This is a genomic window from Pseudoalteromonas sp. NSLLW24 (assembly GCF_015864725.1).
In the GTDB taxonomy this organism is placed as follows: Bacteria; Pseudomonadota; Gammaproteobacteria; order Enterobacterales; family Alteromonadaceae; genus Pseudoalteromonas; species Pseudoalteromonas arctica.
The window spans coordinates 1-115,343 of sequence record NZ_JADYWQ010000011.1 but is presented as its reverse complement, the minus strand read 5'-3'; the positions used below and the strand labels follow the sequence as shown (position 1 = coordinate 115,343).

Below are 115,343 nucleotides of genomic sequence, written 5' to 3'. Positions count from 1 at the left end.
AAAGTGGCTGCAGCTTAACTAAATATTTTTATAGCTGTTACATAACTAAAAAAGTCGACGCAATTAATTGCGTCGACTTTTTTGTTGCTCTATTTTCATCTGCAGTATTAATACAGCAGATGAAAATTATGAGTGATTTATATAATCATCTTTTTTATCACCAAGGTAGAGTTTAAGTAGCTTTTCAGGCGCACTTGGTAGGTGCACACTTAAAAGTAATCCTGGGGTGTGATTAAAGTTACTGTCAATTCCCATACAATGAAATTGAGCGCCTAGCTTATGATATTGCTTTAATAAAATCGGTATGTCTTTTTTATCTTCTTCTATTCCCATAACCAATGTTGATACATGATCTATGTTTAACGTGTGATCAATAATGAAGTCTTCAAACTCTGGATGAATTTTATTATTAAAAGGCGTATTGGCGCTAACACCTTGTTTATTATTAACCATTGTATGGTCAATAATTGCGACAGAACGAGGGTCGTAAAGCTTACTTAATGAAACCGTGCCATATAAAGTCCTATAACGTGGGTTTTGCGCCATAAACGCACCGATCCCTTTAAATAGCAGTAATAAGCCATGGTAACTGCCTTGATGTTTTTGAACTATAAACGAGCGACCCATTTCCAAGCACGGCTGTTGTTGATTAATAAAAGAGGGTTCAAAATTAAACATTTGCGATAAATAAAGGGCGCTCACGTCGCTATTTTTTTGTAATAAATCAGTTTGTCCAATTCGATAAGCTCCAATGATCTCTTCATTTTTATGATCAAAAATAAATAAATGCATGTAGGTTGCGTCAAACTTATCGGTATCACATGGCTCGCCGCTTCCTTCGTTTAATGTACGAAAGGTTATTTCTCTAAGGCGTGTTATTTCAGCAACACAATTAGGTATTTGATCTTGATAACCGTAATAAACGGAGTAACTTTTAAAGTCTAATAAGTGCTGCTCGCTTGGTAAGCTAGCAAGTTCACTCGTCATGTTTGTTTTATCGACATCCTGCATAATCGCTTTTAGTTGCATTGATTGGGCATCGTCTTGCCAAGGTGTTACAAAGCGTTCATCGTTTAAATAGCAAAGCAGGCGCGCAATATCGTTAATGTCGTCAGTTTTCTCAAACTTATTTAATAACTTGGGTGTAAGTAAATTACCAGCACCTAAATTAATGGACCTTTTTTGAATTTTAAGTAATTCACGTATTAGCATTAATAATCTAAATCGGTAGTAAATACGTCCCAAATTGTAAAACATAGGGCTATTTTGACCACTAATAAACACAGGTAATAAAGGGGCTTGTGTTTTTAAGGCTAGTTGAGCCGCTAAGCGATTCCATTGACCGTCGGTTACACGTTGTTTTTTTGATTGAAAAAACGAAACCCTGCCAGCAGGAAAAACCACAAGTAAACCATCGTTATTTACATGTTTAAAACACTGTTTAATTGCACTGGTATTAATAGCTGCTTTTGGTTTTAGCGGATTGGCAAAAATAAAATAATCTTTAATTTCTGTAAATATTTTTAAACCAACGTTAGCCATTACTTTAGTATCGCTACGATAATGGGTGAGTAATTTGGCAATTATTACGCCCTCAATCATGCCATAAGGGTGGTTACATACTACTATGCAAGGGCCTTGTTTAGGTATTTTGTTAATAACACCTTGTGCGCCAAGTACATTAATACCCAATACATTTAAAAGCTTTTCACTAAACTCCTGCTTATCTAAACCCGATAAATTATTAGAGAGGTATATATCACGCAGTTTATTTATACCTAATAAGCTATCGAGTAGTGGAGCGGCTACTTTTAATATATGACCCAAAGGCGAGGCTGTGTTTATTGCAGCCACACTTAGGTTTGATACGGGGTGGTTTAGTTTTGTCATATATTAGTACTCTTAAGAATTTAAAGCAGTTGTTATTAAGTGCTGTGTATATTGAGACCGAGGCAAAACAATATTATGTTCAAGAAAGGTTAATAAAGTTCGCTTTTTTATAATGATTAGATAAATTTTATAGTTAAATCACCTGCTTTTTAGTGATAAGCAATTTAGTGTAGTTGAGATGAAAGTGTTTAATTATTAAAAAGTAAAATAATCAGAATTACAATGCAGCTCAAATAGGGCTGTAAATAATGCTTTTAGTTATATATAACTACTTACAACTCAAAAACTAGACTTTTAGGCTTAATTAATGATATTTAAGGTACATATTCCTTAATAGAAAAATCCCGCCTTTATGCTAATTACTTTGCCCGTATCTGAGCTTACTCCTGGTATGTATGTTGATAGCGTTACTAAGCAACATGAAGGGATCAATAGCATAAAAATTAAGACCAGTGGCTTAGTGCGCGATAGATCTATTATTAAGCGTTTAGTCTCTGAAGGGGTGCTTGAGCTGCTTATAGATTTTGCTAAAGGTGATGCCCCAGTTCCTGCCAAATATAAGCCTCAAAGCAAACCTAAAACATCTAATAGCCAGCAAAAAGCCGAAAAAACACCTATAGCAATCTCAATTGAACAAGAATTTGCTAAAGCGAGTGTCAATTACGATCAGCATGGCCGAAAGCTACAGTCGTTATACGGTGACTTAACATCTGGCCTGAGTGTTAATATAAAAGTGCTTGATGAAATAGCCAGCGAAATAGTCAGCTCAGTTTTTCGTAACGCCAACGCCATGACTATTCTTACTCGTATAAAAGATAAACACAGCTATAACTGGCGGCATATGATCAACTGCGCCATTTTTACCGCTGTATTTGCTAAATACTTAGGGTACAAAATGGCTGTTGTGCAAGAGCTTGCTATGGGCGCGTTACTTCATGATTTAGGCCAAGCTAAATTACCGCAGGGTATATTTTCAAAGCCAACTAAGGTTACTAATAATGAGCTCTTAGCGATTAAAAAGCATGTAGCGCAAGGTTTGGGTTTAGTTAAAGGCGAGAAGGGTATAACACCCCTTATGCTTGATATGATAGTGAATCATCATGAGCGCTTAGATGGCTCTGGTTATCCGCGAGGCCTACAGGCAGAGAAGTTAAGTCGTCCAGCGCGTATAATGGCAATTGTAGATGTGTACGATGCAATGACTGCCGATAGAATGCATCAAGATGGTGATGAACCAATCAACGCATTGCGGTACTTATTAGCCAATAAGCAATTGTTTGATGGTGAGTTAGTACAGCGTTTTATAAAGTGTTTAGGGGTTCATCCGGTAGGAACTATTGTAAAATTAACGAATGAACGTTTAGCCTTAGTGCTTGAAGGGAACGTATTAAATCCTATTAAACCTAAAATTAAGCTATTTTATAATGCTAAGCACAATCATCATGTTACACCGAAAGACATCGATTTAAGTGAGCACACCCAAGAGCTTAAAATACTATCAAGTGTTAAGCCCTTAGATTATCAGATTAATTTGTCTCGCCTGCTAAAAGAGCATTTGTTGAACTAGTTTTACTGCATTGCCTTTTTTTAGTTTGTTTTGCAGAAATAAACGCACCCAAAAAGCAATTTCCCATCAGTGTTAACCATAACAAAGTGCCTAGCTCTACGTGCAATGCAAAACAACACAGCGCTAAAGAGATCAACGCATTTAACATTGCCCCTAACCAATAATGGTTTACGGGGTTATCGCATTGTCCTGCTTGAGTACATGCGCAGTAGTTTGCTTTGTAAAAGCAAAACACACTCGCCCCACAAAATATTAGCCCTGTAATAATAAATAAAATGATCACAGTTTTACTTCCATTGCGATTTTATAATGAGTGTAAGTTGCTACTAATTTCAAGTCAATCTAAATGATAATTAATTACATTTAGAGTGTTTACTCTAATACCACACTTCTCATCCGATGAGTTTTAAATAGTTGTTAAAATGTCGTTAAAAAACATGTTTTTTACTGTCTTTTGACGTATTCATAGAGTTTTTTACAAAAAATTAAGGTAGTGTAATCACGTTTTAAATCCTAATAACAACACACATAGTACCCAGACAGTCAGTTTGGTTAAGGACTCAACAATGAAATTTTCTAAAACTCTTATTGCAGCTTCGCTTGCATTTGTTTCAGCTGATAGCTTTGCAGCTGCGTTTCAATTATCAGAGCAAAATGCATCGGGTTTAGGCCGTGCATACGCTGGTGAAGCTTCTATCGCAGACGACGCGTCTGTAGTTGCACGTAACCCTGCACTAATGACTTTATTTAAAGAAAAGCAACTAAGTGTTGCTGCTATTGGTGTAATTCCAGATGTAAGTATTGAAGGCGAAAGTACTAATAACGGTATTGACCCAAGTGCATTAGATGACGACAGCATTGCACCAAGTGCTGTAGTACCTGCTATTTACTTTACTATGCCTTACAACGATAAAGTATCGATTGGTTTTGGTGCATTTTCTAACTTTGGTTTATCTACAGAGTTTAACGACGAATACGTTGCTGGCCAAATTGCTGGCGAAACAGAAATCTTTACTGTTAACCTTAATGCAAGCGTTGCTTATAAAGTAACTGAGCAATTCAGCTTTGGTATTGGTTTAAACGCTATTTATGCTGATGCAACTGTTATTCGTAAAGTGGGTGCTAATGCAAGCGGTATTGATTTTGGTGCTGATGCTGTAAACCTTCAAGGTGATGATACTGGTTTTGGTTTAAACGTTGGTTTAATGTACCAGCTAGATGATAACAGCCGTTTTGGTTTTAACTATCGCAGCGAAACAGACATCACATTTGATGGTGACTTCTCAAACGAGTTACCAGTAGGCGGTACTGGTGGTGCTAAGCTTCCAGGTGCAGTTGATCTAACACTACCAGCTATTGCTGAGTTTTCTGGCTCACATCAGCTAGATGACAAGTTAGGCTTACATTACAGTGTATTATGGACAGGTTGGAGCAGCTTTGAATCACTAGAAGCACAAGTAACGTTACCAACAGGTGATAAGTTTGTTGCGTTTGAAAAGCAAGAGCAGTTTGATGACTCTTTCAGATACTCTGTAGGTGCTGATTACCAATACAACGAAGATTTACTACTTCGTGCCGGTGTTGCATTTGATGAGTCTCCAGTATCGCAAACACACCTTTCTATCTCTATTCCAGATACAGATCGCTTTTGGTTCTCGTTTGGCGGTAACTACACAATTGATCAAAACTCTAACGTTGACCTTGGTGTAAGTATCATCCGTGGTAAAACACAAACGTTCACAGAAGCTGATGACTCGGGCAGCCAGTGGGGCTTCGAATCTAAAGGCCACGCGGTATTACTTGGCGCTCAGTACAACTACAAGTTTTAATGTAGAAGTGTCTTGTGGTTAATCACAGGGCACAAAAAAGCCGCTCACTTTAATTAAAGTGAGCGGCTTTTTTAATGCCTATTAAATAGTGTTAATAGGCATAATAACTAAAATTATAAGCTTTCTATTTTAGTTTTTTGCTCAAGTAGCTTAGTTTTAGCATCGCTAAATTCAGCCAGTTTTGCATTTTCTTTAGCAAGTACCGCTTCAGGTGCGTTGTTTACAAACTTTTCGTTAGCAAGTTTGTTTTGCACTTGTGCTAGGCCTTTTTCTGCTTTTTCGAGTTGCTTATTAATACGCGAAAGCTCGGCTTCCACATCAATTAAGCCCGCCATTGGGATCATTATCTCAAGGTTGCCAACATAAGACGTTGCACACGCAGGTGCCCCGTCTTTGTTTTCAAGCATTGTAAACTCTTCAATTTTTGCAAGTGATGCTAAAAATGATTTGTTTTCTTCAATGCGTCGCACGTCGTCGCTCGATGCATTAGCAAGTAATACGCTAAGTGGTTTACTTGGACTAATATCCATTTCACCACGAATATTACGAATAGCTAAAATGAATTGTTTAACCCACTCCAAGTCATCCATCGCTTTAGCATCAACGCTTGCTTCATTATATACAGGGAACGGCTGAACCATAATGCTGGTGTTTGCTGTTTCAAGGCCTGCAAGTGGTGCAACACGCTGCCAAATAGTTTCAGTGATGTATGGCATCATTGGGTGCATTAAACGCAGTAAGCTTTCAAGTACGGTAATAAGTGTATTACGTGTACCACGTTGCTGCGCTTCATTGCCTTTAAATAATACCGGCTTAGTTAGCTCTAAGTACCAATCACAAAACTGGTTCCAAGTGAATTCGTAAAGCGTGTTAGCAGCTAAGTCAAAACGGTAGTTATCTAAATGCTCTGTATAGGTTTTAACGGTTGCTTCATATTGACCTAAAATCCAGCGGTCAGCTAATGAAAGCTCCGTTTGAGCACCGTTTGCAAAACCACAGTCTTGCTCTTCTGTATTCATTAATACGTAACGGCTCGCGTTCCATAATTTGTTACAGAAGTTACGGTAACCTTCAAGGCGGTTCATATCCCAGTTAATATCACGACCGGTAGATGCCATTGCAGCAAGGGTAAAGCGAAGGGCGTCGGTGCCGTGTGCTTCAATACCGCCTGCAAATACTTTACGCGTATCTTTTTCGATTTTAGCGGCAAGTTTTGGCTGCATCATGTTACCAGTACGTTTTTGTACTAGGTCTTCAAGTTCAATGCCGTCAATCATGTCTAGTGGGTCAAGTACGTTACCTTTTGACTTAGACATTTTATCGCCATTGTCGTCACGTATTAAGCCAGTTACATATACGGTTTTAAACGGAACTTGTGGTTTGCCATTTTCGTCTTTTACAAAGTGCAGCGTCATCATAATCATGCGTGCAACCCAGAAGAAAATAATATCAAAACCAGTTACCAACACGTCAGACGGGTGGAAGGTTTTTAAATCATCGGTATTTTCTGGCCAACCTTGTGTAGAGAAAGTCCAAAGCGCTGATGAGAACCACGTATCAAGTACGTCTTCGTCTTGGCTTAGCGTTACGTTATCTGTAATGTTGTTTTCACGGCGTACTTCAGCTTCGTCGCGACCAACAAATACGTTACCTTCATTGTCGTACCAAGCTGGGATACGATGACCCCACCAAAGCTGGCGTGAAATACACCAATCTTGTACGTCGTTCATCCACGAGAAGTACATGTTTTCGTATTGCTTAGGTACAAATTGAATATCGCCGTTTTTAACAGCGTCTTTTGCCGGTTCAGCAAGTGGTGCAACACGTACATACCATTGATCGGTAAGTAGTGGCTCAATTACAACACCAGAGCGATCGCCGTAAGGAACCGTTAAACCATGGTCTTCAATTTTTTCAAGTAAGCCAAGTTCTTCAAATTCTGCCACAATTGCTTTACGCGCTGCAAAACGATCAAGGCCGCGCAAGCGCTCAGGAATTGGCGCATCAAACTCAAGCTCTTTACCGTCAAAGGTGTATGTTTCACCTTGGGTAAGAATAGCGGCGTCTTTATCGAAAATGTTGATCATCGGCATTTGATGACGCTTGCCCACTTCGTTATCGTTAAAGTCGTGCGCTGGGGTTATTTTTACACAACCCGTACCTTTATCTTTATCGGCATGTTCATCAGCAACAATTTTAATACGACGATTAACGATTGGTAATAAAATCTCTTTACCGATTAAATCTATGTAGCGTTCGTCATCTGGGTTTACTGCAACACCCGAGTCGCCAAGCATGGTTTCTGGACGGGTTGTAGCTACTACAATGTAGTCTTTTCCGTCTTGTGTTGTAACGCCATCAGCTAGTGGGTAACGTAAGTTCCACATGTGGCCTTGCTTGTCTTTATTTTCAACTTCAAGATCAGAAATAGCCGTGTGTAATTTTGGATCCCAGTTTACTAGGCGTTTGCCTCGGTAAATTAGGTTTTCTTTGTGAAGGCGTACAAACACTTCTTTAACGGCTTCAGATAGGCCATCGTCCATGGTAAAGCGTTCACGATCCCAATCAACCGATGCGCCAAGGCGACGAAGTTGCTTGGTAATAGTGCCGCCCGATTCTTTTTTCCATTCCCAGATTTTATTAATAAAATCTTCGCGGCCTAAATCGTGGCGTGTTTTGCCTTCTTCGGCATGCAGTTTACGCTCAACTAACATTTGCGTTGCAATACCTGCGTGGTCAGTACCTACTTGCCATAATGTGTTGTTACCTTGCATACGTTTAAAACGCGTTAGGGTATCCATTATTGTATCTTGGAAGGCGTGGCCCATGTGTAAGCTACCAGTGACATTTGGCGGCGGGATCATAATTGAATATGGTACGCCTTTGCCAGATGGCTTAAAGTAGCCTTTTTGTTCCCAGTCTTGATATAGAGACTGTTCAATATCTTGCGGATTGTAGGTTTTATCCATTACACAGAACCTTAAATAAGTACTTAAATTAGTTGGTTAGTTTGCCTGATTGGCTAGCTATTAATATCTTGCGTGGTGAGATTGGCACCGAGTTGGCGTAGCTTTTTAAAACGCTCGCGGGCTGCTTGTTTAGCCGCTGCTTCTACGGGTACAAAATCAAAAACTTGGTTAAACCGACGAATGTAATCCGGTAACTGAGTAGCCAAGTTAATTAAAACTTTACGATTGCCAACAGGTGGCGTAATACCAATTTCTACAGGTGCGCCGCCTTTAGGGCCTTCACCTTGTAAATTATGTGGCACAAAACTATCTGGATCGAATGCCCAAATTATTTCATCAATGGCACAGGCTGCTTCGTTATCGTTAACACAAATAAACACACGCTGCCCATTTCGATACTGATCGGCCGCAATTTGAGCAGCCAAAGCAAAATGATCGTCAGCCTTCGCTTTAGACTCATCTTGTTGCTTTAGAACGAAAAATTTAGCGTTCATGTTCATTGTATCGGGGTTTCCCATGACATTGAATGCATACCAAATTGATATACATAAATTAAGAGGCAGATTTTGCCATATAACGGGGTTTGCTTCAATTAATACACAAATAAATAAGGCGCCAAACGGCGCCTTATAAGTAGCTAAACAGTGTGTTTAATCTTGAGCAGCTTCACTTACGCCAGCTCTATTTAATAAATACTGAGTAAGCATTGGTACAGGACGACCCGTTGCGCCTTTTTTAGCGCCACTGCGCCACGCTGTACCGGCAACATCTAAATGGGCCCAATGATACTTTTTAGTAAATTTAGACAAGAAACATGCCGCAGTAATAGTACCCGCAGAGCGTCCACCTAAGTTTGTAAAGTCAGCAAATGGGCTTTCTAGTTGGTCTTGATAGTCATCCCATAACGGTAACTGCCACGCACGGTCACCACTTTGCTCAGACGCTTTTAATAAATCGTGTGCAAGTGGGTTATGGTTTGATAGTAAACCAGTCGCATGCGCGCCAAGGGCTACAATACAAGCGCCAGTAAGTGTTGCTACGTCAATAACCGTATCTGGATTAAAACGTTCAACGTACGTTAGTGCGTCGCACAATACTAAACGACCTTCAGCGTCGGTGTTTAACACTTCAACTGTTTGCCCCGACATTGTTGTTAAAATATCACCTGGGCGATACGCGTTTGAGCCAGGCATGTTTTCACAGCCAGCTAAAACACCAATAACGTTAATTGGCAATTGCATTTGTGCAAGTGCACGCATTGCGCCAATAACACCTGCAGCGCCGCCCATGTCGTATTTCATTTCGTCCATGCCTTCGCCTGGTTTTAATGAAATACCGCCTGAGTCAAACGTTAAGCCTTTACCAACAAGTACAATAGGGGCTTGGTCGTCAGCGGCGCCTTTGTAGTTAATAATCGACATAATTGATTCGTTATCACTACCTCGGCCAACAGCTAGGTAAGAATTCATGCCTAGTTCTGCCATTTGCTTTTCGCCAATAATATCAACAGTGATGTTGTCAAAATTAGTTGCCAACTCTTGTGCTTGCTCGCCTAAGTACACTGGGTTACAAATATTTGGTGGCATATTAGCCACGTCTTTACACAGCTTACTACCTGCAGCAATGGCTAAACCATGCTCAATGGCACTTTCGCCAATCGTTAGTTCGCGTCGTGTTGGTACGTTAAACACCATTTTACGAAGTGGACGACGAGGGTCTACTTTTTTACTTTTTAATTGGTTAAACGTATATAAGCAATCTTGCGTTGTTTCTACTGCTTGACGAACTTTCCAGTAAGTGTCGCGACCTTTAACGTGTTGCTCTGTTAAAAAGCAGACTGCTTCCATAGAGCCTGTTTCGTTTAAGGTATTAATAGTTTTAGAAATAATTTGTTTATATTGCTTATCATCAAGCTCGCGCTCTTTACCACAACCAACAAGCAATATGCGCTCGCTTAATACATTGGGTACATGATGCAATAATAAAACTTGGCCTGGCTTACCTTCTAAGTCGCCACGGCGAAGTAAATTAGAGATATAGCCATCACTAATTTTATCGAGTTGTTCACCAATGGGGGATAACCTACGTGGCTCGTAAACGCCAACCACAATACATGCGCTGCGCTGTTTTTCTGGGCTACCACTTTTTACGTTAAATTCCATTGTCACTCCTGATTTTGAGTCATTTAAGTTAGTAAGTTGGGGCTAAAAAAGTATTTTCTAGTCTTATCTACGTAACTTATGTGCGGATAATTTTAATTTTAGCTGATTTTGCTAGACTCTTACTGTGTAATTGAACTTTATATGCTTAAGGGCTACTAATGCAACATTATATCGTGCACTTAGGTAGGATAATTAAATTTGATGGCTTATAATAATAGCCTATTTGCCGGTATTAATTGGGTAAAATAGCTATTTAACTATTCAATTCTCACTATCGTAGTGAAATTCCATGTTTAACAGGGGCGAGCATTGCTAATTTTCCGTTATTTGACCGCTGAGGTTTTAAAATCGCAGGTCGCCGTATTTTTAACTTTAATGACAATCTTTTTGTCACAAAAGTTAGTTGGTATTTTAGGTGATGCCTCTGAGGGCAGCATTCCTGCTAAATTAGTGCTATCGATGATTGCACTAAAGCTTCCACAACTGGCCTCGCTAATACTTCCGCTGAGTATATTTTTAGGCATTATTTTGGCTTACAGCCGTATTTACGCCGATAGCGAAATGACCGTCCTTAAAGCCTGTGGCGTAAGTGAATGGTATGTTGTGCGCGTAACGCTTATATCAAGCGTTGGGCTTGCCATATTAGCCGCTGCATTGACTATGTATATAGCGCCGTGGGCAAGCGAGCAAGAGTATCAATTGAAAGAACAAGCCAAAGCCGATGCGGGGTTATCTGCGCTCAGAGCTGGGCGGTTCCAAGAAACCGGTAACGAAAAAGCCGTGGTGTTTATTCATAATATTGAAAAAGGCGGCAAAGAGCTCAATAAGGTATTTGTTGCACAGTTACCTGATAGCGAAAAAGGCAATCTAGCGCGCTTAGTATATGCAGAGCAAGGTGTTGTGGTTGAAGCCGTAAATGGTGAGCAACAGCTAGTACTAACAGACGGTAAACGTTACGAAACAGACGGCACAACGCCTGCACTTAATTTAACAGAATTTGATGGTTACAGCGTACAAATACGAGAGCAAGAAATAGAGCATCAACGCCGTAAATTAGAGGCTGTGCCAACTAACCAATTATTGGCTATAAACACTCCTGAATCTATTGCTCAATGGCAATGGCGACTCGCTATTCCGTTATCAATCCCGCTACTTACCTTACTGGCAGTACCGCTAAGTGTGGTTAATCCTCGCCAAGGTAAATTTGCAAAACTAGTGCCTGCTATTAGCTTGTACTTAGGCTACTTTATTTTACTAAATGCCGCTAAATTTGCAGTTGAAGATGGCAAAATCCCGCCTTCAATCGGCTTGTGGTGGATTCATCTAAGTGCCTTGTTTATAGGTGGGTTATTAATTATAAAAGGGCGACCACTGGGCGCTTGGCTTAAAGCCGTAGTAACTAAGCGGGAGTTAGGCTCATGATGAAAACGCTTGATTGGTATTTAGGCCGCAGTATTTTACAAACTACCGGCTTTGCATTGTTGGTACTTGTTGGTATTAGCACCTTAATTAAATTTATCGACCAGTTAAAGTCGGTAGGGCGCGGCAGTTACGACTTAATGACCGCAATGCTTTACACGCTTTACACAATACCTGGCGATTTAGTGGTGTTTTTTCCGATGGCTGCGCTAATTGGTGGCTTAACGGGTTTGGGGGCACTTGCCTCAAACAGTGAGCTGGTAGTGATGCAAGCCGCTGGTATGTCGCGCTTACAAATAATTGGTTCAGTGATGAAAACGGCCATATTTATGGCTGTATGCATGATGGCACTTGGCGAATGGGGTGCACCTGAAGCGCAATTACACGCTAAAGAAATGCGAAACCAAGCAATACATGGCGGCGATGTGTTTAATACACAAAAAGGTGTATGGGCTAAAGACGGCAATAATTTTATTAATATTGAAGATGTTGATGAAAACGGCAGGCTCAACGGGGTACACATGTACCACTTTGATAAATCGTTAGAGCTTACCCAAATTACTAAAGCAAGAGATGCACTAAGCCGAAAAGAAGGCTGGCTACTTCGTGACGTAAATAAGGTTATTATTACTAGCGAAAAAACCACAACAGAGCAATTACCAGAAGAGTTTTACCCTTCGCAACTCACAGCTGAAAAGTTAGGGGTTGTTTCGGTAAAACCGGAGTCACTTTCATTTACTGGGCTTTGGTCGTATTTAAGTTACTTAGAGCAAAACGAACAAGACACAAGTACCTACGAGCTTGCTCTATGGCGTAAGTTGATGCAGCCAGTATCTGTTGCGGTAATGCTGCTGGTGGCGCTCTCGTTTATATTTGGCCCGCTGCGTACCGTTACTATGGGCGCACGTATTATTATGGGAGTTGTAACGGGGATTGTGTTTCACTTAACTAATGAAATATTTGGCCCTGTAGTTATGGTTTACCAAATACCTGCCATTATAGGGGCGGTATTACCCAGTATTATATTTATAGGCTTTGCGACATATTTGATGAATAAACGGGTATAGAGTACCAATTCAAAGCATTAAAAAGGGTGACCACTGGTCACCCTTTTTGCTTTTTAATTACTGCTTAATTACCGCTTAACTCACGATTCGAAAAGTTGGTATTAATCAAGCTCACTATAAATACGTCTGTTTTCTTCTTTAGTAAGTGCAATAACTTCTGTTTTAGAGATGTAATCTTGCAGTGCTTTTTTGTTTTTAAAATCTACTAACACCACCAAATTACCTAAACCGAGTAAAGCGCTAACGCTGCGGATAATTGATTGTGGCCAGCTAATTAAATTACCCTCAATAGTTTGTACTTTTAAACGCCATGCACGCATGCCAATGGTTTGCCCGCTTTTAGTCCAAAAGTAGCCAAAAAATACTAAGGTAACAATAATTAAAAGAGCGGTACGAATACCCGAAAGAAGATTTGAATTTTGAATAAAGGCAGATACATCCTCTGCGCCATTTAAACTAATTACATCGAGAGAAATAAGCCCTTGTACTGCAAATAAATACAGCACTACAGTTAACATCGCAAACGCAATAATGGCTAACGTATCGTAAACTAACGACGCAAAACGGCGCCAAAAACCAGCACGTGGAAACTCACCCGACATAAATACACTCTCACTATTAATATGCGAGCTAGTTTAGCAAAAAAGCTTACAAATACTAAGACATGTTAATGTTTAGAGAGGGAATTGATTTTATTGCTTTAAGTTATTACCTACAGGGGAAATGAAAAAGACCCTGCTATTGGTAGCAAGGCCTTTTAATTTATAGCGGATTTAACCTAGCTTGATAGCAAGGTATTTTATGTCGTCACCACTTATTTGCGGTAAAAAATAAATATCGCCGTATTTAAAATACTGCTGCGAGTTAATTATTACGGCCTGTGCTGCCTGAGGCAATGAATCGTAAGTTTGGCCCAAGCTATAATCATTCACATTCCCCACTTTTATTGCCTGATTAAGACGGGTTGGTGGCTCATCAACCACTGTATAACCGTCATTATTTGCGACGTAATACACGTTTTGATATGTGTAGTAGGTGGTATTGTGATGCTTAAAATGCCTGTAATTTCTTGGTAGCGTATTTATACGCAGGCCTCTAGGTGGCGTAACTACATGGTAGCCTCTTTTAGCTTTACGGTAGTAAAGGCCGTCGTTAAACGTAAACGAAATACCATTAAATCTAATCGATGCGCTATTGCGTGGTAAATGGTTTATAAATCGATTTTGTCTGTAAGCGACTGAATTATGATGGTTTGTTAAGTAGTTATATTTGCGCTGGTTGTAGCGGTATTGTTCACGCTTTTCCTGCTTGTACTTAGCAAGTTTACGTTTTTCTTGCTTACGGTCTTCTCGTTTTTCTTTTTTATGCTCAATACGCTGCTTTTTTTCATGGCGGCGTTCATCGCGTTTATATTCAACACGTTTGTCGTGGTCACGTTTAAAGCTTTTATCATTCTCTCGCTCGTTTTGTGCTCCAAGCGCAGAGCCTGATACTGCGCCAATGGCGAGCAGTGCAGGTAGTAAAAAAGTAAGTTTCATAGTATTGCCTCGTTTATGTTTTTACATAACTGGGTTCAATACTAGCGGTTCAAACTGAATGTTAACTGACATACAACAGCAAACGGAGCTATGCTTACAGCTTTTTACATTTTACTGACGGTTCTTGACATAATATCTAGTTTTTGACGATTTTTAAGGGTAATTCTGTTCTTTTTAAGGGGGGTTATTACGAGAGATATTTTAATAATACTGCTATTAAATTATATATTTGGACTTTTTTGTTGTGCTTAGAAAACGTTATTTCCGTGCATTTTTAGATGGGAAAATACCAATAATAGAGTTTAAATGGTGTAAAAAGCTAAGTTTGCGGCGCGTTGTTTATTGCCGCAAACATGACTTTATATTTTAAAGTGCGCATTTATCTTTTAATAAATTTAAGGCTAGGGTGATACGTTATGGTATTAACTTTAACAAATGCTGTGTTATTAACGTTTCTTTTAACAACTTTAACTGGAACATACTTGATTACCTTAGTCTGGTTAATTTTTTTCAGTTCTCGTTTTAGCTGAACCTTTTTATATTCTTGCTTTGCATATCTATCATGTGGTGCTGCAAATGCAGAACTAGATAAAGTGCCCATAACTAATAGTGCAGGTAGTATAAATGTAAGTTTCATAATATTGCCTCGTTTGTGGTTAACATGGCTAGTATTGACGTTTGAAACTGAATGCCAACTGCATGCAGGGCAACTGTAGGGAGGCTTTACACCCTTTTACTTATCTTTACTATTCTTGACGCTAATACCAATCCGCAGTAATACTTAATCAATTTGAGAGATTCAATCTAACGCTAACTCTATTAAAAAATGACTGATATATGGCTGCATAAATGTAGAAGGTAGAGAAATGAAAGAGCAATTGTCGAGAACAACTAATAACAAAGTTTTAGCTGTGTTATCAACACCGTTTTCTTACCTCAAAACAGGTAGCTTAATTAAGCTACCTGGTATAAAACCGTATCGGTTCTATACCAATACCAATCCTTATCCCATATATCGTTTAGAGTTTAGGTTGGCTACTTTTGATAAAAAGGATAATCGCTATAACCTACTTCAGTACCGCCATACATAGTGGCTGCATCGGCCTCGTTAAACGTCCAATTATTCGCTATACGCTCTGGTAAATCAGGGTTAGCTATAAATGGGCGACCAAATGCAAATAAGTCACCGTAACCTTCACCTAAAATACGTACCGCTTTTTCTACTGTGTATTTACCAGCATAAATAATGCGACCTGAAAATTCAGCTCGTACTGCTTTATAAAATTCTTGTGGTAAATCAGGAGCATTTTCCCAATCAGCTTCCGCTATTGATAAGTAAGCAATACCTGCTTGCTCAAGCACTTTAACGGCTTGTACATAAGTATGATGAGGGTTTGATTCAACAAGTCCTAGATACACTCGTGTTTCATCTGTGCTTTCAAATAAAGGAGCAAAGCGAACACCTAAACGATCAGAGCCTACAACGTCACTTACCGCTTCAACTATCTCTTTTAAAAAGCGCAGGCGATTACTAAGCGTTCCACCGTATTGATCGTCACGGTTATTAGTATGTTCAGAAATAAACTGATTAACTAAATACCCGTTAGCACAATGAAGCTCTACGCCATCAAAGCCTGCTTCTAGAGCATTACGTGCAGCTTGCGCATACATGTTTACCAGTTCGCCAACTTCAGTTGTTGTTAGTGCACGAGGCTCACTTGGGTCAGCCAATGCGCCTTCACCAGGTGCGGTTTCAATAAATACTTTTACGTTGTCAGCAATAATATCTGAAGGGCCAACCGGTTTACCTGAATTTGGTTGTAGCGTGGTGTGCGATACGCGCCCTACATGCCAAAGCTGAGCAAAAATAACACCGCCTTTAGCATGTACTGCATGTGTTACTTTTTTCCAGCCTTCAATTTGTGCTTGCGAGTGAATACCTGGGGTCCAAGCATAACCTTGTCCACGAGGTTCTATTTGTGTGCCTTCGGTAACCATAAAACCAGCCGATGCCCGCTGCGCATAATACTCAGCCATTAATTCATTAGGAATATTGCCAGGCTGAGTGCTGCGAGAGCGAGTAAGAGGTGGCATCACAATACGGTTTTTAAGTGTAAAAGGGCCAAGCTCAATTGGTGAGAATAAAGGGGCGGTATTAACTAATTCTGATTTCATTTTAAATTCTCTTATAAAGCAAACAAAGGCTTAAATAGTGGTTAAGCAACATTGGCAGCATAGAGATTTAAGGATACAATTTGAAACAACACTTTTTTGTGCAGCATACAATTATGAATGGTATTAGTCGGCTCGATATAAAACAGTTAAGAGTACTCAGTAGCTTATTAGAACTGCAAAATCTTTCGCAAGTAGCCAAAAAAATGGGGTTAACGCAACAAGCTATTAGTGAGCAACTACGAAAACTACGAGACTTATTTGACGATCGCTTGTTTATTCGCCAAGGTAATAACATGGTTGCTACTCCTAAAGCGCAAGGACTCAAGGCGCCTGTTAATCATATTTTAAAGCAATTAGAATCGTTACTAGAGCCCGAGCTGTTTAGTCCGCAAACTTATAAAGGTGTGTTTACCATAAGCGCAACCGACTACGCCACGCAGGCTTTATTGCCGCAATTATTTAATATTACCCGCCGCGAAGCGCCAGGTTTAAAGCTGATTGTGCGCGACTTTGCATCCGACAACGTTAATCAACTTATAACGGCAGGCGAGCTTGATTTATTGATTAGCTTTCCAGAATTTATACCCGACAACCTTTCTTATATCACTTTGTTTGAAGAACAGCATTTGTGTATTACCGGTATAGGTAACACTACTTACACTGAGCCTTTGAGTTTGGCGCAATTTGCAAAGCATTCACAGCTAGTGGTGTCGCCATCGCGCGCTAATTTGCGTGGTTCGCACGATCAGTGGTTTGAAAGCCAAGGGCTAAAACGTAATATTGTAATGTCGGTACCGAGTTTTTCAGCGGTGCCCGATATTTTACATACTACTGATATGCTAGCGTTTTACCCATCAAGATTATTACCAAACAGCAAAGTTAAACAGCTAAAAATAGAAGCTCTGCCTCCTGCATTTAAAGTAATAGCCGCATGGCATCCTCGTACTAATAACAGTCCAATTCATAAATGGTTGATAGAGCAGCTGCAAAACTTATAACAGTAAACTTTAATGCAAGTATTAATGTAAGTATTAATGTAAGTATTAATGTAAGTATTAATGTAAGTATTAAAGCAAATACTGTTACCATAATTAACGATGGTTATTAAAGATTGTCGTCAGCTAATTGCAGTGTCCTTCAATTGTGTTTTAAGTGCGGTAAAGGAATTATAAAGCTAAATGTTTAAGTTATTTTTTGGTGTTTTTTGCTGTCTACTTTGTTTCGGCACTTTGGCTAACGCAGTAAAAGAAGATGTTGAAAAAATACTAAGTGGTCATTTAACGAGTAATCAAAGTCGTGGGCTTATGGATAAGTTAGAGCGCAACCTACCTTATCCTTCTGTGCTCGATACTGCTCGAGTTAAAACTGTAAAGTGTTGGTTTTATGACCCCCAAAATGACAAGAATCATATAGCATTAAATGATTTACTGTCAGATGCTAATCAAGCAATCAAAAAAGCTGACTCCCCTAAATTAAAACTCGATTTACAAACATGCCAGGCATTTAATTTATACCAACAAGGAAAAGTAAGTGCGGCCACTTCAATGACCAAAAATGTTATTAGTGACACCTCTAAAAATCCAGAACTTTATTACCAACATGCGACAGCTAACTTAATTTTAGGAAGGATTTTTCGTTCGCAAGGCTCGTATCAGCAAGCTTTTTTAGCATTTCAGCAAGCTTATAATTCCTTTGAACAAGGCGGCTTTTCTTACGACAAAGCGCTCATACTTAAAGAGATAGGGCTTATTCATGCCGATCTTCACAATTTTTTGCTGGCTGAAGAACAATTACAAAGAGCGATTAATGAGCTGACAAATTACAATGAGCAAGAGTGGTACATAGCCACAGATATCCTAGCCCAGGCTTATGAAGCTCAAGGTAATTACCAAAAAGCGGTAATGCTGTACAACAGTATACTCCCAGCCGTTACTAAGTATGAAGACGATGAAGGGAGTGCTTACCTACTCTTTAAAATCGCACAAATAAATATTCAATTAAATGAGCTGCAAGAGGCTAAACAATACTTAAATCAAGCTAGGGATTTAACGCTAAATAGTGAGTGGATTAAATTTATTCAATCAATAACAACAGCTGAGTGGTTAATTAAAAAGGGCCGCCTAGATGAAGCAGAACTTCTTTATTTAGATTTTGAACAAAATAGTTCTCAAGTATGGTCAGTTGACTCTTTAACTCGTTTTTTAGAATTTAAGCGTGAATTAGCAGTGCAAAAAAGTAATTATCAGCAAGAAGCCTTAGCTCAAAGAGAGTTATTAAAAATCGCAGATAAAAAAGTGCAAGAAATTGCAGATAATACATTACTTTCTCAACGTTTAGCATTTGATTGGGAACAGCAAAAACGAGAAATAACAAGGCTAAAAGAATCGTCAGAGGTAAAAGAGCAGTTATTAAATTTAGCTAATGAAAAAGCATTTTGGCAAATCGAATCGTTGCTATTTTCTATTGGGTTAATATTGATTTTAGCTTACATAACTTATAAACAAACTCAGCATAAACAGCGATTCAAAACACTTGCATTAAAAGACGAATTAACAGACATCGCTAATCGTAGAGCAATATTTGCATTTAAATACAACGCGATTAAAAAAAGCGAGTTTTTAGGAAGCGCGTGTTCATTAATTGTTATTGATATAGACCACTTTAAACAAGTAAACGATACATACGGACATGATATTGGCGATGAAGTTATTATCTCTACTGTTAAATTTATAGAAAAAAACATTCGTCAAACAGATTGCGCAGGTAGGGTCGGCGGAGAAGAATTTTTAGTTGTTTTACCTAATACAGCACTTAGTTTTGCGCATGAAGTTGCCCAGCGTATACGCGAAAATATTGAGAATGTTACTCATACCTCACTCCATATAAAATCAACAGTAAGTATTGGTGTAGTAGAAGTTAAAGCGGGCGAAGCCCCAAAAGATGCATCTCGACGAGCTGATGGAAAATTATACGCAGCTAAAAATGCAGGCCGTAATAAAGTAATGGTTTAATAACTCAATAATTATTGAGTTATTAAACGGCTAGTAATTTTTATTTATTATTGAAAAATATAGCAAGCTAATTCACTTAATGTAATGGTACGAATTAGGCATAATTAAATGGTTTATTTTAAAAAGCACTCAACCGGTTTTTTACTTGCACACTTGCTGCATGTAGCAGCCAGCCAAGCTATCAAGATAATGGCATATTGCACAGCGAGATCTCTATAAGTAAATACAGCGCACAAGCTGATATGCAACACGCGACTCATAACACAAACAGGCCTGCCAATATTGGCTGCGGTTTAGGGCTGGAGTTAAGCAAAAAAATAATAAAATGGCACGATGAGTATATCAAGTAAGCGACATGCTAGGGCATCATGAAGTGCTGGTCGATTTTAGTTAACGAGCTTTTTTAATACTTAGATTTGAAATATAAAAACCGCGCTAAGGCACTTTTAAAAAAGCTTTAGCGCGGTTTTTTTACATTCAAAAATATTTAATTTAACGCTGAGAATATAAAAACTTAGTGATTTACTTAGCAAAGTATCTGTTAGCGAGCCCTGCAATGCCAATGATCATCATGTTTAGTGCAGGCTTGTTTTGTGGGCTTGGCTTTTACGATCACAATGCTTGGAGAGTTGTGCTCAGTTACTAAAACAGGCGTAACTACTTTAACTGCTTTTTTATGTGGTTTATGCGCACTGGGACTATGTTGATATACAGTGCAGCCACTCATGGTAAATGCTATTGCTGCTACGCTAATAATTTTTAAAGATAAGTTCATAGGTATTTATCCTCTTTGGCTTTGTATAAGCTTTAAGATAAATCTTTTTTTGTATAGTGCTGTCAATAAACGTAAGTGGAGTGTAAATGTTGCTAATGTTCACTAAGGCAATAGCGCATTTAAAGCTAATGCCTTTGTATTTGAATATTAGATTTGCACAAAAAAGTAAGGCCTAAAAAACCTATAAATCGCTGCGCCAACCCATACCAGACTCTTCCATTAAACGCTCGTACACGCCTTCTATGTTAAGTGGTAACCATGCACCAAACTGTTTAAAGTCACTAAATTGGTCTAACTTTACATTTTGTTTAATTTCGTCAAGCGTATTGCCTGCTAAAATGCCTGCTGTTACTTGGCTATATAAAAGCTCTATATAACTTAAGTAACGCGCTACATCAGCCTTGCTGCCAATATCGGCATGTCCACCTACAAAAGTATTAAAGTCGTATTTGAGTACCGCTTGGGTTGAGTTAATCATGCCCTGAATATCGTAACTCCAGAGTTTTTGCCACGGCATTCTGCCAATAACAATCCAATCAACTACAAACAACGTTTTTTGCTTTTCGAATAATATACTAACCGAACCCCGCCCATCGTTTGGACCATGGTAATTTAGCTTTACCGATGAACCACCTAAATTAAGAGTCAGCTCATCATCAAAGGTAAGAGTGGGCATGACCGTGTTCATTTGTGTGTTTTTAATATCTTGCGCGGTAAGTTTATGTGCTACAAACGTGGTGTGCGGGCTTTTAAATACCTCGGCGCCGTAAATATGATCGCTGTGATTATGGCTATAAATTACATATTTTACAGGCACGTTATAGCGAGTTTTAATTTGCTCGTTTAACCAGGTGGCGGCTTTTTTATTAAGCGGGTCGGTAACAATTGCGCCCTCAGGAGTGATTAAAAATACTGAGCGATGTCTGTCATCTATAAAGCGGTGGAGGCCGTCGCCTAAGTCTTCAATTTCGTAACTTTGAGCCATAAAACCAATAAGTAATAGGCTGGTAGCGATTAGTGTTTGTAATAAGCGAGACATGCACATTCCTGTTTAACGTTTTTTATAGGTTAGTTAAGTAAGAAAGTGCCAATAAGTAAAAAATTTCAATTTTTATAGGAAAGATTGCGGGTTAAGACTAACTTAACCCGTTAATGGTTTTAACGAACTAGCTGATCGAGTAAATGTATTACTTGCTCACTGGCTGATTCCATTAAGTGTATATGTTTAACTGCTTCTACTTTTTTGCCTTGCTTAATTAGTTGTAGCGCTTGTACGCCGTTTTTATGTACTTCGCTATGCGGTTTATCTATTTGTTTGAATGCATTTAACGATTTGTATTCATTAGAGTCATCAGACTTATACCACTTACCTAAGCGGCACATTGTGTGATTGGTGAAATCGTCTACCGATTTATTGCTTTTGCCATTAGCAACCGCATAAACCTCACCTTTCCATACAATATGATCTAACTTAACGGTTTGAATAAATGAGCGAATAGAAGCCTGCGATATAGTGTTCTTCATGTTTGTGCAAAAACTAATAATGGATGCGTAATCGCTATTTAGTGATTCAAAATTACTTGAAAGCTGTGCATTGTTTTTTTGTATATCGTCGGCTGAATTAACGGTTACATCTGTTTTTTCTATTATTTCTTTAACAAGATCTGCAACCTCTTGAGCTGATTTATTGGTGTTAGTTGCCAGTACTCTTACTTCATCAGCTACCACGCTAAAGCCTCTACCAGCTTCGCCTGCTCGAGCTGCCTCAATGGCTGCATTTAATGCTAATAAATTTGTTTGATCAGATATTTTTGAAATGGTCGATACAAAGGTGTTTATACTAACTGCAAGGCTTGAAAGGCCAGATATATTTTCACTCATGCTACCCATTTTATGGGTCATAAGTTTCATCTCGCTGGCTATATGCATTAATGATTCGTTTGAGTTATTTAAAAGGTCATTTATTTTATAGCTAACTTGGCTTTCTTGCTCAATGGTTGAGTAAGACTCAAGCACAGTTTGGCGAACACCTTCAATTTGGCTTATGCAATCTATAGAACTTGAAAGTAAGTTTTCGGTAAATTGTTCATCATTTTCGGTTTGAGTAAAGCTTAATTGTTGTTCTAAGTGTTTGTTTTCTTGTGCTAGGAATTCGTTATGCGCAGTTAATTCTGCAATTTTTTTTGCAAGTTCTTCGTTATCATTTTTAGCCGATAGATACTTTTTACTTAAAACAAACATTCATAGTTCCTAAAATGTTATGGGTATATTTTTATTATAGTTGCTATTAATACTTTACTTTAAATATTTGTAATTATCTTATTTTTATACAAAAAAAAGCCATTTTTAAAAATGGCTTTATGAGAGCTTGTTGGATCAACGTAGTGAAATTTGTTGGTTTATTTCTTCAAAAATACCTGCATCGTCTATGGTTGAAGGAATTTGCAGTTTGTCGCCATCAATTAGTTGGCGTAAATTTTTACGCAGTATTTTACCTGAGCGTGTTTTGGGTAATCGCTCTACGCTAATAATGGTTTTAAGGCACGCTATAGCGCCTATTTGGTTTCTTACGGTTTGTATAAGTTCTTGCTCTACATCGGTACTTGAGCCCATAAAGTCATTTTTAAGCACGATCATTGCCATTGGTAGTTGGCCTTTTAGTGTGTCGGTTACCCCAAACACGGCGCACTCAGCAACAGCAGGGTGCGCGGCTACTATTTCTTCCATTTCACCGGTAGAAAGTCTATGGCCTGCTACGTTAATTACATCATCGGTGCGTCCCATAATAAATAAGTACCCATCTTCATCTATGTAGCCGCCGTCACCTGAAAGATAATAGCCAGGGTACTGCGTTAAATAGCCTGCTTTAAAGCGCGGGGTATTTTGCCAAACGGTTGGCATGCACCCTGGCGGCAGTGGCAGTTTAATTACCACGGCGCCTTGCTCGTTAGCTGCGCATTCATTGCCATCCATATCTAATATTCGCACGTCAAAACCTGGAGTAGGCACCGTAGAGCTGCCAGGTTTTGTTGCTAAGTACTCAAGCCCTACAGGGTTACAAGCAATAGCCCAGCCGGTTTCGGTTTGCCACCAATGATCAAGCACTGGCAGTTTGGTTTTTTCTTTAAGCCACTCGTAAGTGGGAGGATCTAACCGCTCGCCGGCTAAAAACAAACGTTTTAAGCTAGAGGTATCGTATTGATTAAAACCATCGGCATTTGGGTCTTCTTTTTTAATTGCTCTAAAGGCGGTGGGGGCACTAAATAATGCATTTACTTTATATTCTTCAACCACGCGCCAAAATGCACTGGCGTCGGGGGTTTTAACCGGTTTACCTTCATATAATACGGTCGCGCAGCGATACATTAGCGGCGCGTAAACTATATAAGAGTGCCCAACTACCCAGCCAATGTCAGATGCTGCCCAAAATACGTCGCCGGGCTTCATACCATAAACGGTTTCCATGCTGTATTGCATTGCCACTGCGTGACCACCATTTTCGCGCACTACGCCTTTGGGTGTGCCTGTCGTGCCTGAGGTATATAAAATATAAAGCGGATCGTTACCATTTACAGGCACCGGATCTGCGATTGCAGCTGTTTGCATTGCCTGAGTCCAATCTATGTCTCGTTTAGGCTTAAGACTGGCGGTTACTTGTGGGCGCTGATAAATAACGCAGTGTTCTACTTTGTGCGAAGCTAAGTCTATTGCGTTATCAATAAGTGGTTTGTATTCAATAACGCCGTTTACTTCAACACCGCATGAGGCGCTAAGTATAAGTTTGGGCTTGGCATCATCAATGCGTACAGCCAATTCGTGTGCAGCAAACCCACCAAATACCACCGAATGAATAGCACCAAGGCGAGCGCACGCCAACATACCAATAACCGCCTGTGGGATCATTGGCATATAAATAACAACGCGGTCGCCTTTTGTAACACCTAACGATTGTATTACGCCTGCAAATTTAGCAACTTCTTGTTGTAGTTGTGAGTAGCTATAAGTTTGCTTTGTATTAGTGACTGGGGAGTCGTAAATCAGTGCAGTTTGCTCGCCAAATCCGGCAATAACGTGTTGGTCTAGCGCTAAAAAACTGGTGTTTAATTGCCCGTCACTAAACCAATGATAAAGCCCGTCGTCGTCTTGTGTGTATGCTTTTGTGGGAGCTTTGTACCACGGAATATTTTTACTTCGTTCGAGCCAAAATTGGGCTGGGTTTTGTTTAAAGGCATTATATTGCTGTTTATATTCGCCTGACATGTAAGGCTCCTAAAGCTAAATTTGTGTGTGAGAGACCTTACAAAATGTAGGCTTTTTTTAGCAAGCAAGCTATTCGACCTTGGTCGGTTAAAAGTTAATCAACACACTGGTTTTAAAAATACAAAATTGACAATACAAAGCGTGTGGTTCAGCATGGCGGGCAGTAAAAATAAGAGAAAATACGATATGAGTAACGTAGTAAGAGTTGGTGTGGCGGTTATCATAAAGCATCAAAACACAATTTTACTAGGTGAGCGCATTGGCGCGCACGGTGCTAATACATGGGCAACACCTGGTGGACATTTAGAGTTTGGTGAAAGTGTTGAGCAATGTGCAATACGAGAAGTGTTTGAAGAAACAGGTTTAAAGTTAAGTAAAATTACTAAGCTTGATTTTACCAATGATATTTTTACAGCAGAGAACAAGCACTATATTACGCTGTATGTAAAAGCTGACTTTGAAGGCGGAGAGCCTGAGCTTAAAGAGCCTAATAAATGTTTAAAGTGGCGCTGGTGCGATATTAATAATCTACCAACGCCACTGTTTACATCACTAAAAAATTACTTATCTGAGGCTGTACTAGCCTAGTTATTTTGTTGGCGGTGTCGCTGGGCTTAACTCTAGTTTACTAAAGCTTACTTGAGCGTAATCGCCATTTTGTTTATCTGTAGACCAATCGCCAGTACCTAAACAACCTGGGTACCAAATACCTTTCGCGCTTTTAGTACTACATTGGTTATAAGCGCCAGCTTTAAAGTAATGCCAATCTGCAGCGTAACCATGTGGATGGTCTTTTTCGTCCACTTTGCCATAAGCATCTACGTTATTACCTAAGTTAATAGAGTAATTAACGTCTTCTTTGCCTTGTGCGCTAAATGTAAGGTGCATAACATTTTTATACACATTTACCGTGTAGCTAAATTCTTCACCTAGTGCAATACCGGCACCGCCTGGCTCGTTAGGGTTTTCCCATGTATTACCCCAAACTGGGTAAGTAATATCTGTACGGTCAGGATTCGTTTTAGCTAAGTTACGTTCATAGTTCCAAAAAACTGAGCCTGTTTTATGCCCTGGCCATTTTTTGTAATATATTTTAAGTGGCTCATTGCCCCAGCCATAACCAAGCTTGGTATCAATAAGTGCCTGATCTTTACCCGCGTGAATTTGCCCTACAACAACCGAGTAAGCTGCTTTTTTATCAGGGTCGGTAGCACGTAGCGCAACGTGATCTACTTTTAATGTTGCTTCCATTTTTCCACCAACAGAACCAAATCGGTCAGATAGCGGGTGAACAGCTAAAGCAAAGTTGTTTTTAGAGTGTTTAGTTTTAATTTTAGTATTTGATCCACGGATCATTTGTCTAAGTTCACTACGGGTATTAGTAGAGTTAGCACTTGTAAGCGCTTTATTAGGGGAGGTAAATACCATGTAGCCTTTTTCATCAAGGTAGAAAAAATCAGGGTGTGCGTAAGTCTGAATTTCTTCTACATCTATTTCATCAATTTTACCGTCGTTGTTTAAATCTACTGGTACATTTATTTTCCAGTGTGATAAATCAAACTTTGTTGCAGGTACCGGCGCATCGCTTTGCTGATTAGTGCTTTGGGTACTTGAACAAGCGGTAAAAAGTAAAGGGGTGATAACGGCTAAAGCCGTAAGTTTAAATGTGGATGTATTTTTTATCATTATTGTCTCTGTGTGATGAAGTAAAAATTGTGCGGTACAGGCATCGCTTAATCTCAATCTAGCATACCAATTTAACAATTAAAACTTACCAATTAGTAAAATTAAATATTTTTTAAATGATTTTTTGTTATACCAATTTGGTTTAGGTGTTTTTTAACGGCTTTTATGGAAGTGTTTGCGGTATGTATTTTTTATGTGCTTGGCTATTCATTTAGTGATGTTTAACGTAGATTTTGGCGCTAAGGTGTAGTCTATTTTTTGGGGGAAGGAGATTTTTAATTTTGTAGTTTGCTTTGCCGCGTTTAGCAAATAACTAAATAACCACTGCCAATAACTAATGTTGGGCTTTAAATATGGTTAGTGCTGCATGTTAGTCGTGTTTGGTAATAAAAGTTGCCACTTGTTTAAAATGGCATGATATTCACCATTTTCTTTAATACTACTTAATGCGTCAGAGAGTGCTTTAGCTGTTTTAGGATTAAGTTGATTACTTGCTGCAAAATTAAGTGAAGAGGGAAGATCGCTTAAATGAATTCGTTTTGTTATTAGGCTAGGATCGAGTCCTAGGCTTTTTAGCTCGTTATTAAGTGTAAGTGTATTAGTTACTACAAAGTCGATCCGGTTTTTATAAAGCATTTGCCAAAGTTGATTATAGTAGCTGACCAGTATTAAATTGTTATTTTCGGTAAAGCCTTTTTGCTTTAAGTAGGCTTCGCTCAGGTAGCCACGAATGGTTGCTACTTTATACTCTTTAGCAAAATTTAAGTGAACAACTTCATCTACATGGCTTTTTAAGCTAATTAAATAAGCATCTGCAAAATACACTTCGCCTAACCATGTATATTTATTAATCCGCTCTGGGGTTTTTAACAAAGACAACATTATGGCGTTGGTATTTGTTTTATGCTCTTTAAAAACACGGGCCATAGGCATTATTTCAAAATTAGCGGTTAAGTTTGTTTGCTTCACAACTGCTTTGGCAATGTCGACTAAAGCGCCGCTTACTTCACCTTGCTGATTTTTAAAGTGATAAGGAGGAAGGTCTTCAGCTATAAAAGTAACCGAATCGGCGTTACACAGGGGGCTATATAAAATAAATACAAAAGCACTTAATAAAACACGCAAAAACATAAAAAATCTTTTAAAGCAATAATACACCTAGTGTAGAGAGTATTAACTAAAACATATATATATTATGTTTATATAACGTAAATAATTTGCATTTACTTGGCTGTACTTGCTGTTTTGTATTTTATAAATTGTAATGGCGAGCATTTATGCCAGCGTAAAAAAGCTCGATTAAAAGAGCTTTGATCTTTAAATCCTAACATATTAGATAAATCAGCAAGTGGCATGCTGGCTATTAATGTATCTGCACGTTTTTTACGTTCTTTTTCAAGTAGTTGAGCAAAGGTTAAGTCTTGTTGTTTTAAGCGTCGTTGTAGCGTTCGGGGTGTTAAATTAAGCGCATCAGCTATGCCTATTAGGTTGCAGTTTTGCAAAGTAGTTTTAGCTGTAAGTAACTGATTAACTTTATCGTCAATACACTGCTGGCTTTTAAAGTTAGAGAGTTGCTGCTCTGACAATTGCTTAAAGGTAGAATTAATAATGGCGTTATCGGTTTTAAAGGGCAGCGTTAAATAATGGCTCGGAAAACTAACTTGATTATATTCAGCACTGCTTTTTACATGGCATTTAAACCATGATTCAAGGGCGCGCCTTTGCGATGGCAACCAATTATAAATGAAACTAATACTACTTGGCGAAAGCGTTAAATTTATTAACTGGCGAATCACACTTACCCACGCGGTCATGTTTCGTAAAACAACATGCTCATTACAACTTTGATGAGCAATCCAACGAATAGTTGCTGTATCAGTATTTAGTTCAAACTTGGCTTTACCAATATCAGCCACCAAGCTGTCGTAGCTTAACAATGCTTTAATGGCACTGCTTAAGTTATCGCTTGATTCAATTAAGTAACCTAAAACGCCGTAGTCAGCAGTGCGAATTTGCTGACCTAGGGTAAAACCAAAAAGAGGATCGTTAAGTGTTTTCTTGCCATAAACTAATAAAGCATTGTAACTATTTAAACTAATACGCGGCGCTAATTGATGGGTACGTTGATTACTAAATTCGTCAAAGCTAATAGCGTGCAAAGCCGTTTTAGTACTAATGCCTTGCGCTTGTAAGTAATCAAGAATACTTGAAAAGTAATGATCAGCTAATGTGTGCATTTGTCATCTAAAGCTAAAAAATAGTCGTGTATTAGCAAGTTTGCCACGTTAAATTTTTATATGCTAGTTGAATGCCTAATAACCTCTTGCTGTAAAAATGATACTTATAACAATTAAACAAACGCTTAATGCACAGCCAAAGCAAATAATAAGCACACTATTGGATCATCAACAGTTGCATCGATTTTTTAATGCCAAATTTACGCTGCTACAAGCACAAAACGAAGGGCAAATAGAAGGCGGGAAAGGAGCTGTTAGGCAAGTGAAAATAGGTAAAATAACTTTTTCAGAGCAAATAATCAGTGCCGATCAAAATCAGATCAGTTACCAAATAGTAGGCGATAAACCAGTAGCTAATCATCGAGGCGACATATACCTCAGTGCAAATAAAGACATCAATACTTTAGTTACCGAACTTAACTATTGCATAAGCTGCTCAGCTCCATGGTGGATGCCAAATGCATTACTTAAATATGTTATTACAAAAGATATAACCCAAGCGTTAAACAATTTAAATAATTATTTTTTGGCGGGTAAAGTATGAACTCAGAAATTATTTTGCTCGCTCTTAGCCCGTTATTTTTGATATTTGTTTGCTGTGAGTTTATTAAGTTTAAGTGCTATTACGACATAAAAGATAGCCTAGCAAATACAGTGTTAGCGCTATTACACCAAGGCGCAGATGCTATTGTGTTACTGCTGTTAATGCCTTTATTTAATTGGTTGTATGACTATAGATTGTTTGATATTGAAGTGAGTGTATTAAGTATTGCATTTGCATTTTTACTGCAAGATTTTTTATATTATTGGTTTCATAAAGCATCGCATCATATTCATTGGTTGTGGGCTGCACATGTGGTGCACCATAGCTCAACTAAAATGAATTTCACCACCGCATTTAGGCAAAGCTTAATGTACCCCGTAGCCGGTATGTGGGTGTTTTGGCTACCTATGATTTTAATTGGATTTGAACCGCTAACAGTATTTAGCGTGGTTGCATTAAATTTGGCGTATCAATTTTTTGTACATACTCAAATAGTAGGTAAGTTAGGCTGGTTTGAAAAAGTATTTAATACGCCTTCGCATCATCGAGTTCATCACGCAATAAATGCAGGTTACCTTGATAAAAACTTTGCAGGTGTACTTATTATTTGGGATAAGTTATTTGGCACCTTTGTAGAAGAAGATAAATCAAAGCCTTGTAAATACGGCACTATAGGGCAGCTTAATAGCAATAACCCAGTCGTTATTACGTTTCATCAGTGGGAGCACTTATTGAAAAGTGTTTATAAGGCATCGGGAATAAAAGCTAAATGTAGAGTGCTATTTGGCTACCCTACAAGTAGCATTAAATATAAATAATATTGAAAAAGTTAAAAGTAAAACTGCATAGCTAAACTCATTGATGAATTATGGCTATGCCATTGAGCATGCTGTACTTTGCTGCGCAGCGATACATTGCGAGAAACAGCGTAATTCCATGTTATAGCTATTTCGCTGTGCTTACTTGCTGCGTTATCAGTTAGCCATAATATATTGCCAGTTAAAGCGAGTTTATGGTTATTGTTTATTTGCCAAATTATACCGGCTTCGCTGCCTATTCCAGTACTAAGTTGGTCGGTTATATCGCCTGTATTTAGCTCAAATTGACCAAGAATATAGCCGTGTACATTATTAGGATCGCCATAAGATTTACCATAACCTCCTTTTGTAAAAAAGCGGCCTAAACGTTTATTGTCACTTGGTTGTCGGTCAAAGCCCATTTTAAAGTTCCACGACCAGCTATCAAATACGCGGTTATCGGGTGCAAGCGACATAGCATCTAATAAGTAAAAATGTTCAATATCTGCATTTCCTTCGTCAGTAATAGCGGCTTCCAAATCAAAAAAACTAATTTGTGCACCCGCTATAAAACCTTCTGGCCTATCTAGTAAGTCATGATACGCAAGCCTATAGCCAAAATTTGTAAGGTTTGCTTGGTTATTATTTTGTACCCTACCTAGCGATACTTTAGAAGAACCATGACCTTGCTCTGGGGAAGCAATAGGGCGGTTTGGCTTAGTAAATGGCGAAGCTACATTATATTTGCTGCGCATTAGGAGTAGCTTAGTTAGTCGCGGGGCAATTTCTTCACGATTTAACGCTTTATCGTAAAATTCAAAATTTAACCATTCATACGCCATTTCTAATATAGCGACTAATTGCGACTGTGAGTAATTACGAGTATTGAGGGAGCCACCTTGCATTAACTCTCTTGCATCATCAAGTTGTTCGTCAGTCATTTGAGTAGAGTAATGGTAAAGCTTAGTACCAAAAGCAGGGCGGTAATTAGGTGTTTGTAATAAGTTGTTATTTCTTAGTACTGCAACGGTATCTGATGGAATAGCTTGCATATTAAATGACGATGTTAAATCAAGGTCCTCTTGTGCAAGTTGTAATAATGCAAGTAATTGGTAAGAGCAGTTTTCATCAATAAAAAAGTAATCGAATGTAGCTAATTGTAGCTCCCACAAGTGCAATAAAATAAGCTCTACCTGTAGCTCTGATAAATTAAGTTTGTATTCCCAAATATCACGAGATTCTAAGTCATTATATTCGCGTACTTTTTTATAGTACGGCATAAGCGAAAACTTACCTGGGTAGCTGCCAATCAAGCCTTTTAATGCGTACATGGCTGCGTTGTCTGAGCCATCAGGCTCTGCTGCAAAGTTAACGGCAAACGCGAGCAACTCTTTATGGCGAGTCTGATCTTTTGCATCAATACGAAGTAAAGTGTGGCCAAACATTGATGATGGGCTATTCATAAATGCAGTTGGAAAAACTAACGTAACCCCTTTAGGGTTTATTATTTTTTGCCACGCCTGTAGTTCTGGGCAATTAAGTTCGGGCCAGTTATTTTCAATTTTTGTTTTTAGCCATTTATAACGTGCAGGAAACCGACAACGATATTGTGTTGTTTTTGGGTCAGTATTTTTACCACTAAATGCGGCTATAGTGGCTTTAAGTTCGTCATATGGGCTTGTTTTACCTACAGGAGATAAAAAAAACTCAGCACTGTCTACTTCACTTTTCCAATCACCTAATGTGGCCAAGCGGTAGTGACCTAATTTAAGCCAGTAAGGGTGTGTTGCTAATGTATTTGTTTCAATACTTTGAGCGTTTGAGTAAGTACTAAAAAGAGCGAGCAGTAAACCAAATAATATTTTTTTCATAATCACTAAATTACAAAAGCCGCTAGAGAAATACTCCAGCGGCTTTATTTATACGTATAAAACCGGCTAATTTAGCTGATTAAGAAAGAGTATAAGAAGCAAGTTGTGCGTTACTTGCAAGAACAGTGTTTAGGTTTTCTAAAACTGTTTGTGAAGTTACGTTTTCAGAAGTAAATACTGAAGAAAACTGTGCTTGAGCAAGCTTATTGAACGCTGCTTTATCTTGATCTGCAACACCCCAAGCTTCAGCTAGAGTAGCTAAAGTTTCGCCTTCACCTTTTGACATATCACGAGCAAGTTGCTCCATGTTACCGTCAATGAATAAAGCGATTTTTTCTGAAGAAGTTACTGTACCAGTACCATCACAACCAAGAGTACCAAAAGTGATACCAAAAGTTTGGTTACCAGATGTACCATTTGTTGTAGCGCCTAAAATTTTAACGCCTTTACCTTGCTGACCAGCAAATAACATAGAACCAAGACCACAACCAATATCTTGGTCAGCCATTGCGTTTGAGAAAGGAAGTAAAGATAGAGCTGCTACTGCGATTAGTTTTTTCATTTTCATAAATCCATATATGATTGTCTTTATTTAGGGTAAATAAAGTTCGCGGAAGATTCTAACAGACTTGCAGAAAAAAGGAACAGGCTAAAACATGAATATTTTACACTCTAATTTTTAAATATATTAAAGTTAATGTCAGGATAAAAACCAGCCTAGTTTCCACTTTTTATTGAACTGGTGGCGGTTTTTTACTTCTTGGGGCACCTAATAAAATACAAGTATGGCAAATACATACAGATAAAAATGCACTAATACCTAATGCACCGCCATAGCCGTCAAGTTTTGGTACAAGAAATTCAAATAAGATTGAAAATAAAATAGATGAGCTTGCTACAGTATAAATACCAAAACGATGCGGGGCGCTCATACCTATGAATGTGCCGCCAAAAAATACAATTGCGTATAAATCGGGGTTCAAATTTAAAGCGCTAAAAATTAAATAAGCAATAATAGAAAGTGAAGACGACGCTCTAACCCCGTCAAAGCGACTATGCTTAGCTAAATAAAATGTTAAAAAAGCCCCAAGCAGTACAAGTAATGGATATTCAATACTCATAATACAATTCCTTTGGCTAATACAAAAAGTGCCACGCTTGCAAAAGCTACGCTGCCAAGCTTGCCACCAAAACCTGTAAACATATTCATAGTAAGCACATACAAACTTGAGCCAATAAGCGAAATAATAGCAATTTCCCAGTAACTGGTAATTAAATGAGTTGAACACATGCCTGCAAAGCTACCAGCATAAATTGCAGCATACGGATGGTTTTTATAATGTGCAGGAAAAGGAATAAACGAGCCAATAAGCCCCGTTAGCGCAGCAGAAATCACTAAAGGTAATGCAAAAGTAGTGTGCATAGCAAAGCAAGCTACAAAGCCTAAAAAGAAAGTGATGAATTTTAAAAGTAAGAATTTAATCATAGCGGCGCATTTTAAACTAATCCTTTTGCGCTTTCTAATACTCTCTAACAAATAAATGTTATAAGTAATTACAAACTTTAAAAGCGTGTTTTTTAAACGGCATTTAGGTATTAAATATGCTTAATAGTGCCGCTGTTAATGTTCTATAAATCACAAGTTATGTATAATGGCGATAATTTAATGTATTAAAGTGTTAACCAAGGGTTATTTATGTCTAACTGTTTACATCTGGCTATTCCGGCTGGCGATTTAAAAGTGGCTAAAGCGTTTTATTGTGACGTACTAGGCTGTAAAACGGGTAACAGTGAAGAAGGTCGCTGGGTAGATATAGATTTTTGGGGTAATGAACTTACCTTGCACCAAAGTGTTGAGCGCCTACCAACAGTTCGCCATGATGTAGATATGGGAGCTGTGGCAGTACCTCACTTTGGGATTCACTTATCTGAAGATGAATTTAACGGGTTAAAAACACGTATTGAAGATGCGGGTATTGAATACTTAGATAAACCATACCGCCGATTTATTGGTGATGAGTTTGAGCAAGAAACGTTTTTTATTGAAGATCCAAATGGCAATGTGCTTGAAATGAAAACCATGGTAAACCCAGAGGTTTTATTTAAAAAAGTATAAATGCTGTTGTTTAAGTTAAGCTAAAAAAACCACTTTAATAAGTGGTTTTTTTATAACTATTAATCAGTGTTTTGATAAATTAGTTAATATTTACAGGTGAAAAAAATTACACTACATGCATGATTTTTATTCACTCTACAATGTAGGTATAGACACGTAGACTTAATTTCAATTCTCATACTTTATTGTTATTTATGCTGCTTAAACTCATAATTGCACCTTTGCTTATTTTACTAATAACATTCGCCCAAAAACGCTTTGGTAGTTTCGTTAGCGGCATAATTCCTGGCTTGCCTATTACCTCTGGGCCTATTTCTTATTTTATAGCATTAGAACAAGGTAAATTATTTGCAGCTAACTCAGCGGTGGCCTCTCTTTATGGTATGAGCGGTATAGGCTTATTTTGTTTTAGTTACTTGGTTGTATCACGAAGATTTGGAATGCTTAAATCGCTTTTTACAGCGTTGAGTATTTGGTGCGTATTTAGCGTTATTACTTTATTTTTACCAGTGAATATTATTGTGGCGAGTGTGGTTTCACTTTGTATTTTACTCGGTTTAACTATTATCTCTACAAAGCTAAATATATCAGTTGATGCAAAACCATTAAATGCTCGCTGGGAGCTTCCGGTAAAAATGATATTAGTGACGAGCTTTATCGTGCTTGTTACGTTTATATCGCAGCATATAGGGTCTGCATGGAGCGGGTTAATATCTACCTTTCCGGTTATTTTGGCGGTAATGGGCAGTGTTGCCCATTTTAGTGACAAACAAGCCTCAACGTTTAAAATTCTTAATGGCGGTATTATTGGTTCATTAGGTGGATGTGTATTTTTTGCGGTGATTGCGTTTATGTTAAAACATAACTTTATGATTTGGCAGGTGTACGCAACAGCTGCCATTTTCTCAACGTTATTTACTATTATTTTTAGCCAATTTATTAATCGCCAATTTACCAAGCAAGCTATGCTAAACACCAAAAAAGCAGTGCTTAAGATTGACTCGCTCGGTTAACTTACATATCTAAAGCCATTACCTAGTTATGTAGTTGAATTAACATTTCACTGGGGGTTTTATTAAAGTGGCGTTTAAATTCGCGGCTAAATTGCGATGGGCTGGTATAGCCAACCTTTAATGCAGCTTCGTTGGCTTTGCTTCCACTACTGGTTATAAGCTCTTTAGCTTTAGCTAAGCGTACTTTTTTTAAATACTGCAAAGGTGACTCAAATGTTACTTGCCTAAAAGCACGATGGAACGACGATACGCTCATGTTTACATCTTCAGCCAACCCCTCAACTGTAATTTGATTGGCATAACTACTGTGCATAGTTGAGAGCGTACGGGCGATACGCGCATAATGCCCATCATGCATAGCAAGCCCTATTAAAGTATGTCCTTGTGGACCACAAAGTACACGATATACCAATTCTTTTACTATATCTTCGCCAAAAACGTCAGCCTCAATGGGGTTATTAAGCACGCTAAGTAAACGGTGGGTTACTTGCTCCATTGCGCCATCTATTTTAGCCGATTGAACGCCACTCATTTGCCCAGTGGTGAATGGCTTATGTGTACCAATTTGGTTTACTAATTTATGTAACATTACCGGGTTTATATCTATAACAATACCCATAACAGGCTGGTTGTTATCGGTAAAAGCTTCGCATTCAAGTGGCACTGGTACACCTAAAACAAGGTAGTCGCCTTCACCATATTTTATTTGATGATCAGGGAAATGAATTATCTTATGTCCTTGCCCAACAATAATAATACCTGAGTTATATATAAGTGGCTGGCGCGGCGAGCTTTTACTTGCACGATGAAAATACACACCTGGAATAATGGTTTCCATGTTGCCTTCAAAGTTAAGTAAATTATTGTGCTCTGCAAATTTTTGCATCATGTTGGCTATTGAGGACATTAAAACTTCTACTATCGTACGAATTTTGCGTAAAATATCAATCTTGACAGTTTTAGGCAAGCTTTTGCGAGTTATTGGGCTTTTTTTATGTTTATTTTGCCACTAATATGCACTCATTGAAGTTTAGCTTAGTTAGTAACTAAGCATTATATTTAGTATTTAACCGTCACCTAGGAGCAAAATAATGAAATTTAGCTACGTAAACCCAACACTTATCCAGTTCGGCCAAGAACAAATTGCCTCACTAACTGATTTGATCGCAAAGGATCAAAAAGTACTTGTAGTGTACGGCGGCGGTTCAATTAAAAAGAACGGCGTGTACGACCAAGTTGCAGCAGCACTTGAAGGCTTTGACTGGGTTGAGTTTTCTGGTGTAGGCGCTAACCCAACTATAGAAGTACTAGACCAAGCAGTAAAAATTTGTAAAGAACAAGGCATCGACTTTGTACTAGGTGTAGGCGGCGGTTCAGTAATCGACGGCGTTAAATATATCGCAGCATCTGCAGTTTATGATGGCGAAGGTTGGGATATTCCTACTGGTAAGCACACTATTACTAGCGCATTACCAATTGGTGCAATATTAACATTGCCTGCAACGGGTTCAGAGTCTAACCAAAACTCAGTTGTGAGCAAAGAAGCAACGAAGCAAAAACTACCGTTTGCATCACCAGAAGTACTTCCTAAATTTGCGATTATGGACCCTGATGTAATGAAAACATTACCACAGCGCCAACTTGTAAATGGTTTAGTAGACGCGTGGGTACATACCTGTGAGCAATACTTAACATTCCCTGAAACAGCATTGGTTCAAGAAGGTTACGCAGAGGCACTTTTAAGAACGCTTAAAACACTGGGCGATAACTTTGAAAACCAAGACGACGCATGGCGTGCAAACCTTATGTGGGCAGCTAACCAAGCACTTAATGGTTTAATTGGTTCTGGTGTATCGCAAGATTGGGCAACACACATGATTGGCCACGAGCTTACGGCTGCTTACGGCGTTGATCATGCTCGTTCACTTGCTATTGTTCAGCCTTCTTTACTACGCAACCAATTTGCAGTTAAAAAAGCAAAGCTTGAGCAAATGGGTAAAAACGTATTTGGTCTTGAGCAATCTGACGATTTAGCTGAGAAAACAATTTTAGCAATCGAAGCGTTTTACCACAGCCTTGACGTAGCGACCCAGCTTACTGAACATGGCGATGATAAAGCCGCTGCTATTGACAATATTATTGGCAAACTTGAAGCACACGGCATGCTAGCACTTGGTGAAAACCAAGCTATTACGCTTAAAGAAAGCCGCGAAATTTTAGAGCAAGCAGTTGCTTAATTTTCAAAGCTAAGCGCTTACTTAAATATACTAAGTTTTAGCGTTAATAAAAAACCGTCAACCTTTAGGTTGGCGGTTTTTTTATGGTTTATTATAAATACTGCGTTGCTAATTAACCAATAAAGTCTGTATTAATGTTTTTTAATGATGATAGTAAACTGTGCTCAACGGTTAGAAAAAATCTAACGATTAAATAAATTAAAACAGGACTAAACTCATGAAATTACTAAACACATTACTTAGCTCAAAAGCAGGCGTAGCAGCATTAATTTTACGAGTACCAGTTGGCCTTATTTTAGCGGCGCATGGTGCACAAAAACTATTTGCTTGGTTTGGCGGTTACGGGCTTGAAGGTACAGGTCAATGGATGGCAAGTATTGGTTTAGAGCCTGGCTATTGGTTAGCAATGATGGCAGGTAGCGCTGAGTTTTTTGGTGGCATTGCATTAGCAATTGGTTTGTTAACTCGCCCAGCTGCTGTAGTTGCCGGCTTTACTATGATGATTGCTATTTTTAGCGTACATATTAGTAATGGCTTATTTATGGCAAACAATGGCTATGAATACGCATTAACGTTACTTGTAGTAACTGTAGTTTTAGCAATTCAAGGAGCGGGAAGCTTTTCGCTTGATAACGTATTAGCTAAAAAACTCGCTAAAAAATAGAGTTTTTTAATTAGAAAAATAGCGGCCAATTTGGCCGCTATTTTTGTAGGTTAACTACTAAATTATTTAGCTGAAAAAGTTAAAGAATAGCTGTACTGCTTTTGCTCAAGTAAATACTCTTTATGAGTACTTGGGCTCCACGAATCATCGCCACCTACACCCATATGCTGATGATCAATGTGTACATGTACGCAATCATCAGCAATTAGTTCGTTAGTGTGTTTTGCTTGCGTTAGCGTACTTTGCGAATACTCGCTGGCTGCAAACAAAAACGCGCCAGTTACAGTTAAGTTATTAATACTCAGCAATTGGCAATCGCTACGCAGGCCATTATCAGTTGGAAATATATACGGTGTATGTAGCTCATTTAAGCTCAAGCTGTAATAACCTAAACGTGCTGCGGCTTTGCGATCTGGGTAGTTTTCAAAAGGCCCTAAACCTAGCCAGTTTATTTTTGTATCGCTTTGCTTGTTAAGCGTTGTACTTAGCCCTATACGCGGCATTGGCGGCAGAGTGTCGTTTAAGTGCACGTCAATGTTTAAGCTAATATTGCCGGTATTATTTAGTGTATATAGCCACTGTGTTTGAGCCTGTAGCACGCCATTAAATTCGTAATTAAATACACAAGTAATACGTACATCAACGCTTGATTGCACTGCGTGAATTGAGCTGCATGTGCGCTGCCATTGCCCTATACCTGCACGCAACCAACGAGCCTCCCATGCATTGGGGTCTAGATTGTCTACTTCGCTTACACCAATGTCGTTATCAAGTGGGGCACGATAAAAGTTATCAACCAGTGGGCTACTAATAACCTGAGTATCGTTTTGTAACCACTGCTCTATAAGCCCTGATTGTTGATTAAAAATCAGTTTAAATTTATCGTTTTCAATACTTAGTTGAGAGTCGGTTTCGCTAACACTTATAGCGTTTTGCTCAGATGATGATACAAATAACTTACTGCTTAAATTGTTACTATTTATAAGCTTAAACTGCTCTGAATCCATAACGTGATTAGCGTTTGCAAAGTGTGAGTCGTTAACTAATGCTACATCTAAATTAAGGTAATATTGCGCACCTTGCTCAAACGCTGTTTCAGTTTTAATAGTTAACGTGTGTGTACTTTGCGGAGCAATATTAAGTACATGCTCGCCTTGCTCAACACAGATGCCATTTTGCATTAACTGCCAAATAAGCTTTTCGTTATCGGTATGTCTAAATACGTAATCGCTAAATACATCAATGGTGTATTGGTTTTGATTTTGCTCACGCAATGTAAATTGTAAATGTTGCTGGCTGTATTTAGCTTCAAACAGGCTAGGGTGCGGTGTTCGGTCTGGGAACAATAAGCCGTTTATACAAAACTGTCGGTCATTTAGTTCATCACCAAAGTCGCCACCGTAAGCCCAGTAATGCTCACCGTTTTCGTCTGTTTTAGATAAACCTTGATCTACCCAATCCCAAATAAAGCCGCCTTGCAAACGCGGGTATTCTCTAAATGCTTGCCAGTAATCGTCAAAGCTACCTAGGCTGTTACCCATTGCGTGAGCGTATTCACATAAAATAAGTGGGCGAGTTTCACCCGGTAGGCTTAGCCACTTTTTAATAGAGTATTTAGGTACCGCATCGTCTTTAATATCGGTATCTACACGGGCGTACATTGGACAAATAATGTCGGTAGCCGTTGTATTTGCGCCGCCGCCTTCGTATTGCACTGGGCGAGAGGGGTCAAAGCTTTTTGACCATCCGTACATCGCATCGTGGTTGGCACCGTGCCCGCATTCGTTACCCAGTGACCAAATAATAATAGAGGCGTGGTTTTTATCGCGCTCAACCATTTGCGTATAACGCGACATAAATGCACCAGCCCACTGCGGATCGCTAGCTAAACGCCCCATAGGAAACATGCCATGGGTTTCTATATTTGCTTCATCAACTACGTATAAACCTAGCTGGTCACATAGCTCATAAAAACGGGGATGATTAGGGTAGTGAGCAGTACGCACGGCGTTAAAGTTATTTTGCTTCATCAGCTTAATATCTTCAATCATATCGGCGGTAGTAACTGCATGACCGTTTTCTGGGTGGTGTTCGTGGCGGTTAACACCGCGAATAAGTAGCGGCTTGCCGTTTACACACAGTTGCCCGTTAAGCATTTCTACTTTTCTAAAGCCAATGTCGTAGGCTTCAACATCGACGGTATTGCCATGCTCATCAAGCAGACTTACAACGCAGCGGTATAAGTACGGGGTTTCGGCGGTCCATTTTTTAGGGCTTTGTATATCAATTGTTTGAAATACAACATCGCTCCAGCCACCTTTTTCATCAACACGTTTATTGTTAGTACTTTGAATTTGTGGCTCACATAGCGCCTGTTCCCCATCAAAAACTTGTACTGCTATTTGATAGTTATTTGGCGCATTAATCGCCGTTTTTATATGTAGCGTTGCATCGCGATAGCAAGCGTCTAAATCGGGGGTTATAAATACATCACGTATTTGGTTTTGCGGTTTTGTAAGTAAGTTAACATCGCGAAAAATACCGCTTAGCCACCACATGTCCTGATCTTCTAAGTAACTGCCATCGCTCCAGCGAATAACCATAACGGCAATACGGTTGGTGCCTGCAATTAATAGTTCGCTTAAATCAAACTCGCTTGGTAAGCGGCTATCTTGTGAATAACCCACCCATTGCCCGTTACACCACAGGTGAAACGCCGAGTTAACGCCTTCAAAAATAATATGATTACGCTGAGCTAATTTCTCCGGCGTAATAGTAAACTCAGTTCGGTAACAGCCCGTAGGGTTATCGCTTGGAACAAATGGCGGGTTAACTGCAAACGGGTATTTAACATTACAGTAAATAGGTTTATCAAAGCCGTGTAATTGCCAGTTAGAAGGCACTGTAATATTTTGCCAGTCGGTGCCTAGTGTTTCGCTTAGCAACGATTCATCAACAGCTTCGGGTTTATCAAATAATTTAAAGTCCCACTGACCGTTTAAACTTTGTTTTTGCGATTGCGTGTTAGTACGGGCATGGTCAACGCTTTTAAATCCATTGAGTGGGCTGTGCGCTTTTACTTGATTAACTTGTACTGAAATTGGGTTTTCCCAATCTCGGCGATTAATTATGTGCTGTAAAGAGGTCATGTTTATCCTATTGCATAAGCGGGCAATTATAATGCGCTAAATATAGCTAAAAATAATCGCAGGGGTTATGCTTAAAGCTCTCCTTTATTTGTCCAAAACTATCATTGTAATTATGCGCTATAACATTAAAGACATACTCGATATTGGTCCGCGTTGTATAGAGCGCTTTATTGATTCACAAACGCTCGCGCAAATGGCAAACCTTGAAATAGCACTTGCGGGTTGCTCAAACCTATCGGGTCGTTATTGCGTAGCACGCTCAGCACCGCTAGAACATACACTTTTTTATACGCTTGCAGGGCAGGGTAAATTAACAACACAAAATGAGCAGTATACACTTAATGCCAATACACTTATTGTGCTACCAGCAAAGCAAAGCTTTGAAGTGAAAATTGATGCTGAACATTGGGATGTTATTTGGTTAAACCTTGCAAATACTAAACGTTGGCAGCATTTAAACTTAGCGCAAGCGCTGGTACTAACCGAGCAAAAACTTGAACCGTTACACCTTGCTATGGAGCTTTTATACAGCGAGCCTAATGCTAATTTACGCGAAAGCGTAACGCCTATTTTAAGTCATTACTTAAATGCTACGCTGCAAAATAACTCACAGGGTGCGGCGCATAACCGTTTAATTAGTCTGTTTGAAGAGGTAGACAAGCGCTTGCAGTTTGATTGGACAATAGAGGTAATGTGCGAACATGTGCATTATTCATCGCCGCATTTACACCGTTTATGCCAAGCCCAATTTGGTAAAAGCCCAATACAACAACTTATTTATTTACGCATTGAGCGAGCTAAAAACTTACTGTTAAACACGGCTTGGCCAATTTCGCATGTGGCAAGTTATGTGGGGTACTCTAATATTTTTAATTTTTCCAAACGTTTTAAGAAGTCGGTAGGTGTGTCGCCAAGCGAATTTAGAAAATAACGTTAGCGGCTCTCTACATTTGAATAAATTTAAGGTATTGTGCGATTTCTTAAATTGCATTTTAGAGTTTTAGGTAGGTAATGCGCTCAAACCGTTTTTTAATAGTGATATTATTAGTGCTTGTACATAGCTTTATTAGCTGTGATGGTGCTGCGTATCATTTGCAAGAAGACGTTGATCACGTAACCAGTTCGTTATCGCAAGGCGACTCCACAGCCGATGATAACCAAAGCGATAAAACATCAACTACCGAGATTCATGCCCACCAACATTGCCATTGTGGCTACAACAGCACCTCTAGCCATTCAATAAGTCCAGAGCAAAGTAAAGCAACTTCGCCTGCGTGCTATAACGGGTTAAATTACCCGCCAGATGTACCGCCACCAAATTTTTATAGCTAGCTTTTAATTTTAAATACTTTGTAAAAACTGCCTGCGCTTGTGCGCTATTAGGCTAGTTATTTACATATTTAGGTTGCTTGATCGCGCTTGTTTTTAAAATAGGCGTAGTGATTAAGTTAACTCTGTTTGTTAAAAAACGGACACGCTATATGAATAAAAAACCAATTATGCTGGTGGCGCTAATGTGCGCGCTACCTGCTTTTAGTACTTTGGCGAATGTTAAAACATTAACCCTTAAGCAGGCACTGAGTAATACCGAACAACAAAATCTGGTATTAAAACGCTACCCGTATCATCAAAAAATATTGAGTGCGCTTAAATCACAAGCTGCACTTTCGCCTAATCCTGTATTGAATGTTGAAGCTGAAAACTTACTGGGTACAAACAAGGCGCGTGGCATTCAAGGCGCTGAAATAACACTTGGGCTTAGCCAACTAATAGAGCTGGGCGATAAGCGCCAAAGCCGTATTAATTACGCAACCGCCAATATTAAAGCCCAAGCAATACAGTATCAAAATACCCGTTTAGCCTTATTAGCAACCACTGCTGAGCGATACTACCAAGGGCTTAAATTTCAAACATTATTAAGTTTAAACAACGAGCGTAAACAGGTCGTAACCCAAGCACTTAAAGCGATTGAACAAAGAGCTAATGCGGGTGCTGCGTCGCAAGCCGATGTAACGCGCATGCGTTATGCACTTAGCCAAGTAGAGCTTGATAAAGCCATGCTTAATAGTGAATTTGAGCGAGCAAGTTTATCGATTAACGAGCTGTGGAGTGAGGAGCAACCCTACGATACTTTTGCTGGCAATATTAATGTAATTACTGCGCTTAAATCAGCACAAGCACTTTTAGATGCGGTTAACCAAGCTCCTGAATTTGCATTATTACAGCAGCAATATTTACAGCAAACAGCTAACTTAACACTGCAAAAAGCAAACGGACAAACCGATATTAATGTAGGGGGAGGCGTGCGCTATAACCAACAAAGCGACTCCAGCTCATTAGTGTTTTCGTTTTCTATGCCACTGCAATTAAGTAATTCAAATAGCGGAAATATTGCAGCTGCAAATAGTCAGCTCATGCTTTTAAATGAGCAGCAAGGGCAATTGCGCATCCAGTTACGCCAGCAAGTACGTACTTTGTACGCTTACTATCAGGGTCGAGCTAATCAGGCGAAGCTATTATCTGATCAAATTATTCCTCAGGCACAAACATTGATTGAGCAAAGCTTAAAAAGTTATCAACGCGGACAAATTTCGGTGTTGCAATTGCTTGATGCTCAACAAGCACTTTTTGATTCTAAACGCACACTTATTACCACTCACGCAGAGCTGTACCAAGTGCTACTTACTCTTGAGCGTTTAACAGGCCAATCTTTAATTGAGACTCATCAATCATGAATAAAAATATAATCGCATTACTAGTATCACTTTCGTTTGCCAGCAGCTTTGTAAGCACAGATGTATTTGCCTCTGCTGAGCATGGCGAGTCAGGTCATAAAGAAACAGAGCAACACGAGCAAAAGCAAGGCCCACACGGCGGCTTTTTATTAACTGATCCTAAATTAACCCTTGAGCTTAAATTGCAAGAATTTGCAGGTAATGTTGAGCTGCGCGTATACGGCTATAAACAGAATAAGCCAATTAATATAAACGACTTAAACATAACAATGAGTTTAAAACGTTTAATTGAAGGGTCGCAAAATATACAGTTTGCAGCTGAGGGCGACTACCTTGTTAGCACGCAATCAATTAACGAACCGCATTCGTTTGCACTTACCGTTACTGCTAATTATAACGGTGAGAGCATTAGCTATGAGTACGATCAACACGAAGGGCAAACCACGTTAACAGAGCGAGCTATTGAGCGCGCAGGCATTAAAACCGAGATAGCGCAAAGTGGTGAAGTGGATATTACCGATACGCTTTTTGGCGTTATTGCACCAACACAACATGGCACGGTAGAAGTAATGGCGCCGTATGCCGGATTGATCAGTGATATTTTTGTAAGCATTGGTCAAAACGTTAAAAAAGGCGAAGTACTTGCCAGCGTAACCAACCGTGAAACACTGCAAAATTACCCCATTAAAAGTCCAATTAGCGGTGTTGTAACCGAGCAATACTTAAAGCGTGGCGAGCTTGCAAGCACCAGCGCACTGATGCAGGTAGTTAACCTTGATAAAGTGTGGGTTGAGCTGTCGGCTTTTCCTGAAAACATTGAAAAACTAGCCATTGGTCAAAGCGCTAAGGTATACGACCTACATCATCATTTAAATACGCAAGGCAAAGTGTTTTTTATAGCTCCAATGATGACTGGCGGGCACATAGCGCGTGCCCGTATAGAGCTTAATAACCCAGACGGGCATTGGCGCCCAGGCATGCATATAAATAGCGATGTAAGTGTGGCTAAAATAAATGCCAGCGTGCGTGTAAAGCCACAAGCAATTCAAGAATTTAACGGTCAACCCAGTGTGTTTGTTCGTAAAAATAATGTATTTGAAGTGCGCCCCGTTACCTTAGGTGCAAAAAATAGCGAGTGGGTAGAAGTACTTACAGGCTTAAACGCAGGTAGCGAATACGTAACAGACAATAGTTATGTCATTAAAGCTGATATTTTAAAAAGCGGCGCAAGCCACGCTCACTAGGAGGCACCATGATTAATTGGATAGTTTCTTTTGCGGTTAAACGCCGCATGCTGGTGCTTGCGCTTACATTTTTATTTGCTGGATTTGGTGTATACAACATTCAAAATTTAGCAGTAGACGCAGTACCCGATATAACAAACGTACAAGTGCAAATTAATACCAAAGCGAAGGGTTTTACGCCATTAGAGGTAGAGCAACGCATTACTTATTTGGTAGAAACCGCCATGGCGGGCATACCTAAGCTTGATTACACCCGTTCGCTTTCGCGTTATGGGCTTTCGCAAGTAACGGTTATTTTTAATGAAGGCACCGATATTTATTGGGCGCGTCAGCAAATTGGTGAGCGTATTCAAAGTATTCGCTCCGACTTACCTAATAACGTAGAGCCAAACTTGGGTCCTATTGCCAGTGGTTTAGGCGAAATATTTACTTATAGTGTGCATGCCGCGCCTAATGCGTTAAAAGAAGATGGCACTGCTTACAACGCCGAAGACTTACGCACTTTGCAAGATTGGGTTATTCGTCCGCAGCTTTTAAAAGTAAAAGGCGTTACCGAAATAAACAGCCAAGGTGGTTTTGAGCGCCAATACCAAGTAGCGCCAGTGCCCGAAAAACTCATTGCCTATAAGCTTACTATTAGCGATGTAATTAGTGCACTTGAGGTTAATAACAGTAACCGAGGCGCAGGCTATATTGAGCGCTTTGACGGGCAATATTTAGTACGCTCGCCTGGGCAGCTTAAAACCATTGATGACATAGCCAATACCGTTATAGCTAAGCGCGACGATGCACCTGTACGCATTAAAGATGTGGCTAACGTGTTTTTAGGCAAAGAGCTTAGAACCGGCGCGGCCACTTATAACGGCGAAGAAACCGTGCTCGGCACCGCTATGATGCTAATTGGCGAAAACAGCCGCGTAGTGGCAAAAGCTATGGCTGATAAGTTAGTTGATGTGCAAAAAAGCTTACCCGCTGGCGTTATTGTTGAGGCAGTTTACGACCGTACTACTCTTGTTGATAAAACCATAGCAACCGTGCAAACCAACTTATTTGAAGGTGCCATTTTAGTGATAGTAATTTTGCTATTACTGCTGGGTAATGTAACGGGCGCGCTTATTACGGCAATGGTTATTCCGTTGAGTATGTTGTTTGCCGTTACAGGTATGGTAGGTAATCGCGTATCGGGTAACCTAATGAGTTTAGGCGCAATCGACTTTGGTTTAATTGTTGATGGTGCTGTAATTGTAGTTGAAAACTGCCTGCGCCAACTCGGTGTAGCTCAGCATAAACATGGCAGGCTACTTACTTTAAACGAGCGTTTAAATGTAGTGACCGCAGCCACCAAAGAAGTATTTACACCGGCTGTATTTGGCATTGTTATTATTATGCTGGTTTACTTACCTTTATTTGCACTAAGCGGCGTTGAAGGCAAAATGTTTCAGCCAATGGCGTTTACTGTAGTTGCGGCGTTAATTGGCGCGCTTATATTTGGCGTTACATTTGTACCGGCTGCTATTGCAGTGTTTGTTCGCGGTAAGGTTGATGAAACCGAAAATGCAGTCATGCGCGGCGTTAAAAAAGTGTATAAGCCATTACTTGGTATATCGCTTAAATTACCGTGGCTGATGGTGGGTATTGCCACGGCATTAGTATTGGTGCTTGGTTTTAAAGTTAAAAACATGGGCGCAGAATTTTTACCGAAACTTGATGAGGGCGATATTGCTATGCACGCGCTGCGCATTACTGGCACTGGTATTGAGCAATCTGTGCAAATGCAAAAAGAACTTGAACAAGCCATATTAGATCAGCCTGAGGTTGCTAACGTATTTTCAAAAATTGGTACTGCCGATGTAGCAAGCGATCCTATGCCGCCTAATGTGGCCGACACCTTTTTAATACTCAAACCGCAAGATGAGTGGCCTAATCCAGCACTTACTAAAGCAGAATTGGTTCAGCAAATTCGTACCCGTGTTAACGATGTACCGGGTAATAATTACGAATTTACACAACCAATAGAAATGCGCTTTAACGAGTTAATTGCTGGCGTGCGCGCCGATGTGGCACTGCGTATTTATGGTGACGACTTAAGCGTACTTAAAGAGTTTGGCGAAAAAGCCACAGGGCTAATGCGTAATATTGCAGGCGCTACCGATGTACGTTTGGAGCAAATGGAAGGATTGCCAACACTTTCGGTAACACCAATGCGCGACCACATGGCGTTATTGGGTTTAAGCGTAAACGATATTCAACAAACACTTGCCGCCGCTGTTGGTGGTGTGCAAACCGGACTAATTTACGAGGGCGATAAACGTTTTTCGTTATTAGTGCGCCTTGATAAACGTTGGTCTAGCGATGTATCAGCACTTGCTCGTTTGCCAGTTGCTTTACCTAAAGATAGTAACCCAGAACTTGCATTTGTACCGCTTGGCGAAGTAGCGACAATCAGCATTGAAAAAGGGCCTAATCAAATAAACCGCGAAAGTGGTAAGCGCAACGTCGTGGTAACTGCCAATGTAGAGGGGCGCGATTTAGCAAGCTTTGTAAGTGATGCGCAAGCGAGCATGAATGAATCACTTAATTTACCAAGTGGCTATTGGCTTGAATACGGCGGCACGTTTGAGCAGCTACAATCGGCAAGTAAGCGATTGTCGTTGGTTGTACCGGTCACTTTACTGCTTATATTTGGCTTACTGTACAGCGCCTTTGGATCGCTTCGCGATTCATTGATTATATTTAGTGGTGTGCCGCTGGCATTAACGGGTGGTGTGCTTGCGTTATTGCTGCGCGATATGCCGCTTTCAATATCAGCAGGTGTCGGCTTTATTGCCCTAAGCGGTGTCGCGGTATTAAACGGCGTAGTTATGCTGTCGTTTATTAAGCAATTACGAAGCGATGGTTTAAGCTTGTTTGATGCAATTCACAGCGGTGCATTACAGCGCCTGCGCCCAGTACTGATGACTGCGCTGGTGGCAAGTTTAGGCTTTATACCTATGGCGCTTAATTCGGGAACGGGTTCTGAAATGCAAAAACCTCTCGCCACAGTAGTGGTTGGCGGGATTATTTCATCAACTTTACTGACACTGTTAATATTGCCTGCGCTTTATAAGTTAGTACATTCTAAATTTACTAAAAAAGCAGAAGCTGAATTAGCTTAAATACTAGCTATTGATAATGTAATAAAAAAAGCAGCTGTACTTACAGCTGCTTTTTTATTTGGATATTATTTAGCAAAAATACTACATTAATTATATTGAAACAGATTATCCCAACGCTCATCTAATATCGTTTTTGCGTGTTCTAAATTTATTGCGCTATACACATCACTAGTGCACGTTACCAAACGCATACGTACCAGCTTTTCAAGTGCGTCGCTAATTTCAAAATCAAGATCGCACTGGTATTTACTTTTAAACCAATGCTCTATTTGTTCATCAAGCGTTTGGGCGGTTAAGCCGCTTTCTGATTTTAGTAAAAAGGTATACGCAAGCAGGGCTTCTTTTATGTCTTCTTCTTCGGCAGCGTCAATAAGCGTGTGAAAAACACCCGCGTTATTATCAAGGTTTTTAAAGTAGAGGTTATCGCTAAGCGCTTTCATAAATTTAATTTTACGGTTTTTAAACTTACTCCATTCTTTAAAAATAAAGCTGCCAAATACTCCCATGCCAATAGCAAAGGTAATAAAATGTTGTTGGGTCATTTCTACAGCTTCACTTCTAAAACCACCCCAAAAAGCAAACAAAGCAAGCAATAATACGATTGATGCGCCAAGTTTAGTTATAAGTACCACTGCACCGCCAACTAAAGCCGATGAGCCAATAATTGCTTTATCAATAGGGCGCATGCGTACTTCGCTATTAGGAAATAGCATTTCGAGATCGGCCTTTGGCACATTTTGAAACAGCTTTACTATGGTTGAGCTTGGCTCAAATCCCATTGGCGTTTTATTTTTAGTTTCAAAATAAGCGCTGTCTTTAAAGCGAATAAACACGGCAACACGGTCGTAATTAGTAAAGTGCAGCGGCTTTTTACGAAGGCCCCAAAAGCTGGTAATAGTTTCAGTGAGTTGCGACTCGCCACGGCGATAAAAAACCACTTCTTCAAAGTCGTCAAATTCAACTTCAAGGCGCACCTTAAATAGTGACTCTTCGTTTAATGCATCTTGTAAGTCTTCATTGGTGATCACTTCAAAATTAGCGGCATTAAGCACCTTAGCAAAATCTTTAGCAAACTCATGTTGGCACTGCGCTTTTTGATCCGCCGATACTGGCGCTAACGATCGCGTGTCACTGTTGGGATCAAAAGGGGCGTAGTTGTTTTTAAGTGACTCAAGTGTTGAGTGGTAATCGTAATGAATAAGGCTTGCTAGTAAATCGCAAAATTGTTTAAACGATGTTTTTTGTGTACTGCTTTTAAGCTCTTCGCTACACATATCAACAATATCTTGCTTTCTAAAGGGAATAAAACGCGCACTTTGCATAAATTAATAACTACTGTGATAGGGAATCTAACTGCATGGGCACATAATAAAATATTCTTATGGATATTACTAATTTGTTAATGCAGTAGGGCGTATTGATCATTGGTGGTTTAATTTTCAGCAGTGTGTTTGGTTTTTAGGCAAGGCAGAGTCTATGTAGTGTGGTATTCCCCATAAATAAGGCGATAACGCAGCATAAATACCAAACATGCGCTGCCCTCTGGGTTCTTTCTAGGGACGATTAACTCTTTGTTGCCTACATGGATGTAGGTAAGGGGCGTGAGCAGGACGCGGAAGCTTTGCTCGATTTTTACTTAGCCCACTAGGTTACAAACCTCGCGCCGCGATTTAATCGCCCCTAGATTGAACAAATTTCAATCCACAAAGATCAATACGCCCTAGGACCTGATAAATTTAGTACACTGTTTTCAGCGTGTATTAACCTAAATGTGTAATTATTGGCTTATTGAATACTCTTGTTCTTACTGATAAGTGAAAAGGATTTACTATGGCCATTCAAGAAAAACTAAAAGAAAAAACGCGTAATTTTATTGACTCTAAGCATATGCTTAGCGGTATTACAGTGGCGTCGTTTTTAGAGTCAACCATAGTTCCTATTCCACTCGAGGCTGTATTAGTACCGCTAATGCAAGCTCGCCGTGAAAAGCTATGGCTTATTGCGCTAATGGCTACTTTAGGCTGCATAGTGGGCGCATTGTTTGGTTATGCGTTGGGTTATTATTTATTTGATGCGGTTGGCGATTGGATTATTAATACGTTTTCGAGCCCTGAGCAATTTGAAAACGTTAAACAGCAAATGCAAGATCAAGGTTTTTGGTTTGTAATAACACTAGGCATAGTGCCTATTCCGTTTCAAATAGCGATGCTTGCTGCAGGCGCGACTAAGTACTCTATTTGGCTATTTTTATTGGCCTCAGGTATTGCGCGTTCTATTCGTTACTTTGGTTTGGCTATTATTGTTTATTATGCAGGTAATGAAGCTGAGCGAATCATTAGTAAACACAAAACTAAGGCAATGGTTTTAATAACGTTACTTGTGTTAGGAGTTTGGGGATTAAGCTTGGTGATTTAAGCTCATTATTAAAGGTTATTAACCACCTTATTCTAATAAGCCTTTTTGGTAATGTGCTATAGTTTTTTAATATAGTATCGAAAAGCTTAGGGTTAATATGATTGAAACTGTAAATATGATTGAAACTGTAAAACTCACTATCAGGCTTTCTAATTTTTTTAAAATGAGCTGGAAAAATAAAACTGTAAGCCTATTTTTATTAGCTTATATTGTTATTTTTTCAGCCTACTCCCTAACTAACTTTCCTCCCTTACAAGTTCAAAATAATGTTTACGGTTTTACAACTGATTTTATTAATTTAATTGTTCTTATTTTTTTATTTTGGATGGTTCAGTGCTCCAAACTTTCAAAGCTTGCATATACATTTTCGACTCTCGGATTAATGCTCTGGTCCATGGGTAATACAGCTGATTTAATCGATGAGATAGTGATACAGCCTTACTGGGTAAGTATTTATTTTGAAGATTTATGCAGAACCAGCGGCATGCTTTTAACTTCCTATGGTTTATTTAAAACGATGCGCTTTGTACAAAGTATTAATAATCGATTAGCGCGTGAGCTAATTATTGATGATTTAACCAAGGTACATAACAGGCGTTATTTTTATCAGCACGCTAAAGATGCTCAGCACTCACCTTACGTTATTTTAATTGTAGATATAGACCACTTTAAAGCAATTAATGATGAATTTGGTCATGATGTTGGTGATGTAGTGCTTAAAGAACTAGCAACTAAATACGACAATGCTTTTACGCACCAAAACAAATTTGCTCGCCTCGGTGGTGAAGAATTTGGTGGATACTTGCCTACAAATAATATGACGCAAGCATGTGATTTTTCGCAGCAATTAATTGATCTTGCGCACACCATAAATGTTCAAAATTCTCGCCACTTAACAGTAAGTATAGGTGTTGCAATGCAAACGCCTAATGAGCCTTTAGATAAAGTAATGAAGCGCGCTGATCAAGCTTTATATTTAGCTAAGAAGAGTGGCCGAGATCGTTTTGAAATTGCCCCGTAAGCGTTTTTAATTATATAAAAACACGTCCTTATTGTTTGCACATTTACTACACTTTTTAACGTTTTCGTAAGGAAATGTCAGTGAGGGTAATGCTTTGTAAATCATGAAATTAAAATAGAATGTTTGGGTCATAATGGGGATATTAATAATAAGGAATAACCTTAATGACCAACTCCCTTTTAAAAGCTGCATTACCCTTAAGTCTAATTACTATTTTGTCGGGCTGCGGCTCTGATGATAGCTCAAGCTCTACAGGTTACATCCAATTGTATAACGGCTCTTACAATAGCCCATACACACGTTTGTTTGTTGAAGAAACAGAGCGCTCAGGCGCTGATTTTGCCGATGTAACTACTCGCCATAACTACAGCACAGGCACTTATGATGTAAGTTTTGAATACCTAGATGCTAACGACAGCTATATAACAATTAGCGACCAAGAAATTTCTATTAAAGGTGACAAAACACAGTTAGTAGTAATGAGTGGTAACTTTGATGAGCCTACATTTACAGAGCTTAGCGTACCTATTACAAGCGATACGGGTGAGTTTAACTTAGGGTTTTATAATATTGCAGGGGAGGATACTAACTACGATATTTACTTAGCAACTGATGATGGCGTATTTGAAAGCGCGACACTTTTTTCATCGGCTCAATATTTAAGTGAGTTAGATCTGCAAAGCGTTGATGAAGGTTATTACACTATTTACATAACAGAAGCGGGCAGCAGTGATGTTGTGTACGAGTCGTCATCTGTTTATTTATACGATGAAGCAAGCTATGTAGCAATGATCCGCCCAAGTTATGCTACAGAAGAAGGCGGTATTACGCTTGATGTAGTAACCGATAATAACTACGTTACTGAGCTTAAACATCAATCTGCCCTGGGGCAATTACGTTTTATAAATACGGTTGATGACTACTCGCCAGTAAGCTTTTCTGCTACACGCGGTACAACTGTAAACATAACAAATACAGTTGCTAGTGACTCTTATACCGATTATGTTGAACTTTCGCCCAATAGTTACAGCGTAGCGATGTACGACGAAGAAGGTACAAAACTAGCTGATAACTTTTTAATGACGCTAGAGCGTGAGCAAAGTGCGGTGGGTATTTTTTATAACGACGTTGATAACGGTTTACGTATGATGAGCGTTGAAGAAAACCTAACACCAAGTAGTTACAGCCATACGGTATCGGTTGTAAACCTAATTGAAAGCTACGCAGGGCAATCGGTTTCAGATGTTGATGTGTACTTTACACTTAACGGCGAAACAGTAGACGACACCAGTAACGTAGTCGATGGCCTAGATAAGTATGACCAAGAAGAGCAGGTTGTAGATAACGAAATTTACACTGTTTATGTTGTATATGAAGATAATGGTCAGCAAATTGTGCTTATTCAACAAAGCGATATGGACTTTACACAAGAGGGTAACTACATATTGATTTTAGAGCATGATGAAACAACAAGCTCAGGTTATAAAATGACCCTAGAGCGCACTATTACCGATAGTGTTGAATAAATCTAAACATATTAAGTAGCATAAAGCCTAAGCACTTTAAGTACTTAGGCTTTTTTATTGAACAAAATTTACCTACTCATTAATAATTAGGTACACTCAGGGCATAATAATTAATAAGAGTGTGCCATGGATGATTTAGTTGGGTTAGCCGTCATAGTAATACTGGTTGTAGTTGCCGGTGCTATCTGCGGTTTAATAGCGCTAGTGCAGTTAAATGGATTAAAACAAGAAGTGGCTGTTTTAAGGGCCAAAGTAACACACTTACAAACACATAAACCGATATCGCAAAGTGAACCTCAAAGCGAAGCATCTACTGCTCAGGCAGCGCTTTCAAGGTCTGAGCCAATTGCTCATAAAACACAGCCAAACTTAACGTCCCAAAGCGTGTCGCCACCTGTAATAAATCAGCCATCAGCGCCTCCTAAAAAAGCCAAACCAGCTGAAGCATCAGCCATAGAATTACTATTTAATAAATTACGCGCAGGGTTTGAGCAAAACTGGATGACCTGGATAGGCGCAATAGCGCTTGCGTTTGGTGGCATATTTTTAGCTAAATACAGCCTAGAAGCTGGATTATTATCGCCTGTAATGAGGCTGAGCTTAGGCGGCTTATTTGGGCTTGGCTTAATTGCAGCTGCGGCTTATTTACACCATAAACGTATTATATTTGAAGGCTTTAATAATTACATACCCGCAGCGCTTGCAAGCGGCGGGTTTATTACCTGTTTTGCTTTAACGCTTTTAGCCTACAGTAGCTACGATATGCTTAGCCCTACCGTGGCATTTTTTACACTGGCAGTTATTGCAATTAGCGCAAGTGCTATGGCGCTTAGGTTAGGCCCATTATTAGCGGTATTAGGTATTATTGGCGCTTATAGTGTACCAATATGGGTTAGCACTGGCAGTGGTAACTTGTTTGCATTATTTATGTATGTTGGCTTTGTAAGTTTGTCAGCCGCGTTAGTTGCACATAAAGTACAGCGAGCTTGGTTGTGGTATTTATTATGGGCAGGGCATATTGGTTGGTATTTAGTTGGTTTTACATTACTTAAAATTAATACCGTTTGGTTAATGGGGGCATTTGCTTTACTTAGTATTATTGGGTTAATTGCTATACCGCGCTTAGGTCTAAAACTGAATGTTATTGAACATCGCCCGCACAGTTTAAAACGCTTAATTAAAGTGCTTCCAGATCATGCATTATTACTCGCCTTTATGGCGCCCTTAATATTTACCATGCTAATAAGTCACTTTGATATGCAGTGGCAAACAATCGGCGTGTTGAGTATTGTATTGGTGTTGTTTTTAGTCCTTAAAAATAGCCGTTGGGATATTTGGCAGGGTGTAGCGTTAGTTATTTCAACGCTATTGGTGATAGGCGCTGAACGCACGCATCTTTCGCCAAACCTATTTGATGACGCACTCTTTATATTCAAAAATGAGTATGGTTTGGGTTTATTACTCGGATTGTTACTTACCGCTTTTGGGCTTTATTACGGTAAAAAACAGATTAAGCGTTTAGCGTTTCATATTACGGGGGCATTTAGTGTATATGTAATGATAGCGACTTTATATACGCTTATTCCTAATTTTGCGTTAAGTACTGCATATCCACTTTGGGCCGTTATATTGTTTGTAGTCGCCGCTATTTTAATAAAGCTCGCGCAGCATAATACAACGCTATTTCAGCGTTTTACTTATTGGGTAGGCGCTAATGCCAATATTACGTTAGCAATTACCATGCTACTAAGTGACAGCGGCCTAACCATTGCTCTTGCTGTACAAGTATTACTTATAAGCGTACTTATTAAACGCTATAGCGTGCCTATGCCACATTGGCCTATAAAAGCCTTGGTTGCTGCGTTATTACTGCGCCTTACGCTTTCACCTTGGACGCCAAGTTACGATGCACTCACGGTATTTGGTTTGCATTGGAGCATAGTGGTTTACCCGTTATGCATTGCGTTATTTTTTGCCGCAGCTAGGTGCTTTAAAGCATCTCAATTAAAAGTATGGTTAGAAGGTGCAGCCCTTCATTGTTTAGCGCTTTTTATTACAACCGAAACAAGTTATCAGTTAGTAGGGCATTATCCGCAATTTGATTCACTTAATTTTTACGAACAAATACTCCTTACCTGTAACTGGCTGGCATTAGGGTGCGTGTATTTACATAGAGCAAAACTTGCCGGTACTTTAGCTAAGTTATACCAAGTGGCGGGCTTTGCACTTGTAGGGTTAGCAGGGCTTTTTGCTATTAAAACACTGCTTGACGACAACCCATTATTTGAATCACTTTACATAGGTGAGCTGCCAATATTTAACTGGTTATTACTATTGTGGTTAGTACCTGCAGGATTAACGCTTTGGCTGGCCAAGCTTGTAAAACCAATAAACGTTAAAGCTACGCCATTTATATTGGCCGTTGCGGGTGGGTTTATATTATTGGCAATAAACAGCTTTATTCGCCAATACTGGCAAGGGCCTTATATTTACTTATCAAAAGGCGCAAGTAATGCAGAGCTTTATAGCTACTCTGTTATTTGGTTAGTAATGGGGGCGGGTACTGTTATTTTTGGTCATTTAAAAAACCAGTTATTAATACAAAAAATAGGCTTAGGCTTACTAGCTGCAGTTATTGTTAAAGTGTTTTTAATTGATATGGCTAACTTGGAGGGCTTACTTAAAGCGCTTTCGTTTATTGGATTAGGACTTTCGTTGGTGGGGTTAAGTTGGTTATTCCAAAAGCTTAGAAGCCGAGTAAATCCAGTTTAACTTTTGAACACTTTATAAAGCAAAGCCCAGTGAAGATACTGGGCTTTTTGTTTTACGCTATTACTTGATAGCTTTTAACTAGAATACTTTTTACAAGAACACTTATTACTAGCTTATTATGTACTGTGATTAAGCAGTGCCTTTAGTTTGCCCGGTTTAATTGGTTTACTTAAATAATGAATATTAGCGGCTTTGGTTTCTTGTTTAAGCTCGGTGTCGCGCACTGCGGTAATTAAAATAGCGGGTACTTGGCTTTGCCAAATTTCGCGCAGGGTTTTAATTAGCGTTATGCCATCGCAGTCATTACCTAATTGGTAGTCCATTAAAATAACATCGGGTGCACCGTTTTGCTTAGCGTGCGCCAGTACATTATTTACATTATCAAATAGCGTGTAATTAGCTTGCCACTTTTTAAGTAAGCTTGCCATTGCAGCTAGGTTTTCAGGGTCGTCGTCTACGGCAACAATATTAATTGCTGCACGGTTTTCTATTAGGCTGTTTGTCGTACTTTTTTGTTGTACAAACTGCTCGTCACCATAAGGTACTTCAATGCTAAAACGGCTACCTTTATTGGGCTCAGAATGCACATCAAGCGGCAAACTTAATAAGTCAGCCATACGTTTTACAACACCTAAGCCTAAGCCTACGCCTTTGTTATCGCCCGACTCAACACGGTAAAAGTCGTTAAATATTTTAGCTTGCTCTACTTCGCTAATACCAGGGCCTGTATCCCATACTTCTATTCGTAAATTGTGCTTTCGGTTCCTACAGGCAATTAATACACGGCCATTATCGGTGTATTTAACTGCATTAGAGACCAAGTTTTGAATAATTCGGCGCAAATAGGTTATATCGCTATGCACAATTTGCTGGTGTGAACGCACACTAAGCTTAAGGCCTTTATCACTTGATAAAATAGCGTATTCACTTTGCAATGGCGCTAAAATATCTTCAATATAAAAGTGGCGAGGAGTTGGGGTCATAGCGCCTTGTTCTAGCTTGGCTATTTCAAGTAGTGCCGACATTAAATGCACGGTTGAATCGAGACTGTCGCCTAATTTTTCAAAACTGTTTTGGTTAGTGCTGTCGAGTTGCTTTTCGTCAATGGCAGCAAGGTATAAACGTGCTGCGTTTAACGGCTGTAAAATGTCGTGGCTCGCCAGTGCTAAAAAGCGCGTTTTACTGTCGTTGGCTTGCTCTGCTTCTCGTTTGGCTAAAGTAAGTGCTTGCTCGGTTTGTACACGGCTATCTATTTGAGCTTGTAAGTCTCTATTAATGGTTTGCACTTCTTGAGTTCGCGCTTCTATGCGGTTTTCAAGATCCATGTTTACTTCTTCAAGCGCATTTTGCGTACTTATGTGATTGGTAATATCCGAAAAGCTGGTAACAAATCCGCCATCGGGCAGCGGATTACCAATCATTTCGTATACTTGGCCATTACGACGGTGGCGAATAAAGTGATGCGAGCTGCCGTATTTTAAATGCTGCACACGTTTTTCTACTTGGCGTTCTATTTCGCCAGGGCCACATTCCCCCCGGTTAGCGTTGTATCTAATAATATCTTCTATGGGTTGGCCTACTTCTAAAAACCCTTCAGGGTAGCCGAACATTTCGCTGTAGCGCTTATTCCAAGCTACTAGCTTTAAATCTTTATCGACAACCGAAATACCGTGGCTTAAATTTTCGAGTGAGGTAAATAACAGATTTTGATTAAATTGCAGCGCTTGTGTGGTTTCGTCAAAAAAGTTTACAACTTCTTCAAACGCCATGCGCTTACCCGACGATACCGTGTGTATTAATGCTTGAGCCGACGATGCGCCCAGCACGCCTGTTAACGCGCGTTCGCAGTAGGCTATAAATTCAGGCTCTGGGTGTGCGTTATTATCGCTTAAGTGATGGGCGAGTGCGTAATGGGCCAATACTTGTTGGCTGCGCTGAATACCTAAAAAGGTTTGTAGGAGTATTTTAAAGTCGTAAACAGTGGCTTTTACGTCTTTATTTAAGCGCCTTGATAAAATAGCCTGATCTTTAGGATTAACAAAAGCAGCTGCCTGAATTTTATCAATTAAGCGCTCCTCAGCCCCTAGTGAAAAACTAATATAACAACCAATATTGGCAAACAAAGCTATTAAGGTTCCACGCGTGATAAGTGTTTGTTGTAGCTCGCTATCAAGGGTTGTGCCGGCATCGAGTATTGGCAGCATTAGAAATAGTATCCAGCAAATAAAGCCAGCCACTAAACCTGCATAAACCCCATAAGCATGACCTTTTCGCCAATATAAACCACCCACAATAGAGGGCAGTAATTGTGTAACAAGTGAAAAAGCCACCAAGCCCATACTTGCCAGTGCACTGCTATGGCCAAACCATTGTTGATAGAAATAGGCCAAAATTAATATGCCTGCAATAGCAAAGCGCCTTACAAGTAAAATTCGAGACTTATAACTGGTAGTAATTAAGTTGCGTTTAAATTTACGACGTAGCATTAGGGGTAATACCACATCGTTTGAAATCATCGTGCTTAATGTAAGCGTTGCTACCACTATCATTGCGGTGGCGGCCGATAAACCACCTATAAATACAAAGGTAGTTAAAAAGGCGTTGTCGTTAATTAACGGTAGGGCAAGTACAAAGCTGTCGGGTGAATAGCCGCTGCCAATTTCAGGATGAATTGCCGCAGTAGCAATAGGTAAAATCATTGCGGCAGTTAATAGTAAATACAGCGGGAAAGCCCAGCGAGCGGTAAGTAAGTGGCGTTTGTTTTGATTGTCGACCACGGTTACATGAAACTGGCGTGGTAAACATATAATAGCGGCCGCAGCCATTAAAGACTGGCCAATAAAGTTAAAGCTAAAGAAGTTAAAGTCGCTCCAATGGGCCCAAATTGACTCGGTTACTTTATTTGAAGTAGGCTCTGGCATATTAAATAAGGTGTAAACAGCAAGGCCTGCTACAGCAATAAGTGCAATAAGTTTAATCATCGATTCAAACGCGACAGCCAGCATTAACCCAGAGCGATACTCTGTTACGTCAACTTTGCGGGTACCAAAAAATATGGCAAATAAGGCCATAATTAATGTGGCAGAAAGCGCGAGCATATCGCCTGATATTTTATTACTGTTTTGCAAAAGTAAAAAGCTGGTACTAAGCGCTTTTAATTGCAGTGCAATATAGGGAATAGTCGCTAGTAAGGCGATTACAGTAACCATAATAGCGGTAGTTTGGCGTTTGCCGTAACGAGCTGAAATAAAGTCAGCAATAGTCGTTATGTTTTGTTTTTTGCTTACCAGTACCAGCTTACGTAAAAACCCTTGGCCGAATAAAAACAGCAGCGCAGGGCCCAATAATATTGGCAAATAACTCCAACTGCTGGTGGCGGCTGTACCCACTGAGCCGTAGTAAGTCCAAGAGGTACAGTAAATCCCAAGTGAGAGTGAATACACAAAAGGGTGATGGCTAATACGCTTTGCCAAAGGGGTTGTTTTATCGCCCCAATTGGCGAGCCAAAACAGCACACCTATATAACTTAAAGCAACAATAATGAGTACGGCAGTCATGTTGTTATTAAACCTTATTATTTTAAATAGTCCCCCAACCCTATGAGGGATTAACACAATACCAGAACTGAGGTTAAGTGTGAGGCTTGAATTTAAAATAAAACTTTCATTTTATTTCTATCTTATTGAATATTAATAACAAAAATAAAATCATCTCAAGCATTAGACTAATGTCGCATTAATAACCAACTTACCAATTTAATCATAAAGCCAGCTTACAAAAACAGCCTAAGCAATTGAAATAATATAAAAATATATAAAATACGCTTGAATGATAATTACAGTTTACGTAAACGTTAACAAGCTGTTACGACTATGGTCTCAATTCAATATGTAACCAGCGTTGCTAAATTGGTAAGCGAAGATAAAAAACCACTCATCGCGATATTGCGGTGCTTAAAGGGGAAAACAAAAATGGCTTTTAAAGATGAAGAACAAGCAAAAGCTTATTGGGCAGAAAACATTTCGCTGTTATTTAAACTATTAGCAGTGTGGTTTATCGTGTCTTTCGGCTTTGGCATATTACTGGTTGATGTACTTAATGAAGTGCGTTTTTTTGGGTTTAAACTTGGCTTCTGGTTCGCCCAGCAAGGCGCGATTTATACCTTTGTTGCTTTGATTTTTGTGTACGTTTTCAAAATGAATACGTTAGATAAAAAATACGGCGTAGACGAATAGGAGCTAAGCAATGGATGTTCAAACACTCACGTTTATAATTGTTGGTTTAAGCTTTGCGCTTTATATCGGCATAGCAATTTGGGCCCGAGCGGGTTCAACTAAAGAGTTTTATGTAGCAGGCGGCGGCGTACCTCCTCTTGCTAATGGTATGGCAACAGCCGCGGATTGGATGAGCGCCGCGTCGTTTATTTCAATGGCGGGTATTATTTCGTTTGCAGGTTACGATGGCAGCGTTTACTTAATGGGGTGGACTGGTGGTTATGTACTATTAGCCATGTGTTTAGCGCCTTACTTACGTAAATTCGGCAAGTTTACCGTGCCTGACTTTATTGGCGACCGTTACTATTCACGCACCGCACGTTTAGTGGCAATTGTATGTGCCATATTCATTTGCTTTACTTACATTGCAGGGCAAATGCGTGGCGTAGGCGTGGTATTTTCACGCTTTTTAGAAGTAGAAATTGAAACCGGTGTTTACATTGGTATGGTGATTGTATTCTTTTATGCGGTACTTGGCGGCATGAAAGGCATTACCTACACACAAGTAGCGCAGTATTGTGTACTTGTATTTGCCTACCTTGTACCAGCCATTTTTATCTCGATGATGATGACGGGTCACTTCTTCCCACAAACCGGTTTTGGTGCCACATTAATTGGCAGCGATGGCGTGTACGTACTTGATAAACTAGACGGCTTAAGCGCTGAACTTGGTTTTGCGCAATATACCGAAGGCTCTAAGAGCATGATTGACGTGTTCGCTATTACTGGCGCGTTAATGGTAGGTACTGCTGGTTTACCACATGTAATTGTTCGCTTTTTCACTGTACCTCGCGTAAAAGACACGCGTATTTCTGCAGCATGGACACTTGTGTTCATCGCGATTGTTTATACTACAGCACCTGCGGTTGCAGCCTTTGCTCGCGTAAACATGGTTGATACTATTAATGGTAAAGACGGTAGCGGTACAGCTTACGCAGAAGCACCAGGATGGATTAAAAACTGGGAACGCACAGGTTTAATTACATTTAATGATAAAAACGGCGATGGTAAAATGTTCTACACGGCGGGTAAAATCACCGATCCGAACAGTGCTAACGAAGTAAACGTAGACCGCGACATTATGGTATTAGCTAATCCAGAGATTGCTAACTTACCAGCGTGGGTAATCGCACTTGTAGCTGCTGGTGGTATTGCCGCTGCACTTTCTACAACAGCAGGTTTACTATTGGTTATTTCGACCTCCGTTTCGCACGATTTACTCAAGCGAACCCTCAAGCCCGATATTACCGACAAGCAAGAGTTACTTGCAGCGAGGTTGGCAGCCATGGTCGCTATTGTTATCTCCGCGTACTTTGGTATTAACCCGCCTGGATTTGTGGCATCGGTAGTGGCATTTGCATTCGGCTTGGCGGCAGCGAGTTTCTTCCCAGCAATTATTATGGGTATATTCTCTAAAACAATGAACCGCGAGGGCGCAATTGCAGGCATGGTAACGGGTATTGGCTTTACCGCTGCGTATATAATCTTCTTCAAGTTTGTTAGCCCAGAGCTAAATAGCCCTGAAAACTGGTTCTTAGGTATTTCGCCTGAAGGTATTGGCTTAATTGGTATGATTATTAACTTTGCAGTTGCTGCAATTGTTCTTAAGTTTACTAAACCTACACCGGTTGAAATTCAAGAAATGGTTGAAAGCATTCGTAACCCTAAAGGGTCTGCAGAAGCGCACGACCACTAGGCTACAATTTATAGATATAGTTTAGATAACATAAAGCACCAAAAGCCCGACTTTAGTCGGGCTTTTTATTTGTTTAATAAATAAGTACATTAGATTGGTACATCACCATTTAAAGAGCGAATACAATGAGTGTAGAACAACAAGAAATAGCCCAATACGTTTGTTTGCAAGCACCTTTTACTATGCTTGATAGCAGCGCATACGAATATTTTGTAAATCATCTTGATATTATTTACCTCACCCGCGAAAACCAAACTCAGTGGTTACAAAGTGAAAACCCTAAACTGTTTTTAATTCGCTCTGGTTTGTATGACCTAGTTGATGGTAAGGGCGATGTTGTTACACGCTTAGCGCAAGGTGACTATTTTGGTTTTCCGTCGCTGTTAACCGGTGAGGCAATTCAAAATAGGTTGGAAGTACAAAAAGAGGGCATAGTGTATATGCTCTCTCAAACGCACTTTGATTTTTTACGCAGAGAATATAAATCGTTTGAGCAATATTTTGTACGCGCTCATGCTAACCGGTTGTTGTCATCGCATTATAAAAGTAAAAACGATAGCTGGTCTGAACGTAAAATATCAGAGCTGATGACCCGCACCGCCATTACGCTTTCGCCCGATGCAAGTATTAGGCAAAGTGCTAAAAAAATGAAAGAGCATGGCGTATCGTCAATAATGATAACGCAGCACGCGCACTTAGTAGGGGTGGTAACCGACCGCGACTTACGTAACCGAGTACTTGCCGACGAGGTAGATCCACAAGACGCAGTAAGCAGTATTATGACCGCCAAGCCCAAGTTTATATTTGAAAATAACCGGGTGTTTTCGGCGCTGCACTTAATGCTTAAATACAATATTCATCATTTACCCGTGCTTGACGAAAACCATAACCCAATAGGGATGATAACCAGCACCGATTTACTGCGCCAACAAAAAAGCGACCCCGTACAGCTTATTGGGCGCATATATAAAGCGCATACTGTTACTGATTTAAAACGCTACGCAAAAGAAATCCCCGAACTTTTGCGTGGTTTTTCGTACAACATTGACGACATATCGCTAATTGGTAAATTACTGAGTGGTTTAACTGATGCGCTTACATCGCGCCTTATTCACTTATTTCAAGAAGAGCATGGCGCAGCGCCAACCAGCTTTAGTTTTATTTGCTTTGGCTCGCAAGCACGCGAAGAACAAACCCTGCATTCGGATCAAGATAACGGCTTATTACTCCCTAACGACTTAACCCCCGAACAACACGCTTACTTTAAAAGCATGGGAGAGTTTGTATGTGAAAACTTAGTTGAGTGCGGCATTAGGCGTTGCCCAGGTAATATTATGGCAAGCAGCGATGAGTGCCGAATGAGCGTAAACGACTGGAGCGAGCGCTTTTTTAAATGGATAAAAAGCCCCACACCCAATGCAATGCTTAACTGTAAGATATTTTTTGACCTGCGATTTATTGAAGGTTCAAACGCTTTATATACCGCTTTTTGCGAGCAATTAATTCGTATATCGCGTAACGACTTATTCTATGCCGCAATGGCAACCGATATAAGCAGCAACAGCGTGCCAATTGGTTTATTTAATAAATTTAAAACCGAAAAAACAGATCAAAATAATAAATACATAGATTTAAAAAAACGCGGTGTCGTAATTATAAATGACATAGTGCGGTTATACGCTTTAAAAGCGGGTATTAGGCGCGCCAACACGCAAGAGCGATTAGACGCACTACTAAAACATAAACTGATCAGCAAAGAAGATATATACAACCTAAAAGACTGCTGGCGGTTCTTAACGCAGCTTCGCTTGAGTACACAAATAAACGAAGAGGGCTTACCGAGTAATTGTATTAATCCTAATAAATTAAACTCACTAGAGCGCCATCAACTAAAAGAAGCGTTTTACCTTGTTAAACAAGCGCAGCAAGCCGCCGCGTTTAAGTTTGCTCGCGGCAGTTTATAATGATGGATTACTAACATGGTAAAAAAGCTGCTCACTCGGTATTTAAAGCGCCGTAAATTACTAGGCAAAAATGCCTTACAACAACGTTATTTGGTGATTGATTTAGAGCTCACTGGGCTTGATGCAAAACAGCACGAAATTGTATCGGTAGCGTGGGTGATAATAGATAACCAATGTATAAAAATGAGCGAGTCGCAGCACCTTATAAATAAAGACGTAAAAAGCCTTGAGCAAAGTCCTGTTTTTCATGGGATTAGCGACGATGCTATAACAAAAGGACAGAGCTTGTGCAGTATATTAACGCAATTGAGCTGCCATTTTAGCGACTGTATTTTAGTGTTTCATAATGCCATGCTCGATTGGGGGTTTTTAAAAATAGCGCTTAAAAATGCCAATATAACTATACGTCCTAAACTCATAATCGACACACTCCATATTGAACAAAAGCGCTTACTCCATCATTCAACTGAAATAAAACAAGATGATTTAACCCTTAATGCTTGCCGCACACGTTATGAGTTACCAAGCTATCATTGCCATCATGCACTGACCGATGCACAAGCCACCGCCGAGTTACTGCTAGCGCAGTGCCATCAAATAAGCCGTGGCAAAGAGTTAAAAGTAGCAGAGTTGATGTAGGTTGGCTGTAGGCGCGAGATAAACTCCCGCCTACAATAAAGAGCAGTTTACTTTTATTGTTATCCGTATGACTATAGGTACAGTTACGTAGTCATTATTTAACTAATTACTCCAAGGAACGAATATGAAACTCATTATCACTATTTTTCTAACATTATTCCCACTTATCACTTTTGCTAATTCAAGCTTAGCCACAAATCGCCATATTGCAGTTCAAGGTACTGCAGAGGTGCTTACCAATCCTGATATCGCTAAAATACTATTTCAAATTATAAGTATTAAAAACGAACCTTTAGCAGCTAAGAACGATCTTGATAATAAAGTTAATTTACTAATTGACGGACTAAATCAATTTGAAATAACTGCCGATGATGTAGTTGCTTCAAGTGTTAAAGTTGAAAAAACGGGTATGGATTACATTGAAACAGGGCATCAGGCTCCCGCTGAATACGCAGCTATAAGGACCTTTGAAGTAACACTAAAAAACATTGAAAGAGTGAATGACTTAAGTGATTTTTTATTGAATTTAAAAGTAAATGCGATTCAAAATACTGAGTTTTTATCTTCAAAAGCTGAGCTGTTACAGGCACAAGCCACACAACAAGCACTTAATAACGCAAAAGAAAAAGCAAATGTACTTGCTAAGTCCTTTGGTACAAAAGTGGGTGAAGTACGCACTATTAGCTCAACTCAAAAAAGCGTTTACAGTGGCTTTGGTGCAGCGGTTAAAAAAATAGATAGAGTAAATCCAATGAGCGATTCATTTCCTAAAGCTCGCAAAAATTATTTACAACAAACGATAAGCTTTAAATCATCAATAAACGTGGTGTTTGATTTAGAAGTAAATGATTAAGTTAGGGCGTGTTTTTCTTTCGATGTTGAATTTACAGCGGTATGTTTGGTATTAAAGCAAGGCAGAGCCTATGGTGTGTGGTTATTCCACATAAGTAGGCGATAACACAGCATAAATACCAAACATGCGCTGCCCTTTGGGTTCGTCCTAGGGACAATTCACTCTTTGTTGCTCGGTTTTTACTTAGCCCACTAGGTTTCAAACCTCGCGCCGCGATTAAATAGCCCCTAGATAGAACAAATTTAACCCTGAAAGGTCAACACGCCCCAAAATTTTCATTTCAAATACATTTTCATAATGTAAGCTGGCTTTAAGTTTTTGATTAATTTGAAGGTAGCCATATTATGAGCGATGAAAATAACACGTTAAAAGCACAAACTGAGGCAAAAATAGCCGCAGGGCGAAAAGGTAATCCTGATTTCATGAAAGGTGTTGATGAAACGATTGCACAAGCAAAAGCGTTTCAGCAAGGTGCTAATGCACTTGATTTAAACCAAAGCGCACCAAGTTTTGAGTTACCAAATCAACATGGTCAATCGGTGCAGTTAACCGAGTTACTTGCTAAAGGACCTGTGGTTGTTACTTTTTATCGTGGAAGTTGGTGTCCGTACTGCAATTTACAGCTCAAAGCGCTTCAAGCACGTTTACCTGAAATTCACGCATTAGGCGCACAATTGGTGGCTATTAGCCCGCAAGTACCCGATGGCTCACTTAGTGATGATGAAATAAGTAAAATGGATTTTTTAGTGCTGAGTGATCAAAATGCGGATGTAGCAGCAAGCTACGGCGTAGCATGGCAAGTACCCACATTTTTACTAGAGCATATGCGAGTAGACCGAGGCCTAGATTTAGAGTCGGTTAACAATGGCAATAGTAGTGTTTTACCGATCCCTGCCACCTTTGTTTTAGATAAACAAGGTAAAGTGACTTGGCGTTATGTTGATGTTGATTATCGTACTCGTTCTGAGCCAGAAGATATAATTAACGCATTGAAAAATTTAGTATAAAAAACTTAATTTAAAAAGTCAGAACCATCGAAGAGCTTGCAATGCGTAAGCTCTTTAACCTTAATTTAAAGTTTCTAATGCTACCCTCTTATAATAATGCTCAAGGTCGATTACAATACAGCCATCTAAAAGGCGTATTGCCTTTATCTGCACGCTAAAAGAGTGGATTTTATATTTCATGGCAATCAAACTTGCAATTAATGGTTTTGGTCGTATTGGTCGAAATATTGTCCGCGCGTTATACGAGTCTGGTTTGAGCGACGATATAAAAATTGTTGCGATTAACGAACTTGCTGATCCTGAAGCTATTGCTCATTTATTAAAATACGACACATCCCACGGTCGTTTTTCTTTTCCTGTAAAACTTGGTGAAGACACCATTAGTGTTGCAGGCGATACCATTGCACTTTTTTGTGAAGAAAACCCAATTGAATTACCTTGGCAAACGCTCGATGTAGACGTTGTACTTGAATGTACTGGTGTTTATCACTCGCGTGAACATGCGCAGTTACATATTACCGCAGGCGCTAAAAAGGTGTTGTTTTCGCATCCGGCCGATAACGATGTTGATGCTACGATTGTGTATGGCATTAACGACGATGAGCTTAAAAACGAGCACACAATTGTTTCTAACGGCTCGTGTACAACTAACTGTGTTGTGCCGGTTATTAAAGTATTAGATGATGCATTTGGTATTGAGTCGGGCGCTATTACAACGATTCATGCGTCGATGAACGATCAACAAGTGATTGATGGTTATCATCATGATTTACGCCGTACTCGCGCTGCAAGCCAATCAATTATTCCAGTTGATACAAAGCTCGCCCGTGGTATAGACCGTATTTTACCTAAATTTAAAGGCCGTTTTGAAGCCATCGCCGTACGTGTACCGACTATAAATGTCACGGCAATGGATTTAAGTGTAACGGTTAATACCGATGTAGATTTAAACGCAGTAAATAACGCACTTAAAGCACAAGCAAAAGACCGCTTAGAAGGTATTTTAAGTTATACCGAAGAGCCGCTTGTGTCGGTTGATTTTAATCACGACCCACATTCTTGTATTATTGATGGCACACAAACACGTGTTAGTCACAAACGACTGATAAAGTTATTAGTATGGTGTGATAACGAATGGGGTTTTGCTAATCGTATGCTCGACACAGCGCGTGCTATGATGGCAGTGAATAAGTAATTTATTAATATAATAATTTTAAACGTATTTTTCAGGTTCAGTATCGTTAACTAAGGAGATGTTCATGTCGGTCATAAAAATGGCAGATTTAGATTTAAACGGCAAACGCGTATTAATTCGTGAAGATTTAAATGTACCAGTTAAAGCAGGTAAAGTGACGTCAGATGCGCGTATTCGTGCAGCACTACCTACTATTAAATTAGCGCTTGAGATGGGTGCTAAAGTAATGGTTATGTCACACCTTGGCCGTCCTACGGAAGGGGAATATGATGAAGCGTTTTCGCTAGCACCTGTCGCTGATTACTTAAACGATGCCCTTGAGCAAACTGTACGTTTAGAAAAAGATTACCTAAACGGTGTTGATATTGCTGATAACGAAGTTGTTGTTTTTGAAAATGTGCGCTTTAACAAAGGCGAGAAGAAAAACGACGAAGCGTTATCTAAGCAACTTGCAGCACTGTGTGATGTATATGTAATGGATGCATTTGGTACGGCTCACCGTGCACAAGCATCTACGCATGGCGTTGGCTTATTTGCTGATGTAGCATGTGCAGGTCCATTGTTATCAGCTGAACTAGAAGCGTTAGGCAAAGCACTTGATAACCCAGCTCGTCCATTAGTGGCGATTGTTGGTGGTTCTAAAGTTTCAACTAAGCTAACCGTTTTAGATTCACTTTCTAAAATTGTTGACCAATTAGTTACCGGTGGCGGTATTGCAAATACCTTTATTGCTGCATCAGGTAGCCCAGTTGGTAAATCGCTTTACGAACCAGATTTAATGGATGAAGCTAACCGCTTATGTGCTGCAGCGATTGCTAATAATGGTGAAATTCCGGTACCGACTGACGTAGTTGTTGGTAATGAGTTTTCTGAATCTGCTGTAGCTACGCTTAAAGATGTAAGCGAAGTGACAAGCGACGATATGATTTTTGATATTGGTCCTGATACAGCGAGTAAGCTTGCAAAAATTATTGCAAATGCGGGCACTGTTGTATGGAATGGCCCTGTTGGCGTGTTCGAGTTTGACCAATTTGGTAATGGCACACGTGCTATTGCACAAGCAATTGCTAACTCAAATGCGTTTTCAATTGCTGGTGGTGGTGATACCTTAGCCGCAATTGATAAATACGGCATTGCCGATAAAGTTTCTTATATTTCTACTGGTGGTGGTGCGTTCTTAGAGTTTTTAGAAGGCAAAAAACTTCCAGCAGTTGAAATGCTAGAGTCGCGCGCTAAGTAATTTTAGTAGCGTAAGGTGAGGGGGTAATAGCCCTCACCGACAATTAATTATTAAATACCTCTCACCCTAATTTAATAGTTAATTTAGACGGAATATTACTGCAAAGCAGTGGTTTTTCGTGGCGTTGTTATAACGCCAAACTAACACATCCGTTCAAACTAGATGGTAGGGAACTACTGTCGATAAATTGGAGAATACCCAATGGCTTTAATCAGTATGCGACAACTTTTAGATCATGCAGCAGAGCATGGTTACGGCGTACCTGCTTTTAACGTTAACAATCAAGAGCAAATGCGCGCAATAATGGAAGCGGCTGACAAAACAAACAGCCCAGTAATCGTTCAGGGATCAGCTGGTGCACGTGCTTATGCTGGTGCTCCATTTATTCGTCATATGATTTTAGCAGCCGTTGAAGAATGGCCACATATTCCCGTTGTTATGCATCAAGATCACGGCACATCGCCAGGTGTATGTCAGCGTTCAATTCAGCTTGGTTTTTCATCAGTAATGATGGATGGCTCGTTAATGAGCGACGGTAAAACTCCTTCAAGCTACGAATACAATGTAGAAGTAACGCGCGAAACTGTTGCTATGGCTCATGCTTGTGGCGTATCGGTTGAAGGCGAGCTAGGTGTTCTTGGTTCACTTGAAACAGGTGAAGCTGGCGAAGAAGATGGTGTTGGCGCAGAAGGGTTACTAACCACTGAGCAAATGCTAACAGACCCTGAAGAAGCGGCTGACTTTGTAAATAAAACACATGTTGATGCACTTGCAATTGCCTGTGGTACTTCGCACGGAGCTTATAAATTTACTCGCCCACCAACAGATGACATTTTAGCGATTGATCGCATTAAAGCGATTCATGCACGTATTCCTAACACGCATTTAGTGATGCATGGTTCATCTTCAGTTCCTCAAGAATGGTTAGAAATTATTAATCAGTATGGTGGCGAAATTCCAGAAACTTATGGTGTGCCAGTTGAACAGATTGTTGAAGGCATTAAGTTTGGTGTTCGTAAGGTAAATATTGATACCGATTTACGTTTAGCATCTACCGGTGCAATTCGCCGTCATATGGCGCTTAACCCATCTAACTTCGATCCACGTAAATACTTAGCTGAAGCAACTAAAGCAATGACAGAGATTTGTGTTGCACGCTATAACTCGTTTGGTACTTCTGGTCAGGCTAGTAAAATTAAGCCAATTTCACTTGATGAAATGCACCTTAAATACTTAAGCGGCGAGCTAGACCCTAAAATTAGATAATAGATCAATTTATAATTGATCATTATTAGGGCCTGTTTATCTTTCGAGGTTAAATTTGCAGCAGTATGTTTGGTATTTAGGCAAGGCAGAGCCTATGCAGTGTGGTTATTCCCCATAAATAGGCGATAACGTGGAATAAATGCCAAACATGCGCTGCCCGAAGGGTTCTGCCTAGGGGCAATTTACTCTTTGTTGCTCGGTTTTTACTTAGCCCGCTAGGTTACAAACCTCACGCCGCGATTAAATCGCCCCTAGATTGAACAAATTTTAATCCTGAAAGGTCAACAGGCCCTAAGCCAGTAACTTTGTTGCTGGCTTTTTTAATGTCAGCCTTTTTATATTGCAGGTTACGGCTTCTATTGATCAGATCGCTGTACTATCAACGCCGTACTTTGGGATCACGCATTTACTAACATAGCCTTTTCGGATCATTACTTTACTAAGCCAAATACACTTTTTCGCTATTTTAGGCTCTGAGATAATTTGATCGTTATTTATTTGTATAAACAATCAACAACTTATGGCTTTGACTAGGTACAACTCTGATCTGAGAGTGGATCGGCTTGGTAAAAATCTGATCCTTTATTTGGGGCTTAGTAAAATTTAGATCTATTTTTAAACGTATTGATTGTTACACAGGCGGGTTTATTGATTTTAAAATGGCTTTAAAGCTGCTTTTAAACGATCGATCTGTAAAAAAGTCTTGGTTAGTAAAACAATGATCCCAGTTAATTTTGTATTATTTAATGATTCAACTAGCGACAAAAAGCAGATAATTTCAAAAATTAGCTATTTTATAAATTTATCGTAAATCTCTTATTATTACGTTAAATATTAAAAAGGTTTTAAAAATATGACGTTAATGAGGTTTTTTGTCACTAATTTGTGTTTTTTTTACCACCATTTTAATTTACACGTTACACTTTCATAAAAATGTCATACTTAGTCATAATAATGAAAACTAATTCGATAGCGTAAGAGATAAATTGGAATGTCACGTAAAGTACTAGTCGTAGATGACGAAGCTCCTATCAGGGAGATGTTGGTTTTTGTTTTAGAGCAAAATGGATTTCAAGCAATTGAAGCAGAAGATTACGACTCTGCTATTGCAGCTATGGTTGAACCTTACCCAGATATGGTTTTACTTGATTGGATGTTACCAGGTGGAAGCGGTATTCAAATTGCTAAAAAGTTTAAGCAAAACGAACACACCCGCCAAATCCCAATTATAATGCTTACAGCCCGTGGCGAAGAAGAAGACAAAGTACGCGGTCTTGAAGTAGGTGCTGACGATTACGTCACTAAGCCGTTTTCTCCTAAAGAGCTTATGGCGCGTATTAAAGCGGTTATTCGCCGTGTATCGCCAACCTCATTAGAAGAAGCTATTGAAGTACATGGCCTGCGTTTAGACCCTATTTCGCATCGTGTTACCTCAGAAGGTAACGAGCTTGATATGGGGCCAACCGAATTTAGATTACTGCACTTTTTTATGACTCACCCAGAGCGTGTTTATAGCCGTGAACAATTGCTTGATCATGTATGGGGAACTAATGTTTACGTAGAAGATCGCACGGTTGATGTGCACATTCGTCGTCTGCGTAAAGCAATTGGCCCACTTGGACATGACCGTTTGGTGCAAACTGTACGTGGTGCTGGATATCGTTTTTCAAGTAAGCTGTGATCAGCTTAAAGCTTAGCTAATGTATGAAATACGCATGTATTACTACTCTAAGGTAAAGTGAGTGTATGTATCGAGTTGTTAATAAGCAGGCGTTAGTAAAGCGCCTGTTTATCTATTTTTTACCCTTACTATTAATTGGTGTGCTAGTTGGCGCGCCATTTTTGCTTTTATTTTTAGGATCTTTTTCCCTCCTTATTTGGCACTACCATCAACTTTATCGTTTGAGCGATTGGCTACTTAATCAACGTAGCTTTAATCCACCTGAGGGCGAGGGTGCATGGGAGCAAGTGTTTGAAGGTATTTATCATCTACAGCACCGTAATCGTAAAAAACGTAATGAGCTTGCTGATTTAATTCGTCGCTTTCGCGATGGGGCTGAAGCAGTACCTGATGCGGTAGTGGTACTGCAAAATGATTTAAGTATTGTGTGGTGTAATCAACTAGCGCTTAAAGTGCTTGGTTTGCAGTGGCCAACCGATCATGGTCAGCGTCTTGATAATTTAATTCGCGAACCTAAGTTTGCTAAATACATGCACAAAGGTGAATTTGACGACGCGCTTGAGCTGGATAACGGCCATAGCATTGAGCAAGTACTAGAATTTAGGGTAATGCCTTATGCAAGCACGCAACTTATGGTTGTTGTGCGTGATGTAACGCGCTTAAAACAGCTAGAACAGATGCGTAAAGACTTTGTAGCCAATGTGTCACACGAACTACGTACACCGCTTACAGTGGTTACTGGCTATCTTGAGATGATGGATGGCGACATGATGCCGCCGCCAGCAATGTGGAACAAAGCGCAAAATACTATGCTTGAACAATGCAAGCGCATGGATAGCTTAGTCAGCCAATTATTATCGCTTTCGCGTATTGAAGGTGCACGGCGCCAAGACAACGATAAAGCTATAAATGTGCCGCAATTACTTGGTTATATTCACACTGAGGCAAACTCAATTAATCAAGACAAAGGCCATGAGCTTATTTTTAATATTGATAAAACCCTCGATATTAAAGGCTCTGAGGATGAACTGCGTAGTGCGTTTTCTAATTTAGTATTTAACGCCATTCATTACACTAAACCCGGTGGCAAAGTGGAAGTATGTTGGCAGCGCAAAAACAATAAAGCGTGTTTTAGTGTTACCGATAATGGTGATGGTATTGCGCCAGAGCATATTAACCGTTTAACTGAGCGTTTTTATCGTGTTGATAAAGCCCGCAGCAGAACAACAGGTGGCTCAGGTTTAGGGCTTGCGATTACAAAACATGTACTAACGCGCCACGATAGTAAATTAAATATTAGCAGTGAAGTTAACAAAGGTTCGTGTTTCTCTTTCGAATTTTCAATAGATAAGACAGTTTCGCTAGCTAAGTAATTAGGCTGAAAAGCAAAGTCATAAAAGTGTCATTTAAGAGTAATGTAACTGTCATGTACTCACTTTAGAGTGGGCAGCAGTTAGAAAATGGGACGAACAAACCGGAGAACCCTACATGAAATTTAAAAACTTAGTTGCCGCAATGGGTGTGGCTGTTACAACTTTCGTATCTGCACAAGCAGTTGCTTTAGATCAAGATATTCCTGAGTATCAAAAAATTAGTGGTGTTTCAGGTAACTTCTCATCAGTAGGTTCTGACACTTTAGCCAACATGATGACGTTCTGGGCTGAAGAGTACAAACGTATTTACCCAAATGTAAATATTCAAATTCAAGCGGCAGGTTCTTCTACTGCGCCACCGGCACTTACCGAAGGTACAGCTAACCTAGGTCCAATGAGCCGTAAAATGAAATCAAAAGAAATCGAAGCGTTCGAAAAACGTTACGGTTATAAGCCAACAGAAGTTCGCGTAGCTATTGATGCACTTGCTGTATTTGTACATAAAGATAACCCAATTGAAGGTCTTCGTATTGACCAAGTAGATGCTATTTTTTCATCTACTCGTAAATGTGGCGCACCAGAGCAAGTTAATCGTTGGAGCGATGTTGGTCTGACAGGTGACTGGGCAGCTAAAGACGTTCAGCTTTATGGACGTAACTCAGTGTCAGGTACTTATGGCTACTTTAAAAAGAAAGCACTGTGTAAAGGTGATTTCCGTAATAATGTAAATGAGCAACCTGGTTCTGCATCGGTAGTACAGTCAATTTCATCTTCATTAAATGCAATTGGTTACTCTGGTATTGGCTATAAAACATCGGGCGTGCGTACTGTGCCGCTTGCTAAAAAAGGCGATAACTTTGTTGATGCAACACTTGATAACGTTGCGCAAGGTAAATACCCGCTATCGCGCTTTTTATATGTTTATGTGAATAAACACCCGAATAAGCCACTATCACCTATGGAAGAACAATTTTTAAGAATGGTACTTTCAAAAGATGGTCAGCAAATTGTAGAAAAAGATGGTTATGTACCACTTTCTGCAAAGCTAGTAAAAACAGAACTTAAAAAGCTTGGTTTGAACTAATACCAATTGCATTAAATTAGTGAGTTATTATAGCGATAAGAAAATAGCGCAATAACAAGGCTAAAATTATGATACATAGTTGTTCTATATAAATAATTTTTAACGTAGTTAGTGAGTTATTTAATACGCTAGAATGGTCATGTTTTTAATAAAATTGGTATGATAAACCATAGGCAATAAAAAACCGCTCACTGAGCGGTTTTTTTATGCCTAAAACTAAAAACTTTAAGGAATTAAATATTACCTAATTTTTCGGCTTGTGCTTTACATTGATTATAGCTCTCAACACATTTACCAGAGCATACTTGCTGCTTTAAGCCCTCAGCAGTTGTTTGCTGTTCACATGTACTTTCGCATTGGTAATTTTGTTGAGCACACTGATTCATTTCAGGGTTTTCAACTTGGTTTTGGCAACCTACTAATAGTGCAAAAGTAAGGGCGACTACGCTTGTTTTTATTAAAGTGTGCATGCTTCTTATCCTTAAAATGGAGTCGCAATAATATTAAATTTCGACTTGAATATTGTCGATCAATCTAACACCACCAAAATAGGCTGCGGCTAAAATAACAAATTGAGTATCTTCGATTGTAGCAGTTTTTAATGTATCTCGTTGAGCAATCTCAAAATAGTCTGGCTTTAGGCCAGCTTGCTCTAAGCTCTGTTTAGCTAAGCTTTCAAGTTTTACGAAGTCTTTTTCGCCGCTTTTAAGTTGCTCAGCGCATGTATTAAGTGCTTTAAATAATACGGTTGCAGTCGCTTTTTGCTCATCAGATAAGTAACCATTACGTGAGCTCATAGCAAGGCCAGAAACTTCTCGCATTGTAGGTACACCAATAACTTCGACCGGAATTGATAGGTCGCGCGCCATGGTTTTAATTACTTGCAGTTGCTGAAAATCTTTTTCACCAAAGCAGGCGTAATCGGGTTGTACAAGATTAAATAATTTTGTAACTACCGTGGCAACACCTCTAAAGTGACCAGGGCGTGAGCCACCACAGTAACCTAATGAAATATCAGGCACATCTACAAAGCTCTGTGCGCCAAGTCCATTTGGATAAATTGTCTCTGCACTTGGGGTAAATACAATATCAGTGCCTAGTTCTGCAAGGCCTTGTTTATCTTCGTTTAGTGTACGAGGATAGTTATCTAAATCTTCGTTAGCACCAAATTGCATTGGGTTAACAAAAATACTCACAACGACTTTATCGGCTAAGTTTTTTGCTTTTTCTACTAGCGAAAAATGCCCACGATGCAAGTTGCCCATTGTTGGCACAAGTGCCACGCTAAGACCCGCTTGGCGCCATGCTTTAATTTGACTACGTAACGATCTGATTTCAGTAATTGACTGCATTATTTAAACTCGTGTTCAGCGCTTGGAAACGCGCCATTTTTAACGTCTGTACAATACTTTTGAACGGCTGCAGGCATATTGCCTGTTTCGAGCAAAAAGTTTTTAGAAAATTTAGGAATGTAACCTGCTGAAATACCAACAAGGTCATGCATTACCAGTATTTGGCCGTCAGTTAAACTGCCCGCACCAATACCAATAGTTGGGATGCTTAGGGCGTCTGTAATGCGTTTTGCCAGTGCACTTGGAATACATTCAAGTACTAATAATTGCGCGCCAGCAGCTTCTAGTGCTTTTGCGTCATCAATCATTTTTTGTGCTTTGTCTTCTTCGCGACCTTGTATTTTAAAGCCACCAAATACATGTACTGACTGTGGTGTAAGGCCTAAATGCCCACAAACTGGAATACCTTGTTGAGTAAGCGTTTTAATGCTCTCGTAAAGCCATTCTCCGCCTTCAAGCTTAATCATGTTTGCGCCAGCGCGCATAAGCTCAGCTGCATTTTTACAAGTATCACTTACGCTTGAGTAGGTCATAAAAGGTAAGTCAGCAATTACAAATAATTCGCGGCTACCAGCGCGTACACAGCGGGTATGATATGCAATATCTTGATTGGTTACGCCAAGGGTGTCATCGCCGCCTTGTAGTACCATGCCCAAAGAGTCGCCCACTAAAATAACTTCAACGCCGTTATCATGAAATAACTTTGCAAAACTAGCGTCGTAGGCTGTTAATGCAGTAATTTTGTTATTTTCTGCTTTCATTTTATTTAAAGTAGAAACGGTTATTTTAGACATAATATCCTCGCAGGCAAAAGCCTAGGTTAATTACAGAGGTAATTGTTGTAAGTCGTTGAGCGGTAAATTATTTGCAATGGTTTTTAATGCAATGCCGCTAGGTAAAATAAGTTCAGGTGCAAGCTCTAATAGTGGATAAACCACAAACTCGCGATTATTCAAACCATAATGAGGCACAGTTAAGCGCACCGTATTTATAATTTGATCATCAAATAATAGAGTATCGATATCAAGTGTGCGTGGACCCCAACGCTCAGCCTTTCTTACTCGACCATGCTCAAGTTCAATGCTTTGTGTTAAATCAAGTAATTGCTCTGGCTCAAGGGTCGTTTTAATGCACGCTACTGCATTGATATAGTCTGGTTGATCTTGTGGGCCCATAGGCTTACTTGCATAGTAATGCGATACGTTTATAAATTCACAATTAGGCAGCTTTTTAAGCGCGATTACCGCGTTATCAAGCTGCTCTTTTGGTGAGTTTAGGTTGGCACCTAAACCCAAATAAACACAGTGCATGTTATTACTCAGCTGGCTTTTTAGTAGGTCGACGGCGCTTTCGCGGCTTAGGACCACCTTGGTGGCCTAAGTTCTTAACCATCTCTTTTTGGCCGTTTATATCTTGGCTTAAGTATTGTGTCCACCACTGGGCAAGCTCAGTATGCTGTGTTTCGCCCGCGTCTACGCGTAAGAGTAAAAAGTCGTAGGCGGCTTTAAAGCGAGGTTGCTGCGTTAGTCTGTAAGCACGTTGGCCTGCGCGTTTATCCAAACGATGCTGAATATGCCAAATATCGCGAGCACCTAAAGTAAAGCGTTTAGGAACCGCAATGTGTTGTGAGTTATCGCTTAGTACTTTATTCATTGCTTGTGCGAAAGCATCGTATTCTGCAAGTTGCTCTTGGCTTTGAATCTTTTTAGTACGTTCAAGCAGCGGGAACCAAAGTAGTGCGGCAAAAATAAACGCTGGTGTTACTTTTTTATCGGCATTAATACGTTTGTCGGTATTTTGAAACATTTGCTGAATAAGCGTGTGTTCTAAGCCACTTGGGTTTTTATCTAAGATTTTATCAAGCTCAGGAAACAGTGAGCGGAATAAGCCGTATTTACGCAGCATTAAAAAGTTAGCTTCGGCCTTGCCATTTAAAAACAGCTTAAGAATTTCTTCAAATAAACGTGCTGGCGGAATGTTATCAAGCAAACTTGCAAGCTCGCTAATTGGTTTTTCACTTTTAGGCGCAATGCTCATATCAAGTTTAGTAGCAAAGCGAACTGCACGTAACATACGAACAGGATCTTCGCGGTAACGCGTTTCAGGGTCGCCGATTAGCTCAATTTGTTTAGCTTTAATTGCCGCTAAGCCGTTGGCGTAATCGTGAATACTAAAATCTTTGATTGAGTAATAAAGTGCATTGATTGAAAAGTCGCGGCGTTCTGCATCTTCTTCAATACTGCCAAATACGTTGTCACGTAGTAACTGGCCTTCATCGCTTGATTGGCTTATTTGATTTTTGTCTTCTTGCGCTTCGTGGTGGCCACGCATAGTCGCCACTTCAATAATTTCACGGCCAAATACAATATGTGCTAAACGAAAGCGACGACCAATAAGGCGACAGTTTCTAAATAGTTTTTTTACTTGATCTGGCGTGGCATTAGTAACTACGTCAAAATCTTTTGGCTGTTGGCCTAACAATATATCGCGAATACAACCACCAACAAGGTAGGCATCGTAGCCACCGTCTTTTAAGCGGTATAATACTTTGATTGCATTTGGGCTAAATTGTTTGCGAGAAATACCATGCTCACCACGAGTGACAACAATAGGTTCACTGCTTACAGAAGCGCTTTGTGCACTTGTATTCGGGCCGATTATTTGTCGGCAAAATTGAAAAAGCTTGGAAATAATAGTCTGTCTCCTAGAAGGTGTGATTGACTCTGCATCGCAATCAAAAGTTACAGCAAATGGGGCGGTTATAGCCCAGTACAAGCTGTTTGACGTAATTAGCATATATTTAGGCGGCTATCATATACCAGCAGGGTTTAAAAATTAAGTTGATGTGTTGAAATTAAGCCGTTTTTAGCTATTTTATTTACTTAAATGTGTAAATTGGACTTTCTGACTACGTGGATGCTGAGAAATTTGTATTTCGGATACTTGTGGTACCTGTTTTAAGCTAAAGTTTTTAATTCCCCAAGCGATTAATTGTTCAATATTTAAATCGATTAAATCAGCTATAACAGGCAATCCTAAAAATTCAAATGCACTAATTAAAGCAGGCTTTGGATTTTGTTTGCTAATGGCAGGAGCATAATTTTGTTTAGACAATTTGAAACCAGGCTTGGCAACCGCTAAAGGTAAATGAGCAAATTCAGGCACAGGGCTATCGAGTTGTTTAAATAAACTAATTTGCCGTGCGGTTGGCTCAATTAAATCAGCGCCTCTTACAATTCGATTAATCCCTTGATCAATATCATCGACGACCACAACAAGTTGATATGCAAATAAGTCATCGCTGCGTTTAATTAAGTAATCTTCATGGGAAAGGGCACTATTTACTGTTATATCACCTTGAATTAAATCATTAAATTTAGCCGTTGGATGTTGCTGAATTAAGCGAAGCGCACCAGATTGAGTATTATGATTAAGTGCTTGGCAATGCCCCTGATAAATACCGCCAATAGCTTTTATTTGTTTGCGAGTACAGGTGCAACCATAAACAAGTTTTTGTTTTAAAAGTGAGTGGGTAATATCTTGGTATAAAGGTAGACGCTGCGTTTGATATACAACAGGTTCGTCCCAGTGAAGGGCGTAGGCATGTAAGGTATTAAGAATATCGGAGTCGGCGTTTTTAACCACGCGCGTAGTGTCAATGTCTTCAATACGAACTAACCAATCTCCTTGGTTAGCTTTTGCATCTAGATAACTACCCACAGCCGCTACAAGTGAGCCAAAATGTAATGGCCCAGAAGGAGACGGTGCAAAACGACCGCGATATTTACGCATAGGCGCAGTAACGGCTGTAGGAGACATAACTAATTAATAAATATTAATTAGCCGCGTCCAGATTGCTTTTCTTTGATTTCTGCAAGTGTTTTGCAGTCTACGCATAAATCGGCAGTAGGACGTGCTTCTAAGCGACGTATGCCAATTTCGATGCCACAAGACTCACAAAAGCCAAAATCATCTTCTTTAATCAAATTAATTGTTTTTTCAATTTTTTTGATTAATTTACGTTCGCGGTCACGAGTACGAAGTTCTAAAGAGAACTCTTCTTCTTGTGCAGCGCGGTCAACTGGGTCAGGAAAGTTAGCAGCTTCGTCTTGCATGTGTGATTTAGTACGATCAACTTCGTTACGTAAATCATTACGCCAAGTTTCTAAAATCGCTCTAAAATGAGCACGTTGTGCATCATTCATGTACTCTTCGCCTGGTTTTTCTTGGTATGGTTCTAAACCGGCTTGAGCCAATAAACCATGTTTCTTTTGGTCTGGCATAACTCTCTCCTAAATCCTTAATTTAATGCCTCAGCATTAGCCGGCGGTATAAATAACAGAATCTTATATCCTAGGCAAATTTATTTTTAATTAATCGAATTAGCTTCAACCATGCTTACTGAGTAAAAAGTGTATTAATAGTCTATTTACACTTTTAATTAATTCACATATTCGCTTTCTAAAACTTGCCTTGTTATGTGGGCAAAAGCTTTAAAAACAAGTTAATTTTTATAATTCACTTTGTATAACTTTTTTTAATTTGAGTACTTTGCTTATTTTGCAAATTACGCTTAGTTCAATCCCTTGGTTTAATACACTATTGTGCAAATACTATTTTTTTATGAAGTAAAACTTCATTAGCAGAAATTGTGGCCTTGTATGCTAATACTTCAACGCCGGCTATTATTGCTTGGCTTAATAGCGTGGCGTATTTTTTATCAATATGCGCAGCTGCACTTACTGTATTTATTCCTTCATGCAAAACAGCGAACAGTAATACTGCTCGGTGGCCTTGTTCGATCATTTCTATTAGTTCGCGAATATGTTTTTGTCCGCGCAGTGTTTGCGTATCAGGAAAGTAGCCTTGCCCGCTTTGTGGTGCATCTTCGCTTAATAATGTGACTGATTTAACTTCTACGTAGCAATCAGGCTTATTTTCGTCAGTGAGCAAAAAGTCGATTCTGCTGTTTTCGCTGCCGTACTTTACTTCGCTTTGCAATTGACTGTAGTCGAGTAGCTCGCTTATTACATTATTGTTTATTGCTTCTTCTACTACTTTATTAGCCACTGCTGTATTTACACAAATAAGCTGCGATAAGTTATTTTGCGTAAGCTCTAATGAATGCGGGTATTTTCGTTTTGCGTTATCGCTTGTTGAATAAAAAGCAGCAAAACCCGGCTCTGCGCATCCCGTCATTTTACCCGTATTAGCACAGTGGGCGGTAAATTCACTGCCATCACTTAATTGTAAATCAGCTAAAAAGCGTTTGTAGCGTTTTAATAAGGTGGCAGGTTGCAGAGTTGGCGTGTACTTCATGATAACTTCCAAAGCGTAAATACTGCACAGCAGTGTGGTTTATGTTATTTATCTCAAGCTGTTGGGAACTTAAGCGCTCTATAGTAAACTCGGTGGCACATTTAAGTGCAAGGGTATTCTAACATGAGTGAAAAATTTGTTGTTCAACTAAGCGAACAAGCAGCAGCGAGTCATTGGGGCGATAATGCGTCATTGTCTTTTAATGAGCGCGGTGCAACTGTTCATTTGTCTGAGCAAGAAACATTGAAAAATGTTCAAAAAGCTGGTCGTACTATTGCAATCCAAGGTATTAAAAACGTTGAATTAGCAGGCGATGCTTGGTGTACAGAAAGCCAGTGGGCTTTTTATCAAGGCTTTGTAACACCAAAATCGTTAAATGGTGTTGAGTTTGTTGATAACGCACAATCAGATATTAAAGAACTTGCTCACTTAAAAACGTCAGCAATTTGGGCACGTGAAATGGTTAACGGGACTGCCGATGACATTTACCCAGAAAGCCTTGCTGAAAAAGCAGCTGAGTTTATTCAATCATTAGCGCCTGAGCATGTAAGTTACCAAATTATTAAAGGTGATGCGTTACTAGAGCAACAGTGGATTGGTATTCATGCTGTTGGTCGCGGTAGTGTTCGCCCGCCAGTATTGCTTGAGCTTGATTACAACCCAACAGGCGACGAAAATGCACCAGTAAGTGCAGCGCTTGTAGGTAAAGGTATTACGTTTGACTCAGGTGGTTACTCAATTAAATCAAGCGAAGGTATGCTTGGTATGAAGTGCGACATGGGCGGCGCTGCAACAGTAACTGCAGGTTTAGCATTGGCTATTAACCGTGGTATTGAAAAACGTATTAAACTGTTTTTATGTTGTGCTGAGAACTTAATTTCGGGTCATGCATACAAATTAGGTGACATTCTTACTTATAAAAATGGCACGACAGTTGAAATTGTAAACACGGATGCTGAAGGTCGCTTAGTACTTGCAGATGGCCTAATGGCCGCAGGGGAGACTGGCGCTCCACTTATTATTGATGCAGCAACACTAACTGGCGCAGCGCTTGTTGCTGTTGGCCAAGAGTACAATGCATTATTTGCACTTGATAAAGAACTTGTACGTGAAGTTGAGAGTTTTGCATCTCAAGAAATGGAAGCTGCTTGGCCACTTCCTCTTGAAAAATGGCATCAACAAAACTGCCCATCTCCTTATGCTGATACGGCGAATAGCCGTGCACAAAAAGGTGGCGGTTATGGCGGTGCATCGAATGCTGCAGGCTTTTTATCGCGCTTTGTGCCAAACGATGGCAAAGGCTGGGTACACATCGATTTAGCGGCTGCATTTAACATGGGCAGTACAAGTCAATGGGCAGCGGGTGCAACAACTCAAGGTATGCGTACAGTTGCTCGTACTTTACAAGAAAAAGCATAATATTTACTAAATTACGCTTTTTACGCTAAAAATAGGCACCCTTGGGTGCCTATTTTTTAATTTACAGGCAAGCAATTTTATTTCATTTACGGTAAAATCAGTCGCCAATACCTGTTTGAGTTTAATTTTTGCTTAACTCTAAGCTGCGCTCAAATCTTATATCCACCACTGGGGTTTCTAATTATGTCAGATAAGTGCTACATCACAGCTCAACAGCTGCTTGAAGATTCGTTCCGCGTAGCGGCACAAGTATACCAAGATGGCTTTCGTCCTGATTTTATTATTGGTATTTGGCGAGGTGGTGCACCGATCGGTATTGCTGTTCAAGAATATTACGATTACAAAGGCATTGAGACTGATCACATTGCAGTACGTACATCGTCTTATTACGGTATTGGTAAACAGTCGAAAGAAATTAAAGTACACGGCTTACATTACATTGTAGAGAACGCAAATGCAGGTGATTCATTATTAATTGTTGATGATGTATTTGACTCAGGTCGTAGTATTGTTGCATTAAAAGAAAAGCTTTCAGAGCTTATGCGCTTAAACTTGCCACGTGATATTCGTATTGCATGCCCGTACTACAAGCCAAAAAACTCAAAAGTAGACACTGTTCCAGATTATTATATTCATGAATCTGAAGAGTGGTTAGTGTTTCCGCATGAACTATCGGGTTTAACACCGGATGAAATTATTGCTGGTAAATCTGATCTTGCGAAAATTCATGACATTTTGCTAGAGAAGTAATTAGTAATTTGCATAAATAAAAAAAGGCCGTTAAGGCCTTTTTTTATTTTAAAGCTGAGCAAAGCTATCTACGTATTCACTTAGTTTTGGTATATCGACTGCTTGCAAGCCATCGTTACTTCTAAGTACCAAGCCTTTTTCTACGAGTTCTGTAACAACACGTCTGTAAGCTCGCTCAGTGGTAGCAAAACGTTCGGCTTCAGCATTTACAGTTGGGTAGGCTCTAAGTAGCGTAGGGTTGTTGTTCTCGGCCCTTAGTAAGCAATCTTTAGCTATGTTATAGCTAAGTGGTAGTAATAACTTATCTAAATTGATTTTTTGGTTTTCCTGAAACTTAGCCGCAATAGTTTGTGCTGTGTATAAGCTTAGTTCTGGTTTTTCAAGCAGTAGAGCACGCCAATGCCTTAATTCAATAAGGTTATAAGTGACATCGCTAAAGCACGTTACCGTATATATACACGGATTATTATTTAGCGCTTCTATTTCACCAATAAGGGTGTTGTTACAATCCAATTGTCCTAACAGCAGGCGTCGTCCATTACCTACGTCGTAACTAAACGACACAGTGCCACTGCGTACAAGCACAAGCTTGCTTAAAGGCTGATCTTGATGGATCAGAACTTCTTTTTTTGATTGTTGATAGCTGCTACCGGCAAAGGTTAAAAGCTGATCAACAAGGTAACTAGAAAAATGGTATTGAAACATCAATGTGCTCTTCGGACATTTGTCCTATTTATTACATCTTAATGACGATAGCATTAAGACACTAAGAATTTACGCTAACTTGCTACTAATATTATTAGCTTTGCTAAGAGTATTATTTTACCTTCATTTCCCGTGTAATGATTTAAGAATTTGCTGGTATTTTCCGGCAAACTTTTTCAGGTTTTTTAAGCAGGTTAGCTTTTTTATTTTGTTGTAACTTTGCAATACTTACAAGTGCCATAAGATAGCAGTACATGTAATGCTAACCTAAAGGCTAGGAGAGAACAATTGAGTTGGGAATATTTAGGTTATATTGCATCAGCTTTATTGGTTGCATCGTTAACAATGACAGATGTAGTAAAACTACGTTGGTACAACATGTTTGGTTGTATTGTATTTACTGCTTACGGTGTTGCCATTGGCGCAGTGCCTGTTATTTTTACCAACGGCTTATTGTCGCTTGTAAATTTATACCACATTATAAAAATATATCGCCAACCTAAAGTTGAAGACGCTAAAAGCTAAAATAAGTTATCTGCACAAAGTAAGTTAATGGTTTTAATTAAAATCAAAAACTTCAGCTTTTGTGCAGTCCAGCTTGAAGCGTATATAGATAATCTCATATCACTCTACATAACTTACCTCTGAACCATGCTGTAATCTCCTACTTAAAAGATGATTACCTTAGGTTTTAATACGTCGATCGTTAGCTAATACCAACCTGCATAAATCTTTGATCAATTTAACGAATTAAATTGCACTATAACGTCGTTAAAAATTTTTTATTTAGAACAACTAGATACAAAAATTTTTGCCTAGTTCTAGCGTAATTTTCTCAACGTTAAATAGACCCCGTATATAAGCAGATTGGTATAAACTCTGTTCGCGGTTAATAAATATATAAATAAGTGCTTCTAAATTTCATAAAAAAATCCGATAGCAGTAAACTGCTATCGGATTTTTATCTGTTATACCAACCTACTTACATATGCTATTTAATTCGTTAAATTGCTTAAATATTTATGCAGGTAGGCACTATGGTATTTACGCTTTTTCTAAATCTTCAACGTCACCTAAACCTGCAGTTAGCTCTTCAAGTAATTGCTTTATTTCTTCAGAAGCTAAAATAAAGTCAGCATCAAGTTTTAAAGCCATATCTTCTTTAGGAATATCTGCGTTTTCTTCTTTTAGAGTTTCAGAGTAGCTTAAACGTTTGATAGAGCCATCGTTTTGCAGCATAAACTTAAGACGCTCTTGCCAATCAAGTGCAAGTTTAGTTACGCGTTTACCACTTTCTAAATGCGATTTAACTTCATCACACGATAGATCATGACCTTTAAGCTTTACTTGTGCGCCGCTGTCGTCTGCTTCTTCAAGTTCAGCGTCTGAGCCAATAGCAAAACCTTCTGGTGTACTAAAGTTAGTTAACCAATCAGTTAAAAATACATCTAGGTCGTAGTTAGCAAACGCAGGTACAACCGGAAGCGTTCCTAACGATTTACGAAGTAGTGCTAGTAGCTCTTCTGCTTTATTAAAGCTGCCACTATTTACAACAACCCAACCGTTTTCTTGGTCGATAAAGGCAAATTGTAAGCTCGACTTTTTAAATGCTTGAGGTAGAAGAGTATGAAGAATGTTTTCTTTTAATTCGTCTTTTTCTTTCTTTTTAACTGGGCGGTTTTCTTCAGCTTCTATCAGATCAACTTTCTCAGCAACTAGTTCATTAATAACAGAAGCAGGGAGTACTTTTTCTTCGCGTTTAGCGCAAACTAGAATACTTTTTTGAGAAAAATGCGATAGCGTATCGCCATGTTTTCCAAACGCTTTTGTCCAACCAAATGTTGCAAGCTCTTGACCAGTACATGGGCGAAATAAATCTTGCTCTAATGCTTTATCAAAGTCTTCTTGAGTATATGAAACGTCTTGCTTAAAGCGGTAACAAATAAGGTTACTAAACCACATAGGGGAATTGATCCATTTGAAAAATTTGTACAATCATAGCAATAAAAACAGCATCTCGAAATGACTGATTTGTTACTAGGGCGTGTTGAACTTTATGGATTGAAATTTGTTCAATCTAGGGGCGATTAAATCGCGGCGCGAGATTTGTAACCTAGTGGAATAAGTAAAAACCGAGCAACAAAGAGTTAATCGCCCCTAGATCGAGCTCAAAGGGCAGCGCATGTTTGGTATTTATGCTGCGTTGTCGCCTATTTATGGGGAATAACCACACTACATAGGCTCTGTCTTGCCTAAAAACCAAACACATTGCTGTAAATTCAACCACCAAAGAACAACACGCCCTAATAATTTAATGCATATACTTTTATTTATTCATATTTATTCATATTTATCAAAAATAGGCAGTGGCTTAGCCATGTTCTTCGGAAATTGAATATAGTAACGCAGACCTTTGCCCGGTTCACTCGTTGCATCAATAGAGCCACTAAGGGTTTGCTTGACCAAATTAAGCATTATATGGGTGCCTAATCCGCTACCGCCTTCATCGCGTTTGGTAGTAAAAAATGGGTCAAATAATTTTTTTAATTGCTCGTTGGTAACACCGTTACCGTCATCTTTGTAATCAATAGTTAAGTTAGTGTCATCAGCGCTTATTTTAATATCCATTACACCGTTGCTTTTACCTTCAAAGCCATGAATAAGTGAGTTCATAATTAGGTTAGTAAAAATTTGGCTTATAGCCCCTGCAGGTAGATTTAAAACTAAATCATCAGGACATTCTAATTTTATAGTATGGGATGTCTTTTTTAGTTTTGGGTGCAGTGAGCGTATTACTTCGTTAGTGTAATCTTTAAAGTTAATGGTTCTTACTGCTTCACTGGCTTGATCGACCGCTATTTGTTTAAAGCTAGCTATAAGCTCCGAAGCTCTATCTAAGTTAGTGGTTAGTAAGCTTGTGCTTTGTTTTGCTTCGTTAATGAATTCTTCTAGTGCTTTTGGCGAAAGTGTTTTTTCGGTATAAGCATTTTCGAGTTTATTTAAGCGTTCTTGTAAAAATGATATTGCCGTTACACCTATCCCAATAGGGGTATTTATATCGTGTGTAATACCTGCCACAAGTCCGCCTAGCGCAGCCATTTTTTCTGTGCCTAGTAAACGTTCCTGTGCAAGGCTTAACTCTTCTATATAGCGCTGAGATTCAGTTTGCTTTGTAATTAACTCTTGCTCTGTGCTGCGGCGTAAGTCTACTTCTTCGGTGAGGACAATTTTTTGCTTTTCGAGTTCGTATTTTTGCTGCTGTAAATCCATCATTGCTTGGCTTAAGTTGGATGTTTTACGGGCTACGTCTTGTTCAAGTTGTATGTTGTGTTGATCAAGCTTTTCGTTACTTATAATGAGTTCTTTTTGGGTGTGTTCAAGCTCTTTTCTATACTGAACCACTTTATCTATTAGTTTGTTAAATGACTGCTCCATCACTTTTAGTTCATTATGTTCTTCTGTTTCTATTTCTATATGTTGACCTTCTAGCTCGTCTAGTTCTAAATTTTCTAGTTGCTCAGTGAGTTCTGCTAAAGGGTCTGTAAGAAGTTTTCTAAATGCCATTAAAAATAAGATGATCAAAAAGGTGGTTTTAATCATCGCATTACCAATCAAAAAGTAGATTGATACCATAATGCGGCTAAAAACAACTTCTCGACTTGAGAATAAGGTAACGTCACCAACTTGAGTAGCACGACCTGAAAATTCAAAAATAAGTGGAAAGGTATAACCAAATAAACCCGATTTTGCGTCTTCTAAAATAACCTCTTCTTGTACTAACTGTTGGTTATATAGCTTGTGTATATCAAGAGATCGCCCTAGCTGTGAAATAATTTCGCCGCTGTCGTCTCGAACAATAATCCCTTCAATCATGGGAATGGCGAGTAAACCTTCTGCTGTTGTAATTGTTTGCTTGGTATTAAGCTCCCAAATTGCACGTGTTAAGCTGCGACTAAAGGTTTTTTGTAAGGTACTAAGTTCATCGCGAATATAGTCTTTAGTATTGACGTATTCAGCAAGCACTTGTCCACAGGTCACTACAAAGGTAAGCAAAAAATAGACGGATAAAACGCTAGTCAGCAGCTTCTTAGAAAGACTTTTTTGTAACATGAGTGACTTGTTCATCCTTTATTATTTTTGTAACGTTACGATAGTAATTTAAAAGTTAGTCAATAAACCTCTAAAAATAAATAAAAAAGTTAAAATTTAATAAGATAAATCCAAAAAGTGAGCGTGTAGTATCAAAGTATTTAAACCAAGGTATAAATTAATAAATTCGTTATCTGTTATGTATTGTAGGCTTAATTAGTATTTGCTTTGGTTAATTATATCTTAAACGGATTTATTCTATATTTATCATTGTATTAAATTATTAATGCGCTGAGTGCTTGGAGGCGTGTTAAAGTGTCTAAAATGCAATGGAAGGCATTAGTTTAATAACCTTTTAATAACTTTGATGGTTGTGTAGTAGTAAACATGATGAAATTTTCGATATTAGTCTGTGACGATTCTGCAGTTGCCCGTAAACAAGTCGTGCGGTGTTTAAATGAATGTATAGACGCTCAAATACAACAAGCTACAAATGGAGCGCACGCTCTAGAACTTTTACGAGCACAAAGCTTTGATTTATTGTGCTTAGATCTCACCATGCCCGAAGTTGATGGTATACAAGTACTCGAGACTATAAAAATAGAAAAAATAGAGTGCTTTGTTTTAGTTATTTCTGCCGATATACAAGAGAAAATGAAGCAACGAGTCGCACAACTTGGCGCAATAGACTTTATCGATAAACCTATCAATAAATCTAACTTAAACGAAATATTGCATAAATTTGGCATTCATTAGGTTTTTTCATGTTAAAAAAGGCTGTTTTATCTTTTAATTTAGGGTTGACAGCATAGCCTTTGTTAAGGCAGTCTTAACATATGAAAACAATTAATCGCGTACTGACCATTATTATTACAACCATCATTCTTACTGGATAGTGGCATAGGTCGGTGCAACAAATTTAAAGGCCTGTGTTCACTTAGAACACAGGCCTTTTTTCGTTTTATGGGATGAGGAACATAAACAATGCGAGTTTTAAAATTTGGTGGGTCTTCGCTTGCCGACTATGCATGCTTACAACAGGTAGCTCAGCTAGTTAAAGCACAATTAAAAGATGAAATGCTTTTGGTACTTTCTGCTCCAGGTGGAATGACCGATTCGCTAGTTGCACTTGCAAGTGCTGCAGAACAAGGCTCTGACTTTTCGCAGCAATGGCAAGCATTAGTTAGCCGCTGTGAAGGTTTGAAAGCTGACGTTGAAAAAAGTGGTGTAGTAGTTACAAGTTGGCCAAACTTAAGGGAACTTAAAAATAAACTAGATGGCGTATCACTTATACAATGTTGCCCTGATCAAGTTCGCGCATTTGTAATTAGCTTTGGAGAGCGCGTTAGTGTTTCTTTAATGCAGGCTTTATTGAATTCGCACGATGCAAGATACTTAGAAGCAACAAGCTGTATCGCTTCAACTGGCGGTTATATCGACGCCGAGGCTGATTTAGTAACAAGTAAAGCGCGCTTTCAAGCTGTGCTTAAAGAAAGTCCTGCAACTATCTATATCATGCCTGGTTTTACAGCGAGTAATGACAAAGGTGAGCTTACAACGCTTGGCCGTAATGGCTCAGATTACTCAGCAGCCATTGCTGCGGCTTGTTTAGAAGCTGAGATTTGCCAAATTTGGACTGACGTTGATGGTGTATACAGTGCTGATCCTCGTTATATTAAAAAAGCGACTAAAGTAGATTTTTTATCTTATAAAGAAGCGATGGAGCTTTCTTATTTTGGTGCAAAAGTACTTCACCCTAAAACAATTTTACCGTGTGCTAAAGCAGGCGTGCCGTGCGAAATTAAAAATACGCATAACCCAGACGCACAAGGCTCATTAATTGGTAACGATTATTCATCAGATGAGCCAGTAAAAGCGCTTTCGAGCCTACAAGACCTTGCAATGCTAACTGTCTCAGGGCCAGGCATGAAAGGCAAAGTAGGTATGGCGTCTAAGGTATTTAACGCGCTTGCTCACGATAACGTATCAATTGTATTGATCACGCAGTCATCATGCGAATTCAGCATTAGCTTTTGTGTACACGAAACAGACCTAGCACTTGCACTTGATGCGCTACAAACTGCATTTGAACTTGAATTACAAGCAGGGCTTATTGAGCCTGTACAAGTGCAGCGCAATTTAGCCATTGTTACTTTAGTGGGCGATAACATGCGCGCGCACCGTGGCTTAGCGGCTAAGTTTTTTGCATCGCTTGCACAAGCGCAAGTAAATATAGTGGCAATTGCACAGGATTCTACAGAAAGTGCTATTTCAGCAGTAATTGATGGCGAACTTTGTAACGACGCCGTAAAAATATGCCATGAAAACTTTTTCACGCATGTGCCGTCAATTGATGTGTTTTTACTAGGTTGTGGCTTAGTAGGGCAAGAGCTTATTAATCAGCTTGAACGTCAACAAGCGTGGCTTGAAAAGCGTAATATTAAACTCAACTTGTATGGTGTTGCTAACTCTCGCCAATTACACCTTGATAGTGAAGGTATTGCTTTTGGTGATTGGCAGCAAAAATTGGCCTCATCTGAGCAGGCGTTTGATTTAAAACTAGTAGAGCAGTTTGTTAAGCAAAATCATTTAGTAAACCCTGTGCTTGTTGATTGTACGTCGTCGGATGCACTTGCTGCGCAGTATGTAGACTTTTTAAATGCAGGTTTTCATGTGGTTGCTGCCAATAAAAAAGCAACAACAAGCTCATACACGTATTACCAAGATTTAATTGCAGCAACACAAAAAAATAATCGTAAATTTTTATACGAAACAAACGTTGGTGCAGGCTTACCAGTAATCGACAACTTACAGTCATTATTTGGTGCCGGTGATGAGTTATTAGAGTTTAGCGGTATTTTATCAGGTTCACTTTCGTATATGTTTGGCGCACTTCAAGATGGTTTATCACTTTCTGAGGCAACAATTAAAGCCAAAGAAAGTGGCTTTACTGAGCCAGATCCTCGTGATGATTTATCGGGTACCGATGTAGCACGTAAGTTATTGATCATCGCTCGCGAAGCCGGTATGAAATTAGAGCTAAGCGATATTGAAGTTGAGTCAGTATTACCACAAGGTTTTGCACAAGGTGATAGTGTTGATGAGTTTATGGCAAAACTACCAAGCCTAGATGCTGATTTTAACGAGCGTATCAAAAGCGCTGCGAGCGAGGGTAGGGTACTTCGCTATGTAGGCACAATTAAAGAAGGCCACTGTAAAGTAGGTGTTGAAGCAGTAGATGCAAAGCATGCGCTTAGTGTCATTCGCGATGGCGAAAACGCACTGGCTATTTTAAGCCAATACTACCAGCCACGTCCGTTTGTAATTCGTGGTTATGGCGCTGGTTCTGAAGTAACAGCCGCGGGTGTATTTGCTGATATTTTAAAAACGCTATCGCGCTAGGAGTTCGTTATGATTGAAGTATATGCTCCGGCGTCTATTGGTAATTTTGCAGTGGGTTTTGACGCCCTTGGCGCAGCGCTTGCGCCAATTGATGGCCGTTTGTTCGGTGATGTAGCCGTTGTAAGCGCAGCACCAAGCGATGAGTTTATTTGCACAGGCGAGTACGCTCACAAGTTACCCAGTGATGCTAATGAAAATTTAGCGTACCAGTGCTTAGTGCATTTTAGAGCGCATGTTGCGCCTAATATGCCAAGCGTAAAGCTCGAGCTTAAAAAGAACTTACCAATTGGCTCAGGGCTTGGCTCTAGTGCGTGTTCGGTAGTGGCTACCTTTGCTGCTCTTGATAAGTTTGCACAGACTCATTTAAGCCAGGTTGAGCTAATTGAGCTTATGGCTGACTTTGAAGCTGTGGTAAGCGGCGGTCGTCATTACGACAACATTACGCCATGTTATTTAGGTGGTTTGCAGCTAACAGGTGATTTAATTCCTGATAAATCGATTGCACTGCCGGTTGATGAAAACTGGTATTACGTTGCTGCATTTCCTGGTTTTTCGCTAAATACCGCAAAAGCGCGTTCTGTTTTACCAAAAGAGTTGAGCATGCATGCAAGTGTTGAGTTTGCTCAGCGTTTGTCGGCATTTAGTAGCTTACTGTTAACTAGCCGTTTTGACGATGCGCTAAGCATAATGAAAGATGAAATAGCAGAACCTTACCGCGCACCGCTTATAAAAGGTTTTAGTGAAGCCAAAGCAAGCTTGCCAGCACTGGGCGCTGAAATAGTCAGTATTTCGGGCGCAGGACCAACCTTATTTAGTGTGTGTAAAACACTTGAAGCTGCACAGCAATGCGCGCAGTGGTTAGAAACCAATTACATTAACGAGCAAGGCTTTTGCCACATTTGTAAATTAGATAACGACGGCACGCGTCAATTAACAGTTTTATAGGATAGTTAGTCATGCAATTACATAATTTAAAAGATAGCTCACAAAAAGTGTCGTTCGTTGAAGCCGTAAAAACAGGTTTGGGTCGTAACCAAGGTGTATTTTTCCCAGAATCACTGGCCCCACTGTCCGATGTTGATGCATTGCTTGATATGGACTTTGTTACGCGCAGCGGCAAAATATTATCGCACCTAATTGGTGATGAGCTACCAAGCGATACTGTGGCACAAATGGTTAAAAATGCATTTAACTTTCCAGTTAAGCTGGTGGAAGTTGAAGAGAACACATACTGTTTAGAACTGTTTCATGGTCCTACACTTGCGTTTAAAGACTTTGGTGGTCGCTTTATGGCAGAGTGTTTAACGCAGTTTAACAAAGACGAGAAAGTAACTATTTTAACAGCAACATCTGGCGATACCGGTGCAGCCGTAGCACATGCTTTTTATAATAAACCAAATATCGACGTAGTAATTTTATACCCTAAAGGCAAAATTTCACTTGCTCAGCAAAAGCTATTTACTACGCTAGGTAACAATATTCATTGTTATGCAGTTGAGGGCAGCTTTGATGATTGCCAAGAGCTAGTTAAAAATGCCTTTTTAGATGAAGAAGTTAAATCAACACTTGGGCTTAACTCAGCTAATTCAATTAATATTAGCCGTTTAGTTGCTCAGGTTTGTTACTACTTTGAAGCGATTGCACTGCTACCAAAAGAAAAACGGGCAACAGCACATATATCAGTACCTAGTGGTAACTTTGGTAATGTGTGCGCCGCAATGATTGGTGCGGTTATTGGTTTACCTGTAGGTAAATTAAGCGCAACAACAAATCAAAATGATACTGTGCCGCGCTTTATGCTTGATAAAAACTGGACGCCAAACGCAACGCTTGAGTCGCTTTCAAATGCGATGGATGTAAGTAAGCCAAACAATTGGCCGCGTGTACAAACAATGTTAGATAATAACTGGTTTAGCTACGATAATTTTTATTCAACAAGCGTAAACGAGCAAGACACGCAAGCCGTGATGAAAAAAATTCAACAAACGGGCTATGTTGCAGAACCTCATACTGCTATTGCTTACCAAGGTCTTGTTGAAAATCGTGCGCCGGGTACTGCGGGTATCTTTTTAGCGACAGCTCATCCTGCTAAGTTTAAAGAAAGCGTAGAGGGTATTCTAAATATTGAATTAGGTATGCCAAAACCACTTGCTGATGCACTAGCAAAACCATGCCTAGCAAGCGATATGAACGCCGATTACGACGCGTTACGTACCGAAATGCTCGCTAAATTAGGCTAAGTTAAATTAAAAGGAAAAGCGGCTTGAGCCGCTTTTTTATAACTTTATACGGATGAATACACTTAGTTATATTTACTAATTAAATGTAGTAAATATAATTCATTTAAAATTATTATGGCTTTATAAAAAAATATCATCTTAAAAGAGCTGTGAAATAGTTTCAATCCCTGTTTAAATATCCTCAACTTAAGAGCGTAGGCAAAGAGTCGTTTAAAGCGTACAATAAAGCCTCTAAAAAACACCATACACGTTGCCCTAGGAGACCCCAATGTTAGAACGTAGCATGAATATTTCGGATTTTGATCCAGAGTTATTTGACGCGATAACCAAAGAAACTGCTCGCCAAGAAGAGCATATCGAGCTAATCGCTTCAGAAAACTACTGTAGCCCACGCGTACTAGAAGCGCAGGGTTCACAGCTTACAAACAAATACGCAGAAGGTTACCCAGGCAAACGTTATTATGGCGGTTGTGAGCATGTAGATGTTGTTGAGCAATTAGCAATTGACCGTGCTAACGAATTATTTGGTTCTGACTACGCAAACGTACAGCCACATGCTGGTTCGCAAGCTAATGCAGCTGTTTTTCTAGCATTATTAGACGCTGGCGATACTGTACTAGGTATGAGCTTAGCTCATGGTGGTCACTTAACTCACGGTTCTCACGTAAGCTTCTCTGGTAAGCTTTACAATGCAATCCAATACGGACTAGATGAAGCAACTGGCGAAATTGATTACGCACAAGTTGAAGCACTAGCACTTGAGCACAAACCAAAAATGATTATTGGTGGTTTTTCAGCGTACTCAGGTATTGTTGATTGGGCTAAATTCCGTGAAATTGCTGACAAAATCGATGCTTATCTGTTTGTTGACATGGCTCACGTTGCGGGTTTAATTGCGGCAGGCGTTTACCCAAGCCCTGTTCCTCATGCACACGTTGTAACTACAACTACGCATAAAACACTTGCAGGCCCTCGTGGTGGTTTGATTATTTCTGCATGTGGCGACGAAGCAATCTACAAAAAGCTTAACAGCGCTGTTTTCCCTGGTGGCCAAGGCGGTCCTTTATGTCATGTTATTGCAGCAAAAGCAGTGGCATTTAAAGAAGCACTTCAACCAGAGTTTAAAGTATACCAAACACAAGTTGTTAAAAACGCAAAAGCAATGGTTGCTGTAATGCAAGAGCGCGGCTACAAAATCGTTTCTGACAAAACTGAAAACCACTTATTTTTACTTGATTTAATCGATAAAGATATCACTGGTAAAGATGCAGACGCAGCCCTAGGCAACGCTAACATCACAGTTAATAAAAACTCAGTACCGAACGATCCACGCTCACCATTTGTAACATCTGGTTTGCGTATTGGTTCTCCTGCAATTACTCGCCGTGGTTTTACTGAAGTAGAATCAAAAGAGCTTGCTGGCTGGATTTGTGACGTACTAGATAACATCACTGATGAATCTGTACAGGCGCAAGTTAAAGAAAAAGTAAAAGCAATTTGTGCAAAGTTACCTGTTTACGCTTAATTGCATAAGCGGCAGTAATTTAGAGCACATAAGCTAGGGGCCTGTTTATCTTTCGAGGTTTAATTTGCAGTAGTATGTTTGGCTTTTAAGCAAGGCAGAGTCTATGTAGTGTGGTTACTCCACACAAATAGGCGATAACGCAGCATAAATGCCAAACATGCACTGCCCTCGGGTTCGTTCTAGGGGCGATTTACTCTTTGTTGCTCGATTTTTACTTAGCCCACTAGGTTACAAATCTCGAGCCGCGATTAAATCACCCCTAGATAGAACAAATTTAATCCTGAAAGGTCAACAGGCCCTATTTTTTTGCTAAGATAAAAGACCGCTATTTAGCGGTCTTTTTTGTTTTAAAACGGAAGTACCGAGTTATGCATTGTCCATTTTGTACCGCAAAAGATACTAAAGTTATTGACTCACGCCTTGTTGGCGGAGGCCATCAAGTTCGCAGGCGTCGTGAGTGTAACGACTGCCACGAGCGCTTTACTACATTTGAAGGCGCTGAATTGGTTATGCCTCGTGTTATTAAACAAGACGGCAGCCGCGAACCATTTAACGAAGATAAATTATTAAATGGCTTAAATCGCGCACTCGAAAAACGCCCAGTGAGCACAGAGCAAGTAGACGAAGTAGTGAATATAATAAAATCGCAACTACGCGCAACGGGTGAGCGAGAAATTTCAAGCCATTTGGTGGGTGAATGCATTATGGAAGCCCTCAAAAAGCTCGATAAAGTAGCGTACGTAAGATTTGCCTCTGTTTATCGCTCGTTTGAAGATATACGCGAATTTGGCGAAGAAATTGCCCGCTTAGGGGAGTAATACCAATTTTATTAAAAACATGATCATTCTATCGCATTAAATAGCGCACTCACTGCGTTAAAAATTATTCATATAGAACAACTATATGTCATAATTTTCGCCTTGTTATTGCGCTATTTTCTTAGCGCTATAATAGACCACTTATTTAACGCAATTGGTATAATAAATGCTTAACCAAGTTCCTTTTACAGAACATGATGAAATGTATATGGCACGCGCCATAGAGCTTGCCAAAAAAGGCCGGTTTACTACCACGCCTAACCCTAATGTTGGCTGTGTATTAGTTAAAAATAATCAAATAATTGGTGAGGGTTTTCATCAATTAGCAGGCCAAGGCCATGCTGAAGTAAATGCACTGGCAATAGCTGGTAATAGTGCACAAGGTGCAACGGCTTATGTAACGCTTGAACCGTGTAGTCATTATGGGCGTACGCCACCGTGTGCTGAAGGCTTAAAAAAGGCGGGCGTTGTAAAAGTAATTGCCGCTATGGTTGATACAAACCCACAAGTTGCAGGCAAAGGCCTTAAAATACTGAGCGATGCCGGTATTGAAGTTGCTTATGGATTACTTGAATCACAAGCTCGCGCACTTAACGTTGGCTTTTTTAAGCGAATGGAACAAGGCTTACCTTATGTGACCTGTAAAATGGCAGCAAGCATAGATGGTAAAACAGCGCTTAAAAATGGGCAAAGTAAGTGGATCACAAGTCCCGCTGCTCGCCAAGACGTACAATTATACCGAGCGCAAAGCTGCGCTATTTTAACCGGTGCCGATACCGTGTTAGTAGACGATGCTAAACTTAATGTGCGACTAAGCGAGTTGCCTTGCACGCTACCTACCGATTTACCGCTTCGCCAGCCCGTGCGTGTTATAATTGATTCACAGAATCGTTTAACGCCCAACCTTGCTTTATTTAAAATCCAAAGTGATGTAATAATATTTACGATTAAGGTTGATAAATCACTGCAATGGCCACATTTTGTAAAGCATATTGAAGTAAGTGAAAGTAACGGCAAAGTTGATTTACAGGCTGTTTTAGAAAAGCTTGGGCAACTGCAGTTTAATAATGTTTGGCTTGAGAGCGGAGCAACACTTGCTGGTAAAATGACAGAGCTTGATTTAGTTGACGAGTTTGTTTTTTATTTGGCGCCTAAATTAATGGGCCATGATGCAAAAAGTTTAGTTAATTTTCCTGAATTGACGAGTATGCAAAACACCGTTGATTTAACATTTAATGAATGTGCGCGCATTGGTGACGATTTACGTATCACCGCGTTAAAAACTCATTAAAATCACTTAATAAAAAGAGTAGCGCTATGTTTACTGGGATAATAGAAGCCACAGGCAAAATTGCTTTATTACAAAAAAAACAAGGCGACTTAGCCATTCGTATCCAAAGTGCTGACCTTGATATGGAAGACGTAAAGCTAGGCGACAGCATTGCAACCAATGGCGTTTGCTTAACCGTAGTTGATAAACATATTGACGGTTTTAGTGCTGATTTATCTAACGAGACGATTGGTTTAACCGGTTTTGCTCACTATGCTTTAGGGCAAACGGTGAATCTTGAAAAAGCCATGCAACCTGTTTCGCGTTTAGGCGGTCATTTAGTATCTGGCCATGTTGATGGCATAGCAACTATTACAAGCATTACAGCAAACGCTCGAGCAACAGAATATTGGCTTACAACCGAAGAAAATTTAATGAAATACATCCCGTACAAAGGTTCGGTATGTATTGATGGTATAAGCCTTACAGTAAACGCTGTAGAAGGTAATAAATTCAAATTAACAATTGTCCCACATACGAGTGAGCAAACCACAATTGCTCACTTTAAAGTAGGCACTCAAGTTAATTTAGAAGTCGATCAAATTGCACGTTATTTAGAGCGCCTTATAAAAGGTGCAGAGCAACCAACGGGCTCTGATATTTCGATGAGCTTACTCGCTAAAGCGGGTTTTATTAAATAACGAAACTGATAACTTATACGAGCAAATTTATGAATTTACACAGCGCACAAGAAATCATCGACGATATTAAAGCCGGTAAAATGGTTATTTTAATGGATGATGAAGATAGAGAGAATGAAGGCGATTTAATTATTGCCGCAGAGCATATTAGTGCACAAGCGATTAATTTTATGGCGACTCATGGCCGTGGTTTAATTTGTTTAACTATGACGCAAGAGCGTTGTGAGCAACTTGATTTACCGTTAATGGTTAAAAATAATGGTGCTGCATTTTCGACTAACTTTACAATGTCGATAGAAGCATCAAAGGGTGTTACTACAGGTATTTCAGCAGCAGATAGAGCGCGTACAGTGCAAGCGGCTATAGCTAAAGGCGCAGTACCAAGTGATATCGTGCAGCCTGGTCATATTTTTCCAATTATGGCACAACCTGGCGGCGTATTAACTCGCGCAGGACATACTGAAGCTGGCTGTGATTTAGCGCGTTTAGCTGGGCTTGAAGCATCATCTGTTATTGTTGAAATACTTAATGCCGATGGCACCATGGCGCGTCGCCCTGATTTAGAAGTTTTTGCGAAAGAGCATGATATTAAAATTGGTACTATTGCTGATTTAATCGAATACCGTAACTTAAATGAAACAACAATTGAGCAAGTTGCAAAATGTAAGTTACCAACTATTCACGGTGAATTTGATTTAGTTACTTACAAAGACACAATTGACGGCCAATTACATTACGTATTGCTTAAAGGCGATATAAAAGAGCAAGAACCGACAAATGTACGTGTACATTTGCAAAGTACCTTTAACGATATCCTACTTTCAGATAGAAGTGCTGACCGTAGTTGGGGCCTTTCAGAAGCAATGGCTTATATCGCTAAAAATGAAGGTGCTTTAGTTATTTTAGGTAAGCAAGAAAGCACTGAAGAATTAGAGGCAACTGTAAAAGCATTCGCAGCAGCTGATGCTGGCGAAAGCGTTACGCCTCGTAAATTCAAAGGTACATCTCGTACTGTTGGCGTAGGCTCGCAAATACTTGCAGATCTTGGAATTAAACAAATGCGATTAATGAGTCGCCCTAAAAAGTACCATGCACTTTCGGGCTTTCATTTAGAAGTTGTTGATTATGTTGAGCCACAATAAGCATCACGCTTAAACTAGGCTATTATTTTATTTTTATGGTATGATGCGCAGCAATTTTTGCGCAATCGCAACCGCTTGAACTTATTTTTAGGGTTATCAAATGAAAATTATTGAAGGTAGTAAGTACGCTCCTGGCAAAAAGTTTGCCATTGTCATTTCTCGTTTTAATGACTTTATCGGTAGCAGCCTCCTTGCAGGTGCTGTTGATGAGCTAAAACGCACTGGTGGCGTATCTGATGACGACATTACCGTTATTTATGTACCAGGCGCGGTAGAATTACCTTTAGCGGCTAAACGCGTTGCGGCAAAAAAAGAGTATGATGCAATCATCGCATTAGGCGTAGTGATCAGAGGTGGTACACCACACTTTGACCTAGTTGCTGGCGAATCAAACAAAGGTCTTGCGCAAGTATCACTTGAGTATGATATCCCGGTTGCATTTGGCGTATTAACCACAGAAAGCATTGAACAAGCAATTGAGCGTGCTGGCACCAAAATGGGCAATAAAGGCGGCGAAGCTGCTTTAGGCGCGCTTGAAATGGTTAATGTGTTAGATAAAATTTAAGTTTAAGGAATTTTTGTGAAACCAGCAGCAAGACGTAAAGCACGTATCTTAGCACTCCAAGCCGTTTATTCTTGGCAAATAAGTGGCAATTTAATTGCCGATATCGAACAACAAATGTTGATCGAAACAGACGTTACTAAAATTGATGTTGAATACTTTAAAGATTTAGCGACGGGTGTTGCTGTAAATTATAAGCAACTAGACGAAGCTGTATCACCACATTTAACACGTCCGTTTAATGACTTAGATATGGTTGAGCGCGCAATTTTACGTTTAAGCAGCTATGAGCTTAAGTTCCGTGAAGATGTACCTTATAAAGTTGCTATCAACGAAGGTATTGAGCTGGCCAAAATATTTGGCGCTGAAGACAGCCATAAATTTGTAAACGGTGTACTTGATAAAGCTGTTAAGCATTTACGCAAGTAAGTAAACCGTTAAAGAGGGGAGCCGGCATAGGCCGGCTTTTTTGTGTATGAAGGAATTTGAATTAATTAACCGCTACTTTAAAGGTCGCGGGATCACCCGTCGTGATGTAAACCTAGGTATAGGGGATGATTGCGCTTTAGTAACCGTTCCACAAAACTGCCAACTTGCTGTTACAACAGATACTCTTGTTGCTGGCGTACACTTTTTTGATGATATTTCCCCTCGTGCATTAGGTCACAGAGCGCTTGCTGTTAATTTAAGTGACTTAGCGGCAATGGGCGCTGAGCCAACATGGGTTTCAGTTGCGTTAACCTTGCCAAGTATTGACCCACAGTGGATTGAAGAGTTTACTGAAGGCATGCATGAAATTGCAGAATACTTTAATGTGCAAATTATAGGTGGCGATACCACGCAAGGCCCATTAACTATCACTATTTGTGCAAAAGGGACTGTACCAGAAGGTACTGCACTTCGCCGTAGTGGTGCGAAAGTGGGTGATTGGGTTTATGTTACAGGTCCGCTAGGTGACGCTGGACTTGCAATTGAGTCTCGCAAACAAGGTATAAGTATTGAGCCAGAGCATTTAAAGTACTTAAATAAGCGCTTTGACTTTCCAACACCGCGTGTTGCTGCAGGACAGGTATTGCGAGGCCTTGCATCATCGGCTATTGATGTATCGGACGGTTTAATCGCTGATTTAAGTCATATACTTGATATGTCGCAAGTAAATGCAGTTGTGAATATTGAAAGTATTCCGACTTCAGATGCAATGCAAGCAAGCCTTGATTTTAATCAGCAGCTGCCATTTATTCTCAGTTACGGTGATGATTACGAATTAATTTTTACTGTACCTGATAGCAATAAAAGTATGCTAGATATAAAACTGCGTCAATATGGTGTAGATGCAACATGCATAGGCCAAATTAAAAGTGGCGATGGTCAAATTGAACTATTACACAACGGTGAAAAGTTTGATTTTAAGCAGCAAGGTTTTGAGCATTTTGCAAAGGAGCTGGTTTGAACAAAAACCGAAAGTTTAATTTAAAGCGCCCACATCAGTTTTTTGGTTTGGGTTTTGGTACTGGGTTAGCCCCTAAAGCGCCTGGCACATTTGGCACTTTTGCTGCACTGCCATTCATTTTTATGACTATGTATTATCCGCTATGGTTGCAAATTGTGTTTGCAGTAGTGATCAGTATATTTGGTATATGGGCCTGTGGTAAAACGGCTGATGATTTAGGCGTGCACGACCATCCTGCTATTGTATGGGATGAAGTGGCAGGCTATTACATTACAATGATTGGTGCAGCACTTAGCTGGCAAACATTACTCGTTGGTTTTTTGTTATTTCGCTTTTTTGATATAGCAAAACCTGGCCCAATCCGTATGCTAGACAAACGAGTACATGGTGGTTTAGGTATTATGGCCGATGATATACTTGCGGGCGTTTTTTCGCTTATATGCTTACAGGCGCTAATAAAAGTGGGTTTACTACCCTTTTAATTTTTTATATTTGATTTGTTTAACTAGGTGGCAGCAATATGATGCGATTTTTACTGGTTTGTGTACTGATGTTGTGCGCGACACCAAGTTGGGCTTCAATTAGTGATTACGTAGTTAAGCAATGGAATATAAAAGATGGTCTACCTTCGCAATCACTTAAAAGCGTAGTACAAGACCAGCAAGGCTATATGTGGTTGGGTACTCAGTTTGGCTTAAGCCGTTTTGATGGCACAACATTTACAAACTACAACACGCAAAATAGCCCGTTCTTGCCTAGTAATGGTATTAATAAACTTTTAGTCGATTCTAGTGGCTTATTATGGGTAGGTACTAAAAGTGGCTTGGTAGTTATTAATCCAGCCACATTTGCAGCACAAGAGTTTAATATTAAAGGTCCGGTAAGAGATATTCTTGAGGACTCTAAAGGCAGCATATGGATTGCGGCTAATGGTTTATACTATGTAGATAGAGGGCAAGTTGATTTACGCACTCAAGTAAATGGTCCCCTACCTATTGTTAATGCTACCGTAATTACCCAAATTGTTGGCTCTGTTAGCCAAATGGCACTCTCTCCTGAAGGTATTTGGCTGGTTAATGATCGTCATTTATTACGCCTTACTAAAAACTCATCAGATTTCTCTAAACTACGTTTAGAGCTTACCGCTAAAATATCGTTACCAGAGCGCTTAGCGCAAACCATAGTGCACGATTTATCATTCTTAAACGGTAATTTGTATATAGCCTCTGAGCTAGGTGCATACTTTTTAGATTTAGATGACGAACTAAGACCTTTTCCTTTACCTAATGCAAATAACTCAGCCGTTTATAAGTTTATGAGTGATACCGATGGTGGCTTATGGGTTTCGACTTATGGACGTTTATTATTTAGAGATAAAACCGGTGAGTGGCAATGGGTAGAACCAAGCCAACTTGATCAAAGCATATGGTTTGCTGATATTTTTAGAGATGATAAAAATAACGTTTGGTTAGCAAGTTTTAGTGAAGGCTTATGGCTTGCCCATGAAGGGCGAGTAGAAAGGCATTCAGCTGTTTCAGATATGACCGAGTCTGTTATGGCTATCAGCCAAGCTCCTGATGGAAAACTGTGGGTTGCTAACAAAAGCGGCATTGGTTATTTCGATTTAGATAAAAGTTTTATTAATTTAGTTCCAAGTAGTAAATATGGATACGCGTCAGTACACGATCTACAATTCGATGGTGAACGATTATATATAGCCACGGGGCGCGGCTTATTTGTTTTTGAAAACAAGACACTCTATACCGTCCCTGGTCGAGCGCTTCGCGATAACCCGGTATTTGCAATAAGTCGCTCTAGTAAAGGCGGTTTTTGGATTGGTACCGGACGCGGTTTATATCGATTAAATTATGCTGGTTTAACGCCTTTTGCATATAACGCTTTTTTAGGTAGTAAGTTTATTACCTACGTATTGGATAAAACAAACTTTGGTGTGATTGGTACTAGTAAAGGCGCATATTACTTTACAGACCGTGGCATTGAAAAAATTGGTGACCAAACAACACTTGAAAGTGCATACGTAACTAGCGTGCTACATATAGATGGCGTGGGTATTTTAATCGGCTCTCTTAACGATGGGCTTTTTTACAGAAGTACGCAAGGGCAGTGGCGTCAACTCGATGCCGCTAATGGTTTACCGTATGGGTCTATATTTAGCCTAGAATATGATGAAAAGTTAAAACATGTTTGGGTAAGCACCATGAAAGGTGTTTACAGAATGCCTGTAGAGCAATTTAAAACAGAGATAAAAAGCTTAAAAGTTGAAGAAGTGATTTCATCTTTTGACCGTCAACTCGATGGTAAAGCGAATCAATGTTGTAGTGGGCTTGGGCATGATGCGGTAGCAGACACCGGCAATTCTATTTGGTACCCAAGCTTACAAGGTGTTGTTGAAATACCTAAAAATGTAGAGCTATTTGGTGTGCTTGCATTAAAGCCAACAATAGAAACAATAACAACACCACTTCGTCATTTAACCACCGCTGCGCTTGGTAAAAAACCATCATTAGAAACAGACGAGCGTGATATAACGCTAACTTACACAGCTATTGATTACTATGCACCAAACAGTATTGAATTTAGATATAAACTAAGTGGCTTAGATAGTGACTGGCGCTATGCTAATACGCGACGTGAAGCTATTTATACTAACTTGCCTCCAGGCTCGTTTTTGTTTCAGTTAGAAGCGAAGCGCCAAGGTGAAGACTGGACTAAAGCGCAAGAAGTAGAATACGGCTTTGTAGTGCCTGAGCGCTTTGACGAAACTATTTACTTTAGGCTTTTAATTACCAGTGGTTTTATTTTGCTTTTCTACCTTATTTTTTGGGTATTTAGAGCGCAAGAGCGTAGAAAACAAGAAGCATTAGAGGGCTTGATCACCGAGCGTACCTTAGAGCTTCGTCAAGCTAATGATAAATTAGGCCAAGTGAATTCACAGCTTAAATTAGTTAGTCACTCAGATGAGCTAACAGGGCTGCGTAGTCGTCGCTTTTTGTTTGATCAACTCCCTAAAGATATTGAACACTTTCAACGTAATTCACAATCGCTGCAGGCACAAGGCAAGTCACTGGTGCTGGTAATTATTAACTTTGATAACTTCAGCCGTATCAATGATGCCTATGGCCCAATTGCAGGTGATAGCTGCTTACAGCAAATGGCTGCATTATTAAATTCGCGTACGCAGGGTTCTGACTATGTGGCACGTTGGAGTGGTGATGAGTTTTTACTATTATTACGTGATTTTAAATGCAATAAAATAGACAGCTATGCTTCAGATCTTTGTAAAGTAATAGCGGCTAATTCATTCCAATTACCAAATGGAAAAACAACTAATATCACGGCATCAATTGGTTGGTCATTTTATCCATTACCACTTTTGGGTGGGCAGGTAATTAGCTGGGAGACATCTATTAACCTAGCTGATATTTCATTGCACCAAGTTAAAAAGCGCGGTGGTGATGGTGTTGCAAATATTACGTTTGATGATCAGCTTGATGCATTTGAGTTTGAACAAAATTCTAACGTTGATCAACAATTAGGTATTTTACAAAGCAATGGCCTAGCTGATATTAAAGTGTGGATGCGCTGATCAGCAATATTTGATATTAAAAAAGGAGCCTAGGCTCCTTTTTTAATATGCTCAACTTTAGATGTATAGGAAGTTAATTAATAAACGCTTTAATAGCGGTTAATATTCCTTGCTCGCCTAATCCCATTTCATCGTGCATTTCATCTTGGGTGCCGTGTTTAATAAACTCATCAGGAATACCTAAGTTAAGGATATTAATATCAGCTTTTTGCGTTGCTAAGAATTCGTTAACTGCAGAGCCGGCACCGCCAGCAATCGCATTATCTTCAAGCGTAACAATTACAGCGTGGCTAGTTGCAAGCTCATTTAAAAGTGCGGTATCAAGTGGTTTAATAAAACGCATATTAACAAGCGTTGCATCTAATTCATCTGCAGCAAGCTGTGCATTTTCAAGTAATGTACCGAACGATAAAATGGCAATTTTACTGCCTTTCTTAATTGTATCTGCCTTACCTATTTCAAGCAGTTGCATAGTGCTTTCAATGTCTGCAGTACCTGCACTACCTCGAGGATAACGAACTGCAACAGGGCAGTTTGCTTTATAACCGGTGTATAGCATTTGGCGGCATTCGTTGGTATCGCTTGGTGCCATAATTACCATATTTGGAATGCAGCGCATAAAGCTTAAATCGTACGCACCTTGGTGAGTTTCACCATCGGCTCCAACAATACCAGCGCGGTCAATGGCAAATAATACAGGTAAGTTTTGCAGTGCAACATCATGTATTAATTGGTCATACGCACGTTGTAAAAAGCTTGAGTAAATAGCAACAACAGGTTTTAAACCTTCACAGGCAAAGCCAGCGGCTAAAGTAACGGCATGCTGCTCAGCAATAGCTACATCAAAGTATTGATCTGGATGCTCTTTAGAAAAACGTACCATGCCTGAACCTTCGCGCATTGCAGGCGTGATAGCCATTAACTTACTGTCTTGTTCGGCCATATCACATAACCAATCGCCGAATACTTTTGAAAAAGTAGCAGCACTAGGTTTAGATTTAGGTAGGCTAGTTGTGCTCGGATCGAATTTTGGTACACCATGATAGCCAATAGGATCGGCTTCAGCCGGTTTGTAGCCCTTACCTTTTTGGGTTTTTATATGTAAAAGCTGTGGGCCTTTTAAATTACGCATATTACGTAATGTATCTACAAGCATGTTTACATCGTGACCATCAATGGGACCAATGTAATTTAGGCCTAATTCTTCAAAGAAGGTACCCGGGATCATCATGCCTTTAATGTGCTCTTCCATTTTACTGGCAAGTTGCTTTACCGGAGGCACACCTGAGAGTAACTTTTTACTACCTTCACGAATGTTAGTATAAAAGCTACCTGATAAAATTCGAGCAAAGTGATTTGTTAATGCGCCAACATTTTCAGAAATCGACATTTCGTTATCATTTAAAATAATAAGCATGTCTGATTTTACATCACCTAAATGATTCATCGCTTCAAATGCCATGCCTGCGGTTATAGCTCCGTCACCAATAATGGCTACAGACTTTCGACCTTTACCTTCTTTTTGTGCGGCAATAGACATACCTAAGGCAGCTGAAATAGAGGTGCTTGAATGGCCTACGCTAAACGTATCGTATTGGCTTTCATCGCGAAAAGGAAAAGGGTGCAAACCGTCTTTTTGGCGAATGGTGTGCATTTGCTCGCGACGACCAGTAAGAATTTTATGCGGATAAGCTTGATGACCCACATCCCAAACTAGGCGATCGTCTGGAGTGTTATAAACATAATGCAGGGCAACGGTTAGTTCAACCGTCCCTAAACCAGACGCTAGATGACCGCTACTTTGCGATACTGAGTTGAGTAAATAATCGCGCAGCTCATTGCTAAATGCAGGGAGTTTGTCTTGCGCTAAGTCACGCAATTGGGCTGGCTCGTCAACCAAATTAAGTAATGGATACTTGCTACTATCAAGTGTCATGGTTTTATATATATCCTTCGCTAACATTAATTAATTCAAAGCTTTTACGAATAATTAATGTTGAGTAATAATGTCAGTGCTAATTGCAATACGTATGAGCAAAAATTAGTGGTCACGCTCAATTAGATAATTTGCTAGCGACGCAAGAAGTGTTGTGTCAGCATCTATATTTGCTAACGCTTCATGGGCTTGTTGTATTAAATTCTGCGCCTTTTCTTTAGCGCCTAGCATACCTAATAACGCCGGATATGTCGCTTTATTCGCGGCAATATCGGAGCCTTGTGGCTTTCCTAAAATAACTGTATCGCCTTCAACATCTAAAATGTCGTCGTGTACTTGAAATGCTAGCCCTATAGCATACCCAAAAACACTTAAATTTTCTAAGGTTTGTTGATCAGCCTTTTCACTGCACAGTGCACCAAGTGTAATTGCGCAATTAATTAGAGCTCCGGTTTTTAGCTTATGTATTCGCTCAAGCTCTTGTACGGTAATTACTTTATCAGTTGCTGCTATGTCAAGACCTTGTCCGCCAACCATACCCTGAAGGCCTGATGCGTGGGCAAGTGTAGCAATCATTTTTACTTGTGTTTGCGATGAGCATTCAAATTTGTGATTCGCAATAAGCTCAAAAGCAAGAGTTTGAAGAGCATCACCGGCTAAAATTGCATTTGCCTCGCCAAACTCTATATGACAAGTAGGGCGTCCGCGGCGTAAGTCGTCATCATCCATTGCTGGTAAGTCATCATGGACTAACGAATAGCTATGAATACACTCAATTGCAGCAGCAAGTACGTTTAAGTCTTGATGGTTTGCGCCGAGCATTTTACCTGTGGCATAAACTAAAAATGGACGTAATCTTTTACCGCCATTAAATAATCCATACTGGGTGGCGTTCTTTACCGTTTCTTCTGTATCGAGAGGCTGGTTAAAATGCTGTTGTAAGGTCGCTACTACATCTTTTTGAGCAAGTTCAATATGATTTTTTATGCTCACAGCTATTCCATATCATTATCAAAATTTGTAAGTACTGACTTTTCGCCATTCCCCATCAAAATTGATACTTTTTGTTCTGCTTGCTGTAATTTCCCTGATGAAGCACTTGCTAATGCAATTCCACGCTCAAATTGCTTTAACGATTGCTCAAGCGATAAGTCACCTTGTTCCATGTCACTAACGATTGTAGATAATTCTTCTAGTGCTTGTTCGAAACTTAAGTTTTCAGGTTTTTTAGTCGCCATCTTTATTTCAGCTTACATAATAAATTTAGGGGTCAATTTTAGGGGGAATGCTAAACTAGGTCAAAGGATGATATTGGTTTTTTACCTTTATAACGTTAAATTATATTTCAAGTGCATTAATAAAGCCTTAATAGCGGTCTGTTGGTTTAATAAATCAATTGATAATTAGGTAGCCCTTATAACTTGATCTAAGATAGTGCTAAAGGCTGCTTTTTATGTTTATTTATAAAAATGGCTTAAGCAATTCAATATGTTGCCGATAAGCAGTTAATAATAAAAGTTTATGATAAGGCCATTAAGCATGAAACTTCTGGAGGAAATGTGGATTTAGCAACCATAATCGGGATCCTAGGCGCAATTGGCTTAATTGTCATGTCTATGTTTATGAGTAGTAGCGGTGAAATGGCTATGTTTTACAATACCCCGTCTGTGGTTATTGTATTTGGTGGTTCACTCTTTATTGTTTTATCAAACTTCACCATGTCGCAATTTTTGGGGATAGGTAAAGTTGTTGCCAAAGCGTTTATGTTTAAAATCGAAACGCCAGAAATACTTATCGAAAAAGCAGTAGAACTTGCGGATTCAGCTCGTAAAGGCGGTTTTTTAGCACTCGAAGAAGCTGAAATTCCAAACCCCTTTATGCGCAAAGGCGTCGATATGCTCGTTGATGGCCACGACGCAGATGTAGTTCGCGCTACACTTCAAAAAGATATTTCTCTAACCACGACTCGCCATGAATTGGGCGCGGGTTTATTTAAGTCGTTAGCTGATATAGGGCCTGCAATGGGTATGATTGGTACTCTAATTGGTTTGGTTGCAATGTTGTCTAACATGGATGACCCAAAGGCAATTGGTCCGGCAATGGCAGTAGCACTATTAACAACTTTATATGGCGCGTTTTTAGCCAATGTTGTGGCAATTCCTATTCAGGTAAAACTTGAACTGCGTAAAGACGAGGAAGCGATGAATCAGCGTTTAATTTTGGATGCTATTTTAGGCATACAAGATGGTCAGAATCCAAAAGTAATCGAAGGTATTTTGAAAAATTACTTAGCTGAATCTAAACGCAAAGTAGATACCGAGGAGTAACTATGTCTGATCAAGAGTGCAAATGTCCACCACCAGGTCTACCTGCATGGATGGGAACGTTTGCCGATTTAATGTCACTGTTAATGTGCTTTTTTGTACTCTTGCTCGCGTTTTCAGAAATGGATGTACTTAAGTTTAAACAAATTGCGGGCTCTATGAAGTTTGCTTTTGGCGTGCAGAATAAAATTGAAGTAAAAGACATCCCTAAAGGGACCTCTGTTATTGCCATGGAGTTTACCCCAGGCAAACCAGAGCCAACCCCAATAGAAACCATTCAGCAGCAAACAGTCGAAATGACTCAACAAATGTTAGAGTTTCAGGCTGGCGATGAAAGCTCAGCAGGCGGCAGGCAAGAACAGCGCGGGGATAAACGCGGTGGCGAATCTCGTAGTACCTCACAAGAAGAATCTTCTGAGCAAGCAACTTCAGCAGCCGATCAGGAGCAAACTAACGAGCTTGTTAAAAAGATAGCGCAGCAGCTTGAAAAGCAAATAATCGATGGCGCAATTGAGCTTGAGTCTTTAGGGCAGCAAATAATTATTCGAATTAGGGAGAATGGTTCATTTCCTTCAGGTAGTGCATTTTTACAACCTAAGTTTAAACCTATAATTCAAGATATCGGTGTGCTGTTAAAAGATGTACCCGGTGAAATAACAGTATCTGGCCATACAGATGATTTTCAGGTATCAAATGAGTTATATATTAATAATTGGGACCTATCATCAAAGCGTGCTGTAGCCGTTGCAAGTGAACTGCAAAAAGTCCAAGGATTTGATAAAACGCGAATGATGGTGGTTGGTCGAGCTGAAACACGACCACTTGTACCGAATGACACCGATGAAGATCGCCGCAGGAATCGCCGAGTAGAAATATCTATATTACAAGGTAAAGCAAAAGAGTCAGCTCCTATAGATGTAAGATAACTTTTATTGGCAAACACACTTATTTATCATAAAGTATGCTTTCTTTAACAAATGTAACGGAATAGTTTATGAAAAAGGTCGATAAGTTTAGTCATATGCCAGGAAATGGCGGTGGTAATGACGATGATGAAAAAAAACTTGATTAACTCTAATGCCTGAATGGTTTTTAAAGACTATATTGATATTAGATACTAGTTGGGTGTTTATTTTAAGCCCTGCTATTTTCATCTTTTATTTTAGAAAAGATTATTTGGCCCTGCGTTTCGCTTTAATTACAGCCGCTTTTTTTTTATATGGAACCATTATTCATCCTTACTTGAAAGAGTTTGATAATGGGATTTATGTTTATCGATACCTTGTTTGGGCCTTTAATGATATTGCTTGGATGGCACTCATCGCATATCTGGGTTTAAAAGATAAGGTTTATTTATGGCAATGCGTATTAGGTCAATTGGTTGTTATTATGGCACCAATTTTACAGCTATTTAGATTAGTCGACCGCCATTTATGGGATCTTTCTTATAGTACATACATTTATAAAACCTTATTGCCATTTATTAATATAGGCACCGTTGTTGTTTGTTATCTTCCGCTTATTTATATTTTAACAAAAGACAAAAAAAGCCCAGCTAGCCAATAGTTACAAAAAGTTCCCTCCTTTAAAATAGCTGTGCTAGACTACTGTTTATATAAACAGTGATGAGCAGGCTATGAAACTCTACATTGCAGAAAAACCTTCACTTGGACGCGCTATTGCTGATGCGTTACCAAAACCACATAAAAAATATGATGGTTATATAGAAGTCGCTAATGGCGATTGTGTATCGTGGTGTATTGGACATTTGCTAGAACAAGCAGAACCCGATGATTACGATGAGCGCTTTAAAAAGTGGCAGTTTGAACACTTACCTATAATACCTGAACAGTGGAAGTTAAAAGCCAAAACCAAAACTCGCAAACAGCTCACTGTTTTAAAAAAATTAATTAAACAAGCCTCGCAACTTATTCACGCTGGCGATCCAGACCGTGAAGGCCAGCTACTAGTCGATCAAGTAATTGAAGAAGCTAAAATAAGTCAGGCTAAAAAGCAGAGTACGCAACGTTTACTCATTAGTGATTTAAACTTATCGGCGGTAAAAAAATCACTGGGTACTATGCGTTCTAATCGAGATTTTATTCCGCTAAGTGTATCTGCTTTAGCGCGCTCTCGTGCTGATTGGCTATTTGGTATGAATTTAACACGTGCATACACACTAGCTGGGCAAAAAGCAGGGTTTGGTAATGTGCTTTCGGTAGGGCGAGTACAAACCCCTATTTTAGGTCTTGTTGTTAATAGAGATAACGAAATAGCACACTTTGTATCTAAGCCTTTTTACGATGTACTGGCGCATTTACTTACTCCAGATAACCAGCCATTCATAGCTAAGTGGGTTCCTAGTAAAGCATGTGAGCCACATCAAGATGAAGAAGGGCGAATACTTAACAAAGCACTCGCACAAAATGTTGCTTCACGCATTACAAAGCAAAGTGCTGAGCTTACTTCACTTGACCAAAAACAAAAAAAACAAAGTGCTCCATTACCTTATAATTTATCTGCACTACAAATCGATGCGGCTAAAGCATTTGGTATGCCAGCTCAAAAAGTGTTGGATATTTGCCAAATACTTTACGAACGTCATAAATTAATTACTTACCCACGCTCGGATAATCGTTATTTACCTAAAGATCACCATCAAGATGCATCAGCTATTTTTAAAGCTATAAGTGCTAATGGTGGGCAAAGCAGTGAATTAGTAAATGGGGCTGATGTAAAAAAGCGTAGTAAATGTTTTAACGATTCAAAAGTGGCTGCCCATCATGCCATTGTGCCTACGGCTAAGCAGTTAAAGTCAGCGAGTTTGAGCGGTGACGAAGCGAAGGTATATCAATTAATAAGCCGCCATTACCTAATTCAGTTTTATCCCGACTATATATATAACGAAACTAAAGCAGAGATAACAATCGCTGGCGGATTATTTAAAGCAAATGCAAAACAAGATGTAAGCTTAGGCTTTAAGGTATTAATGGGTAAGTCTGAATTAAAAGATGAAGCTACGTTACCTCCTTTAACAAAAGGTATGTCTCTTTTTTGTGAGCAAGGCGAAGTAGTCGAAAAGCATACATCACCCCCTGCTTATTTTACCGATGCTACATTATTGGCTGCGATGACCGGCATTAGTCGTTATGTTAAAGATCCACAAATTAAAAAAGTATTAAAAGACACTGATGGTTTAGGTACGGAGGCAACACGTGCGGGAATAATCGAGTTGCTATTTAAGCGGCGTTTTTTAAAACGTGAAGGTAAGTCAATTAAAGCGACCGAAACGGGCCTTGCCCTTATTAGCGTATTACCACAAGGTTTAGCGAGTCCTGATTTAACCGCAAAGTGGGAATCGAGCTTAGGTGATATCGCGCAGCAAGTAATGAGTTATCAGCAATTTTTACAGCCTTTACTTGCTGACTTAAATGGGTTTGTACAATTAGCAGCAAACTGCGATAGCAATGCATTTGCAAGGTTACCAAAAAGCTCACCTAAAAAACGTTTTGCTAAACGAGATGGAAAAACGACCTTTAAAAAGTCGAGTTATAAAAAAAGCTCTGTTGCTAGTTAGCTACAGAGCCATTTTATTAAACGATATTACTTAACCTGGACTCTGCTTGAGATAGATTTATTATCCAGAATTCAGGTTACTTATTAAATAAAGCAACAGCAGCGTTACTCATTGCTTTTATTCCGGTAGGGATAGCAACTTTATAATCTGGTGCAAATTTACTAGAGTGTAGGGAAGGGAGTACTTCACCTGTTTTTATCGAATCTGCATATTGTGCTTGGTTTACACCTCCTAGCCAAAATAAGGTAATCGGGATATTTTCATCGGTGCGTCCGTATAGGCCAAAGTCTTCACCCGCCATTACAGCTTGTGTTTCAAGCACATTAGTATCACCAATTGCGCTGGCAATAGAGTTTCTAACAATGTCTGTTTGTGCAGGGTTATTATAAGTAGATGGAATAGATTCATCTTCATGTACATATACTACAGGGTAGTTTGATTCATTTAGGCCAGCACTTTGTGCAATACCTGCCGTGATTCGTTTTATTGCTGCTATTTGAGCACTTCTAACATTTGGGTTATAGCTTCTGAGAGTGAGTTGTAGTTTTACTTCATCCGAAATCACATTATGTTTTGAGCCACCATGAATAGACCCAACCGTAATAACCGAAGGCTCTAGCGGTGAAAGTTCTCGGCTTGTGATTGTTTGCAGAGCAAGTACTGTGCGTGCAGCTATAATCACAGGGTCTATAGTTGTATGCGGATAAGCACCATGACCACCTTTACCTTTAATTGTAATATCGACAGAATCTACACTTGCCATAGTGTATTCATTTTTCATTGATACCTTACCAGCGGGGACGCTAGCACTTACATGCAAAGCAATTATATGATCAGGTTTTTCATATTTACTAAATAGTCCTTCGCCTAACATGGCTTTAGCACCCCCACCAACTTCTTCGGCAGGCTGTGCAACCATCATCAAAGTGCCTTTCCATTGATCTTTGTGTACTATTAATTGCTCAGCAGTACCAATAAAAGAGCTCATGTGAATATCGTGGCCACAACCGTGCATTACACCTACTTTCGCACCATGCTCGTCTATTACTTTAACTTTTGAGGCATAGGACTTTCCTGTCTGCTCTATAATAGGTAAGCCATCGGTGTCAGTACGGATCATCACGGTTGGACCGTTTCCGTTTTTGTAAATGCCGACAACACCAAAGCCACCTACATTACTTGTTACTTTAAAACCCAGCTGAGTTAATTTATCCGCTATTTTATTACCCGTTTCTTGTTCGTGATAAGAAAGCTCTGGCGATTGGTGTAAATCAAGGTAAAACTTTTCTATAGCTGGCATGGTTTTGCTTAAATTCAAATCGAGTCCATTTGCTTGTACTAATGGGCTTGCTAATAAAAGTATTGCACTTAGATAAGTTAATTTCATGTTTTCCCTCATTGTTGAATATGTATACCGGATGATTTAGGTATATGACTTGTAATTATTATGTTCACCACCATATAAAAACCTAAATAGATGAATATGGCAATCAATTCAATGAGCAACATAGTTAGTATTAATGCGCAAAACCTTCAACAAGTACTCGGTGAAACATCACAGCAAAAATTGGTGTTGCTTAACTTTTTCTCTCCTCAAAGTCCTGACTGCATCGGACAGGCTGCAATTTTAGATAAAATAGCGGCTGAATATGCAAGCTATATAGTAGTAGCAAACCTAGATTGCGATGCAGAGCAAGCACTCGCTTCTCAACTTGCGCAGCAAGTTGGTCTTCAAACTCTGCCTACGCTTGTATTATTAAAAGACTCTGCACCATTAGATTTACTTGCAGGTGTTCAAAGTGAGGCACAAATACGCGAAGCCCTAGCAAAGCATTTACCTGCGCAACAAGACTTACTGTTAGAGCAAGCAAAACAAGCGTTATTAAAGTCAGATTTAAATGCTGCATTTAATTATGCAAAGCAAGCTTATGAAATAGACAGCGGTAATGCACGTATCAAATTAGTGCTAGCAGACATATGTATTCAAATTCACAAGGTAGATGAAGCCCAAGCGCTTATAAATACAATAGACGTACAAGAGCAAGATGCTTACTTTAATAATATAAAAGCAAAATGCGAAGCTGCGCTTGAAGCAAAAGACTCACCAGAGATTAAAGAAAAGCAACAACAAGTAGAAAAGTACCCAAATGACCTAGAATTAAAAGAAGAGCTCAGTATTTTACTCAATGAAGCAGGCAGAAAAGAAGAAGCATTGGATATACTATTTACAGTGCTGCAAAAAGATCTGAATTTCAATGAAGCGAAACCAAGCTTTTTAGCCATTATTGCCTCTTTACCTGATGGCGACGCACTCGCAGCAAAGTATCGTCGCAAGTTATATAGTATTTTATACTAGGGTCTGTTGCTCTTTGCGGATTAAAATTTGTTCAAACTAGGGGTTGTTTAATCGCGGCGCGAGATTTGTAACCTAGTGGGCTAAGTAAAAACCGAGCAACAAAGAGTAAATAGCACCTAGGAAGAATCCTTTGGACAGCGCCTGTTTGGCATTAATGCTACGTTATCGCCTATTTATGGGGAGTAACCACACTGAATAGGCTCTGCCTTGCCTGAATACCAAACAGGCTGCTGCAAATTTAACCTTGAAAGACAAACAGACCCTAGATTCTAATAACTATTACTTTTGAGAAGCACCTATATAAGGTGCTTTTTGTATTTTCAGGGTTTTAATTAAAAGCTATAGAATGGTTTAGCTATGTAAAAACAAGAGTTATCAACAGATTTTTGTGGGTAACTTGTGCTTATCATGTGTGCTTGCTTGGGGCTTAATTTTAATTACTATTTTATGCAAATAACGCTTGCGTAAAATCCGCCGCTCCCTATAATGCGACCCCACTGAGACGGGAAACGCCAACGCATAGCGAGGCACGAACTACTCAGAGAGTTAAATAAAACTTCGGTTTTAAATCTTCTAAAAGAAAGTTTAAAACTAAGTGTTGACTCGAAAAATAAAGGGTGTATTATTCGCATCCCTTGAGTCGCTAAAGCGACTCAAAACGTTCTTTAACAATATAAAGCAAT

General features: G+C 39.5%; 96 protein-coding genes (1 of these 96 running past the window's edge). 57 read left to right on the top strand and 39 right to left on the bottom strand.

The annotated features are described in order from the left end of the window. Positions 1 to 18, top strand: the 3' portion of a protein-coding gene (locus I6E72_RS12945) for an NRDE family protein (protein WP_197112562.1). 687 nt of this gene lie to the left of the window's left edge; only the last 18 of its 705 coding nucleotides appear in the window; the start codon falls outside the window, past its left edge; it ends in the stop codon at positions 16 to 18. Between the two features lie 108 nt (positions 19 to 126). Here the strand turns inward: I6E72_RS12945 and I6E72_RS12940 are convergent, their stop codons facing one another. Next, entirely contained in the window at positions 127 to 1,890 is a 1,764-nt protein-coding gene (locus tag I6E72_RS12940; protein ID WP_197112561.1) for a lysophospholipid acyltransferase family protein, read from the bottom strand. Between the two features lie 352 nt (positions 1,891 to 2,242). On the opposite strand from I6E72_RS12940, the gene I6E72_RS12935 reads away from it, so the two are divergent. Next, positions 2,243 to 3,457, top strand: a complete 1,215-nt coding sequence (locus I6E72_RS12935; protein WP_007587289.1) for an HD-GYP domain-containing protein — start codon at positions 2,243 to 2,245, stop codon at positions 3,455 to 3,457. On the opposite strand, the gene I6E72_RS19755 is transcribed toward I6E72_RS12935, so the two are convergent. Beyond that, positions 3,417 to 3,740 carry a hypothetical protein gene (locus tag I6E72_RS19755; RefSeq protein WP_024592106.1) on the bottom strand — a complete coding sequence of 108 codons (324 nt, stop codon included), beginning with the start codon at positions 3,738 to 3,740 and terminating at the stop codon, positions 3,417 to 3,419. The two genes, I6E72_RS12935 and I6E72_RS19755, sit on opposite strands and share 41 nt — an antisense overlap. 283 nt (positions 3,741 to 4,023) lie before the next feature. Between I6E72_RS19755 and I6E72_RS12930 the strand changes: the two genes are divergently transcribed. Continuing rightward, positions 4,024 to 5,286 (top strand): outer membrane protein transport protein, encoded by a 1,263-nt coding sequence (locus I6E72_RS12930; protein ID WP_121954265.1) that lies wholly within the window; start codon positions 4,024 to 4,026, stop codon positions 5,284 to 5,286. Positions 5,287 to 5,399: 113 nt separating this feature from the next. Here I6E72_RS12930 and I6E72_RS12925 read toward each other — a convergent pair whose 3' ends face one another. The 3 genes from I6E72_RS12925 to pepA all read right to left on the bottom strand — a co-directional run bounded on the left by I6E72_RS12925 (position 5,400) and on the right by pepA (position 10,417). After that, complete coding sequence (locus tag I6E72_RS12925) at positions 5,400 to 8,255, bottom strand: valine--tRNA ligase (RefSeq protein WP_121954264.1); 2,856 nt, start codon at positions 8,253 to 8,255, stop codon at positions 5,400 to 5,402. 53 nt (positions 8,256 to 8,308) lie between these two features. Beyond that, on the bottom strand, positions 8,309 to 8,755 hold the full coding sequence (locus I6E72_RS12920; RefSeq protein ID WP_007587285.1) for a DNA polymerase III subunit chi: 447 nt from the start codon (positions 8,753 to 8,755) through the stop codon (positions 8,309 to 8,311). 150 nt (positions 8,756 to 8,905) lie between these two features. Further along, the gene (gene pepA, locus I6E72_RS12915; RefSeq protein ID WP_007587283.1) at positions 8,906 to 10,417 is read right to left on the bottom strand and encodes a leucyl aminopeptidase; all 1,512 of its coding nucleotides are present in this window, start codon (positions 10,415 to 10,417) and stop codon (positions 8,906 to 8,908) included. A gap of 309 nt (positions 10,418 to 10,726) precedes the next feature. On the opposite strand from pepA, the gene lptF reads away from it, so the two are divergent. Next, positions 10,727 to 11,839, top strand: coding sequence for an LPS export ABC transporter permease LptF (gene lptF, locus I6E72_RS12910; protein ID WP_002962016.1), 1,113 nt, complete (start codon positions 10,727 to 10,729; stop codon positions 11,837 to 11,839). Next, positions 11,836 to 12,903: an LPS export ABC transporter permease LptG gene (gene lptG / locus I6E72_RS12905; protein ID WP_007587278.1), complete on the top strand. Its 1,068-nt coding sequence runs from the start codon at positions 11,836 to 11,838 to the stop codon at positions 12,901 to 12,903. The genes lptF and lptG overlap by 4 nt, the downstream gene beginning before the upstream one ends. A gap of 101 nt (positions 12,904 to 13,004) precedes the next feature. On the opposite strand, the gene I6E72_RS12900 is transcribed toward lptG, so the two are convergent. The 4 genes from I6E72_RS12900 to I6E72_RS12885 all read right to left on the bottom strand — a co-directional run bounded on the left by I6E72_RS12900 (position 13,005) and on the right by I6E72_RS12885 (position 16,616). Beyond that, the gene (locus I6E72_RS12900; protein ID WP_024589715.1) at positions 13,005 to 13,505 is read right to left on the bottom strand and encodes an RDD family protein; all 501 of its coding nucleotides are present in this window, start codon (positions 13,503 to 13,505) and stop codon (positions 13,005 to 13,007) included. A 171-nt stretch (positions 13,506 to 13,676) separates the two neighbouring features. Beyond that, positions 13,677 to 14,441 (bottom strand): DUF6515 family protein, encoded by a 765-nt coding sequence (locus I6E72_RS12895; RefSeq protein WP_197112559.1) that lies wholly within the window; start codon positions 14,439 to 14,441, stop codon positions 13,677 to 13,679. 379 nt (positions 14,442 to 14,820) lie between these two features. Then, entirely contained in the window at positions 14,821 to 15,078 is a 258-nt protein-coding gene (locus I6E72_RS12890; RefSeq protein ID WP_197112557.1) for a hypothetical protein, read from the bottom strand. 398 nt (positions 15,079 to 15,476) lie between these two features. Beyond that, positions 15,477 to 16,616 carry an alkene reductase gene (locus I6E72_RS12885; RefSeq protein ID WP_197112555.1) on the bottom strand — a complete coding sequence of 380 codons (1,140 nt, stop codon included), beginning with the start codon at positions 16,614 to 16,616 and terminating at the stop codon, positions 15,477 to 15,479. Positions 16,617 to 16,696: 80 nt separating this feature from the next. Here I6E72_RS12885 and I6E72_RS12880 point away from each other — a divergent pair, with 80 nt between their 5' ends. Together I6E72_RS12880 and I6E72_RS12875 are read left to right on the top strand one after the other, a co-directional pair. Then, positions 16,697 to 17,614, top strand: a complete 918-nt coding sequence (locus I6E72_RS12880; RefSeq protein ID WP_197112553.1) for a LysR family transcriptional regulator — start codon at positions 16,697 to 16,699, stop codon at positions 17,612 to 17,614. A gap of 180 nt (positions 17,615 to 17,794) precedes the next feature. Then, positions 17,795 to 19,627, top strand: coding sequence for a tetratricopeptide repeat-containing diguanylate cyclase (locus I6E72_RS12875; RefSeq protein ID WP_197112551.1), 1,833 nt, complete (start codon positions 17,795 to 17,797; stop codon positions 19,625 to 19,627). A 541-nt stretch (positions 19,628 to 20,168) separates the two neighbouring features. On the opposite strand, the gene I6E72_RS12870 is transcribed toward I6E72_RS12875, so the two are convergent. The 4 genes from I6E72_RS12870 to I6E72_RS12855 form a co-directional block, all read right to left on the bottom strand. Next, the gene (locus I6E72_RS12870) at positions 20,169 to 20,402 is read right to left on the bottom strand and encodes a hypothetical protein (RefSeq protein WP_121955078.1); all 234 of its coding nucleotides are present in this window, start codon (positions 20,400 to 20,402) and stop codon (positions 20,169 to 20,171) included. 181 nt (positions 20,403 to 20,583) lie between these two features. Continuing rightward, a complete protein-coding gene (locus tag I6E72_RS12865; RefSeq protein WP_197112549.1) occupies positions 20,584 to 21,441 on the bottom strand; it encodes an MBL fold metallo-hydrolase in 858 nt (285 codons plus the stop codon). Positions 21,442 to 21,560: 119 nt separating this feature from the next. Next, positions 21,561 to 22,643, bottom strand: coding sequence for a methyl-accepting chemotaxis protein (locus I6E72_RS12860; RefSeq protein WP_197112547.1), 1,083 nt, complete (start codon positions 22,641 to 22,643; stop codon positions 21,561 to 21,563). Between the two features lie 135 nt (positions 22,644 to 22,778). Beyond that, entirely contained in the window at positions 22,779 to 24,662 is a 1,884-nt protein-coding gene (locus tag I6E72_RS12855; protein WP_197112545.1) for a propionyl-CoA synthetase, read from the bottom strand. Between the two features lie 186 nt (positions 24,663 to 24,848). Between I6E72_RS12855 and I6E72_RS12850 the strand changes: the two genes are divergently transcribed. Further along, complete coding sequence (locus tag I6E72_RS12850) at positions 24,849 to 25,250, top strand: nucleotide triphosphate diphosphatase NUDT15 (protein WP_197112582.1); 402 nt, start codon at positions 24,849 to 24,851, stop codon at positions 25,248 to 25,250. On the opposite strand, the gene I6E72_RS12845 is transcribed toward I6E72_RS12850, so the two are convergent. The 3 genes from I6E72_RS12845 to I6E72_RS12835 all read right to left on the bottom strand — a co-directional run bounded on the left by I6E72_RS12845 (position 25,251) and on the right by I6E72_RS12835 (position 28,585). Then, entirely contained in the window at positions 25,251 to 26,348 is a 1,098-nt protein-coding gene (locus I6E72_RS12845; protein ID WP_166419272.1) for a polysaccharide lyase family 7 protein, read from the bottom strand. A 357-nt stretch (positions 26,349 to 26,705) separates the two neighbouring features. Further along, positions 26,706 to 27,479, bottom strand: coding sequence for a substrate-binding periplasmic protein (locus I6E72_RS12840; protein WP_197112543.1), 774 nt, complete (start codon positions 27,477 to 27,479; stop codon positions 26,706 to 26,708). 92 nt (positions 27,480 to 27,571) lie between these two features. Beyond that, the gene (locus I6E72_RS12835; protein ID WP_197112541.1) at positions 27,572 to 28,585 is read right to left on the bottom strand and encodes an AraC family transcriptional regulator; all 1,014 of its coding nucleotides are present in this window, start codon (positions 28,583 to 28,585) and stop codon (positions 27,572 to 27,574) included. Positions 28,586 to 28,682: 97 nt separating this feature from the next. Between I6E72_RS12835 and I6E72_RS12830 the strand changes: the two genes are divergently transcribed. Together I6E72_RS12830 and I6E72_RS12825 are read left to right on the top strand one after the other, a co-directional pair. Then, positions 28,683 to 29,129, top strand: coding sequence for an SRPBCC family protein (locus I6E72_RS12830; RefSeq protein WP_197112539.1), 447 nt, complete (start codon positions 28,683 to 28,685; stop codon positions 29,127 to 29,129). After that, positions 29,126 to 29,947 carry a sterol desaturase family protein gene (locus I6E72_RS12825; RefSeq protein WP_197112537.1) on the top strand — a complete coding sequence of 274 codons (822 nt, stop codon included), beginning with the start codon at positions 29,126 to 29,128 and terminating at the stop codon, positions 29,945 to 29,947. Before I6E72_RS12830 ends, I6E72_RS12825 begins: the two co-directional genes overlap by 4 nt. An 11-nt stretch (positions 29,948 to 29,958) precedes the next feature. Here I6E72_RS12825 and I6E72_RS12820 read toward each other — a convergent pair whose 3' ends face one another. The 4 genes from I6E72_RS12820 to I6E72_RS12805 all read right to left on the bottom strand — a co-directional run bounded on the left by I6E72_RS12820 (position 29,959) and on the right by I6E72_RS12805 (position 33,220). Next, positions 29,959 to 31,797: an Lnb N-terminal periplasmic domain-containing protein gene (locus tag I6E72_RS12820; RefSeq protein ID WP_197112535.1), complete on the bottom strand. Its 1,839-nt coding sequence runs from the start codon at positions 31,795 to 31,797 to the stop codon at positions 29,959 to 29,961. A gap of 79 nt (positions 31,798 to 31,876) precedes the next feature. After that, positions 31,877 to 32,359: a DUF3015 domain-containing protein gene (locus I6E72_RS12815; RefSeq protein WP_024589733.1), complete on the bottom strand. Its 483-nt coding sequence runs from the start codon at positions 32,357 to 32,359 to the stop codon at positions 31,877 to 31,879. Between the two features lie 169 nt (positions 32,360 to 32,528). Further along, positions 32,529 to 32,918: a hypothetical protein gene (locus tag I6E72_RS12810; RefSeq protein WP_007587227.1), complete on the bottom strand. Its 390-nt coding sequence runs from the start codon at positions 32,916 to 32,918 to the stop codon at positions 32,529 to 32,531. Then, positions 32,915 to 33,220, bottom strand: a complete 306-nt coding sequence (locus tag I6E72_RS12805; RefSeq protein ID WP_007587218.1) for a hypothetical protein — start codon at positions 33,218 to 33,220, stop codon at positions 32,915 to 32,917. The genes I6E72_RS12810 and I6E72_RS12805 overlap by 4 nt, the downstream gene beginning before the upstream one ends. A gap of 273 nt (positions 33,221 to 33,493) precedes the next feature. Between I6E72_RS12805 and I6E72_RS12800 the strand changes: the two genes are divergently transcribed. Beyond that, a complete protein-coding gene (locus I6E72_RS12800; RefSeq protein ID WP_010554617.1) occupies positions 33,494 to 33,913 on the top strand; it encodes a VOC family protein in 420 nt (139 codons plus the stop codon). A 194-nt stretch (positions 33,914 to 34,107) separates the two neighbouring features. Beyond that, entirely contained in the window at positions 34,108 to 34,926 is an 819-nt protein-coding gene (locus tag I6E72_RS12795; RefSeq protein ID WP_010554616.1) for a hypothetical protein, read from the top strand. A 22-nt stretch (positions 34,927 to 34,948) separates the two neighbouring features. Here the strand turns inward: I6E72_RS12795 and I6E72_RS12790 are convergent, their stop codons facing one another. Then, complete coding sequence (locus I6E72_RS12790) at positions 34,949 to 35,833, bottom strand: AraC family transcriptional regulator (protein ID WP_024594102.1); 885 nt, start codon at positions 35,831 to 35,833, stop codon at positions 34,949 to 34,951. A gap of 184 nt (positions 35,834 to 36,017) precedes the next feature. Here I6E72_RS12790 and I6E72_RS12785 point away from each other — a divergent pair, with 184 nt between their 5' ends. Together I6E72_RS12785 and I6E72_RS12780 are read left to right on the top strand one after the other, a co-directional pair. Beyond that, complete coding sequence (locus I6E72_RS12785; RefSeq protein WP_007587207.1) at positions 36,018 to 37,163, top strand: iron-containing alcohol dehydrogenase; 1,146 nt, start codon at positions 36,018 to 36,020, stop codon at positions 37,161 to 37,163. A gap of 217 nt (positions 37,164 to 37,380) precedes the next feature. Then, positions 37,381 to 37,827 carry a DoxX family protein gene (locus tag I6E72_RS12780; protein WP_101216754.1) on the top strand — a complete coding sequence of 149 codons (447 nt, stop codon included), beginning with the start codon at positions 37,381 to 37,383 and terminating at the stop codon, positions 37,825 to 37,827. Positions 37,828 to 37,889: 62 nt separating this feature from the next. Here the strand turns inward: I6E72_RS12780 and I6E72_RS12775 are convergent, their stop codons facing one another. Then, on the bottom strand, positions 37,890 to 40,976 hold the full coding sequence (locus I6E72_RS12775; protein ID WP_197112533.1) for a beta-galactosidase: 3,087 nt from the start codon (positions 40,974 to 40,976) through the stop codon (positions 37,890 to 37,892). 112 nt (positions 40,977 to 41,088) lie between these two features. Here I6E72_RS12775 and I6E72_RS12770 point away from each other — a divergent pair, with 112 nt between their 5' ends. The 5 genes from I6E72_RS12770 to I6E72_RS12750 all read left to right on the top strand — a co-directional run bounded on the left by I6E72_RS12770 (position 41,089) and on the right by I6E72_RS12750 (position 48,110). Further along, complete coding sequence (locus I6E72_RS12770; RefSeq protein ID WP_024594100.1) at positions 41,089 to 41,907, top strand: AraC family transcriptional regulator; 819 nt, start codon at positions 41,089 to 41,091, stop codon at positions 41,905 to 41,907. Between the two features lie 80 nt (positions 41,908 to 41,987). Further along, positions 41,988 to 42,308 carry a hypothetical protein gene (locus tag I6E72_RS12765; RefSeq protein WP_008135125.1) on the top strand — a complete coding sequence of 107 codons (321 nt, stop codon included), beginning with the start codon at positions 41,988 to 41,990 and terminating at the stop codon, positions 42,306 to 42,308. A gap of 149 nt (positions 42,309 to 42,457) precedes the next feature. Then, a complete protein-coding gene (locus tag I6E72_RS12760; RefSeq protein ID WP_197112531.1) occupies positions 42,458 to 43,711 on the top strand; it encodes a TolC family protein in 1,254 nt (417 codons plus the stop codon). Next, on the top strand, positions 43,708 to 44,955 hold the full coding sequence (locus tag I6E72_RS12755; RefSeq protein WP_197112529.1) for an efflux RND transporter periplasmic adaptor subunit: 1,248 nt from the start codon (positions 43,708 to 43,710) through the stop codon (positions 44,953 to 44,955). The genes I6E72_RS12760 and I6E72_RS12755 overlap by 4 nt, the downstream gene beginning before the upstream one ends. 8 nt (positions 44,956 to 44,963) lie before the next feature. Then, the gene (locus I6E72_RS12750) at positions 44,964 to 48,110 is read left to right on the top strand and encodes an efflux RND transporter permease subunit (protein WP_197112527.1); all 3,147 of its coding nucleotides are present in this window, start codon (positions 44,964 to 44,966) and stop codon (positions 48,108 to 48,110) included. A gap of 86 nt (positions 48,111 to 48,196) precedes the next feature. Here I6E72_RS12750 and I6E72_RS12745 read toward each other — a convergent pair whose 3' ends face one another. Then, positions 48,197 to 49,432 (bottom strand): TMEM143 family protein, encoded by a 1,236-nt coding sequence (locus I6E72_RS12745; RefSeq protein WP_007587190.1) that lies wholly within the window; start codon positions 49,430 to 49,432, stop codon positions 48,197 to 48,199. 508 nt (positions 49,433 to 49,940) lie between these two features. Here I6E72_RS12745 and I6E72_RS12740 point away from each other — a divergent pair. The 4 genes from I6E72_RS12740 to I6E72_RS12725 all read left to right on the top strand — a co-directional run bounded on the left by I6E72_RS12740 (position 49,941) and on the right by I6E72_RS12725 (position 55,844). Next, positions 49,941 to 50,525 carry a YqaA family protein gene (locus I6E72_RS12740; protein ID WP_197112525.1) on the top strand — a complete coding sequence of 195 codons (585 nt, stop codon included), beginning with the start codon at positions 49,941 to 49,943 and terminating at the stop codon, positions 50,523 to 50,525. Between the two features lie 115 nt (positions 50,526 to 50,640). After that, complete coding sequence (locus tag I6E72_RS12735) at positions 50,641 to 51,546, top strand: GGDEF domain-containing protein (RefSeq protein WP_197112580.1); 906 nt, start codon at positions 50,641 to 50,643, stop codon at positions 51,544 to 51,546. Positions 51,547 to 51,710: 164 nt separating this feature from the next. Further along, a complete protein-coding gene (locus I6E72_RS12730) occupies positions 51,711 to 53,072 on the top strand; it encodes a hypothetical protein (protein ID WP_197112523.1) in 1,362 nt (453 codons plus the stop codon). 126 nt (positions 53,073 to 53,198) lie between these two features. Next, a complete protein-coding gene (locus I6E72_RS12725; protein ID WP_197112521.1) occupies positions 53,199 to 55,844 on the top strand; it encodes a DUF2339 domain-containing protein in 2,646 nt (881 codons plus the stop codon). A gap of 116 nt (positions 55,845 to 55,960) precedes the next feature. Here the strand turns inward: I6E72_RS12725 and I6E72_RS12720 are convergent, their stop codons facing one another. After that, positions 55,961 to 59,401, bottom strand: coding sequence for a PAS domain-containing hybrid sensor histidine kinase/response regulator (locus I6E72_RS12720; protein WP_197112519.1), 3,441 nt, complete (start codon positions 59,399 to 59,401; stop codon positions 55,961 to 55,963). A gap of 414 nt (positions 59,402 to 59,815) precedes the next feature. On the opposite strand from I6E72_RS12720, the gene I6E72_RS12715 reads away from it, so the two are divergent. The 12 genes from I6E72_RS12715 to I6E72_RS12660 all read left to right on the top strand — a co-directional run bounded on the left by I6E72_RS12715 (position 59,816) and on the right by I6E72_RS12660 (position 74,116). Then, positions 59,816 to 60,079, top strand: coding sequence for a DUF4212 domain-containing protein (locus tag I6E72_RS12715; RefSeq protein ID WP_007377498.1), 264 nt, complete (start codon positions 59,816 to 59,818; stop codon positions 60,077 to 60,079). Between the two features lie 10 nt (positions 60,080 to 60,089). Next, positions 60,090 to 61,814, top strand: coding sequence for a sodium:solute symporter family protein (locus I6E72_RS12710; protein ID WP_121954643.1), 1,725 nt, complete (start codon positions 60,090 to 60,092; stop codon positions 61,812 to 61,814). Positions 61,815 to 61,939: 125 nt separating this feature from the next. Further along, positions 61,940 to 63,778, top strand: a complete 1,839-nt coding sequence (locus I6E72_RS12705; protein ID WP_024593702.1) for a DUF294 nucleotidyltransferase-like domain-containing protein — start codon at positions 61,940 to 61,942, stop codon at positions 63,776 to 63,778. A gap of 15 nt (positions 63,779 to 63,793) precedes the next feature. Beyond that, the gene (locus I6E72_RS12700; protein ID WP_165736254.1) at positions 63,794 to 64,417 is read left to right on the top strand and encodes a 3'-5' exonuclease; all 624 of its coding nucleotides are present in this window, start codon (positions 63,794 to 63,796) and stop codon (positions 64,415 to 64,417) included. A 124-nt stretch (positions 64,418 to 64,541) separates the two neighbouring features. Further along, positions 64,542 to 65,270 (top strand): SIMPL domain-containing protein, encoded by a 729-nt coding sequence (locus I6E72_RS12695; protein WP_197112509.1) that lies wholly within the window; start codon positions 64,542 to 64,544, stop codon positions 65,268 to 65,270. Between the two features lie 344 nt (positions 65,271 to 65,614). Further along, complete coding sequence (locus tag I6E72_RS12690; protein WP_024589750.1) at positions 65,615 to 66,277, top strand: peroxiredoxin-like family protein; 663 nt, start codon at positions 65,615 to 65,617, stop codon at positions 66,275 to 66,277. A 178-nt stretch (positions 66,278 to 66,455) separates the two neighbouring features. Beyond that, positions 66,456 to 67,472: an erythrose-4-phosphate dehydrogenase gene (gene epd / locus I6E72_RS12685; RefSeq protein ID WP_007587176.1), complete on the top strand. Its 1,017-nt coding sequence runs from the start codon at positions 66,456 to 66,458 to the stop codon at positions 67,470 to 67,472. Positions 67,473 to 67,536: 64 nt separating this feature from the next. Next, positions 67,537 to 68,712: a phosphoglycerate kinase gene (locus tag I6E72_RS12680; RefSeq protein WP_007587175.1), complete on the top strand. Its 1,176-nt coding sequence runs from the start codon at positions 67,537 to 67,539 to the stop codon at positions 68,710 to 68,712. A 201-nt stretch (positions 68,713 to 68,913) separates the two neighbouring features. Continuing rightward, positions 68,914 to 69,978, top strand: coding sequence for a class II fructose-bisphosphate aldolase (gene fba, locus I6E72_RS12675; RefSeq protein ID WP_007587174.1), 1,065 nt, complete (start codon positions 68,914 to 68,916; stop codon positions 69,976 to 69,978). Positions 69,979 to 70,969: 991 nt separating this feature from the next. Beyond that, on the top strand, positions 70,970 to 71,659 hold the full coding sequence (gene phoB / locus I6E72_RS12670) for a phosphate regulon transcriptional regulator PhoB (protein WP_006791869.1): 690 nt from the start codon (positions 70,970 to 70,972) through the stop codon (positions 71,657 to 71,659). Positions 71,660 to 71,724: 65 nt separating this feature from the next. Beyond that, positions 71,725 to 73,032 carry a phosphate regulon sensor histidine kinase PhoR gene (gene phoR / locus I6E72_RS12665; RefSeq protein ID WP_024608321.1) on the top strand — a complete coding sequence of 436 codons (1,308 nt, stop codon included), beginning with the start codon at positions 71,725 to 71,727 and terminating at the stop codon, positions 73,030 to 73,032. A gap of 115 nt (positions 73,033 to 73,147) precedes the next feature. After that, the gene (locus tag I6E72_RS12660) at positions 73,148 to 74,116 is read left to right on the top strand and encodes a PstS family phosphate ABC transporter substrate-binding protein (RefSeq protein WP_010554592.1); all 969 of its coding nucleotides are present in this window, start codon (positions 73,148 to 73,150) and stop codon (positions 74,114 to 74,116) included. Positions 74,117 to 74,349: 233 nt separating this feature from the next. Here I6E72_RS12660 and I6E72_RS12655 read toward each other — a convergent pair whose 3' ends face one another. From I6E72_RS12655 to sfsA, 8 genes are all read right to left on the bottom strand, one after another. Beyond that, positions 74,350 to 74,586 (bottom strand): hypothetical protein, encoded by a 237-nt coding sequence (locus tag I6E72_RS12655; RefSeq protein WP_007587168.1) that lies wholly within the window; start codon positions 74,584 to 74,586, stop codon positions 74,350 to 74,352. A 33-nt stretch (positions 74,587 to 74,619) separates the two neighbouring features. Beyond that, positions 74,620 to 75,468: a pantoate--beta-alanine ligase gene (gene panC / locus I6E72_RS12650; protein ID WP_197112507.1), complete on the bottom strand. Its 849-nt coding sequence runs from the start codon at positions 75,466 to 75,468 to the stop codon at positions 74,620 to 74,622. Beyond that, entirely contained in the window at positions 75,468 to 76,262 is a 795-nt protein-coding gene (panB, locus tag I6E72_RS12645) for a 3-methyl-2-oxobutanoate hydroxymethyltransferase (protein ID WP_007587166.1), read from the bottom strand. Before panB ends, panC begins: the two co-directional genes overlap by 1 nt. 30 nt (positions 76,263 to 76,292) lie before the next feature. After that, a complete protein-coding gene (gene folK / locus I6E72_RS12640) occupies positions 76,293 to 76,778 on the bottom strand; it encodes a 2-amino-4-hydroxy-6-hydroxymethyldihydropteridine diphosphokinase (protein WP_165736259.1) in 486 nt (161 codons plus the stop codon). A gap of 4 nt (positions 76,779 to 76,782) precedes the next feature. Further along, positions 76,783 to 78,264 (bottom strand): polynucleotide adenylyltransferase PcnB, encoded by a 1,482-nt coding sequence (pcnB, locus tag I6E72_RS12635; RefSeq protein WP_206007896.1) that lies wholly within the window; start codon positions 78,262 to 78,264, stop codon positions 76,783 to 76,785. A 78-nt stretch (positions 78,265 to 78,342) separates the two neighbouring features. After that, the gene (gluQRS, locus tag I6E72_RS12630) at positions 78,343 to 79,287 is read right to left on the bottom strand and encodes a tRNA glutamyl-Q(34) synthetase GluQRS (RefSeq protein ID WP_197112504.1); all 945 of its coding nucleotides are present in this window, start codon (positions 79,285 to 79,287) and stop codon (positions 78,343 to 78,345) included. A 20-nt stretch (positions 79,288 to 79,307) separates the two neighbouring features. Beyond that, positions 79,308 to 79,751: an RNA polymerase-binding protein DksA gene (dksA, locus tag I6E72_RS12625; protein ID WP_002962671.1), complete on the bottom strand. Its 444-nt coding sequence runs from the start codon at positions 79,749 to 79,751 to the stop codon at positions 79,308 to 79,310. Positions 79,752 to 80,067: 316 nt separating this feature from the next. After that, on the bottom strand, positions 80,068 to 80,787 hold the full coding sequence (gene sfsA, locus I6E72_RS12620) for a DNA/RNA nuclease SfsA (RefSeq protein ID WP_197112502.1): 720 nt from the start codon (positions 80,785 to 80,787) through the stop codon (positions 80,068 to 80,070). Between the two features lie 123 nt (positions 80,788 to 80,910). Between sfsA and pepB the strand changes: the two genes are divergently transcribed. Continuing rightward, the gene (pepB, locus tag I6E72_RS12615) at positions 80,911 to 82,206 is read left to right on the top strand and encodes an aminopeptidase PepB (RefSeq protein ID WP_024589754.1); all 1,296 of its coding nucleotides are present in this window, start codon (positions 80,911 to 80,913) and stop codon (positions 82,204 to 82,206) included. Between the two features lie 183 nt (positions 82,207 to 82,389). Beyond that, on the top strand, positions 82,390 to 82,956 hold the full coding sequence (locus I6E72_RS12610; RefSeq protein ID WP_007377478.1) for a phosphoribosyltransferase: 567 nt from the start codon (positions 82,390 to 82,392) through the stop codon (positions 82,954 to 82,956). A 48-nt stretch (positions 82,957 to 83,004) separates the two neighbouring features. On the opposite strand, the gene I6E72_RS12605 is transcribed toward I6E72_RS12610, so the two are convergent. Further along, the gene (locus I6E72_RS12605) at positions 83,005 to 83,661 is read right to left on the bottom strand and encodes a Crp/Fnr family transcriptional regulator (protein ID WP_002962665.1); all 657 of its coding nucleotides are present in this window, start codon (positions 83,659 to 83,661) and stop codon (positions 83,005 to 83,007) included. A gap of 288 nt (positions 83,662 to 83,949) precedes the next feature. Here I6E72_RS12605 and I6E72_RS12600 point away from each other — a divergent pair, with 288 nt between their 5' ends. Further along, a complete protein-coding gene (locus I6E72_RS12600; protein ID WP_002962663.1) occupies positions 83,950 to 84,186 on the top strand; it encodes a YgjV family protein in 237 nt (78 codons plus the stop codon). 519 nt (positions 84,187 to 84,705) lie between these two features. Here I6E72_RS12600 and rdgC read toward each other — a convergent pair. Next, positions 84,706 to 85,623, bottom strand: coding sequence for a recombination-associated protein RdgC (gene rdgC, locus I6E72_RS12595; protein WP_007587156.1), 918 nt, complete (start codon positions 85,621 to 85,623; stop codon positions 84,706 to 84,708). A 378-nt stretch (positions 85,624 to 86,001) separates the two neighbouring features. Further along, positions 86,002 to 87,771, bottom strand: a complete 1,770-nt coding sequence (locus tag I6E72_RS12590) for a sensor histidine kinase (RefSeq protein WP_010554589.1) — start codon at positions 87,769 to 87,771, stop codon at positions 86,002 to 86,004. Positions 87,772 to 88,137: 366 nt separating this feature from the next. Between I6E72_RS12590 and I6E72_RS12585 the strand changes: the two genes are divergently transcribed. From I6E72_RS12585 to I6E72_RS12520, 14 genes are all read left to right on the top strand, one after another. Next, positions 88,138 to 88,506 (top strand): response regulator, encoded by a 369-nt coding sequence (locus I6E72_RS12585; RefSeq protein WP_024589756.1) that lies wholly within the window; start codon positions 88,138 to 88,140, stop codon positions 88,504 to 88,506. Between the two features lie 228 nt (positions 88,507 to 88,734). Continuing rightward, positions 88,735 to 91,152 (top strand): bifunctional aspartate kinase/homoserine dehydrogenase I, encoded by a 2,418-nt coding sequence (gene thrA / locus I6E72_RS12580; protein ID WP_197112500.1) that lies wholly within the window; start codon positions 88,735 to 88,737, stop codon positions 91,150 to 91,152. A gap of 9 nt (positions 91,153 to 91,161) precedes the next feature. Continuing rightward, a complete protein-coding gene (thrB, locus tag I6E72_RS12575; protein WP_197112498.1) occupies positions 91,162 to 92,097 on the top strand; it encodes a homoserine kinase in 936 nt (311 codons plus the stop codon). An 11-nt stretch (positions 92,098 to 92,108) separates the two neighbouring features. Next, the gene (gene thrC / locus I6E72_RS12570; RefSeq protein ID WP_197112496.1) at positions 92,109 to 93,392 is read left to right on the top strand and encodes a threonine synthase; all 1,284 of its coding nucleotides are present in this window, start codon (positions 92,109 to 92,111) and stop codon (positions 93,390 to 93,392) included. A 268-nt stretch (positions 93,393 to 93,660) separates the two neighbouring features. Further along, positions 93,661 to 94,917, top strand: coding sequence for a serine hydroxymethyltransferase (glyA, locus tag I6E72_RS12565; protein ID WP_197112494.1), 1,257 nt, complete (start codon positions 93,661 to 93,663; stop codon positions 94,915 to 94,917). Between the two features lie 368 nt (positions 94,918 to 95,285). Next, the gene (nrdR, locus tag I6E72_RS12560) at positions 95,286 to 95,735 is read left to right on the top strand and encodes a transcriptional regulator NrdR (protein ID WP_002961761.1); all 450 of its coding nucleotides are present in this window, start codon (positions 95,286 to 95,288) and stop codon (positions 95,733 to 95,735) included. Between the two features lie 166 nt (positions 95,736 to 95,901). Next, a complete protein-coding gene (ribD, locus tag I6E72_RS12555; protein ID WP_197112492.1) occupies positions 95,902 to 97,026 on the top strand; it encodes a bifunctional diaminohydroxyphosphoribosylaminopyrimidine deaminase/5-amino-6-(5-phosphoribosylamino)uracil reductase RibD in 1,125 nt (374 codons plus the stop codon). A 26-nt stretch (positions 97,027 to 97,052) separates the two neighbouring features. After that, positions 97,053 to 97,706, top strand: a complete 654-nt coding sequence (locus I6E72_RS12550) for a riboflavin synthase (RefSeq protein ID WP_007587137.1) — start codon at positions 97,053 to 97,055, stop codon at positions 97,704 to 97,706. 29 nt (positions 97,707 to 97,735) lie between these two features. Beyond that, complete coding sequence (ribBA, locus tag I6E72_RS12545; protein WP_010554580.1) at positions 97,736 to 98,848, top strand: bifunctional 3,4-dihydroxy-2-butanone-4-phosphate synthase/GTP cyclohydrolase II; 1,113 nt, start codon at positions 97,736 to 97,738, stop codon at positions 98,846 to 98,848. 100 nt (positions 98,849 to 98,948) lie between these two features. After that, positions 98,949 to 99,413, top strand: a complete 465-nt coding sequence (ribH, locus tag I6E72_RS12540) for a 6,7-dimethyl-8-ribityllumazine synthase (RefSeq protein WP_007587130.1) — start codon at positions 98,949 to 98,951, stop codon at positions 99,411 to 99,413. A 15-nt stretch (positions 99,414 to 99,428) separates the two neighbouring features. Next, positions 99,429 to 99,839, top strand: coding sequence for a transcription antitermination factor NusB (gene nusB / locus I6E72_RS12535; protein WP_007587129.1), 411 nt, complete (start codon positions 99,429 to 99,431; stop codon positions 99,837 to 99,839). Positions 99,840 to 99,885: 46 nt separating this feature from the next. Beyond that, complete coding sequence (gene thiL / locus I6E72_RS12530; protein ID WP_024589763.1) at positions 99,886 to 100,860, top strand: thiamine-phosphate kinase; 975 nt, start codon at positions 99,886 to 99,888, stop codon at positions 100,858 to 100,860. Further along, a complete protein-coding gene (locus I6E72_RS12525; RefSeq protein WP_007587120.1) occupies positions 100,857 to 101,342 on the top strand; it encodes a phosphatidylglycerophosphatase A family protein in 486 nt (161 codons plus the stop codon). The genes thiL and I6E72_RS12525 overlap by 4 nt, the downstream gene beginning before the upstream one ends. A gap of 38 nt (positions 101,343 to 101,380) precedes the next feature. Continuing rightward, the gene (locus I6E72_RS12520) at positions 101,381 to 104,467 is read left to right on the top strand and encodes a ligand-binding sensor domain-containing diguanylate cyclase (protein ID WP_007587118.1); all 3,087 of its coding nucleotides are present in this window, start codon (positions 101,381 to 101,383) and stop codon (positions 104,465 to 104,467) included. A 73-nt stretch (positions 104,468 to 104,540) separates the two neighbouring features. Here the strand turns inward: I6E72_RS12520 and dxs are convergent, their stop codons facing one another. From dxs to I6E72_RS12505, 3 genes are all read right to left on the bottom strand, one after another. Then, positions 104,541 to 106,403, bottom strand: a complete 1,863-nt coding sequence (dxs, locus tag I6E72_RS12515; RefSeq protein WP_197112490.1) for a 1-deoxy-D-xylulose-5-phosphate synthase — start codon at positions 106,401 to 106,403, stop codon at positions 104,541 to 104,543. A gap of 105 nt (positions 106,404 to 106,508) precedes the next feature. After that, the gene (gene ispA / locus I6E72_RS12510) at positions 106,509 to 107,396 is read right to left on the bottom strand and encodes a (2E,6E)-farnesyl diphosphate synthase (RefSeq protein ID WP_197102821.1); all 888 of its coding nucleotides are present in this window, start codon (positions 107,394 to 107,396) and stop codon (positions 106,509 to 106,511) included. A 2-nt stretch (positions 107,397 to 107,398) separates the two neighbouring features. Further along, positions 107,399 to 107,641, bottom strand: a complete 243-nt coding sequence (locus tag I6E72_RS12505) for an exodeoxyribonuclease VII small subunit (RefSeq protein WP_002961738.1) — start codon at positions 107,639 to 107,641, stop codon at positions 107,399 to 107,401. Positions 107,642 to 107,962: 321 nt separating this feature from the next. Here I6E72_RS12505 and pomA point away from each other — a divergent pair, with 321 nt between their 5' ends. The 4 genes from pomA to I6E72_RS12485 all read left to right on the top strand — a co-directional run bounded on the left by pomA (position 107,963) and on the right by I6E72_RS12485 (position 112,304). Beyond that, positions 107,963 to 108,730, top strand: a complete 768-nt coding sequence (pomA, locus tag I6E72_RS12500) for a flagellar motor protein PomA (RefSeq protein WP_007587114.1) — start codon at positions 107,963 to 107,965, stop codon at positions 108,728 to 108,730. A gap of 2 nt (positions 108,731 to 108,732) precedes the next feature. Then, positions 108,733 to 109,653, top strand: coding sequence for a flagellar motor protein MotB (locus tag I6E72_RS12495; RefSeq protein ID WP_007587113.1), 921 nt, complete (start codon positions 108,733 to 108,735; stop codon positions 109,651 to 109,653). 151 nt (positions 109,654 to 109,804) lie between these two features. Further along, positions 109,805 to 110,293, top strand: coding sequence for a hypothetical protein (locus I6E72_RS12490; protein ID WP_024593682.1), 489 nt, complete (start codon positions 109,805 to 109,807; stop codon positions 110,291 to 110,293). A 70-nt stretch (positions 110,294 to 110,363) separates the two neighbouring features. After that, on the top strand, positions 110,364 to 112,304 hold the full coding sequence (locus I6E72_RS12485; RefSeq protein ID WP_165722044.1) for a DNA topoisomerase III: 1,941 nt from the start codon (positions 110,364 to 110,366) through the stop codon (positions 112,302 to 112,304). 76 nt (positions 112,305 to 112,380) lie between these two features. Here the strand turns inward: I6E72_RS12485 and I6E72_RS12480 are convergent, their stop codons facing one another. After that, positions 112,381 to 113,691: a M20 metallopeptidase family protein gene (locus tag I6E72_RS12480; protein ID WP_165723092.1), complete on the bottom strand. Its 1,311-nt coding sequence runs from the start codon at positions 113,689 to 113,691 to the stop codon at positions 112,381 to 112,383. 111 nt (positions 113,692 to 113,802) lie between these two features. Here I6E72_RS12480 and I6E72_RS12475 point away from each other — a divergent pair, with 111 nt between their 5' ends. After that, a complete protein-coding gene (locus tag I6E72_RS12475; RefSeq protein WP_197112488.1) occupies positions 113,803 to 114,660 on the top strand; it encodes a tetratricopeptide repeat protein in 858 nt (285 codons plus the stop codon). The last annotated feature ends 683 nt before the right edge of the window (positions 114,661 to 115,343 follow it).

Excerpts from the sequence above, each read along its gene's own strand:
- I6E72_RS12940 (WP_197112561.1), bottom strand. The coding sequence starts at position 1,890 with ATGACAAAACTAAACCACCCCGTATCAAACCTAAGTGTGGCTGCAATA.
- I6E72_RS12935 (WP_007587289.1), top strand. The coding sequence starts at position 2,243 with ATGCTAATTACTTTGCCCGTATCTGAGCTTACTCCTGGTATGTATGTT.
- I6E72_RS12930 (WP_121954265.1), top strand. The coding sequence starts at position 4,024 with ATGAAATTTTCTAAAACTCTTATTGCAGCTTCGCTTGCATTTGTTTCA.
- I6E72_RS12925 (WP_121954264.1), bottom strand. The coding sequence starts at position 8,255 with ATGGATAAAACCTACAATCCGCAAGATATTGAACAGTCTCTATATCAA.
- I6E72_RS12920 (WP_007587285.1), bottom strand. The coding sequence starts at position 8,755 with ATGAACATGAACGCTAAATTTTTCGTTCTAAAGCAACAAGATGAGTCT.
- pepA (WP_007587283.1), bottom strand. The coding sequence starts at position 10,417 with ATGGAATTTAACGTAAAAAGTGGTAGCCCAGAAAAACAGCGCAGCGCA.
- lptG (WP_007587278.1), top strand. The coding sequence starts at position 11,836 with ATGATGAAAACGCTTGATTGGTATTTAGGCCGCAGTATTTTACAAACT.
- I6E72_RS12900 (WP_024589715.1), bottom strand. The coding sequence starts at position 13,505 with ATGTCGGGTGAGTTTCCACGTGCTGGTTTTTGGCGCCGTTTTGCGTCG.
- I6E72_RS12895 (WP_197112559.1), bottom strand. The coding sequence starts at position 14,441 with ATGAAACTTACTTTTTTACTACCTGCACTGCTCGCCATTGGCGCAGTA.
- I6E72_RS12890 (WP_197112557.1), bottom strand. The coding sequence starts at position 15,078 with ATGAAACTTACATTTATACTACCTGCACTATTAGTTATGGGCACTTTA.
- I6E72_RS12885 (WP_197112555.1), bottom strand. The coding sequence starts at position 16,616 with ATGAAATCAGAATTAGTTAATACCGCCCCTTTATTCTCACCAATTGAG.
- I6E72_RS12875 (WP_197112551.1), top strand. The coding sequence starts at position 17,795 with ATGTTTAAGTTATTTTTTGGTGTTTTTTGCTGTCTACTTTGTTTCGGC.
- I6E72_RS12870 (WP_121955078.1), bottom strand. The coding sequence starts at position 20,402 with ATGAACTTATCTTTAAAAATTATTAGCGTAGCAGCAATAGCATTTACC.
- I6E72_RS12865 (WP_197112549.1), bottom strand. The coding sequence starts at position 21,441 with ATGTCTCGCTTATTACAAACACTAATCGCTACCAGCCTATTACTTATT.
- I6E72_RS12860 (WP_197112547.1), bottom strand. The coding sequence starts at position 22,643 with ATGTTTGTTTTAAGTAAAAAGTATCTATCGGCTAAAAATGATAACGAA.
- I6E72_RS12855 (WP_197112545.1), bottom strand. The coding sequence starts at position 24,662 with ATGTCAGGCGAATATAAACAGCAATATAATGCCTTTAAACAAAACCCA.
- I6E72_RS12850 (WP_197112582.1), top strand. The coding sequence starts at position 24,849 with ATGAGTAACGTAGTAAGAGTTGGTGTGGCGGTTATCATAAAGCATCAA.
- I6E72_RS12845 (WP_166419272.1), bottom strand. The coding sequence starts at position 26,348 with ATGATAAAAAATACATCCACATTTAAACTTACGGCTTTAGCCGTTATC.
- I6E72_RS12840 (WP_197112543.1), bottom strand. The coding sequence starts at position 27,479 with ATGTTTTTGCGTGTTTTATTAAGTGCTTTTGTATTTATTTTATATAGC.
- I6E72_RS12835 (WP_197112541.1), bottom strand. The coding sequence starts at position 28,585 with ATGCACACATTAGCTGATCATTACTTTTCAAGTATTCTTGATTACTTA.
- I6E72_RS12830 (WP_197112539.1), top strand. The coding sequence starts at position 28,683 with ATGATACTTATAACAATTAAACAAACGCTTAATGCACAGCCAAAGCAA.
- I6E72_RS12825 (WP_197112537.1), top strand. The coding sequence starts at position 29,126 with ATGAACTCAGAAATTATTTTGCTCGCTCTTAGCCCGTTATTTTTGATA.
- I6E72_RS12820 (WP_197112535.1), bottom strand. The coding sequence starts at position 31,797 with ATGAAAAAAATATTATTTGGTTTACTGCTCGCTCTTTTTAGTACTTAC.
- I6E72_RS12815 (WP_024589733.1), bottom strand. The coding sequence starts at position 32,359 with ATGAAAAAACTAATCGCAGTAGCAGCTCTATCTTTACTTCCTTTCTCA.
- I6E72_RS12810 (WP_007587227.1), bottom strand. The coding sequence starts at position 32,918 with ATGAGTATTGAATATCCATTACTTGTACTGCTTGGGGCTTTTTTAACA.
- I6E72_RS12805 (WP_007587218.1), bottom strand. The coding sequence starts at position 33,220 with ATGCACACTACTTTTGCATTACCTTTAGTGATTTCTGCTGCGCTAACG.
- I6E72_RS12800 (WP_010554617.1), top strand. The coding sequence starts at position 33,494 with ATGTCTAACTGTTTACATCTGGCTATTCCGGCTGGCGATTTAAAAGTG.
- I6E72_RS12795 (WP_010554616.1), top strand. The coding sequence starts at position 34,108 with ATGCTGCTTAAACTCATAATTGCACCTTTGCTTATTTTACTAATAACA.
- I6E72_RS12790 (WP_024594102.1), bottom strand. The coding sequence starts at position 35,833 with ATGTCCTCAATAGCCAACATGATGCAAAAATTTGCAGAGCACAATAAT.
- I6E72_RS12785 (WP_007587207.1), top strand. The coding sequence starts at position 36,018 with ATGAAATTTAGCTACGTAAACCCAACACTTATCCAGTTCGGCCAAGAA.
- I6E72_RS12780 (WP_101216754.1), top strand. The coding sequence starts at position 37,381 with ATGAAATTACTAAACACATTACTTAGCTCAAAAGCAGGCGTAGCAGCA.
- I6E72_RS12775 (WP_197112533.1), bottom strand. The coding sequence starts at position 40,976 with ATGACCTCTTTACAGCACATAATTAATCGCCGAGATTGGGAAAACCCA.
- I6E72_RS12770 (WP_024594100.1), top strand. The coding sequence starts at position 41,089 with ATGCGCTATAACATTAAAGACATACTCGATATTGGTCCGCGTTGTATA.
- I6E72_RS12765 (WP_008135125.1), top strand. The coding sequence starts at position 41,988 with ATGCGCTCAAACCGTTTTTTAATAGTGATATTATTAGTGCTTGTACAT.
- I6E72_RS12760 (WP_197112531.1), top strand. The coding sequence starts at position 42,458 with ATGAATAAAAAACCAATTATGCTGGTGGCGCTAATGTGCGCGCTACCT.
- I6E72_RS12755 (WP_197112529.1), top strand. The coding sequence starts at position 43,708 with ATGAATAAAAATATAATCGCATTACTAGTATCACTTTCGTTTGCCAGC.
- I6E72_RS12750 (WP_197112527.1), top strand. The coding sequence starts at position 44,964 with ATGATTAATTGGATAGTTTCTTTTGCGGTTAAACGCCGCATGCTGGTG.
- I6E72_RS12745 (WP_007587190.1), bottom strand. The coding sequence starts at position 49,432 with ATGCAAAGTGCGCGTTTTATTCCCTTTAGAAAGCAAGATATTGTTGAT.
- I6E72_RS12740 (WP_197112525.1), top strand. The coding sequence starts at position 49,941 with ATGGCCATTCAAGAAAAACTAAAAGAAAAAACGCGTAATTTTATTGAC.
- I6E72_RS12735 (WP_197112580.1), top strand. The coding sequence starts at position 50,641 with ATGATTGAAACTGTAAAACTCACTATCAGGCTTTCTAATTTTTTTAAA.
- I6E72_RS12730 (WP_197112523.1), top strand. The coding sequence starts at position 51,711 with ATGACCAACTCCCTTTTAAAAGCTGCATTACCCTTAAGTCTAATTACT.
- I6E72_RS12725 (WP_197112521.1), top strand. The coding sequence starts at position 53,199 with ATGGATGATTTAGTTGGGTTAGCCGTCATAGTAATACTGGTTGTAGTT.
- I6E72_RS12720 (WP_197112519.1), bottom strand. The coding sequence starts at position 59,401 with ATGACTGCCGTACTCATTATTGTTGCTTTAAGTTATATAGGTGTGCTG.
- I6E72_RS12715 (WP_007377498.1), top strand. The coding sequence starts at position 59,816 with ATGGCTTTTAAAGATGAAGAACAAGCAAAAGCTTATTGGGCAGAAAAC.
- I6E72_RS12710 (WP_121954643.1), top strand. The coding sequence starts at position 60,090 with ATGGATGTTCAAACACTCACGTTTATAATTGTTGGTTTAAGCTTTGCG.
- I6E72_RS12705 (WP_024593702.1), top strand. The coding sequence starts at position 61,940 with ATGAGTGTAGAACAACAAGAAATAGCCCAATACGTTTGTTTGCAAGCA.
- I6E72_RS12700 (WP_165736254.1), top strand. The coding sequence starts at position 63,794 with ATGGTAAAAAAGCTGCTCACTCGGTATTTAAAGCGCCGTAAATTACTA.
- I6E72_RS12695 (WP_197112509.1), top strand. The coding sequence starts at position 64,542 with ATGAAACTCATTATCACTATTTTTCTAACATTATTCCCACTTATCACT.
- I6E72_RS12690 (WP_024589750.1), top strand. The coding sequence starts at position 65,615 with ATGAGCGATGAAAATAACACGTTAAAAGCACAAACTGAGGCAAAAATA.
- epd (WP_007587176.1), top strand. The coding sequence starts at position 66,456 with ATGGCAATCAAACTTGCAATTAATGGTTTTGGTCGTATTGGTCGAAAT.
- I6E72_RS12680 (WP_007587175.1), top strand. The coding sequence starts at position 67,537 with ATGTCGGTCATAAAAATGGCAGATTTAGATTTAAACGGCAAACGCGTA.
- fba (WP_007587174.1), top strand. The coding sequence starts at position 68,914 with ATGGCTTTAATCAGTATGCGACAACTTTTAGATCATGCAGCAGAGCAT.
- phoB (WP_006791869.1), top strand. The coding sequence starts at position 70,970 with ATGTCACGTAAAGTACTAGTCGTAGATGACGAAGCTCCTATCAGGGAG.
- phoR (WP_024608321.1), top strand. The coding sequence starts at position 71,725 with ATGTATCGAGTTGTTAATAAGCAGGCGTTAGTAAAGCGCCTGTTTATC.
- I6E72_RS12660 (WP_010554592.1), top strand. The coding sequence starts at position 73,148 with ATGAAATTTAAAAACTTAGTTGCCGCAATGGGTGTGGCTGTTACAACT.
- I6E72_RS12655 (WP_007587168.1), bottom strand. The coding sequence starts at position 74,586 with ATGCACACTTTAATAAAAACAAGCGTAGTCGCCCTTACTTTTGCACTA.
- panC (WP_197112507.1), bottom strand. The coding sequence starts at position 75,468 with ATGCAGTCAATTACTGAAATCAGATCGTTACGTAGTCAAATTAAAGCA.
- panB (WP_007587166.1), bottom strand. The coding sequence starts at position 76,262 with ATGTCTAAAATAACCGTTTCTACTTTAAATAAAATGAAAGCAGAAAAT.
- folK (WP_165736259.1), bottom strand. The coding sequence starts at position 76,778 with ATGCACTGTGTTTATTTGGGTTTAGGTGCCAACCTAAACTCACCAAAA.
- pcnB (WP_206007896.1), bottom strand. The coding sequence starts at position 78,264 with ATGCTAATTACGTCAAACAGCTTGTACTGGGCTATAACCGCCCCATTT.
- gluQRS (WP_197112504.1), bottom strand. The coding sequence starts at position 79,287 with ATGTCTCCTACAGCCGTTACTGCGCCTATGCGTAAATATCGCGGTCGT.
- dksA (WP_002962671.1), bottom strand. The coding sequence starts at position 79,751 with ATGCCAGACCAAAAGAAACATGGTTTATTGGCTCAAGCCGGTTTAGAA.
- sfsA (WP_197112502.1), bottom strand. The coding sequence starts at position 80,787 with ATGAAGTACACGCCAACTCTGCAACCTGCCACCTTATTAAAACGCTAC.
- pepB (WP_024589754.1), top strand. The coding sequence starts at position 80,911 with ATGAGTGAAAAATTTGTTGTTCAACTAAGCGAACAAGCAGCAGCGAGT.
- I6E72_RS12610 (WP_007377478.1), top strand. The coding sequence starts at position 82,390 with ATGTCAGATAAGTGCTACATCACAGCTCAACAGCTGCTTGAAGATTCG.
- I6E72_RS12605 (WP_002962665.1), bottom strand. The coding sequence starts at position 83,661 with ATGTTTCAATACCATTTTTCTAGTTACCTTGTTGATCAGCTTTTAACC.
- rdgC (WP_007587156.1), bottom strand. The coding sequence starts at position 85,623 with ATGTGGTTTAGTAACCTTATTTGTTACCGCTTTAAGCAAGACGTTTCA.
- I6E72_RS12590 (WP_010554589.1), bottom strand. The coding sequence starts at position 87,771 with ATGTTACAAAAAAGTCTTTCTAAGAAGCTGCTGACTAGCGTTTTATCC.
- I6E72_RS12585 (WP_024589756.1), top strand. The coding sequence starts at position 88,138 with ATGATGAAATTTTCGATATTAGTCTGTGACGATTCTGCAGTTGCCCGT.
- thrA (WP_197112500.1), top strand. The coding sequence starts at position 88,735 with ATGCGAGTTTTAAAATTTGGTGGGTCTTCGCTTGCCGACTATGCATGC.
- thrB (WP_197112498.1), top strand. The coding sequence starts at position 91,162 with ATGATTGAAGTATATGCTCCGGCGTCTATTGGTAATTTTGCAGTGGGT.
- thrC (WP_197112496.1), top strand. The coding sequence starts at position 92,109 with ATGCAATTACATAATTTAAAAGATAGCTCACAAAAAGTGTCGTTCGTT.
- glyA (WP_197112494.1), top strand. The coding sequence starts at position 93,661 with ATGTTAGAACGTAGCATGAATATTTCGGATTTTGATCCAGAGTTATTT.
- nrdR (WP_002961761.1), top strand. The coding sequence starts at position 95,286 with ATGCATTGTCCATTTTGTACCGCAAAAGATACTAAAGTTATTGACTCA.
- ribD (WP_197112492.1), top strand. The coding sequence starts at position 95,902 with ATGCTTAACCAAGTTCCTTTTACAGAACATGATGAAATGTATATGGCA.
- I6E72_RS12550 (WP_007587137.1), top strand. The coding sequence starts at position 97,053 with ATGTTTACTGGGATAATAGAAGCCACAGGCAAAATTGCTTTATTACAA.
- ribBA (WP_010554580.1), top strand. The coding sequence starts at position 97,736 with ATGAATTTACACAGCGCACAAGAAATCATCGACGATATTAAAGCCGGT.
- ribH (WP_007587130.1), top strand. The coding sequence starts at position 98,949 with ATGAAAATTATTGAAGGTAGTAAGTACGCTCCTGGCAAAAAGTTTGCC.
- thiL (WP_024589763.1), top strand. The coding sequence starts at position 99,886 with ATGAAGGAATTTGAATTAATTAACCGCTACTTTAAAGGTCGCGGGATC.
- I6E72_RS12520 (WP_007587118.1), top strand. The coding sequence starts at position 101,381 with ATGATGCGATTTTTACTGGTTTGTGTACTGATGTTGTGCGCGACACCA.
- dxs (WP_197112490.1), bottom strand. The coding sequence starts at position 106,403 with ATGACACTTGATAGTAGCAAGTATCCATTACTTAATTTGGTTGACGAG.
- I6E72_RS12505 (WP_002961738.1), bottom strand. The coding sequence starts at position 107,641 with ATGGCGACTAAAAAACCTGAAAACTTAAGTTTCGAACAAGCACTAGAA.
- I6E72_RS12495 (WP_007587113.1), top strand. The coding sequence starts at position 108,733 with ATGTCTGATCAAGAGTGCAAATGTCCACCACCAGGTCTACCTGCATGG.
- I6E72_RS12490 (WP_024593682.1), top strand. The coding sequence starts at position 109,805 with ATGCCTGAATGGTTTTTAAAGACTATATTGATATTAGATACTAGTTGG.
- I6E72_RS12485 (WP_165722044.1), top strand. The coding sequence starts at position 110,364 with ATGAAACTCTACATTGCAGAAAAACCTTCACTTGGACGCGCTATTGCT.
- I6E72_RS12480 (WP_165723092.1), bottom strand. The coding sequence starts at position 113,691 with ATGAAATTAACTTATCTAAGTGCAATACTTTTATTAGCAAGCCCATTA.
- I6E72_RS12475 (WP_197112488.1), top strand. The coding sequence starts at position 113,803 with ATGAGCAACATAGTTAGTATTAATGCGCAAAACCTTCAACAAGTACTC.